Below are 101,823 nucleotides of genomic sequence, written 5' to 3' on the forward strand. Positions count from 1 at the left end.
GAGTGTTGCTCCGCCCACCATCGTCTTTTTGACGACGTCTTCCTGCTCTTCTTCCGTAAGGAAATGGCTAACGGGAATGCTGTTCCACGTGGCATGCTTTATCAAAGGAATCATGGTCGTGTCACCATGTCCACCAATAACGATGGCATTGAGATCATTTGCTGAAGCATTCAATTTTTCGGAAAGTTGAAACTTGAAGCGAGCCGAATCTAGTGCCCCGCCCATACCAATGATTCTATTTTTTGGCAGACCACTTGATTTGAGGGCTAAATAGGTCATGGTATCCATGGGGTTGGATACCACCAATATAATGATGTCGGGAGAATATTCTAACAAATTCTCGACGACAGTTTTTACGATTCCTGCATTTGTACCGATGAGCTCTTCGCGTGTCATTCCGGGTTTGCGCGGAATGCCAGAAGTTATTACGGCCACGGCCGAGCCTGCCGTTTGAAGATAGTCATTGGTGACGCCTTTTATTTTGCTATCAAATCCTAAGAGGGCTGATGTTTGCATCATATCCTGCGCTTTGCCTTCAGCAACTCCTTCTTTGATATCTAAAAGAATAATCTCCTCGGCAATGTTTCTCCTTACTAAATTGTCTGCCGTGGTTGCGCCAACGGCACCTGCTCCTATAACTGTAATTTTCATGTTTGTTGGATTTTATGGTAAGAACTGATATGTAGCTAAATATACTAAAATTTGCTGTAAAACGAACCTGCGGCTCAAGATGTTTGTGCTATTTAGAATAAGTTTCGAACATAAATCAAATCCCCGTAAAAGACTTTAAATAAAAAAAAACACCTTCCTGTTATATGCTAGGAAGGTGTTTGTTATATACAGATCTTTTCTTTTTTCTAGAAAGGATATCCAATAGCCAAATTGAAAACAAGGTTACGATTTCTCCATTCGCGATCGCCGAAGTCGATAGCATTGAATACCCAACCATTGTTTGTTTGAACGTGCGGCACACGGAATGGTATAGCTAAATCGGTACGAATGACTAGAAAATCAATGTCAACACGTAAGCCTAACCCACCACCTACGGCAAGTTGTTCGTAGAAACGACTGGTCAGTTCAGCACCTGGTCTGTTCTCATCCCGACGTTGCAACCACACGTTGCCGGCGTCCACAAATGCAGCCCATTTGAAAATACCTGATATAGGTGCACGATACTCCGCATTCAACTCTAATTTAAAATCGCCAGTTTGATCCGCGAAAAACTCGTCAATCCCTAAATCTGCTACGTTCGTTAGGCCGGGACCTACGGAGCGAGCGCGGAAAGCACGCATACCATTTGGTCCACCTGAAAAGAATTGCTTTAAGTAGGGTAGTTGTGTGGAGTTTCCGTACGAGTGACTGACGCCAATCATCGCACGCGAAACCAGCATCGTATTAGTAGAGAGTTTCCAGTAATGGCGGAAGTCTGCTTCCCCACGAACGAATTGCGCGTAACGCGTGCCAAACAAGTATTCTGGATTATCAGCAGAAGCGTCGGCTCCTTGTATTAGTCCTAAAACATTTCCTGAAGTATTTAGCGCACTACGTACAAAGAAGGTGTGTTTACGGTCTTCCATATTGTTTTGAAATGTGTACACGTAGTTTGGTCCGAAGGAGAATTGCGGTTCAATAATGTGCCCGAGCGTCGGAAAATTTCGAATTTGCTCTTGATAGGCTTCGGTTACATTTCTTGGCTGTGCATAAATAATTTCTGCTACCGTCAGATCGTGCACTTTGCGCTCATTTTCTTTCCAGGAATACCCAAAATTAAAAGTCATAGAATTGAGGGTGTAAGCTGTGCGGCGATCCAAAAATTCATAACGTAAGCTAGCGAAGGTACGTGGAATAAACTTACGAGATGGGGCCCATTTGTAAGGAGAAAGCAGCCTTGGCCAACTGATGGAAGCTTCCGCCCCGTAGCGAATAAAGTTGGAGTTTAGCGCTACCCCGCCGCCAGATTGCGTTTCAAACCCAGCAAAAGCAGTTAGTGTAAGCGTTTCAAATCCTTTAAAAGCATTTTTGAGGCTCCAGTTGACGTTTCCCTCGATCCCATCATATACTGTAGCCGTTTTGGCGATTAATTCCGTACGCAACGTCCTTGGTTTCATCGGCGTAAGGTAATAGTATACGTCCATGGTATTGGCTGAATCCTGACTGTCTACAAAGTCGTTTTTGACAAACTGAAACGTATTCATATTAACCAAATGATTAATGGTCATGTTATGATCCTCACGATTGTACATTTCTCCCTTGTGAAAGAAAAGATGGTTGGCCAATACTTTATTCCGAAACTTATTATTGGGGTCGTAGATATAATATTCCCCTTGATAGGCTTCCGTCCCTGCCGGTATTTCACGCGAGTAACCTTCGGCAGACTGCGTGTAATCCGGGAACACAATTATTTTCCCGATACGCTGTGGTTGTTTTGCCCGTTCTGGGGTTTCAGGCTTGACGGTCATGTACATATCTACCTGATGTGTACCTACCGTACTGTCTACATCCAACAGCATGTGGTCTGCGTTGAAATAATAGTAGCCCTTGTTCTTCATGACCACATCGATACGCTCCCTTTCGTTAATTACGACATCGAGGTTGTAATTATTGCCTCGGCGTAACAGTGATTGATCTTTGGTTTCTGCCATATCTCTACCCCATTGTTTAGTAGAGTCAACGTCATATTGTACATTCCGAATTTTATACCCTGGTCCAGGCATTGCATCAAATTGTACGGTCGCCTTTTTGCCATTGATAATCGTGTCAGACGTTACTTGGGCCTGAAAGAATCCGAAGTTTTCCAATCGGTTACGCAAAAGGTTTTCATTGTATTCTTGATTGACCTCGCTAAGCAGTACAGGTGCTTTTCCTTGGCGCTTAATCCATCGCTTGATAAATCCTACTGTAGTGTCGGGGCCACCCCCCATATTCCACAAAGCTACTTTAAGATTTGACGTAGGCTCTGGACGTACAAAGCTTTGTAGGCGACTTTCAAATAGCTCTTTTCGGTCTTTGTCTAACGTGTCGTTTTGAATATTTACAGTAGCTTCTTCGAAAAGGTGTTCCCCATCGGCTATATGCTTGGTCGCATTACAACTCGCTAATATCAGCAGTAGTGCGCTCGCCGATACTATGTGGTTACTTTTCATTGGACTCCCTTTCTTCTTCCTCATTTCTAATAGCAGTATTGTCTTTTCTTTTTATTGTATCTTGTTTGCTGCGTGGTCGCTGACGGAAGCTGGTTACTCCGTTGCCTTTAACGCTATCTTGTCTCGATGCTTGTCCCCGTGAAGCCGTGTCACGACCACTTCTGTTCTGACGACGTTCCAGACTATCCTGTATCAATGTTCTTACGCTATCTCTGTAAGCCGAATCAACATCTAATCTATCGACATCAAAACGCTTCCGGAAATTCGGGCTATCCCTGTTGTAGTACCTGTCAATAGCACGCGAGCTCATAAAGATTTCACGAAACTTATCGTAAGTCAAGTTGGCAACCAAACCGATGCCCGTCTCTATAAATTGCCCCTGAAGGGTAGGTTGATACTGATTGTTCCGGTACACGCGCCCAATATATCTGCCATCCTGTGATAAGCGGTATTCTAACGAGACATCGCCTGCGATATTCGAAGTTTTCTCGCCTGGTCGTGCATTACCTTCTACCTCGAAGTTTGATCCTACGGTTACCTTTAAACGATCGTCGAACAATCCTCTGGAGATACCTACGTTGAGGTCCGTACGGTTCTGTGCACTTCCAGTGAGGTAGTCTTGTTCGGACTGTAAGTTAAAGTCGATGTCTACCCCACGAATTAAGTCAGAGGTGAGGTTATTCAACTGGCCGGTCAGGAAGTTACTCAATGTGCTCCGTGCCGCACCCTCGACACCGCCTCCACCAGACAAACTCTCAAAAGGATTGGCCGACATAAATCTGCCCAAAGCGATCAGAAAGAATACTTGTTTGTTCAATTCTGCAGGATCATTACGCATATTTGCCAAGGCAATATTCACGTTGTTGGTGACATCTTGCGGTACCATAGAGGTGTTTTCATCTAACTGAATGTCGAAACTGAGATCCGGTTTAAAGAGTGCTCCGGATAGTTTCAATAATACATTGAATGGGATCCGCTGCCGATATAGATTTTGTGCCTGTGGATTAACCTGAGATTGCACGAGTTCTAGGGTAGGGAACCGATTGGTGTACACCGCGGTGATATTCATGTTGGCATCCAACGGATCGCCAGCCCAGGTAATCACACTACCTTTTTGGAAGGTGAATCTTCTTGATAGGGGACCCAAAGGAACGGTGTAATCGCCCTTTTCAATGGTGTACGTACCGGACATAGTGATCTTCTCACTGGCATCAATAGCTGCTGTTAATTCTGCTATACCTTGAATATGTAACTCATCTTGCGTGCCCGGATCTAAGACTACAGTAAAACGAGCTTCGGGATCGGTTTGCAATTTTAGGCTAATATCCATACCTGTAAGAGCCGCCGGCGCCGTAGTTAATGAGTCCAATTGGGCGAAAATATTTCTGCTTGAGGAATCACTACGATTCACAAACTTGACTACACCGTCCCGCTCTGCCACGCCTGGATTTTCATTTGGCACCACGAAGTAAAAATCTGTCTTATCATTCGTGCGAATGCTTCCATCAACGCGAGGGCTGTTCATGTCACCTGTTACACGTAGATTTGTGGTGAGATACATTTTTCCGTAAAACATATCGTTGTCCTCCGCCGTAGAATTCATCGCCTCAAAGTCATCCATAACCAAGTTGAGGTTAAACGCAAAGTCGCTGTAATTGGTCGTGCGTACTGCACCATTTATACGGGCTGTATTGTTTTTCGCATCACGTATTTCAAATTGTCTGAACTGTATACCTTGTTCATTGAAGCGAATCGATTGGTTGTCCATGGATAGGTCCGCATTAAGCATCGCGATGTTCATTTTCGCTTGCTGGAATGTAAGGGCGCCATTAATTTTTGGTGCATCAAGCGTCCCGCTGATATTGATATCGCCCACTAAGTCGCCTGAAGCGTCTTCAATGTAACCCAAGCTGAATGCCTGGATCGTGGTCATCTTCATCGGTTTCAAGGCTACCTTGGCATCTATAGTGGATGGTCCGTCCGGTGGACTTATAAAATTACCAGTCAGCTGTACATCATTACCATTTTCAGTAATCTTAACATCTGCCGCGAACGTGTTTTCCTGAACATTGTTTACATGGATAGCGACGTTACCCACGGTGTCTTTTCCGAAATAGAATTTGTCGATAGTCAGATCAGAGACGAATACGGGACTACTTTCCAATCGAGAGACCGTTGCGGTACCGTTAATACCGCCTCCCAAATCCAATGATTCTGATTCCACAATTTGTGTCAAAGTCTCAATTCGGAAGTTATTAAACGTCAAATCAATAGGGGCATTTGTCGTGCTATCCTTGGATTGGATAAGAAATTCTTGACCATTATTGGACAGTCGGAAGTTTTCAGCGCGAAGACCCTGTGTACCAAAGCTGATTTGGTTAGCGGTGTCAATTTGCCAGTCTTCATAATTCAGTTTAAGGCCGTCTTCTTTCAGGTGCAACATAAAATTATTGTTCGCTATCTGTACGCCTGCACCCAAGTGATACTGCTCTTTGCCAACCTTATCTTTTATCCAAAGCCCGAAATCGACATTGTTTTCAACAACACTTCCGCTTGCTACAGTATTTGTAAGTTCTATGCTGCCGACTTTAATTCTATTTATTAAAGCAGAGTAGTATAGGGTGCTATCGGCGGTGATCAGGTCTACACCCACATTTTCTACCAGCGTGCCCCCATACAATATCTTCGGAGCAATAAGCTTGGCCATAAAACTTTTCGATGCACTGTTGAACGTACCATCCAAAGTTACGTCGCGCATTTCTTCCAGCTCCGGCAGAAACTCCCGGATAAACCTAGAGTTATTCAATGTCGCGCTAAATTCAAAACTTTGTGGGTCGTAGGCCAATGTGGTAGGCTGTTCGTTCGTTGGATTATAGTACATGCGAACGATATCTTGTATAGAGGCACCGAGCTCTGTTAATCTGTATTTTCCCACCAAGTGCGCATTCAAAAATTCTGAGCGTAGCAGAATCGTGTTCCTATTTGTGTCGGCCATAGCCCGCAAAGCAATAGTATCTAGCGTATAGCGATCATTCTCGTAGGCGATGGATGAGTTCGATACGATAAGTGATCCGTTTAGGAAATCTGGATCAGCAGTCTCGAAATCCGCTACAATTTTACCATGATACCGGAAATCCTGATCCATTAACTTCAGATTTTGAAGGTTAATGCTGTCAACCATTAAGGTAGCTTGTACCTTCGGATACGCACCACGCATGTCGGCCGCAAAATCCATGTTTAGTTGTATATTAGGATCTGGGCTAACTAAACTTCCAGCTATATCGCCGCCGTTTGCCTGTGCATCGAGTTTAATGTTTCTATAGGTGTAGCCCATTGCATCAAGTTGATTCAGGTTACCCTCTACTTTCGCATTCATCGTTTTTGGATCAATGCCGCGGCCTTGTACCTTAGCCTCTACAGAAATAATACCCAATACGGAATCTTGATTCAGAATGTTACCAATATTGAAATTGTCTACGGAAACGTAAGCATCGTAGGTCGTATCTCTTCCCATCGCCATTTTTCCATTGACGGTGGCGTTTCCTTTTTCCGTCACTAAGCTTAGATTCGTATCAAACCCTTTCATGCCCCCTTTAAAAGTGCCAGACAAGCTAATCGCATTTGGAAGCTGTATGCTGTCTGGTAGCATAGATTTAGAAACCAACCGCTCAATATCGAACCTGCTGGTGGTGAATTTCCGCAGTTTCAAATCGATATCCAGCTTCTCCATATCAGGTAGGCCCTTTATCGTTGCACTAGCCTGAAGATGCGTGCGATCCAACGTTTTAAACTCGATGTTAGGGATGGTGAGGTTATCCATCTTGCCTCGCACGCTACCATCGATATAAAATGATCTGGCTAATAAAGGTTTCATTACTTCCATCGTATCGAGGTCTGGCACGAAATAGCGTATGTCGCGCATATCGATCGTCGTTTTACGAATTTTAGCGTCGATATCGACCAAATTTGGATTGCTGGAAATCGCATCTAATGATGGATAGCTTATTTTTACGTAATCTCGAATGGTAGTATATGGTGTCTGTGCTATCAGATTCTTTATTTCGGCTCCTTTGCTGCCATACACAAAGTCTGCCTCCAGTTTTTTGATCGTAAAACCAGAATGGTCTTTCATACTCAAGTTTTGTAGCGAACCTGAGATAGAATCGGCAGAATAGTATAGATCTTCTAGATCACCTAAGAAATTTGTAATCTTGATATTTCCGTAATCAAAGCCTTTCATTCGTGGTTGGTTATCGTCTTTAAACCATACGTTGGTTTTGTTGATGATAAGTCTATCGGCAGAGACAACCCAGTTCATACTACTGGCTGGGGCGGCGGTGGTATCTGTGGGCGTTTGCGACGCAGAAGCTACTGTATTCGTTTTTCCGAAAAGGATCTGTGAGTCTGACTCATCTAAAGCTACTTCTTCAAGACGTACAATCTCTTTATTTAGATCAAGCTCTTTAATATTCGCATTCAAGCGCTTGATATCAAATTTAGTGTCCATTTTTGACGACTCATCCGCATACTGCACCAGGATATTCGAAAGGTCAATATTTTTAATGTCTACGTCAGGTAAAAGGCTACTGGTTTGTGCAGATGTATCTGCTATACCTAAATCGGCAACACTAGGAGCCTCAGCATCAGATACAGGTTGCCATTGCTTCACTAGCGCCGTGAGGCCATCTATCTTGATATCAGGCATTGAGAAAGCCATATTATTAGTCAATTCGAATTTCTTGACGCGGGTATCGAAATGATTTAAGCGTATATCCGCACTGGTTCCAATAACCTGATCATCATACACGAAATGAATGCGTTTAAATAAAACGTCCTCTATATTGAACACAAGTGCTGATGATGTATCAGACGCCGTGGTACTTTCTTTCTCCGACGTGAACGCCTGCATAATGTAGTCAAAGTTAAAGCTACTGTCCGGAAGCGTACGTCTGATTTTTGCAGTTATGCCTTCTAGCTCAAGCTCCTCTATTTCCACCGTATTTTTCAGAAGCTTCAACATATTAATGTCCACGAGGAGCTTTTCTCCTGCGATTAGTGTGTCTTTCGTCTGATCTTCAAAATAGACATTCTCTAATACAAGCTTTTTAGGAAAGGTGATATTCACATAGCCAATGTCAACAGGTGTACCTATTTTATTTTCTAAGTAGTTCGTCACCTTGCCTACCACATAGTTTTGAACGGCAGGTATCCGGATGAGGAAAATGATTAGTAATAAAAGGGCAATTACACTGCCGATAATCCACAGGATGGTTTTAAGTGCTATTCTTCCGAATCGATTCAAAGCAAAATCTTTATAAAATGAAGGTATTCGATAAATAAAATTCTAACTAAGAAACGTAAAATCAGCGTAAATGTTTAGGTTACTACAAATTATTTACCGCTTATACACGATTAACGAAGCTGAATTTTAGAGATGTTCTAGCATGTTTTGTGCCGTAAATCTACAATTTGGATTTTTTCTCAAAAGACATTCTCCAAAATCTTTCCAGAATCTCCGTTTAATATTGTAGTTTAGTTACAAGCATGAAAATACTGATTGTTGAAGACGAGCCGGAATTACGCCATGTCATAAAATCATTTCTGGAGCGCGAGCTGTATATCGTAGAAATAGCAACAGATTACGAAAGCGGTCTAGCAAAGATATCGAGCTACAGTTATGACTGTATATTGCTTGATGTAATGCTACCGGGCGGTTCAGGGATGCAGCTTCTAAGTAAACTACGTGAGCTCGATAAAAGTGATTCTGTTATTATCGTCTCGGCGAAAGACTCGGTAGAAGATAAGGTGCAGGGGCTAGAACTTGGCGCTGACGATTATCTAGCGAAGCCATTTCATTTGTCGGAACTACTTGCCCGCGTTAAGACGGTGATACGGAGGAACAATCAGCATAACCGAAGTGATGCTGCCCTGGCGTTTAAAAATGTGCGCCTTTACCCTGAAGATCGAAAACTTATGGTCAACGGAAGTGAAGTGTTGTTAAATAGGAAGGAGTATGACTTATTGTATTATTTTATGATTCGCCCAGAAAAGCTTGTTCCTAAAACTTCATTAGCGGAAGCTGTTTGGGGCGATGATGCTGACCAAGCCGACAGCCTCGACTTCATCTATTCGCAAATTAAGAATTTGCGAAAGAAGCTCAAAGACAGTAAAGCCGAAATTGATTTTCAAGCGGTATACGGCGTTGGATATAAATTGGTCTAGCTATGCAGATCTCCTTAAAAAACTACACATTACGCTACCTAAGCATAACCTTTTTCGTTATTATCTCCGTTTGGGCGGCATGCTTTTATGCATATATCCTAGATGAAGTTTACGATAATGTTGACGATGGTCTCAAAAACCAAAAAATTGAAATCCTTCGCGAAGTATATAAGTATCCAGAACTTTTAGAAACAACTGACTTTGGCATCGCTCAATTTCGGATCCTGCCGGTGACGGACAGCTTGAGCTTCTTTGAGGACAACCGGCTGTCCAGCGTGTTTTTTTATATGCCTTATGATGATGAGCAAGAACCTTATCGTTTATTACGCACAGGCTTTTATGCAGCCGATCGGAAACCATACCATCTAGAGATAAGAACGTCAACAGTTGAGGAAGATGACTTAATTTATGATTTGACAAGTGCTTTGCTTGTTCTATATCTTGTCCTCGTATTAGGAATGTACTTAATCCATGAGTCGGTACTGCGCAAAGCTTGGAAACCGTTTCATACCATATTAGATAATCTAAAACATTATCGGTTTGGTAAAAAGGAAAATCTCCAACCTGTGCATACCAATATATCTGAGTTCAATAACCTGGAGGATGAAATCCAACGCATGTGGAAGCGAAATGAAGACGTTTTTATGGAGCAAAAGAGGTTTATTGAGAATGCTGCCCATGAACTGCAAACCCCACTTGCGATTACGATAAATAAACTCGAATTATTGATGGAGGATGAGACGCTTTCTGGAGGCCAACTTACGCAATTAGAAGATTCTAAGTTATCCTTAAGGCGTTTAGTCAACTTAAATAAGGCGCTATTGATGCTGTCGCGTATAGAAAATAGGCAATACGCAGAGGTAGAAATTATAAACTTCAATACATTAACGCAGGGTCTCCTAGAAGATCTTTCAGACCTGATCGCCTTTAAAAATATCCGTGTGGAATGTGTGGAACAGGGCGTATTCGAAGCTAGGGTTAACAATGGGCTCGCTGTCGTCTTGATTTCTAATCTGCTGCGCAATGCTATCCGTCATAATTACGAAGGGGGGACTATTTCTATTGTGTTTCAATCGCAACGGCTTTCCGTAGCAAATACCGGCTCATTACAACCCTTAGATAGCAATAAAGTGTTTCGACGATTTTATAAGGGCACGCAGGATACGCGGTCCAATGGTTTGGGGCTAGCCATTGTGAAGTCTATCGCGGATGGTTATGCGTCGCTAGACGTCGACTACCAATTCTCTGCCGAGAAACATATATTTACTATCAGTAATTCATACGTGCAGAATGCTGAATAATTTTTTTGTTTTAGCAATGCATTCCTAAATGTTTCCTATATGGCATACTAATTTTGTCTTTAGATAAACATACATAGGATGAACCTTAAGAAAATTTGGATAGCTATGCTAATAATGTTGCCGTATCTGGCGACGGTTCGGGCGGCAGATAAACCGATCCCGTTTAGCAAGTTGCCACAAAAGGCACAACAGTTTTTTGAAGCTTACTTTTCACATGATGATATTGTCAAGATAAGCGTGGACAATCCCTATTTTTTCGGCACAGAATATGAAGTCGTACTCAAAGATGGATCAAAGATTGAATTTGCATCGCAAGGTGACTGGCTGGAAGTAAAGATGAAGAATAAAGCTGTCCCGCTACCGGTCGTACCTAAAAATATTATGCAGTATTTGAAGAAAAGTTTTCCTGATACATTTGTCACCAGCATGAAGAAAAAAGGCTTGCTGTATAAAGTCAAGATATCAAATGCACTTGAACTGGAATTTAGCCGACAAGGCAAATTTCTAAGATTCGACGATTAATCTATATAACACTATATTACATACAAAATGAAAACTCAAATTTTAAAACTGGCATTTCTTGCAGCTGTTTCTTTTTCAGCGATGTCATGCGATGATGACAAAGTAATCGGAGAAACAGAATTGCCGCAGGCGTCGCGTGACTTCTTGGCAACGCATTTTGCGGGTGTAAACGTTACCCGCATCGAAAAGGAGACAAATAACTATTCCGTACATTTATCCAATAGGACAGAGGTTGATTTCAACAACAGCGGAGAGTGGACAGAGGTAGATGGCGAGGACGGAGTTTCCATACCTACAAGTTTCATCCTGCCGCAGATCGTTGCTTATGTCGAAGACAATTACAGTGGCAATCCTATCAATGGTATAGAAAAAGTTCCTGCAGGCTTCGACGTTGACTTGGTAAGGCAAGATATAGACCTTGTTTTCGGTCAAGATGGTAACTTCGTAAGAGTAGATCCGTAATTTTTTAAATAACGCGTTATCTATTCGTCGCAGTAATGCATTGGCGGGTGCGGCAGCGCCCTCAAATGCGCTACTGCGTTTTTTTATGGATAGCATATTTTAGCTGATATTTTTCTGAAAGTGTGTCCATTTTTATTTTTGCATAACTCCAAGTAAGCGTTTTAAGGATAGAAGATATTTTAGTACCTTGAGGTACGCTAATGTTGTTTACAAATAATTGATACCTATATGGAAAGGCGAAACTTTTTAAAATCTGTTGCTGTTGCCGGAACATCAGCGACGGTACTAACATCATGTACATCTGCAAGCGGTGCCGCGGGCCACGAGCTTACGGCGGGCCACATTGTTCATACGGTATATTTTTGGCTTAAGGATGGCCTATCCGACGCAGAGGAAAAGGATTTCCTGAACTTTTTCGAGGCATTAAAAAACGTACCGGGCATCCATAGCTTTAACGTTGGTAAACCAGCCCCTACCACCCCTCGGGATGTGGTTGACAACTCGTTCCAGTATAGCCTTATTGTGATTTTTGCAAGTTTAGATGATATCGATACTTACGAAAAACATCCTGATCATCTGTCAGCGATCGATAAATACAGTAAGTACTGGACCAAGGTGGCCGTGCGCGATACGGAGCTTCTATAAATGGCTAAACTGTAGGGCAGTCGCCCTACAGTTCTTTGAAATTTTTGCCGTTTCAGAAATCTATATGAAGTTTGTTTGTTCCCTGAATAAGCTATTTATTTTTTTGAATCACGGTTATTTTTGTATTTGCGTTTCCAGCAAAACAAGTTATTGTAAATGTCCTCTCCTTTTCAACATTATTTTCCTTGAGTAAAACGTGAATATGCTTGTCGTCCATTTTTTCTATAACAAACCAATTATTTTCAATTTTATATATTTCACCTAAATTACTGTCAGAGTTTGGATTGGCTTCTTTTCTATAATATTTTAGATGATTATTTTTTTCTAAAATATAATCATCTATTCCATCAACTGTAATCCTATCAAGTGACCATTTTATATTATTTTTAGAAATTAATATTGTATCCTTAATTTCATGTGTAAAGAGATGTGGCCCTGAATCAAAGCCAGGAGCGATACCTATGCCATCTAATTTTTTACAGGAACTAAAAAACAGGCTAGCGAAAAAAATTAATAAGATTGTATACGTTAATCCTTTCATGTCAATTTTTTTTAAAGTTTTAAAAACGTTTTCTTATACAGAAGAATTCCCATTTGTGTGGGAATTTGGCTGGTGCGTCATCCGTAAAATAAGGAGCCCAAATTCTAGTTGAATAATATCCGTTATATCTACCACGATCCCATCCATAATTAACATGCATAAGATCAGTTCCATCGGTAAAAAGCTGGTAGCCATCAACAATATACGCATGTCCTGTTCCCCTCGGAACGCCTATCCAAGAGGATTTTTCGTCTCGTGACGAAATGATAATGATATTATTAGGGCTTTCATCTAAGATAAGCTTAATAGCGCCTTTGTTATTCAAGGAATAAAACTGCTTTCCAATTTCTAGTATTTCTACTCCAAGCTTGGTTCTTGCTCCACTACCTTGAGCACCATAGTCCATGTTCACAGCACGCCCAATTTCTCGCATTAGCAGACCTATTGTATTTGCTTCCTCAGGGTATTGATTTCTGTAATTGGAATTTTTCATCTTTATTAATTTGTCCCAATTCAAAGGAATACGATTAAACTCGCCAATATGCCTGGTAACAGACATGGCCTGTGCTATTACTGTTGCAACACACCCTGCGTGCCAATTATTCGGTGTATATCGTGTATAAGGATCTTCTGACTGCCCCCACTGCACCTGTACCCGTGGATGTATTTCCGAGGCTATGACTTTTCCATTTCGACCCAGACCTCCAACAGCGGCTTTTTTATTAAACGAATATGAGGTTTTTTCAGCTTGTTGATGATCATCAAAATAGGTTGGGTCTTCATTATATTTTATGGCACTTAAAAGAAAAGGTGTTAACGGGTTATCTAAATCTTTTATATTTAATGTACTCTCAAAAGACTCATTGGTTTCATCAAGAATCGCAAGAATAGGCTCGCAATTAATATTTGCAGAAATCAGCATATTCTTTTTACTGTTTTTATCTTTAACAGAAAACAAAAGTGTGTCAATATGATCCATTTTATAATCTAGTAATTCTGTCGTAAGCGCAATTATTTCTAAAGAATTTGAACCGGATTTAGTTGATGAAGCCTTATTGTTTAATGAATTATTCCCTTTAAGAATACTTTGAACAGCAGAAATAATTTCTTTATTTGTTCTTACATTGATTTTTTCTGTTGACTTATTTTCAGCAGTATCTTCAACACTTTCAATATCGTTTTTCCTATTGCAACTAAGAAAAATAAAGAACAGTGCTGTAAAATAGATTATTGTATTTTTTCATAAAATTCATAATTTTTGCATTTTAATATTCGCAAATATAGCATATTATTTTCTTTTGAAAATATGTTTTTATGTTTTTTGTATTATATGTTTATATAACGTAAAATGTGTTTGTTCTATCCCCTTATTATATTCTCAGTCAATTGCGTTGTTTATTTTCTATACAAACTCTAAGAAAAGCCATTTTTCACCTTAATTGGGAGAAGTTGTTTGTATTCTCTTTCATTAAATTATTTTGCATCAAAATCATCCGCTTAGTAGCAGATGTAGTTTTGTTTACGATATTCGGGAGGTGCCTTATTGGATTATTTGTCCGAGGAAGCGTGATGGTGGTTTACGAGAAGCAGAAGATCACAACAGCTGTTTTCGCTTCGAAGGTTTATGATACAATAAAATAAAAGCCCGAATCATCTTCGGGCTTTATTATATTTCGGATTGGAAATTTCTTAAGAAAGGAATAAAGCACGAAGAGGCGTCTCAGCAAATTTATTTGCTGCTGACTGTGGCCGGGTTAATGTAATTACAAACATCTTCTTCGTCTTTTAGAGGGGTTAAACCATTTTTATCGCGTCAAAAATAAGCAAGCGCGCCATATGTTGCAAATTTTTTTTATAATAAGTTGGAAAAATTGTTCCAATATAGCGATTACACTAATGGTACATGCTACGTTCTAGTCGACGTATGCGCGCTTTATTTTTGCCGTCAACACGGTCAGCTACAGCCCAGATCGCTGCTGGAAGCCAGCCGATAAGTGTTATTTGTAGGATCAAACAAAGGAATCCAATGAAGATTTTCCCACGTAAGAAAAAGGAAAGCCAAGGAAAAAGTATTGCAATTAATGTCATTTTATTATGTTGTTTAGTTGATTAATGGAATTGATTATTTTACCTGGATTACATCACCCGGAACCTTGCTTGCTGCGTCCTTACTGTTTCTCTGGAAAGCAAAGTTGACTCCGAACGCCAAACCGATTATCACAGCAACCACCGCAGCAAAAGGAACAATGATAGCGATAATAACGGCTATCAGTAGGGGAAGGGTCATGTACTCTTTTCCTGTTTTTGCACGGATGCTTAGTTTGGTTTGTTGAATCGAATCAAATGCTGTTTGGAATGCGTTGCTGATGTTTTCGCTGTTCAAGTTAAAAGTGTTGTTCGTTTTCATGATTGTTTGTTTTTAAATTGTTTATCTCTGTTTGTATACTCCAAAGGTAGGGCGAATGGACTTGCTGTACTATAGGAAGTAGGCGAGTTTGATGGAGTTCTCGGTAAATCCCCGATGTTGGTCGGCGAATATGCTTTATGTCTTGCATAGTTAAGCCAACTGCAGATGGAGAAGTTTTGGCTTTCTATTTAGCATAAGATATTATAGTCCGCATTTAAATCGGGGGAGATTTTTGTGCTGTTGTTTGGATCGACGTGAGGTGGGTAAATAAAAAGACGCTTAATCAATTTGTTAATGAACAAACTGATTAAGCGTCTCGCTAAAAGATCGCCGTCGCGACTACAACTGATATTAGACCAAGCTTGCTAAGCTCTCTTTTAAGATGTCGATTTTAGCTTGGGCATCTGCCCGTTTGTTTTGCTCATTTTGCACAATTTCAGGCTTGGCATTTTGAACAAACCGTTCGTTGGAAAGCTTTTTGTCTACTGAAACTAAAAACCCTTCAAGATAGGCTATTTCTTTGCTGATCCGCTCTTTTTCCGCATCTACATCAAGATTATCTTCCAAAGCTACGTAGCATTCATTTTTACCAGCTAAAAAGCTTACAGCACCCTGCACTTTTTCCTTCACTAAGCTGAACTCCGCTATATTCGCTAGCTTGATAATACTTTCTTGGTATTTACCAAAATCAATAACGGATGCGTTAATAGCCAATGGCAGGGCTACTTTAGGCGATATACCTTTGCTATTTCGTATACTGCGCACTTCTGAAATCACTTGCTGAACAATTTCAAATTCCGCAATTAGTTTTTCATCAAAAGGCTGTACCGTAGGATAAGCAGCAACAATAACACAGTCATTAGCTTCGCGCGCGCCGAAAAGGTCATCATGCCACAATTCCTCGGTCAAAAATGGCATGAACGGATGAGTAAGCGTGAGAATTTTTTCGAAAAAGGATTTGGCAGTTTCCAAGGTCTCCCGTTCGATAGGTGCTTGGTAAGCAGGTTTTACCAATTCCAAATACCAGGCACAGAAGTCATCCCACACTAATTTATACGTGGCCATCAGCGCGTCAGATAGACGGTAGTTTGCGAAGTGATCTTCTATTTCCGCTACCGCTTGATTGAAACGGCTCTCAAACCATTTGGCTGCATTCTTCTGTGCATCGGTAGCTGGGCTCTCCGTCGTTTCCCAGCCTTTTACCAAACGGAATGCGTTCCATATTTTATTGGCGAAGTTTCGGCCCTGCTCGCAGTAAGAAACATCAAACATCAAGTCATTTCCGGCAGGGGAAGATAGCAACATCCCTACGCGTACGCCATCGGTTCCGTATTGTTCCATCAGCCCGATAGGATCTGGGGAATTACCGAGCGACTTGGACATCTTACGCCCCTGTTTGTCGCGCACAATACCTGTTAGATAAACATTACGAAATGGTGGCTTCTGCGTGTAATCGTGTCCCATAATGATCATCCGCGCGACCCAAAAGAATAAGATCTCCGGAGCTGTTACTAAATCGTTGGTCGGGAAATAATACTGGAATTCTGGATTGTTAGGATTTCGTACACCATCAAAAACAGACATTGGCCACAAGCCTGAGGAAAACCAAGTATCCAATACATCATCTTCCTGCCGAAGTCCCGATATCGATTTGCCTTGCGACTCGAATGCACGTATTGCCTCTGCTTCCGTCTTCGCAACAACCCATTCGTTGCGCTCGTTGTACCAAGCTGGAATGCGCTGTCCCCACCAAAGCTGTCTGGAAATACACCAATCTTTAACATTTTCCATCCAATGCTTGTAGGATGCAAAAAACTTCTCCGGAATGAGTTTTATAGTTCCATTTTCCACGTATTCCAGTGCCGGTTTCGCCAGAGTATCCATCTTGCAAAACCATTGCATCGATAATTTAGGTTCTATGGCAGCGTCTGTCCGTTCGGAGAAACCTACTTGCGATTTGTAATCATCAATCTTTTCGATCTGACCTACTTCTTCCAGCAGCTTGGCCACTTTCTTCCGAGCGCTGAAACGATCTTCACCAATGAGTATTTCCGCTTTTTCGTTCAATGTACCATCGTCATTCAGGATATCAATAACTTCCAGATTGTGCTTTTGCCCAAGCTCATAGTCATTCAAATCATGCGCAGGCGTAACCTTCAAACATCCAGTTCCGAATTCCATCTCTACATACTCATCTTCTATAATTGGAATCTCTCTGTTGATAAGCGGCACGAGCACCGTTTTTCCCTTAAGATGGGTATAACGTTCGTCATTTGGATTTATACATATTGCTGTATCCGCCATAATCGTTTCTGGACGAGTCGTGGCGATGATAACATAGTCATTACTTTCCTTAACCTTATAGCGTATGTAGTACAGCTTTTGGTTTACTTCTTTCCGGATGACTTCCTCGTCCGACAACGCTGTCCGTCCTTGCGGATCCCAATTCACCATGCGAACGCCACGATAAATATAGCCTTCGTTGTAAAATTTAATGAATGTATCGATTACCGATTCGGAAAGGTCGGGATCCATCGTAAATTTCGTGCGTTCCCAATCGCAGGAAGCCCCTAACTTTTCGAGCTGTTTTAAAATAATTCCACCATACTTTTCTTTCCATTCCCAGGCATGGCTTAAGAAATCTTCTCTCGACAATGATTTTTTGTCTATCCCTTGCTCTTTCAACATAGCAACCACTTTTGTTTCGGTGGCAATGGAAGCATGATCTGTACCGGGCACCCAGCAGGCATTTTTACCCTGCATCCGTGCTCGGCGAATCAGCACATCCTGAATGGTATTGTTTAACATGTGTCCCATGTGCAGCACACCTGTTACATTAGGTGGCGGCATTACTATCGTGTATGGTTCACGTTCATCAGGTGTGGATCGGAAGAAACCGTTTTCCATCCAATACGAATACCATTTGTCTTCAGCTTCTTTAGGATTGTATGTTTTTGCTATGCTCATTATATTTTCAGATTCGAAAAGCAAAAATAGACAATTACCAACATTTAACAGTTAAATGCGCCGAATAAAATGTTTCTCCAATGACAAGTGGCTCAATTTAGTATTCCCGAATAACTGTATTTTTGCCGTTAATTTTATTTTAACATCGTGTTAATTGTGTGATTTATGAGAAGGTGGCCCGCTTGGCGATCTAATTTGATATTCTTTGTGTCATTAATTGGCTATTGGCTTGTATTAAGCTTTATTGACAGGGCTGTATTTACGGTCGCTGTTTGGGAACGATTTGATGAGAAAGCTGATGCGTTTTACGCTTTTTTACATGGCCTGTTTTTAGACATGTCTTTGAGTTCTTACCTCATGGTTATCCCATGTTTGTTTTTTCCAATTCAGCAGTTTTTCATTAGACGGCCGGTTTCACGGTGGTGGTTGCGCGTCTATGTCATGGTTCCTACATTTCTATTTGCGGCTATCACCGTAAGTAACCTACCGCTGTATGAAGCTTGGGGTGAAAAAATAAGCAAGCGAGCCATTATGTTAGGTATTGATACGATAGGTGGGGTGGCCAGCTCCATCGATCTTTCTATGATTTGGCAAAGCTTGTTGGTGCTAGTAATGTTTTTCGCCTGTGCGCATTATTTTTACCACCTTGTCGTGGTGCACTATGCACGTTATAGTCCGCTGCCGAAACGAGCCGCAACACTGTCTTTTTTACTTTTGGCCATTATCTTGTTCACCTTTATTCGGGGAGGCTATGGACGAGCAACACTAAACCAAAGTTCTGTTTATTTTTCAGATGATAATACCGCTAACCATGCTGCAGTGAATACCTATTGGTCTTTCTTGAAAGATCTGACAAAAAGTACGAAAAAGTCGCCTTATGCATTCATGAAGAAAAAGGATGCGGAAGCACTGCTTTCTTCTGTCGTCAGAACGTCGGAAGAGAAAACGAAAAGTGTATTGACGACTGACAGGCCCAACGTCATTTTGGTGATATTGGAAGGCATGGTGGCGCAAGTATTTGAAGATCTAGGTGGCGAGAAGGATGTAACACCAGGTATGAAAATGTTGATGGATGAAGGCGTCTCCTTTAGGCGTGCATACGCTGCTGCAGATCGATCTGACAAAGGAATGGTAGCAATTATGAGTGGTTTTCCTGCGCAAGGGCCTGAAAGTATTATCAAATACATTCCCAAACACGAGAAACTGCCCGCGATAGGACAGATTTACGACTCGCTGGGGTATGCAACATCATTCTATCATGGCGGACAAAGCGAATTCTACAACTTCAAATCCTATATGTTTACGCATGGAATTGAGCAAGTAGTGGATAATGACGATTTTCCATTGCAGGAGATGCGAAACTCCTGGGGCGTGTATGATCACGTTGTCGCCAAACAGATGTTACAGGATCTCCACAGCGAGAAGAAGCCATTTTTCAGTGTCTTTTACACCTTGGTGAATCATGAGCCCTTCCACTTGGAACCTTCTTATAAGTTTGGGAATAAAACAAAAGCGGACGCATACCGAAGTACGAGTTTCTACACCGATTCCATGCTATTCAATTTTGTGGAGGAAGCGAAAAAGCAGTCTTGGTACGAAAACACCATCATTATTGTTACCTCGGATCACGGTCACATCTATCCATCGGAGAAATTTGGATTGGAAAGGCCTGAACGCTATCATATCCCGCTCTTTGTATTTGGAGGCGCATTAAAAGGCGAATATAAAGGCTTGAAAATCGACGAAGTGGTTAGCCAGCTGGATGTTGCGCCAACGTTAGCACATTTCGTGAAAGCTGATGCTGAGCGCTTTACATATGGAAGTGATTTGTTTGCGGTACAGCGGAAGCATACGGCCTTCTACAATTCCAATAGCACCTTTGGGATCATAACCGATAAGGATGCGGTGAGCTACGATATGTTAAAAAGAAACGTGGGCTATAGCACGGTGCCGGCCACAAATGCCGCCCAACGCGACAGCCTATTGCACATTGCAAAAGGATATTATCAGCATGTTTTTGAAGATTTTCTAACCTATTAATAAGGCTTGTCTGCACTTAACATCAAAAAAATAGGTGTATTTTTTCGGTAAGAAAGACAGTCCCGAGATTATTAGTTATTTTTTTTCCCAAATATCTGCGCCAAAGCGGTAGCGTAGCGTAAAAGCTTGTTGATTGCTGGAGCCATCCGGTGCAAAATGAAACGATGCTGTAAATTTGCCATCCAAATTCCCTTTGCGGAAGGGCACCCATCCGAGGTCTAATCGGTTATAGCGTTTGCGATGATAAAAAGAATCACCATTAGGTAGGTTTTGCGCGTCGCCAACGTAAATTGTGTTTTCCACAAAAAAGCGTTTGTAGCCTAGAAATGCGGTCGCGATAAGCCCTTTTGCCGATCTCAGGTCATACACTGTCCGAACGCGATCAAAGCCAACAACACCGCCCACCTCAACAGTCAGCGAATCTAGAAAGGTTTTTCGGCTGAAATCGACACCTGCACGCAGCATCACTAAGCCATTGTCCTGAATATGCTCGTCAATACTATCGTTGCTGGTTAAAGCGTTATGATAGAGTAGGGCGTCATCCTTGATATAAAAATCTCCTATGGCGTATTTACCCGTGAGACCTACTACGAATTGTTCCCTATAGCGGAAACTTTGCTTGCTCAACCAGTCGATGTATAATGCCTGTTTTAATCCGCGCTTTTGAAAAGATAAGTACATCCCTTCAAGATTGGGTCGATCATACAGGAATGTGTCGGCCAATACAATACGTGGCACATCTTTCAGGCGCTCATAACGCGGCATATGGCCCAGCGCGAAATCAAAGTTTTTATTCTTGTATTGGTAATAGGCTATTGGCGATACACGATTTTTATTTTCCGGGTGCCGACCGAAGTCCTGATTGTAATGCAATCCGCCAATAATACGGTTGTTGCTGTCTATAGCGAAATAAACGTTGGGAGACATTAAGGTTCCAAAGATCGTTTTCGGTTCCGTGTATATCGATTTATATTCCCGGTTATCTGCATAACCAAAAAAATCAATATCAAAACCTACACGTTGCTGCGCATACGTTGAAATTGTGGAGAAGCAGCACAAAACTAATAGATAGCCGGATAGCCTGCAGAAAATATGTCTCATGTATATGTATAGTGAATGCTAATTAAAAAGGTCGCCCTGTGCTATGAAGACGACCTTTTTATTGAAAAAATTATGTGGATTTACACTTCTAATAATAGACGTGCTGGATCCTCTAGTAATTGCTTGACGCGTACTAAGAAGCTTACCGATTCCCGACCATCTATTACGCGGTGATCGTAAGAAAGGGCGATATACATCATCGGGCGGATAACAACCTGACCATTTTCCGCGATAGGGCGTTGCACAATATTGTGCATACCCAGTATCGCCGACTGCGGCGCATTGATGATCGGAGTAGACATCATCGAACCAAACACACCACCATTGGTGATCGTGAAGGTTCCGCCAGTCATCTCGTCTATCGTTAACTTGTTATCACGTGCTTTTGTGGCAAGCGTGATGATTTCCTTCTCGATTTGGTAAAGGCTCATTGATTCTGCATTCCGAATGACAGGAACTACCAATCCTTTAGGAGCAGATACCGCGATGGAAACATCTGCAAAGTCAGAGAATACAATTTCATTTTCTTCAATACGCGCGTTAACCGCAGGCCATTCCTTCAGGGCTGTAGTTACTGCTTTGGTGAAGAATGACATAAAACCTAGACCAACACCGTGTTTCTCTTTGAATGTATCTTTATATTTTGAACGAAGATCCATAATAGGTTGCATGTTAACCTCATTGAATGTAGTCAACATCGCTGTTTCGTTCTTCACGCTTACCAAACGTTTTGCTATCGTCTTACGTAAAGAAGTCATTTTTTCACGACGTTCATTACGCGCACCCGCTACCGCAGGTGCTGACGAGGTTGCGGCAGGTTTACTCTCCGCTTTAGGTGCCGCGGGTTTTGCCTGAGCTTTTTCCGCATCTTCCTTGGTGATGCGTCCTTCTTTGCCAGTACCTTTAATAGTAGAAGCGTCGATACCTTTTTCTCTTAAAATTTTGGCAGCAGCAGGAGAGGCTGTTCCAGCAGCATACGAATCTGGATTCTCCGGATCTTCTTTTGCTGGCGCCGATGCCGGAGTTTGCTCTTTTTCGGCAGGAGCTTCTTCTTTCTTTTCCGCACCGCCAGCAGCAGGAGCATCACCATCTTCGATAGAACATACTACTGCACCAATTTCTAAAGTGTCACCTTCTTGAGCGATAATGCGTAAGATACCAGCTTTCTCAGCAGGTAACTCAAAAGTCGCTTTGTCGGATTCCAATTCGGCAATGTTTTCGTCCATTTCGACGTAGTCGCCATCTTGTTTTAGCCATTGCGCCAAGGTAACCTCTGTAATGGATTCACCTACGGCAGGTACTTTAATTTCTAAGCTCATATTTTTGTTTTATGTTATACCAACAACATGTCAAGCTGCCGATATGTTTTAAATTTCAAATGCGTTATTAATGATCTGTGCTTGTTGTGCTAAGTGATGCTTCATATACCCTGTAGCAGGCGAGCCGCTTTCCGGACGAGCGATCACTTTCAGGTCAAGGCTATTGCCGCGGAACTTGCGGCTGTAATATGGCCATGCACCCATATTCTCGTTTTCTTCTTGCACCCATACAAATTCCGCTTTCGCGTATTTCTTTTGAAGCGCCTCAATTTGATCGTACATGATAGGATACAATTGCTCTACGCGAACAATAGCTACGTCTTTTCGCTTGTCTGCTTCTTGTTTTTCTAGAAGATCGTAATAGATCTTTCCAGAACACAATAAAACACGCTTCACAGATTTTGCCGATACGTTTTTGTCATCAATGATTTCTTGAAATGCAGCATCCGTAAAATCTTCAAGAGATGACACCGCTTTTGGATGACGTAACAAGCTTTTCGGTGTTGCTACGATAAGTGGTTTTCTGAATTCGCGATGCAATTGGCGACGCAGCATGTGGAAGTAGTTTGCAGGTGTTGTACAGTTTGCAACGATCATATTATTGTTTCCACACAGCTCTAAATAGCGCTCAATACGGCATGAGGAGTGCTCTGGACCTTGACCTTCCATGCCATGCGGCAGCAACATCACTAATCCGTTTGAACGCCTCCATTTCGTTTCACCTGCTGATATGTACTGGTCAAATACAATTTGAGCACCGTTGGCGAAGTCTCCAAACTGTGCTTCCCAAATAGTCAGGGAATTTGGGTTTACCGATGAATATCCATATTCAAAAGCCAATACCGCATACTCTGATAAAAGAGAATTGTAAATATTAAACTTTTCTCCACCCTTTAGTTTAGATAGCGGCGTAAATGTTTCATCCGAATCTTCTTGCGTTACAACGGCATGGCGGTGAGAAAATGTACCACGCTGTACATCCTGTCCAGATATGCGTACGCGGAAATCTTCACTTAATAGCGTTGCGTAAGCCATTAGCTCGCCCATTGCCCAGTCGTATTTGTTGGTATCGATCATTTTCAATCGATCTTCGAATACCTTCGTAATTTTCCGGAAGAACTTCTTGTCTTTCGGTAAGCTATTCATCTCTTTGGCTAAGGCTAAGAATTGTTCCTTGCTTACTTTCGTTTCTGTCGTTATTGAAATATCTGCTCCTCTAGCTGGTCTTAACCCTTTCCAAGCACCGGCAAACATCGGGCGTTCTTCGCTTATTTCCTCCACTTTTTTCGCTTCGTCCAAGCGCTCCTGAAGTATTGCGCGGAAATCCTTCTCCAATAATTTCGCAAAGTCGATGTCGATACTTCCTTGATCAACCAGTTTCTTTACATACAGTGCCAACGTATTTGGATGCTTTTCGATCAATTTGTAAAGCGACGGTTGTGTGAATTTTGGCTCATCGGCCTCATTATGTCCGTAACGTCTGTATCCGAGCAAATCGATGAAAACATCTGTTTTATATTTTTGACGGTATTCTACCGCTAGATTGATTGCATAAACCAAGGCTTCTACGTCGTCACCGTTCACATGGAAAACGGGAGACAATGTCACTTTCGCAATATCTGTACAATAGGTGGACGAACGCGCATCTTTGTAGTTCGTGGTAAAGCCGACTTGGTTGTTGATAACGATATGTATTGTTCCACCTGTTTTGTAACCATCCAATTTAGACATTTGAATGGTTTCGTACACGATACCTTGCGCAGCGACTGCTGCATCACCATGTATCAGGATCGGCGCTATTTTCGAAGAGTCCCCGTCATATTTTAGGTCAATTTTCGAACGCACCATACCTTCCGCAACGCCATCCACAGTTTCTAAATGCGATGGATTGGGTGCAAGGCTTAAGTGTATGTTCTTACCATCTTGGCTAGTAATGTCTGATGAAAAGCCTAAATGGTATTTCACATCACCACCGAATTGGATCTCTGGATCGGCCTCATACATCTTCCCTTCAAATTCAGAAAAGATTGTCTTGTATGATTTGCCCATCACGTTCGTTAATACGTTCAGGCGGCCGCGGTGTGCCATACCAATCACGAACTCTTCAATTCCTAACGAAGAACCCTTTTGTATAACGGAATCAAGGGCTGGAATCAAAGATTCTGCACCTTCCAGGGAAAAGCGTTTTTGGCCTAAAAACTTAGTGCCTAAAAAGCTTTCAAAAATTACAGCTTCGTTTAATTTTTTAAGGATACGTTTTTTGCCCTCTAAAGAGAAGTTTGGCGTATTACGCTCGGACTCCATTTTGTCTTGAAGGAATTTGATTTTCTCAGGATGACGGATGTAGCGGAATTCTGCTCCAATAGAGCCACAGTATGTCTCTTCGATAAGCTGGCGGATATCTTTTAGTTTAGCCTGTCCCAAACCGACCTCAACACCGGCATTAAAGACGCTATCTAAATCAGCTTCCGAAAGGCCAAAAGTTTCGAGCTCCTTGCCCGGGAAATATTTACGACGTTCACGAACGGGGTTTGTTTCGGTGAAAAGATGCCCGCGATCGCGGTATCCGTTGATCATGTTTAAAACATTGATCTCTTTAATTGCTTGCTCGGGAGTTTCGGCAGCAGCAGCGCCGGTTCCACTGGTTTGGCCAAATTCGAATCCTTCGAAAAATTTCTGCCAACTTACATCTACTGCGTTAGGGTCTTCCTTGTATGCTTGATATAACGAGTCAATATAGCCTGAATCTGCGTTACTCAAATATGATAATTTGTCCATGAGGAAATCTTACGTATAAAAATTTTGCTCAAAGTTAGCAAATAATAAATACTTGACACGCTTAAAATGAACAAAAAAACGCTTGAAAACTGATAATTTTGAAGATTTCTATCTTTTGTGACAAATTTTGGAAAAGGCTATTATTCATCCCTGCTGATTATGGTCAGGACCGCTATTTTACCGTCGAGCGTAAGCGGTAAGACTTTTTCATTAATTCGCGCCAGTCACTCTTAAGATTGTCCTTCGCGCTGGTTCCAAATCCTGCCAAGTGAAGCCAATGTCCATAGGTCGTAGCAGGAGCATAATCAATACTATATTCTTCGAAAAATTGCGCGCCAGCTAGGTGATTGACGTTTAATTCCTGCAGAAGATAAGCTGCTAATATTTCTCGGTGTTCGTAAGGTAAATTCCCCTCGGTTATCAACTGCTCCAAAAGCACCTGAATGACCGGTTCATCAGATCCATTTTGGGCTAAACGCCGAATGCTTTCTATGGATGCGGGGATGTCAATTCCCGGGCTATGATTTTTAAAGAAAACATTTGGGTATTTTTTTAGCATGAACCGAAAATAGTCGCGCCATAAAAGTCTGGAGATAAGTCTATCATATCGCTTTTTGTTCAGTTGTGTGCCTGCCGCTTTTAGTTTGTGGTAATAAAAAGCAGGAGAGACGGCACCATTGGCGATGTAAGGGGATACTAAGTTATAGTCGTCCGGCTCATCATAGTTTGAGGATAAGGTCAATTCTATGACTTCCAACGCCCGCTTTTCGCCACCCCGCAATGTGGTGTCATCGATAATAAGACTAGTTGTGTCGTCAGTGGAAAAACCGAGTTCTGCTAATGTTGGTACCACGGTTTCCTCCAGATGAGGGTGCGTGGTAATCGTTGCAATGGCTGGAAGAACCGGCCGCACAAAGCTTTCCTTTTCTACTTTTTTCTTAAATGCACTGAAAGAGTCCGGAATGTCTTTGATCGGAATGGGTAAGTCTTCTTTATGGTAAAGCGTATGTCCAATGAAATGTTTAAGATTAATTTTCTCTTTCCATAATGCAACCTCTACCAACTCGGATATTCTAGTTTCTCGCTGAGCTACTTCGCGATGATGATATACCTCTGTCACATCGTATTTAGCACAAAGTGTACCCAACGTGTCTTCAGGTTTCCCATGAAATACCAGTAAATCAGCACCAAGGTTTTGCAGGCTTTGCTTAAATTCAATGACGGTCTCGCGTAAAAAATTCGCTCTTGCTACCCCCGTATTTTTTAAACCATTACTGTTGTTCCTAAAATATCGCGGGTCGAAAAAATAAACAGGGATGACAATATCGCCTCTTTCTACAGCCTCAAACAAAATTTCATTGTCGTGAATGCGCAGATCATTTCGAAACCATATTAAAATCACCTTTTTTGTCATACAAGAAATCCGTTTGCTTAGATGGTATAGATAATGCAAATATAACCAAAGAATCTGTTTCGTTTAGATTGGTTTTAAATATGCGTCTCTTTTTACAAAGTATAGACAATAATCATTACTTCGTGGCCACGCTAAATCGGCTATTGTAACAATTGTATTTTTCCCGAACATAAACCGAACTCTACTGTTTTGTTATTGAAATTAATAACTGATTTTTCTGTGAAGGGAGCTTATGGATATATTGATTAGTGGGTTAAATAACTACGTCGGACAAAGAAGTGTCAGCCTGATGGCTGACGAAGAAACCAATGTTTATGCCATTACAAGAAACATCAAGCTGTTTGAAAAACGTCTCTTCGAACCCGTCCGGGCCAAGTTGTATGAGGCGGATTTGCTAAAAACCGAAGTAGAAGCGGATTTGCCTATTCCAAAGATAGATGCTGCCTTTTACTTTACGCAAGTTCCGACACTGCATGATATCGTCAACCTCAAGATGGAATTGCTCTTTCTTCGGAATTTCATCCATATCCTGAAAACGAAAAATTGTAGTCGCTTAGTTTATGTCGCGCGTTTGATAGATAAAATTTGCATTCAGGTAATATTAGATCTATTCGAAGAGTTTAATATGGATTACACGATTGTGTTAAAAAACAGCGTCGTAGGCCAAGGCTCGCTAATCGATAGGGTGTTTAAAAATATTGCAAAAAGAAAATTTATATTTTATTCGCAACGGTATGCGAATCGGGTATTTCAACCATTGGGGGCACATGATTTAATACGTTGGTTAAAGCGCATGCTGCACATTTCTGCTTTTCACTATAAGGTACTTGAAGTCGGTGGGGAGGAAGAATATTCATTTTTGAAAATATTTGATTGTTACAAACAACTTGAGCTTATTCCATCCGGGCAGCGTATAGTCAATGTACCTGGGTGGCTAGTGAAGTTTATGTATCAATACAAGCTTGATATCAGCAGTACGGATTATGCGGAGCTCAGCCGTATTATTCAATCCGATAACAGGACTGGTAACACTTGGAAAGCAGAAATGCCTTTTGAATTTTCGAGGGTAAATGATATTTTGCGAGTGGATAAATAGCGCGAATCGTCTACAGTAAAATCACTTGTCTAACCATCACGTTTCATTAAACTCAACTATTCTGCTATTTTTGTGTACATAAAAAACGAGATATGGGATACAAGAGTTTAGCGGATTGTGTGGCTGATTTAGAAAATCACGGGCATCTGATACGGATCAAAGAAGAAGTGGATCCCTATTTGGAGATGGCCGCTATACATATGCGCGTTTTTGATGCGCAGGGACCTGCTCTCTTATTTGAAAATATCAAGGGATCCAAATTTCCCGCCGTTTCCAATCTCTTCGGTACACTTGACCGGTCAAAATTTATGTTTCGAGATAGTCTCGATCATGTCAAAAAGCTTGTGGATGTTAAGATGAATCCGATGTCCGTGCTAAAAAAGCCGCTGGAGTATGTTGGGTCATCCATGGTAGCGCTTGGGGCATTGCCTTGGCGTAAAAAAACAGGATCACCTATTTTGTATGGGCAAACGACAATTTCCGAGCTACCACAGATCGTGAACTGGCCAATGGATGGCGGCGCCTTCATTACCATGCCGCAAGTATATTCCGAAGATGTCGAACGTCCGGGTATTATGCAGGCCAATCTAGGGATGTATCGCATACAGCTTTCCGGAAACGATTATGTTCCCAATGCCGAAATCGGGCTCCATTATCAATTGCATCGGGGAATAGGTGTGCACCAAACGAAAGCTAACGCACTTGGTAGGCCGTTAAAGGTTAGTGTGTTTGTTGGCGGACCGCCGTCGCATCCGCTTTCGGCCGTTATGCCGCTACCCGAAGGCCTGTCCGAGATGATATTTGCCGGTGCATTGGGCAACCGAAGATTCCGCTATTTTTATGATGAAGAAGGGTTTTGCATTTCGTCGGATGCTGACTTTGTCATTACCGGTACGGTGTATCCCCAGGAAAACAAACCCGAGGGGCCTTTCGGCGACCACATCGGTTACTACAGCTTAACGCATCCATTTCCATTGATGAAAGTGCATCGCGTGTATCACCGCGAAAACCCGATTTGGTCATTCACGGTGGTGGGACGTCCGCCGCAGGAGGATACCAGCTTTGGTGCGCTAATCCACGAGATCACGGGCAAGGCTATACCACAACAAATCGCGGGTTTGCATGCTGTACATGCGGTAGATGCTGCGGGTGTACATCCGTTATTATTTGCTATAGGAAGCGAACGGTATACACCTTATCAGGAAGTAGATCGTCCGCAAGAACTACTTACTATAGCTAATCAAATCTTGGGAACTAACCAATTGAGTTTGGCAAAATATCTTTTCATATCCGCATACGCGGATAACGCCTCGTTGGATATTCATAACGTAGAACAGTTTATGACCCATATGCTCGAACGTATTGACTTTTCAAGGGATGTTCATTTCCAAACAAATACCACGATTGATACGCTTGACTATACAGGTGATGGACTGAATGCAGGTTCAAAAGTGACCTTTGCTGCTGTAGGAAAAAAGAAGCGTGATCTGCTCAAGGAAGTTCCTGCGCATGTCGCATTTCCACGACCATTCAACAGGATGAAATTAGCGTTACCAGGCGTCTTGGTACTTGATGGAAAAGAGTTTACAAACTACGAAGAGGAGGCAATGGTGATCGAGCGTTGGTGCAACGTCTTAAAAGATATATCTATGGAGGGGGTGCAGCTACTTGTTTTAGTGGACGATGCTTCTTTCGCTGCAGCGACCGTAAACAATTTTGTTTGGGTAACTTTTACGCGAAGCAATCCCGCGTTTGATATTTATGGGGTGGATAGCTTCACTAGCTTCAAGCACTGGGGTTGCCATGGCCCTTTGATTATTGACGCGAGAAGCAAGCCTCATCACGCACCAGCATTGATAAAAGATGAAGCGGTAGAAAGACGCGTCGACGCGTTGGGTGTTCGCGGACATTCGCTACATGGTATAATCTAATAGACAAAGCTCCCGGTCAATCAGAGCAAATTTTAATCTCATACATTGCGCTAGCCGAAAGGTATGTTGAATAGGCGCGGGCCCATCGCTCGCGCCTACCTGCCGATTATTGTCTACTTATTTTTTTAGATCAATGGATTACAGGCTTATCGAAATTTTAGAAAGGTGTTGCTTATTTCTGTTCAACGACTGAACGATTATTAGTATTTCCAAAATTGTAAACGTTTCCAAAAAGTAATTACAGATATCAGCCTTACTATGTGGATTATGTGATGTATTAACAGATGTATAATTTGCGTATTGAATTTATAACTATACATGTTTTTTATTATTTTTTTTTCAATAAAAATGATAAAATATTGTGATTTTAATTTTTAATACTTTTCTTTGTGTAGAAATTGAGATTAAACGTAGAGAACAGTATTAAATATTTATTTTATGTGTGGAATTGTTGGAGCTTTTGATTTGAAGTCTTCCTTATCGGAAGAGCTGAGACCGCAGGTTTTGGAGATGTCTAAGCGTATTAGGCATCGCGGACCAGATTGGTCAGGTATTTTTAGCGGTGAAAAAGCGATTTTGGCGCATGAGCGTCTTGCTATTGTAGACCCGAAATCGGGAAGTCAGCCTTTATTTAGCCCAGACGGGAACGTCGTTTTGGCGGTTAATGGCGAGATATATAATCACCAAGAGTTGCGCAATACATTGCCGAATTACGATTTTTCCACGCATTCGGATTCAGAGGTGATTTTAGCGCTTTACCTAGAAAAGGGAGCTTCGTTTATAGAGGATTTAAATGGTATTTTCGGTTTCGCATTGTACGATGGCCGTGACGACTCTTTTTTAGTGGCTCGTGACCACATGGGGATCATACCTCTATATTACGGTAAAGATGAGGCCGGACAAGTTTTTGTAGCTTCCGAACTAAAATCTTTGGAGGGTTTTTGTGCGACAATGGAGCAATTTCCTCCAGGCCATTACCTGTACAGTAAAGAGGGTGTTGAGCCTAAAAAGTGGTACTTGCGCGAATGGGAAGCTTTTGAAACCGTTAAGGATAACGAAACTGATATCGCAAAGTTGCGCACGGCTCTTGAAGAAGCTGTGCAGCGGCAGTTGATGTCTGATGTGCCTTATGGTGTGTTATTATCTGGCGGTTTGGACTCATCAGTCATTGCGGCCGTGACCAAGAAATTTGCATCGAAAAGAATTGAAACGGGCGGAACGGAAGAAGCGTGGTATCCGCAACTGCATTCCTTCGCGGTAGGGTTACAAGGTGCGCCAGATTTGATTGCAGCACAGAAAGCAGCAGACCATATTGGTACCATTCACCATGAAATTAACTTTACTATTCAGGAAGGCTTAGATGCTATTCGTGATGTTATCTATCATTTGGAAACATACGACGTGACAACGATTAGAGCGTCTACACCGATGTATCTACTTGCGCGCGTTATCAAGTCTATGGGCATAAAAATGGTGCTCTCCGGGGAAGGTTCTGACGAATTATTCGGCGGATATTTATATTTCCACAAGGCGCCAAATGCGCAGGAATTTCATGAGGAAACGGTGCGCAAACTGAAAAAGCTTTATCTGTACGATTGTTTACGTGCAAATAAATCATTAGCCGCTTGGGGTGTAGAAGGTCGAGTTCCATTCCTTGATAAAGAATTTATGGATGTGGCGATGACCTTAAATCCGGCTGACAAGATGATCAAAGATGGTCGTATGGAGAAGTGGGTGGTTCGAAAAGCTTTCGAAGACTATTTGCCGGAGAGCATCGCTTGGCGACAAAAAGAACAGTTCTCTGATGGCGTAGGTTACAGTTGGATTGACACGTTGAAGGAACAAGCTGAAGCGAAAGTTAGCGACGTGGAATTCGAAACGGCAGCGTCACGTTTTCCGGTAAATACGCCTAAAAATAAAGAGGAGTTTTTATATCGTACGATCTTCGAATCTCATTTTCCATCAGAGGCGGCTGCGAAAACGGTTCCTTCGGTAAAATCGGTAGCTTGTAGTACACCTGAAGCATTGGCTTGGGATGCATCCTTCCAAAACTTAAACGATCCTTCAGGCCGCGCTGTTGCGAGTGTGCACAACGAAAGTTACGGAAAGTCCGCACAAATTGCATAAAGCGCTTGTAGGCATTTAAAAGGGCGTTCCAATCCTTTAGAAACTTAGATATCACGCTCGGGAGGAGGTGAATTGATGATGACGGAGCAATCCATATGTTACTAACATAAGATTGCTCCGTTAAATTTTAGTCGGTGAGCCTTTTTAATAGCTTTCCCTTATTTTTTTAAGTGGATGTCGAAATACTTGGCTATTTTATCATACATATGAATACGATCTTTCCCCAAGACGTTATGTTCATGTGTAGGATATAGGAAATAGTCAACCTGCTTTCCCGCTTTAATACAAGCTTCTATAAATTCCATACTGTGCTGTTGTACAACCACCGGATCTTGAGCACCATGAATAATCATTAGGTTTCCTTTAAGCTGCTTTGCTTTATGGAGCAGTGATGTGCTTTTATAGCCTTCTGGATTTTCTTGTGGGCTGTCCATATACCGCTCGCCATACATCACTTCGTAAAATTTCCAGTCGATAACTGGTCCGCCGGCTACTGCCGTATGGAAAATATCGGGTTGATTTACCATAAACGAAGTCGTCATAAAACCGCCGAAGCTCCAACCGAAAATGCCCATTCGCTTGCTGTCTACAAAGGGTTTGTTCTTGAGGTAAGCAACTCCTTGTAGCTGATCTGCCATTTCTGCTTTCCCAAGCTCTCGGTGGGTCACGCGGGTAAAATCACGGCCTCTCGCATCGGATCCACGGTTGTCCATCGTGAAAACCACATAGCCTTGCTGCGCCATATACAAATCAAAGTAGCCCGCTCCATATAACCATTTATTTTGAACCAGCTGCGCATGTGAACCGCCATACAAATAATAAAGCACCGGATATTTTTTCGTTGCATCGAAGTTTGGCGGATAAATAATTCGTCCGTTCAATGGCGTTTTTCCATCGGCTGATGTCAATGCGACTGGCTCTATGGTTGGCAGATCAATTTTTCCCTGGAAAGGGTTGGACGCCTCAAGGAGTGTCGTGCTTTTTTTGTTGCCAATACTGCGAACCACGATCTTGTTCGCAGTCGTGAGATTGCTATACTGATCATACAAGTAATTTCCGTTATGGCTCAGACTGGCTTGGTGAACACCGGATTCGTTCGTTAACTGCTGTGTTTTTCCCGTGTTAATATCTACCTGAAATAAGTGACGGTCGAGACCATTGTTCGTAACCCCGGTATAACTTATTTTCTTGCCATCAGCCGAAAAATCACCAAGTGACTCGACAATAACGTTGTCGTAGCCTAAGGAACGGATAAGCTTACCTTCGGTATTGTACAGGTAGAGTTGGTTGAATCCATCCCTGTCGGTTTGATATAAAAATTGGTCGTTTTTGTTGGGGACGAACCTTAGCGCGTGTAGCGGCTCTACCCACGATGATGATTCTTCTTCGAAGAGTGTTTTTATTAGCGCGCCGGATGTTGCATCATACTTATTCAACTTAAGGTGATTTTGTCCTCTATTAAGCACACCGACGTAAACAAATTTACCAGATGGATCCCAGGTGCAGAGCGTGAGGTACTGCTCTTTGGGGCCATCCGTTTTTAAGGTTGTTTTTTGCTGGTTGCGGCTGTCGTAAACCACAAGGCTAACTTCCTCGCTTTTCATTCCTGCCATCGGATAACGGATGTTTTTAACGGTAGCTACCCGATCCGACCATTGGATCAAGGGGTAATCGCTAACCATCGTTTCATCCTTACGGTAGTACAGTAATTTTTCATTGTCTGGGCTCCACCACATCCCTTTGGTAATGCCAAATTCCTGCCGATGCGTATAATCACTGCCATTGACAAGGCCATCTACCTTATCCGTAGTTACCCGTGTCGTCTTACCGGACGCATCCGTAAGTTCAATGTTGTTTCCGATAAGGTATGCCGCTTTCCTATAGTCGTCGCTTCGCTCCACATTGCGCCCGCTAACAGGTGTTTTTGAAAGGATGGTTGTTTTCTTATCGCGGATGTCGTAAACGAGATAATATTGCTGTTGTGCACTTTGGTAGGAGAAATTCAGTGTATTGGCATTGATCCATTTATAGTCTGTAGGGAAATTGGACAATTTAATAGTTTCACCTGTCGCTATCTTTAATGCTTCGGCGAGGTCGCCCACGGATAAGATGCGCATAGGCTGCCAATTGTTTGCTGCTTCCCGAATTTCTAAGTTTTGGTATTGGGCGTCCAGGTGCGTGAATGCCTCAGCGCCTGGGATCCATTGCGGTAGTACCAAATTCTGCGGCGCAAATTGCCTCGGCCCGAACACGGTCTCCTCGATCGTGAAATTCCGTTGTCCATAGGCCAAGGAAGATCCGAGAAGGAACAGTATCAAAAGTTTCTTCATGTTATGGAAAAATTTTAAGGTTGCTAAAATAGGAAATTGAACCGCAATCTAAAATTTCTTCCATTAGCGCGGAGATAATGTTACAAAGGTCTTATCCAGATATTGCGGAAATGTACCAGGTCTCCATGGTCTTGTAGCACGATAGGACCTGACCCATGTGCCTGCAACTTCGGAAGGCCGATGTACTCTGTCGTTCCTTCGATTTGTGTATTGTTTTGTACCAACACGCCATTGTGTAATATGGTCACCGTAGCTTTGCTAATCAGCATCCCATCTTTATTAAAACGCGGGGCTTTATAAATGATGTCATACCGATGCCATTTATCCTGATCAGCACGAACTTCCACTAATGGGGGACGCTGTTTATAGATGCTACCCGCTTGCCCATTTACATATGTTGGGTTGTCATCATTGTCTAACACCTGCACTTCATATAAACCTTGAAGAAAAATCCCACTATTTCCACGTCCTTGACCTTCACCCTTTATCTTTTCTGGGCTCTTCCATTCAATATGCAATTGGAAATCTTCAAATTTTTCCTTTGTTTGTATGTCGCCGGTCGATGGGTTTACGGTCAGTACAGCATCTTGGACCGTCCATGGTGCTGCCTGCGACGGGTTGTTTTTGCTTTCCCACTTATCTAAAGTTTTACCATCGAAGAGTATTATGGCGTCATTTGGTACCTGCGCATCATTCATCACAACGCGTGGTTTGGGTTCATAAAATTCAGTGTCTTCCGGTTTAAACTTTGTTTGCGCAATACAAGCTAAAGATAATGCCGTGAAAAGTGCGGTATTCAATAAGTATAAAGCTTTCATGTTATCTTATTTAGTTAAAACAAGTATACATATTTCTCGGCAGTAACGTGCTTCTTGTCCGAAATTTTACGTTTTGTTGTGCTGTTGGTTGTGGGTAAAATTTGTATGCCACTATTTTATTATTTTTGTGACATGGGTTTCATAACACAAGAAGTAGCACTGACAGATGTTCGTTTTTTTTCTCCAATTGGCTATTACGAGGAAGAACGATTGCTAGGAAATGAATTTTTTGTTGATTTTTGCGTAGCCTTTCCCTACGAGGACGGCGATGCGGAGGTATTAACACATACGCTGAATTATGAAGAGCTATACAACATCCTTCGTGATGTGATGAAAAAAGACCGTAAATTACTGGAGTCAGCAGCGAAAGAAATATTGGATATTTCCCGTAGTCGCTATGGATTTGCCAACAAGATTACGATTTCTATTCGCAAAACAACACCACCTTTTGGAAGAGACCATATCCATAGCAGAGTTTCTATAACTTACACAGCTGAAGCTATCGGCTTTTAGTAAACACTGTCATTTTAAGCACTATAGCTTTTGACGCAAGACATATTGGCATTGAAAAATAAAATTAGCCGACAAAATGTCGTTAGTTTTATCCGAAAATGCGTTCGGTATATAGTTTGTTAAACACTTAACATCATTAAAACAAAAAAATTAAGGAGGACATAAAAATGGCATTAATCAAATTTCCGACAAAAACTGTTAATTCTGATGTTGTAAACCCTTATGTGAACAGCATCTTCGATAATTTTTTCAATGATTCGTTTATAACGGATCGTTTAGTGACCCGGGTTCCTGCGGTGAATATATCTGAGACGCAAGACTCCTTTAATATAGAGCTGGCTGCACCGGGTTTACAAAAGTCTGATTTCAAGATAAACGTTGATAAAAATTTAATAACCATTTCGGTGGAGCGCAAAGAAGAAAACGGGACAGATGAAAAGTTGTATAGCAAGAAAGAATTCAGCTACAGCTCTTTCACCCGTTCGTTCTCGCTACCTGAATCGGTCAATTACAATAGCATTGATGCAGCTTATACCGACGGCGTATTGAATGTCTCTGTAGGGAAGAAAGAAGAGGCGATTGTAGCAAAGAGACTTATTGAAGTAAAGTAAGTGTTTAAGTTTTAAGGTTGGAGAGCCTCTGCGTAAGTAGGGGCTCTTTTTTTTAATAATAGTTGCATAGGTTAACACTGTTCTTTAAATTTGCGATGTAATGGGAATTCAAGAAAGAAAGACAAGGCACAAAGAAGATTTACGGAAACGCATTCTAGAGGCGGCAAAGAAGCTATTTGTCACGGCGGGCTACGAAGCAACATCGATTCGTAAGATTGCACAAGAAATCGAATTCAGTCCTACAACCATCTATCTTTATTACAAAGACAAAAGCGACATTATCTACGCCCTGCATCAGGAGGGATTTTCAATGCTTCGGCAGGATTTTCAGCCACTTATGGAAGTTGAATCTCCCTTCGAGCGCCTCAAAGCAATCGGAAAATGCTACCTGCGGTTTGGCCTAAAACATCCTGATTTTTATGAGGTGATGTTTATGATGAAAGACCCTATGCATTATCTGCAAATTCACTGCGTCGATGGCGCATGGGAAGAGGGGGAACGGGTGTTTGACTTTCTACTGCAGACGGTGCGCGATTGTCAAGAAGTTGGCTATTTTAAAGGTCTTGATACCGTTCAAGTAGCTGTGCAGGCCTGGTCTTCTGTACATGGTTTATGTTCCCTATATGTGTCAGGCCATCTACGAAATATGATGGAAGTGATCTTAAATAATGACGAACAGGAAGCAATGGTGGAAAAAGCATTTCGTGTATTTGTACATTATCTAGAATCTACAAAATAAAAAAATTTAGACATATACTTAACGCTGTTAATAATGAGAACACTATTTATTTACGTCGTCGCGGTGGCGATCAGCGTCTTCGGTGCTCGTGCACAATCCGGTGCATTGGACGGCTATCTCAACGAGGGTTTGGATAATAACTTAGTACTGCAGGAAAAAAACCTTTCCCTGCAGCGCGCCTTAAATGCCATGCAGGTGGCAAAATCTTTATACTTACCAGCCATAGACGTGGATGTAGCCTATTCCCATGCGAAAGGTGGACGCTCCATTGAACTGCCTGTGGGCGATCTTCTCAATCCCGTTTACAATACGTTAAATGCATTGACGCAATCCCAAGCATTTCCACAAATAGGTAATGAAACCATAAATTTCCTTCCCCAGAATTATTATGATGCCAAAATCCGGACCACGATGCCATTACTAAATACCGATATAGGTTACAACGAACGTATCAAGGCGGCTACCGTGCACCTTCAGGAAAATGAGGTTGAAATTTATAAACGAGAGCTGATCAAAGAAATCAAAAACGCCTATTATAAATATTTGACGGCCGTGCAGATTAAGGCTGTGTACACATCATCATTAAATCTTGCATTAGAAGGGCGTCGGGTAAATCAAAAATTGTTGGACGCTGGAAAAGGTCTTCCAGCCTACGTCATACGAGCTAATTCTGAAGTCGCTGCTGTCGAAGCACAGCTTGCCGATGCAGATAAAAATATCAAAAATGCCGCTCTATACTTCAATATGTTACTAAACAGAGATGCAGGGTCAGCAATTCTTGAGGATGATCTTTTGGCTCGGGAGAGCCTGTGGTCTTTGGCAGAATGGGACGACGTGGATGTTTCCAATAGAGAAGAGTTAAAATCGTTGGAGACTGGAATCGCTATTCAAGAGTCTATAGTCAAAATGAATAAACAGTACCTCGTGCCAAAAATAAGCGGATTTTTTGACTTGGGTTCTCAAGCTGAGGGTCTGAAGTTTAACGACAACTCGCGTTATTTTATGGTTGGATTAACAATGAAAATGCCCATCTTTCAAGGCAATAGAAACCGCTTAAAGATACAAGAAGCGAAGGTTGACCTCGCGGTATCAAAAAATAAAAAAGCGCAAGCCGAACAACAATTGTCTATGGCTATCCAGATGGCACGGAACGAAGTGCTCTCGTCATTTAAAAACTTTGAAAAGGCAAAGGTACAATTAGAAACGGCTTCCACCTACCAGCGTTTAATTCAGAAGGGTTTTTCAGCCGGTGTGAATACCTACATGGAAACCATCGATGCACGCAGCCAGTATACCACCGCTAAGCTTTCAGAAACTGTTAGTAAACTGCAAATCTTGATGGCCTTAGCCTCTTTAGAACGTGAATCTGCAACCTTCCAAATAGTTCAATAATGAAAACATCAATTCGCCCTTATCTTTTCGTCGCTACACTTGCTGTTGCAGCGACCATACAATCCTGTCATCAAGCAGATCGCTCAACGGATATCCCTCGTACAGATACTGTTCCTGTAGCTTTGCTTTCCCTACACAATAGTGCGTCGGCTGTAGCTTTTGAGGCCACGGGAACATTCACCACGGACGATGAAACGATGTTAAGTTTCAAAAGCGGTGGTGTCATTGAAAAAATGTTTGTACGGGAAGGGGATGCGGTACGTCCTGGGCAACTATTGGCCCGTGTCCATCAAGATGAAATAGATGCACACGCATCGCAAGCCCGTTTGGCCGTGGAGAAAGCTAAACGCGATTATGATCGAGCAAGTAAGCTCTATCGCGATAGCGTGACGACGTTAGAACAGATGCAAAACGCACAAACGGCGCTGAGCGTGGCACAACAAGACTTAAAATCGATTCAATTTAACAAGCAGTATGCAGAGATTCGGTCTACAAGTAATGGTTATGTATTAGCACGATTGGCTCAGGAAGGTCAGGTTGTTGGTCCTGGTACTCCTGTATTTCAGGTTAATAGTGCCAATGAGGGCCATTGGGAATTGAAGGTAGGTGTATCAGATCGGCAGTGGTCTATGATACAAATTGGGGATACCGCAAGTATACGCGCAGATGTATTTGGCGAACAAGCTTTTCCGGCTTCTGTAACGCGTAAATCCGAAGGTTTGGACCCAAACACTGGCACATTTAGCATTTTTCTGCGCTTAGCACGAGCACCTAAGAATAAATTGGCTTCTGGCGTCTTTGCTCGCGCTGAATTCCGCAAAAGCTCCAAGCAGAATGCGGTTTGGAATATACCTTACGAGTCGCTACTGGATGGAAATGGGAAAGAAGGCTACGTGTTCGTGACCCATGATAATAAAACAGCGAAGCGCGTCAAAGTTAGCCTGGGAGGAATATCTGCTGACCAAGTGACGGTATTGAGCGGGTTGGACAGCGCTACCGCCCTCATCGTTTCAGGCAGTCCATACTTGGTTGATGGCGCACCAATAAAAGTGATAACCCAAAAATAATCGTTTGTTATGAGCCTTATCAAATACCCGATTAAAAATTATCAGTTTACCTTAATCATGGTGCTGATGGTTATTGTGGTTGCGCTTAGCACGGTGTTGACCATGTCACGATCTGAAGATCCCGAAATGAAACCGGTAAACTTTCCAGTAACCGTGATTTACCCGGGCACAAGTCCGAAGGATATGGAACAGCTTGTGGTAAAACCGTTAGAAAGCAGGTTTTATGCGCTGGACGGCATTAAGCGCATCAAAACCACCATTGGCAATGGTATTGCTTTTCTATTCGTCGAATATGTGTATGGCGAAGATTACGATGCGAAATACCAAGAACTGGTGCGCGAGCTTAGCGCCGCGCGTCCGGAACTGCCGGAGAATATCTATAGCGCGGAGGTGCGGAAGATAGATCCTACAGGCGTTAGCGTTATTCAATCAGCTTTGGTATCGGAAAATGCGTCACTCGCGACCATGAAGCGATTGGCTGATGATTTAAAAAGCCGATTGGAGAAAGTACGTGCGCTGAAGGATGTGGAAATCAATGGGCTTCCCGATCAGCTAATTCGTGTGGACCTTGATCTTCCGCGCATGGCCAATCTGAAGATTCCGATGGATCGCGTGGTACAGTCTATCCAAAGTGAGAATCAGAACGTACCTGGCGGTAGCGTCGTAGCAGGCGGAAGAACGTTTAGTGTGAAAACCAGTGGCGCCTATCAAAGTATCGAAGAAATCAAACAAACCATTGTCGCCAGTGCGCAAGGGCGTAATATACAGTTGGGTGATATCGCTGACGTGTATCCGACTTTCGCGGAAAAAAATCACATCACTCGGCTAAACGGGTACCAGGCCGTATTGGTCAATGCAGCACAAAAAAGTGGAATGAACATTACGGAGACACAAAAAGAATACAAGCAGGTATTGGAGGAATTTCGAAAGACCTTACCGAGCAATGTGCAATTCGTGGTGAGCTTCGATCAGGCAGATCAAGTGAATGTACGACTTAGCGGGTTGGGAATAGATTTTTTAATCGCCATCACCTTGGTGTTGTTTACGCTACTACCGTTAGGCACCCGTGCGTCCTTAATCGTAATGATTGCCATTCCATTATCCTTGGGCTTAGGTTTGGTAACGTTAAACATCATTGGATATTCGCTCAATCAATTGAGTATTGTGGGGTTCGTTGTCGCCTTAGGACTGGTGGTGGATGATAGTATTGTGGTGGTAGAGAATATAGAGCGCTGGATGCGCGACGGATATTCCCGTGTAGACGCGGCGATCAAGGGTACCAGTCAAATTGCATTGGCCGTAGTCGGATGTACCGTAACGCTTGTTATTGCCTTTCTACCGTTGATGTTTATGCCAGAAATGGCCGGTGACTTTATCCGCAGTATGCCTACAGCGGTGATTGCATCTGTCGTTGGCTCTATGTTTGTCGCGTTGTTGGTTGTTCCGTTTTTAGCAAGCAAGTTGCTTAAACCACATGCGTCTGAAGAAGGGAACTTTATTTTGCGCGGTTTGCAAAAGATTATCCATAGTACATATGCGGTCTGGTTAGACAAAGCGTTACAGCATCCCAAACGCACAGGCGTAATCGCATTGTTGATCTTCGCCGGGGCGGCGGGCTTGATACCGCTGGTTGGTTTCTCTCTTTTTCCACCCTCCGAGAAGCCGCAGTTTATGATTCACATTGCCAGCCCCTTGCAGGGAAATATCCAAACTACAGACAGTATTACCCGCGAGATTGAAAGTGAGCTTCATGATACCGAGGCGGTGAAGTACTTTACGAGCAATGTGGGTAAAGGAAATCCGCGCATCTACTATAACATGACGCAGGGCAGTGAGAATGTCGCCTATGCAGATATCTTCGTTCAGCTACATGCAGATGTTAAGGCGAAAGAGAAAGAAAAATTGATAGAAGAGCTGCGCGAGCGATGGTCTTCTTATTTGGGCGCTAAAGTTGAAGTGAAGAACTTTGAACAGGGCGTTCCGGTTTTGTCGCCGGTGGAGGTGCGCTTGTTTGGTGATAACCTAGATACCTTGCAGCGACTCGCAGCAGATGTTGAGGGTATCCTCAAGACCACCGCCGGAAATGTCTATGTGAATAACCCATTAAAAAACAAGAAGACCGATTTGCGGGTGCAGATCAATCGGGAAAAAGCAATGGCCTTGGGCGTTCCGAGTGCGCGCATTGATCAGACGATTCGGGTGGCGCTTGCCGGCTATGTAGCCGGCATTTATACCGATCCGAACGTGGATGATAATGATTACCGGATAACGGTTACCGTGCCTCGAGGAAATAGTCCGGACATTCATGTTTTTGACGCTATTTTCGTAAATAATGTGGAAGGGACGGCGATCCCGTTAAGCCAATTGGCAACGCTAACTTTTGAAACATCGCCATCAAACGTTTACCACCAAAATAAACAACGCACGGTCTCCGTAAATTCTTCGGTGGAGAAAGGATATACAAATGATGAGGTGATCAATGCGGTCATTGAAAAGATGGACAAGTTTGCTTTTCCTGCTGGTTATTCCTACGAAATGGGTGGTGAGGTGGAGAGCCGGCAAACGGCCTTTGGTGGTTTCGGAACAATTATTATGGTAACTGTATTCTTGTTTATCGCAGTTTTAGTGCTTGAATTTAAGACCTTTAAAAGTACCTTGATTGTGCTTTCTGTTATTCCTTTAGGTATTGTAGGGGCTGTGCTAGCCCTGCTTGTTACAGGAAACACGCTATCGTTCGTCGCTACTATTGGTCTTGTCGCATTGGCGGGTATTGAAGTAAAGAACACGATCTTGCTCGTAGATTTTACCAACCAGTTGCGTCGAGAGGGCATGGCGCTAAACGAGGCTATCGAGCAAGCAGGGGAAATAAGATTCTTGCCGATTATTTTGACATCGCTGACGGCCATTGGCGGCTTGTTGCCGATAGCTTGGTCAAGCAATCCTTTGATATCGCCGCTCGCGATCGTCATGATTGGTGGACTGATCAGCTCTACGTTACTATCGCGCATTGTGACGCCGGTAGTATATAAATTGATCCCGCCAAAGATTGAAAAGGATGGTGAGGAAATAAGCGCTGTTTCTTAGATAAGGGATTACAAATGAAAATCAAGCTTGTTGTTACGCCTGAAGCTGCAGGGCAGTTTTCGCTGTAGCAACAAGCTTTTTTGCTGGATATCCTAAGTTGCTCTTTTAGTGCTAATGATTGCTTACGGTTTTACAATACATTTTTTCTAAAGTAATTATTAGGTATATTTAACACGAGGTTTTTAGATGTGAAGTTAATAAATAAAACTTCATTCATTCTTATTCAAAAGGCCATTAAAGAGCATATTAGTTTGGAAAGAAAGGATTTAGATGATTTGTTGTGGAATAAGCTCCCTGATTGGATGGATGATAAACAGAAGAAGAATAAGGTGGGTAATCTGATTTCAGAGCTTAGAATAAATGGGATAATAATAAATAATGGAACTCCAAAAACTCCCCATTGGTCTTTAAAAGCAAGAGAAGGTTTAAGAGAAGAATAAGAGAAGGTTTAAGAGAAGAATAAGAGAAGGTTTAAGAGAAGAATAAAAAATTATATTTTTAAATATTTGAATATAAGCTATTTAATAAATTTTTTCATCAAAAAATCTTTACTTAAAATGTGTTCGAAAGGCTGTCTTTGATGTTTGTATTTAGTAGCAGCATACAATCCTATTACCGTAAAATCACTTCCCTTTTGCATTCCTCGTATTTTCTTATACCTTTGTGTATCATGAAGTTCACATCTTTATACAGGATTTTAACTATTCGCATCAGAATAGCGTAAGTGCTAGGTTCCAGACCTAGCGTTCCGGTGGCGGATAAACGGTTTCTCGTTTATTCATAATGTATATTTTTATTTCACAAAGCTTATTACAAAAGAGCTTCAACAATTTATTTTATGAAAGAGAATTGGAAGAAGAAATTCTTATTTATATGGGTAGGGCAGTTCGTATCCCTCATCAGCAGCTCTGCAGTGAATTTTGCTATTATCATTTGGCTAAGTATAGTGCATGGATCTGCTGAGGTACTGGCCTTTAGTGCGATAGCTGCTATGCTCCCCGGCGCAATTATAGGGCCTTTTGCCGGTGTATATATCGATCGCTGGGATCGTAAAAAGACGATGATGCTGGCTGATACATTCGTGGCGGCCTGTACGCTGGTCATGTCCATCAGTTTTTACATGGGGCATGAAAGTTTGCTTCTTATTTACGTCATGTTAGGATTGCGCTCGGTGGGATCGGCGTTTCATATGCCGGCCATGCAAGCTGCCATTCCTATGATTGCGCCCGAATCGGAGTTGTTGCGTATTGCAGGTATCAATCAGACCATACAATCGATATCATCTATTGCTGGACCGGCGTTGGGCGCTTTGGCGATCTCGCTCATGTCTATAGGCAATGTGCTTCTTTTGGACATCGGCGGCGCTATTATCGCGGTAAGTTCGTTGCTTCTTATACATATCCCAAATCCAAAGATCGCAGAGAAAGCACGGGCTAGCTTTGCGCAGGTATGGGGCGATTTGCATGCGGGTTTTCAGGAAATCATCCACAATAAAGGGCTGATGTGGCTTTTTCTGTTCTCGACGATTGTGACCTTTTGCATTATGCCTATCGCTGTGCTTTTCCCCTTGCTTACCCTAAATCATTTCCACGGTGGCAAGTGGGAAATGAGCATTATCGAGATGATGTGGGGCGTAGGCATGCTCGTTGGTGGCGGGTTGATCGGGATATTTAAACCCTCGTTTTCTAAAGTACTGTTGATCAACTGCACCTACATTTTATTGGGGTTTTCTTTAGGTCTGTCTGGATCTTTATCATCCAATGCATTTTATATTTTTGTCGGACTAACCATCATCGGTGGAGTTGCCGCGGCCGTCTACAACGCATGTTTCATGACGGTGCTGCAAGAAGAGGTACGGCCAGAACTTATGGGACGAGTGTTTTCCTTATATTTCAGTATTGCTATCATTCCTACGGTATTGGGACTATTGGGGACAGGCTGGGCAGCGGATGCATTTGGTGTAAATTACCTTTTTATAGCATTAGGATGTGTAATTATATTGATTGGCGTATTTTCATTCTTTAACCCATCTTTATTGCGGTTAGGCAAAATTAAGAAGGAGAGGGACGCCAATCCATCTGAGGAGCTGTTGTAAAGAAATACGCAGAGGACGCATCTGGTTTTTGCCTAAGCTGCATTTCTACAAACAATAGATCGCTTCGTGGTCGCTTCGCTTGTGACGACGAAGCGATCTTGTTTGTTAGAAAGCCTTCTTCTTCTCCTTATCCCTTACTTAAGCAACGTCCCGTAAATCAACGGCGACAACGCGAGAAACACCCTGTTCTACCATGGTGACGCCGTAAATAATATCGGTACTTGCGATCGTGCGTTTATTATGCGATACAATGATGAACTGTGAGTTCGCCGAGAAATCCCGTATGATGTTATTGAATTTATCGATGTTGGTGTCGTCAAGTGGAGCGTCAACTTCATCAAAAATACAAAACGGCGCGGGTTTCAATAGGTAAAGCGAAAAAAGCAAAGCCGTGGCAGTGAGCGTCTTTTCGCCTCCTGACAATTGGTTGATTGATAGCGGGCGTTTTCCTTTCGGACGAGCAATAATATCGATGTCCGATTCGAGCGGATTATTGGGGTCAGTCAAAACCATATCGCAAGAGTCTTCTTGATTGAAGAGTGAGCGAAAGACATGAATGAAGTTTTCACGCACGGTATTAAACGCATGCATAAACTTATCATTAGCCGTTTGGTCGATTTCGTTGATGGTAGCCATTAATGAGGCTTTTGCTTCCAATAGATCATCCTTCTCTTTGGTTATAAACGTGTGACGAGCACTCATCTCATCATACGCTTCTTTGGCCATTGGATTTATTGAACCATAACCGTCCAATTGTTTTTTTAACCTATCGCATAATGCCACAAGTTCTTGCTGGGATAATTGTATTTCAGGAGCCTCCGCTTCTAAAAGCGTTTGCAAATCAATATTAAATTCAACCGATAATCTTTCTTTCAAACTGTTCAGCTCGATCTGCAGGGCTGTTTTTTTGTCTTTTAATTCCGTCAACAGGAAATCATTCTGGTCTTTGCGACGGCGAGATTGAACAATATCTTCTTCTAGATCAATTACCACTTTCCGTGCTCCGTAGAAATCTTCTTCAATTTCTTGCAGACCTTTCTCTAATGATTCTTTCTGTGCATACATAGCAACTAAATCTTCATCATCGTTATCTGTGAAGGTAGCAGCCGCTTTGATATCAATCTTTACCTGCTCATATTCTTCGCTGTTCTTTTGGATACGCACGTCAAACGTTTCTTGTTGGCTCTCCCGGTATTCCACATCTTTTTGCAGGCTGGAAACTTTGTTTTGCTGCTGATGGTACCTGATGTTTTCCTGATTGAAAACAGTGGACTTTTCGTTCAGCACATCCGATATTTCACTATGTGCTTCCTGCAATTCGAGCAGCTGCTGTTGATGGCTTTGCTGTTGAGCTTTAAGCGTTTGCAGTTGCGGTTCTGCGTGCTGAAGATCCGTATTTATTGTTGCAATCCGGTTTTCGATATCCTCTTTACGGTTTTGGCTATTCGTAATAAAAGCCTGATATTGTTCCTGCTTCGTCTTTACAGATATTAGCTCATTGTGCAGACGATTCAGCATATTGCGTAGTTCATCTATCGTGTCTCTCCGAGACGAGATGCGCATTGTAGCTAATTGATCAATGCCATCTGCTTCGCGCTGCTGCAAAGTCTCGATTTGTTGGTTAAGCTCTTTAATCTCCTTGCTTAGGTTTTCTAAATTTTTGGCGCGACCGATACGCTTCCCTTCAAACAGACCGACGGATCCGCCGCTTAGACCCAATAAGTTTTTAGAAAATTTACCTTCCGGATGCAAAACCACAATATCTTCCCTAGGTAGTTCCTGCTGAAGCGAATCGGCGGCATCTGGCTTCAATAAAAATACATGCTGAAGTAAATGCTTACATAGCTCAGCATACTTGTTATCTACCTTGATTACGTCAAGTGCAGGCGTTAACTGATCAGATGCGCCTACTATCTGTTTCGTGTCAAGGCGTTGAATAGCATCTAGCACAAAGAAGTTTGCACGGCCGCGAGAAGCGTCACTTAGCAACTGAATAGCCTGTACGGCTTCTTGTTGGTTTTCTACCACATAATGGTTCATGATAGGCTCCAAGTAGTTCTCTATTGCTACGCGGTAATCCTCTTGGCAAAACAGGATATCAGAAAACAGGGGATACGACTTTTTCCAGCCGGCGTTTTTCCTCAGGAATTTGATGGATTCCGGAAAGCCTTCCAAATTGTCAACCAGCGATTTGGTCAGGTTATATTCGTTTTGTTTCGCATCAACCAAACGCGATTCGCGGTTGATCTGGTTTCGTGTTTCATTCAGCTCTTGTTCAATAGCCTGCATATTTCTTTGCAACTCCTCTTCCGTTTGAAGAGCCTCGTCGTATTGCTGCTGCTGCTGTTCTACACGTTCCTCCAAGTCAGTGACTGCACTGTTAAATTCCGATAGCTCTTCTTCCTTGCTACTGGCATCCGACACGGTGCGCAAAGACTCCTGCTGTAGGGCGTCTTTTTGGATGTTTAACACAGCCACATCTTTTTCCAGTTTATAGATGTCGTTTTGCAACGTAGCAGTCTGTGCATTGAAGGCATCTAATTTGCTTCTAGAAGATACCTGCTGCGCGCGTAACTCTTCCACTTCGGTTTTATCTTTTTCAATAGCTGCTTGGAAAGTGTCCAAAGTCGATTGTTCCTGAAAAAGTTCTTCGTGAAGGCGCTTTAAGGTTTGCGAGACATGTTCAAATTGCCCTTTGTCGTTATTGAGCTCAGCCGTTAGTCGCGCCTCTTTGTCTTGTAAATGGCGTAATTGCTCATTTTTTATCTTTTTGTCTGACTCGTAGGAACGAATCTTATTGACATATTCATTTGTGCTTTTTTGCTGCGTGGCGAGATTTTTTTCCTTTGCTAAAATCTCCTCACGCAAAGCCTTCAGTTGCTTTTCGCTACCTTCTATGGTATCAGTCGTCTCTTGAATCAGCCTTTGCTGTGTTTTTTCCTGTTCGGTTATATGTTCAAGGTCGCTGCTGAAGCTATCGAGGCGGTAATAGGCAAGTCCAACGCTAGCCTCGCGGTATTCATCCTTTAGCTGAAAGTATTTATCAGCCTTTTTGGCTTGTGCTTCAAGCTGCTTGAGGTTTTTATTGATCTCGTATAGGAGATCATCTACGCGAGAAAGATCACCTTCCGTATCTTTCAGCTTTGCTAATGTTTGCTTTTTACGAACCTTATATTTCGATATACCCGAAGCTTCTTCAAATAGGTTGCGTCGTGAGTTCTCTTTGTTGTTGATGATCTCGTCGATCATCTTCAGTTCGATAATAGCATAGGAATCTGCCCCCAAGCCCGTATCTAAAAATAGATCCGTAATATCTTTCAATCGACATTTCACGTCATTTAACCGATACTCACTATCTCCATTACGGTATAGTTTACGGGTAATTGTTACGGTAGAGAATTCGGTCGGCAGTAGGTTATTGTTGTTTTCGAAAGTCAGCGAAACTTCAGCGAGGTTTGCCGGTTTGCGGTTTGCCGTTCCATTGAAAATGATGTTTTCCATCTTTTCCGATCGTAGCATGCGTGTGCTTTGCTCGCCCATAACCCAGCGAATAGCGTCTACGACATTAGATTTTCCACAACCATTTGGCCCCACAATGGCGGTTACCCCTTCATTAAAATTGATGGTGATCTTATCGCCAAAGCTTTTAAAGCCTTTGATCTCTAATTTTGTTAATTGCATATACGGCCTAATTATTCGAGAAAATTGAGGACGAAAATACAGATTTTTAAACAGAACTAAAACTATGCGCCCTAATCTTCAGGAATTTTGCTCACGCTCTTCTTTGATAGCAAGCAGCACGTAGCTTTCATAGGGCCGAACAGATGTAGCGAAAAAAGCCGTGGGATGCAAAAAAGCTCCGATCTTGTTGTATCGGAGCTCTTAGGAGTTCAATGGAATGCTGATTAATGATAGACTACGCCTAGATAAAGTGGGGAGTTACCACCGCTAGCGTTACCTGTTAAAAAAATACTATAGTAATATCCTTTTCTAAGTGTGTAATTATCCCTTCTAGCTATCTCGTTGCCGCTTGCATCCATTACCCTGAGATTAATCGATCCACTTGCTGTTGGTTGAAACAGTTGATGCTGCACCGCTGATGCGCCTGTCTCCATCGGCCGATTTGCAAAGGCAGCCGTATCGGCATTGCCTACAACTAAGTTAACATTGCCCTCAATATTGGCCAAATTAAAGAAGCGGATTCCTGTGTTTTCACCTAAATTTTGAATGGTTCGATCCTGCGTCATTGCAAATCGTGGATTTGTAGCGGTACCATATATAAAGGTAGAGTAGGCCGAACTGTCGCGTATATTAAGTACGGTATCAATAAGTGGGCTATTGCCGGAGGGAGCGGTAATAGTCAATTTCCTTTCACCAGTGAAGACACCCCATGCTGGACGGAGATACGATTTGTATTGCAATGGGAATGGGCTATTCTGTGCGTGTAGATCGAAGGATAAGAAGTCATTCTCCGGATAAGCATTGATGAAGGTCATGTAAGCTGCCGGAGTTGCCGGGCCGTCATAATACCCATCATTATCTTTTAAACAACTGCTAAAGATAAATAGGCTGAAGAATAGGCAAATCAGTGATTGTAAAGATATTGTTTTCATGCGTCGTGTGTTTTAGAAGTAATACGCTGCATGGTAAGAATTTGCTACACAGGATTCAAAAAAATCTGAAAAGGAAGATAAGACCTCCCCATCTTATTCGTTTCGATTGCCTTTCTTCTCGTGCTTATCATTGAAATTTGCAATTTCGATGATACGTGGTATACTACTTTTCGGAGCCATCTCGCGTAGCTTTTTTATGCGTTTGGCTCGTTTGTAGGCCTTGAATTTCTTGTTGTCGCGATAGAGGTTCCAATTCATGAGCAAGACACTGCAGAGCACAACGACGAGCCCCATAATTTGTAAGCTTGTTACATGATGGCTGGTGAAGTAATGCGCTAGGACAAGGGCTACGATAGGGTTGATGTAAGCATACGTGCTTACCTCAGTTGCTGGGCGATGCTGCAATAACCAAATATAGCTGCCAAATGCTAAGATAGATCCCATTGTTGCTAGATAGGCCATGGCGCCCCAATCGACAGGGGTTACTGCAGAAACATCAAAACGGGCATATTCGCCGCTTAAAAGCGCTACAATTGTAAATGCAATACCGGCAGAAACCATTTGCCAGGCTGTTTTCACCATCACATGTAGGTCTTCCGCTTCACCCTTCCGCTCCCGATCCTGTTTTTCTTTGCTATACTTGGAAATTAATGACCCTACGGTCCAGCCTATTGTGCCTAACATAAGAACGATCATCGCGATCAATTTCATATCCTTATTTTGCCCGACAGCGTCATCGTTAAAAAGTTGCTCGGCAAAGAGCATAACTACGCCAATGAATCCAAATACTAAACCAATGACAATAGGTGGACTGGAAAAATTTTGCTTCCATTTAGGTTTGTCGAAGATAATAAACCAAATAGCGGCAGCAGAGGATAAAATAGTAACAATGGCGCTTGATATATATTGCTCTGACCAGATAATGGCCGCCATATCAACGAACAGCAGAAGAAAACCAATAAAGAGGGCATCTTTAACGACGGACTTGATATACAATTTGTATCCCCGCAGCCAGCAAAAACTCATTAACATAGAGCCGGCAATAAAAAAGCGTATAGAGCCCAGTACGAATGGGCTAAAGCTTCGCAACGCCTTTTCGATAAAGAAAAAGGTAGATCCCCAAACAATATAAACCACCAGGTAGGCAAATACTATGCTCGCTGCTGCTGGTGTTCCTTGGCCCTCTTTTGTCATGCTATTTCTTGGTTGGAATAACCAGTTTTTGTTCTTCTTTTACTGTTTCTAATACAATGGTTGTGCGGGTCGATATAATGCCTTCTATTTTTCCTAAAGAATTCCGCATAAGATCAACCAAGCCTGCGGCGTCATTTGTACGCACCTTAACAAGGTACCCATCGTCTCCGGCAATATCATGCACCTCTTGTACTTCTGGAATCTCCGCAAGCAAAAAGCCTACTTTCTGTACACCTATAATGTCCTGCGCCTTGATAAATATAAATGACAACATTTTCTGATCCAGCGCATCAGGATTGATCTTAGCGTTGTACTGTAAAATAATATCCTTCTGCTCTAGCTTTTTGACACGCTCTAAAATAGCAGAGGGAGCCATACCCAACTCCCGGGCAATATCGGCGTTATTGGTGCGCGCATTGTCTTGCATAATACGCAGAATCTGATAGTCGATCTGGTCTAAGTTATATTCAAGTTTTGCCATAATGCTGCAAAGGTAAACACAAAAGAATTATATTCAAAACAAACTGCTATTTTTTGAATATAATTCATGATTATGACAAAATTATAGAATATTTAGGTTTATTAGTGCTGGGGATAACGCGGAAATTTGTTTGCTTGTTTGTGCGTTTTTTAATCTTATTCTTGAGTAAAGACTTAAATGGTTCGTGAATGAACCAACAATTAGCTAAATTTGCTTTCCATAAAATTACTGAAAACGTGCAAACAATCGATAAGCTCCGTGAACTTTCTTTCAAATTGGAAGGTGAACTATTTTATGATCCCAATCTTCCGAAGCATCAAACTATGCGGTTGGCCTATGCGACCGACGCATCGGTATACCAAGAGGTGCCGGTAGCCGTGGCCATTCCAAAAAGCAAAGAAGATCTAAAGAAGCTTATACAATTTGCGCGTGATACAAAAATTACGCTTATCCCACGCACTGCGGGCACATCGTTAGCGGGGCAGGTTGTCGGCGCTGGCATTGTGGTCGATGTTTCGCGATCTTTCAATCGTATTTTGGAATTAAATGTGGAAGAAAATTGGGTAAGGGTAGAGCCGGGTGTTATTCGAGACGATCTCAATAGCTATCTTAAGCCTTATGGATTGATGTTTGGGCCGGAAACAAGTACGGCAAGTCGGGCCATGATTGGCGGAATGATTGGTAATAATTCATCAGGGCTACATTCTATCGTATGGGGGGACACCCGTCAGAATCTCATAGCAGCAACCGTACTACTGGACGATGCTTCTGAAGCGATATTTGAGGAGCTGGACGAGTTGCAGTTATTTCAAAAGCTATCTGCTCAATCACGCGAGGGAGATGTATATCGGACAGTAAACGACCTGGTCAGTAAACCTGAAAATATCGCCGCGATAAACGCAGGCTACCCTAAAAAAAGCCTTACCCGTCGCAATACCGGTTATGCGTTAGATCTATTGGCAAATACAGATAAACCCTTTAATCTTTGCCAGATTCTGGCAGGTTCGGAAGGAACATTAGCACTAGTTACCGAGGCTAAATTGCAGCTCATGCCTTTACCTCCACAAGAGGTCGGGCTGCTATGTATACATTTTATGGATATGGTAGAATGTATGCAGGGCAATGTAGTTGCCTTATCACACCAGCCTGAAGCATCCGAGCTAGTCGATAAGTATATTTTGGATTTCACGGTAGGTCATCCTACTTACCAACATAATCGTTTTTTTATTACAGGTGATCCGCAAGCGCTTCTCATTGTAGAATTTAGGGCGGATGAGCTAGAAGCCCTACACATTAAAGCGGATGCGTTGATAAGTGATCTGCAACAACAGGGACTCGGATACGCTTATCCATTTGTGACCGGCAGCTCGGCCACCAACTTGGTTTGGGATGTACGAAAAGCTGGTCTGGGTTTGATCCGGAATTTGCCCGGTGACGAACAGCCGGTAAACTTGATTGAGGATTGCGCCGTCTCTCCAGAAGATTTGCCGTCCTACGTTGCCGATGTTCAATCGTTACTTCGCGAAGAGGGTGTACATGCGTCTTATTATGCACATGCCGGGGCTGGTGAATTGCATATAGAGCCTTTCATTAATTTAAAATCAGCCGATGGAAAGCGAAAATTTCGAACCATTTTGGATCGAACGACTGATTTGGTATTAAAATATAACGGATCGCTAAGTGGCGAGCACGGCGATGGGCGGCTACGCGGCGAATTCATCGGTAAGGTTCTTGGTCAGCAGGTTTACTCGTTATTGCAGCAAACGAAAAGACTTTTTGATCCAGACGGCGTCTTCAATGCCCATAAGATTGTTGATACGCCGCCTATGGATAGTGCTTTAAGGTACGACACGGTGACTGATGCGAGCGCCATTCCTACTTATTTTGATTTTACCAAAGAAGAAAGCATACTCCGTTTGGCAGAAAAATGTTCTGGATCTGGCGATTGCAGAAAAAGTGAAATCACTGGAGGAACGATGTGTCCATCCTTTATGGCGACACGTGATGAGAAAGATACCACGCGTGCAAGAGCAAATATGCTACGGCAATTTCTGACAAACTCCACAAAAAAGAACCGTTTTGATCATCAGGAAATCAAGGAGGTAATGGATTTGTGCCTGAGTTGCAAGGCTTGCAAAAGCGAATGTCCCTCTAGTGTAGACGTTGCGAAGATGAAAGCCGAGTTTTTACAGCATTACTATGATGTTCATGGCGCGTCGTTTCGCTCCTCCTTAATAGCAAATTTTACCAAGAGCCAACAGCTGGGTTCATATGTTGCACCCCTTTATAATTTCTTGGTAGAGTCGCCTGTATTTTCAAAAATCATAAAACGTGTTGCCGGCTTCGCTCCGGATAGGTCATTGCCTACGGTGCATTATACGACTTTGTCTCGTTGGATCCATAAGCAGCCGTCCAAACCTAACAAAAGAAAAGTATACTTGTTTAGCGACGAATTTACGGAGTATAATGATACCGCTGTTGGGATTACCGCGTATAAACTTTTAACGCAGCTTGGTTACGAGGTTACTGTACCTAAGCATGTGGAAAGTGGCCGCACATATTTATCTAAGGGCTTTGTTAAAAAAGCGCAAAAGATCGCTAATAGAAACGTGGATTTGCTTCGGGGCTTGATTTCTGCGGATAGCCCACTACTCGGTATCGAACCTTCAGCGATTATTACCTTTCGCGATGAATACATCGATTTAGTGGATGTGTCCAAACGAGAACAGGCGCGGGGGATTGCTGAAAACGCGTTGATGATTGATGAGTTCCTAATTCGGGAAATTGAGGCCGGACATATTCGAGAAGAGCAATTCACGACAGCGAAAAAGCAAATAAAATTACACGGCCACTGCTACCAAAAGGCATTTCATTTAGTAGGGTATACAGAACGGTTGTTATCCTTTCCGACACATTATGACGTGGAGGTTATCCCGTCGGGATGTTGTGGTATGGCTGGTTCTTTCGGTTACGAAAAAGAGCACTATGACGTGTCTATGCAAGTGGCGGAGTTGGTGCTACTACCTGCGGTTCGCGCCACAGATCAAAACACGATTATTGCAGCCGCAGGGACATCCTGCAGGCACCAAATTAAGGATGGCGCACAGCGTAAATCCTACCATCCGGTGGAAATTCTCTACGATGCTTTGCTGTAGTCATAAAAACAATTGGATAGCTGTGTTGTTATCCATTAAAATAGCTTACGTATGAAAAAAGTATACAGTTACGCGGCTGTTGTCGCGGTGATATCCAGCATCACTATTGGTTGTGGCAATCAATCCGGCAGCGAAACAAAGAAAGACAGTAAAGATTCGGCAGGTGCTGAACTGGGACAGTTTGTTAACACAGATACAGAAAATCCATCGGTATATTTTTACCTTGGGAATACCCAGGAAACGGATACTTCCGTTATGTATACGGCTAAGTCTTTGTATGAAAGCGATACCGTTGGTCTGCAGATCGAAGTGTCAAAAAATATACAAGCAGGGGTGGGCGCCGATGGCAATCCGGATGAAAAGGACGGATTTAAAAAAGGAGTAATTAAGTTTTCCTCTTTAGGAAAGCAATCTGATGCCTTTGTTCAGTCGTTGGGAAAAGTCTATGGGAAACCGGCTGATGGAAAAATGGTAACAACAGCGATAACACCTTTGGTTTTTTCTTCAAACAAGCAGGCTGTGGATCTTTCAAAAAACGGGACATATTCTTTCAAATTGTTTATGGAAAACAAAGTAGGTGCTGAAGCAGAGGTGTTTGCTATTTTGGATCTATATCGTCGACTATTTGAGTTGAAGGCGCGCGATACAACTCAGTTTGACCGTGTACTGTCTTCTTTTAAAGACGAATAGCTTTGCATAAAAACATGTGAATAACGGAGTCGGCCCAATCGTGGTGTCGACTTTTTATTTGTCCTTTTGCGCCTGTTTTTGCTCGATAGTTTTATCACGTACTTTATAGCTATGTGCCGGGTCTTCGGAAAAGTAATAGTTTGACAGCGCTAAAGCAATGCCGGTTACTAGAGAAACAATGAATTTTTGCATGACGTGGATGATGTAGCTGTTAAATTAAGTTTGAAATTATTGAATGCTAGGCTGCCTAAAAAGTCTCTTTAGGTGAATAATTCATATCCATCGGCAAAATGGCCATTTTCCTCGGTGAATGAATTGCGGATTTACGACGCAATGATTCTATGTTACGATGACTTCAATAAAATATTAACTTTTCGGACGTTTGTTTTAATTTTTTTAAACAAGCGAGGCGAGCACATGCGAACTCCGGGAGTTTTTAATTATCTTCATCGCATGATTAGTCGTTTTTTGAGTGTCGTTTTCTTTTCTACCCTTACGTTGTTTGTTCTGGCACAGGATATCGCGGTAGATAGGGAAGTTTTGGGAAAGGTAACAGACAGCAGATTGAATGAATTATCGGGTATTGTGGCCTCCCGCAAAATGCCTAACATGTTTTGGACACACAATGACAGCGGCGATAGCGCACGTATATTTTTGATTGATAGCAAAGCGAAGCTCCGATGTATATTTTCTCTGGAGGGCGTAGATGCGGTTGATGTGGAAGATATCGCATGGTATGAGAAGGATGGAAAATCTTACCTGGTGCTTGCTGATATCGGAGACAATCGCGGGATACGTAAAGATATACAACTCTATATCTTCGAAGAACCGGAATGGCAAGAGGGAAATGCTGTAGCGAAAATTTCGCAGCAAGGGATTAAGCGCATCAATATGCGATACGAAGATAAACCGCGTGATGCGGAAGCTTTGTTTGTGGATCCATTCGACAAAAAAGCTTACCTCATTTCAAAGCGTGATTTAAGGGTAGGCGTTTATCCTATTGATTTTGAAAGTGCGCGGTCGGGTAGCAGTCTGACCTTGAAACGTCGCTTAACATTACCTATGACGTTTATTACTGCAGCAGATGTAGCAGCAGATGGTAGTCGTATTTTAATTAAAAATATTGGTCAGGTATTTCTTTGGGAGCGCCGAAAAGGAATGCCTATACTGGAAGCATTTGCGCAAAATCCATTAACACTGGCGTACCAAGCAGAGCCTCAGGGTGAGGCGATATGTTTCGGCGCCGATAATCATGTTTTTTATACGGTTAGCGAACGCCCTCTTGGTTTAGAAGCGTATCTATACGGCTATAAAATGCAACCCTCATCGTCTTTATACTAACTTCCATATACTTTTACATTCCATCAATGAAGCATATTCTTTTCCTATTTGTAGCCTTCGCGATATCTTTGCAACTTGATGCTGCGCAGGTAGATACGTTATCCGTATTCAGCAAACGGATGGACAAAAACGTCAAAACGGTTGTGATACTACCTGAAGGGAATAAACCCACGGCAACGTTATATCTCTTACATGGTTACTCTGGGAATTACTCCAACTGGGTGAACAATGTTCCACATATTAAGGATCTCGTAGATCATTATGGCTATATGGTGGTTTGTCCGGATGGAGGTTTCGATAGCTGGTATTGGGACACTGCAAATAAAGACTATCAATACGAAACATTTATTACGAAGGAGCTTATTCCTTTTGTAGAAATAAAATACGCTATCGACGGCAAACGAACAAACCGAGGCATCACAGGTTTAAGTATGGGCGGACATGGTGCGCTGTACCTCGCCTTTCGCCATCAAGATCTTTTCGCTTTCGCGGGGAGCACTTCCGGCGGGGTCGATATTAGGCCATTTCCTAATAATTGGAACATGAAAGCACGAATTGGCGCATATCATGAAAACGAAAGAGCTTGGAATGAGCATACCGTTATGGAATTGACACACCTCATTCAGCCCGGCAACCTACAGTTGTTTATTGATTGTGGAACAGAAGATTTTTTCTTTGGGGTGAATAGCAAACTACACGAAAAATTGAATTACCTAAACGTTCCCCACCACTACCTCACGCTGCCGGGAAAGCACGACTGGAAATATTGGTCACGATCTATTGATTTCCAGATGGCCTTTTTCAATCAGTGTTTTCAAGCGAAATTTAATACTAAATAAGTTGGTTGGAATGTTCAAAATAATTTTAGCAGTCATTGGTTTCCTCTGCAGTATGCAGGTTTTCGCGCAACAATTTGTATTGAGCGGCGTATTGCGTGACGGAAATACCGGCGAAACATTGATAGGAGCCGTGGTTTCTGTAGAAAAGGGTGAGCCGGCAACAAGTACCAATGCTTACGGATTTTATTCGTTGGCTTTGCCCGCGGGGAAACATCGGATTTTGATGAGTTATGTGGGGTACGAAACCCGTGTGGAGGAAATTGATCTTTCGGCCAGCAAACGCCTTAATGCAGAACTCAAGCCGCTCGATAACATATTGGATGAAGTTGTGATTTCTGCGAAAAGAAAGGATGGCAACGTGCGCGACGCACAGATGGGCGCGTTTAATATGACCATGGAGGAGATCAAAAATGTACCGGTGCTTTTCGGTGAGAAAGATTTACTCAAGACAATACAGCTTTTACCAGGTGTGCAAAGTGGTGGAGAAGGTACATCTAACTTTTACGTGCGTGGAGGCGGTTCTGATCAAAACCTCATCTTGCTTGATGAAGCAACCGTATACAACGCGTCGCATCTACTCGGCTTTTTTTCCACCTTTAATTCCGATGCTATCAAGGATGTGCAATTGTACAAAGGTGGTATTCCGGCGCAATATGGCGGACGAATATCCTCTGTATTGGATATCTCCATGATGGATGGAAATCAAAAGCGATTCTCTACCGAAGGCGGGATCGGCCTGATTGCTTCGCGCTTAAAAGTAGAAGCACCAATTGTAAAAGATAAAAGTTCGTTCATGCTCAGTGGAAGAAGGACGTACGCGGACATGTTTTTAAAACTCTCCAACGACGACGATGTTAACCAAAGCAAACTTTACTTTTATGATTTAAATGCGAAGCTAAATTTTAAGTTAAATGACCGCAATACCTTGTATTTGTCTGGTTATTTCGGTAAAGATGATTTGGGTTATTCAGATCTATTCAGCTTTGATTGGGGCAATGCTACAGCTACTGTACGCTGGAACCATATATTTAATGATAAATTATTTAGCAACACGTCGTTGATTTACAGTGATTTCACGTATAATGTGCATGTTTCCAGTGACGATACAGATTTTAGTATAGCGTCTAAAATCCGAAATTGGGATCTCAAACAGGATTTTTCTTACTATGCACAATCGAACAGTACAGTTCGTTTCGGTGTTAATATACTTCACCAATCTATTCATCCCGCAGCGCTGAATGCCTCCGAAAGCTCAAACGTGAATTCCATAGCAGTTGATACACGGCAAGGTATTGATTTATCGGCCTATGTTTCTCACGAGTGGAAACCCTTCGACCGCCTTTCGCTCATCTATGGCGCTCGTTTAAACAATTTTATGGTGATGGGGCCCGGAACGTTTTATGATTTTGATGCAGATGGAGAGTCCATCGGAAACACGGAATATGGAAACGAAATAGTAAAACACTACCTAAATATCGAGCCGAGATTCTCCGCTAGTTTTCTACTCGATCAGCGTAGCAGTATTAAAGCGTCTTATAATCGTATCGCGCAGAATTTACACCAACTTACCAATACGACATCGAGCTTGCCTACTGATCAATACGTGGTAAGTAGCCTAAACATAAAACCTCAGATTGCCAACCAAGCTGCGGTAGGCTACTTTCGCAATTTCTTAGACAATGGTTACGAATTTTCAATGGAAGCGTATTATAAATATATGCAAAACCAGATTGACTTTCGGAATGGAGCAGATTTGCAGGCGAACCGTTTTTTAGAGGGCGAACTTCTTTTCGGAATCGGGCGTGCATATGGACTAGAATGGTACTTTAGAAAAAATGTAGGCAAGCTTAACGGATGGATCAGCTATACATTATCACAAAGTGAACGTCGGTTTGATGAGATTGATAACGGAAACTGGTTTAGTGCAAGGCAAGACCGCACGCACGACTTGTCCGTGGTGGGGATGTATGAGTTGTCGAAAAGCTGGACACTAGGAGCGACATTTATTTTTAACACGGGTAATGCTGTAACATTTCCAAGTGGAAAATACGAAGTTGATGGGCAATCGATGTTCTACTACACCGAACGAAACGGCTATCGTATGCCTAATTATCATCGCTTAGATCTTTCAGCTACCTATGAGCCTAACAAAGCGAATAAGCGATTTAATTCCAGTTGGACATTTGGCGTCTACAACGCCTACAACAGGCGCAATGCATACATCATCGATTTTCGAGATAGCGAAACTACGCCAAACGCAACAGAAGCTTATCAAATTGCACTTTTTGGAATTATTCCTTCCGTTACGTGGAACTTTAAATTTTAGACCAAAACACATGAGAACGTATTTTTACCTCTACATCATAGCTTTCTGCGCAGTGTTTGCTTCCTGTGAGGAAGTGATTGATATCGATCTTAATGAAGCTGATCCACGATTAGTGATTGAGGCGCAGCTTTCCGATTTGGGAACCGTGCAACGCATCCGGGTTTCACGAACAGTAGCCTTCACTGAATCTATAAACTCCAGACCTGTGGACGATGCCTCGGTAACTGTTACCGACAATCGGGGCAGAGTCTTTAATTTCGTTTATGAAGAAAATGGATATTACGTCAACAGGAATTTTAGACCGGTAGCCACTCGGAATTATGATCTTTTGGTAAATGTCGAAGGTGAACTTTACGAGTCGTCCTGTCAGATGCCCTCCTACGTTGAAGTAGACTCCGTAGGAATATTAGAAGAAAGTATTTTTGGAGACAACTACTATTTCGCTACTTTTAAATTTCAAGATCCGGCCAATGTCGCCAATTATTATAAGTATGACCTGTCTATAAACAGCGCCACTTTCCGTTTCGCTAGCGCTCTAAATGACAGGTTTAACGATGGACTGTATGTAACACACCAGATATCAGATCAGGACACCGATATAGTTCCTGGTGATAGCATCGTTGTGCGGCGGTATTGCGTCGATAGGAGGGTTTATGAGTATTGGAACGAATTTCAGTCCACCAATCCGGGGACGGCGGCGCCAGGAAATCCAACCTCCAATATTTCAAACAATGCGCTCGGTTATTTTTCAGTTGCTTCTGTCAAGGAATTTGGCCTTCGTGTTCCAGAGATAATCTTGAGAGAGGAGTAGGCATTTTTAATGCTTGGGTTTCAATTTTTCAAATGAAAAGCCTTTCTCAAGAAAGTGCGCAATTGTAAGAGGTAGTGCATATTGCACACGAGGAATGGCTTTCACATTGTCATGGAAGACGATGATCGAACCATTTTTACTGTGTCGGATAACGTTTTGATAGCATTTTTCAGGGCTCAATGTTTGATCAAAATCGCCTGAGAGTACATCCCAGAACACGACCTCAAATTGCAAATAAAGCCGCTTAAGTTGTGATTTTTTTGCCCGCGCATAGGGTGGACGAAATAGGCTTGTTCTGGTTAGCTGCTGGCATTGTTCAATATTTTTAAGGTAGCGTTCGTCCTCAGTATCCCATCCCTTCAAATGATGGTAAGTGTGGTTTCCGACGGCATGGCCCTCGCGAAGAATTCGTTGAAAAATATCGTTATGTTTAATAATGTTTTCACCCACGCAGAAAAACGTTGCCTTAATTTTATGTTTTGCAAGTGTGTTAAGAATAAATGGTGTGACTTCCGGAATTGGCCCATCGTCAAACGTCAGGTATATTTTTTTTTCCTTTCGGGATCGATTAAATGTGACGCTGGGATAAAACCATCGTAAAAAAAAGGGCGCATTCACAAAATACATATTGACAATCTCAGATTTTTGTCTCAAATTTAGGAATCATTTACACTTAAATTACGAAATGATACGAAAATTATCATCCGCTATTTTTCTTTGGCTGATTCTGTTCTGTAACGGGGGGCTAAGCGTTCGCGCGCAGGTCAGCTTGCAACAGGCTATTCAGACCATGCTTGAACGCAATATGCAGATTCGCCAAGCGCAATTCGGTTATGATATCAGCGAACAGAATTTAATACAATCGAAAAAAGAATTATATCCAAACTTATCATTCGGTGCTGATAATACCAATATATATGGATTAACTTTTGACCAAACATCCGGGCAGTTGATTCAGGGCGACGCATGGACAAGCTATGCGAATGCGCAAGTTATTTCTAGCGTTGAGATTTTTAGAGGTTTTCAGAAAGTCAATCAAATACGGGCGAATAAGATACAATTGGCTATAGACGCATCGGAAGTAGATAAGGTGAAGAACGATCTGACACTGTCTGTCATCACTAATTACTTAGAAGCCATAACGAACAATGAGCTTTATGAAGCGGCAAAACAACAGGTACGCTTGTCCAGTGAACAGCTGCGACAAGACAGCATCCAGTTTGCAGTGGGTAACAAAACGATAGCGGATATATCACAGTCTGAAAACCAAGTGGCAACAGATGAACTGAGTATTATGACATCCGAAAATGCCTATGAGCTTTCCATGCTCAATCTCAAGCAACTGATGGAGATGTCGCCAGACACAACATTTGAACTAGAAAAGCCCGATATTGCCGAAATCATGGCTGAATACGCGGTATTATCTTTTGACGATGTATTTCAAAAGGCGTTAACTACACAACCAAACATTGAACAAGCTGGCTATAACATTGCCTTGGCAAAGAAAAATATTGATATCGCTAAAGGAGGGTATTACCCAACGTTAAGTCTATCCGGCTCCTACGGGACAAATTACTCATCGCGAGCGATGACTGCTGGAGAGTTGCCCGGAACATTCGTGTTAAGGCCTTTTTTCGACCAAGTGGATGCCAATAAGTCTTTTCGCGGCGGCGTAGGTCTAACCGTACCTATATTTAACAACGGTCGAATTAAAGCAGACATCAACCGGGCCAAACTAAGTTACTTGCAGGCGCAGACCGCAGATGCAATAGAGCGTAGAAACTTGGAAAGAACGATTGGTCAAGCCATTTTAGATCTTAAGTTTGCTAACAAGCAATATTTCACGTCGCAGGTCGCGTTTAATACGTCGCGCGTGGCCTTCGAAGCCATCAAGGAGCGGTATGATGTCGGAATGGCAAATTCCATCGAGATGTTTACGGCACAGACAAATATGAACAGGGCTGAATTTGATATGATTCGCAGAAAATACGAAATGGTTTTCCGCGGTAAGGTAATCGATTATTACATAGGCAATCCAATTACATTTTAACCATAATTATCCATGACAAAGAAGAAAAGTAAACTTCCTAAAATATTGGTCATTTCAGCTGTCGCTATACTTATCATCGTTGTAGTGGGCAGTAAATTAGGTTGGTTTGGTGATGGCGCTGTGCAACAGGTAGCGGTGGATGCCGTGTCAGAAAAGACGATATCCGAACTTGTTTCGGCGAGTGGGAAGGTACAGCCTGAGTTTGAGGTGAAGTTAAGTTCGGAAGTTTCTGGAGAGATTATCGAGTTGAATGTTCGCGAAGGTGATGTCGTCAAAAAAGGGCAGATCCTGTGCCGGGTAAGACCAGATTTGCTGCAGTCTGGCTACGATCAAGTCGCTGCCATGGTGAGCCAGCAGCAAGCCAATCTAGCGGTATCACAACAAGTGTTGAAGCAGCAAGAAGCTAGCTTCGTAAATTTTGAAGCGACGTATAACCGCAGTTTGGAATTGTTTAATAAACGGGTGATATCAGCTTCGGAGATGGACAAAGCGCGGGCAGACTACGAAGGAGCGCGAGCCACGCTTGAATCCCAACGTCAGCAAGTGGTCGCCGCGCGGTTCGGGGTGAACCAGTCGCAGGCCCAGTTGCAAGAGGCAGGAAACAGCTTATCGCGGACGACAATCTATGCACCTTCTGACGGCATTATTTCATTGCTCTCTATCGAACTGGGGGAGCGCGTAGTAGGAACGGCACAAATGGCAGGAACCGAAATCATGCGGATTGCGAATATGTCGACTATGGAAGTGAACGTAGAGGTAAACGAAAACGACATCAATAGGGTACGCGTAGGCAATACTGCCACCATCGAGGTAGATGCGTTCCAAGGTCGCAAATTTAAAGGTCAAGTAACAGAAATATCCAGCTCTTCAACATCGACTGGTACGACAACAGCGGCTGCTACAACAGCGGAACAGGTTACCAACTTTAATGTGAAGGTACGTATAGAACCTTCTTCCTATGCGGATTTGCGAAACGAAAACAATGAAAGTTCGTCTCCCTTTAAACCAGGTCTTTCAGCTACTGTACAAATACACACGAAGTCCGATAAAGGTCTTATCGTACCTATACAAGCTGTCACGGTGCGTGCGAAGGAAAACGAAGTAGACTCAACCAGCAGTGCTGAGGTGAAAGAATATGTTTTTGTATTGCAGGGCGAAACAGTGAAAATGGTAGAAGTAAAAACAGGGATCCAAGATGATAGTAATATTATCGTGAAGTCGGGATTAAAGGCGGGTGAAGAGGTTGTCTCAAGACCTTTTAATGCAATCTCGAAAATTTTACAGGATGGCACAAAAGTTAAGAAAGTGACAGCAAACGAATTGAAATGACAGACTAACAGCAATTAATGGTAAGGTATGGGGAAACTGAGCGTATTCTTCCGGCTAACACAAAATGAACGCCGTGGCTTCATGGTTTTGTTGTTATTTAGTGTTTCGATATACTACATGCCATTACTTTATCGCTACATATTTCACACCGCGCCGCCTGCTGAGCCGCTGATATCGTGGGTTGACATTGTACCTGATGGCCCGTCCGAACGCCATACAAACGATCTGTTCTTCTCGGAAAAAGAGGCGGAAATAAGCTCCACAGCAGCTCATAAGCTCAGCCCTTTCAATCCTAATAATCTTCCCGCTTCGCAATGGAAAGCAATGGGTTTTTCGGATAAGCAAATTCGGGTCATCAAAAATTATGAAAGCAAAGGTGGACGCTTTTATAAGGCCGAAGATGTGCGGAAGATATATTCTATATCCGCTGCAGAATTCGAGCGTATAGCGCCCTTTTTGCGCTTTGAAGAGTCCAAGATTTCACTACCCCCAACAGCTTCTCCATTATCAACTCCGAAAGTTGTGAAGTATAGCTTGGTGGATATTAACGAAGGTGACTCTGCGGCTTTCGTCGCATTGCGGGGAATAGGTCCGGTGTTATCAAGTCGAATAATTAAATACCGCAATAGTCTAGGCGGTTTTCATAGCATTGAGCAACTTGCGGAGGTTTATGGACTGCCTGCCGAAACCTTCGAAAAGATTCAAGGGCAGCTGCTGTTAACAGCAAATTCCATTAAGCAATTATCAGTAAACACAGCTACCGAAGCAGAGCTGGCGGCTCATCCCTACATCGGCAAACGTCATGCTACCCGCATCGTTCGTTACAGAAGCCAGCATGGATCGTTTACATCCCTTCAGGATCTGACACATATTTATACCTTAGATAGTATATTTTTACGTAAAATTGAGCCATATTTGAAATTCAATTGAAAAAATATGGTAGTTGATCAACTTAAGTCTGCGATTCGGGATATCCCGGATTTTCCTAAACCCGGTATAGTATTTAAAGACATTACGCCGGTATTGCAAAATCAAGAACTTTGCACGGCAATCGTAGACGAATTTGTCAATCGTTTGAAAGGGTTAGAAATTGATGCTATCGCGGGAGTGGAGAGCAGAGGCTTTTTATTCGGAATGATGCTAGCAAACAAGTTAGACATTCCTTTTATTCCTATCCGTAAACAAGGTAAGCTTCCTTTTAAAACTATCGCTGAATCCTATAAATTGGAATACGGGCAGGCAACAATTGAAATTCATGAAGATGCTTTTACTGCGGGAAGCCGGATTTTGATTCATGATGATTTGCTGGCTACGGGAGGAACCGTTGTTGCTGCATCAAAGCTTATTGAAAAATTAGAAGGCGTTATTGTGGGCTACGCGTTTGTTATCAGTCTCGACTTTTTGCACAGCTTAGGTAGGCTAACCCGCTTCAGCGACAATATCATTGCGCTGGCGAGGTACGAATAAGTTAGTTTGATGGGCGAGTGTTATCACTCTTTTAATAGAGAAACGATAATCAGTCATTATCAAAAAGACTATCGTTTCTTTAGCTCCTTTTGTTTTAAGGGAGGAAGGTGCTTTCAATTTGATATCGCCTATCGCCCAAAAGCAGCACAGATTGATTTTTGTCTAAACTATAGGCACTATCTGCTTGATATTTTAAAACTTCCTTAGTTTGGTAAAGGGAGTTTTTGATGGTTCGCTCGATTACAAAGGACTTTGGTTTGTTATCTGCAGTAAATGTGATCTCAACTTTTGATACATCGATTTTAGGATCGGTTGCTGTATAAGTGATTTTTCCTGCTGTACTGTCTTTTTTTAAAATACCCGAATAAGCCGGCTTATTAAGATCGACAGTTGAAAAGCTAGCGAGCTCATCCGTCCAGTTACTAATTTTTATCGTTTTCGTTTCCGATAGACTATCCTTTACAACAGTTTTCTTTACGGTTGGAAGTGATTGGTTCAATCGCGAAATTTCGCTTTTGAAGTAAGCTGGGATATCAAACCTTTCTTCTTTGTTTTGCGCAGCTGAATCGGGTGCTTCATTGCACGAAAAGAACAAAGCAGCAAGGGCACTTGCCATTGCTGCTTTATATATTACTAGATTGCTTTTATACCAAGACATTTCCGGTCATTTCTGTAGGAATATTAGCGCCCAATAGGCGTAATACAGTTGGCGCTATATCGCCAAGTTTACCATCTTTAATGTGTTTGTAGGTGTTGTCTATCAACACACAAGGCACAAGGTTTGTTGTATGCGCGGTATTGGGGGTTCCATCGTCATTGACCATAAACTCAGAGTTGCCGTGGTCAGCAAGGATAATAAACGAATACCCGTTTTGCAAACCAACTTCTACAACTTTTTTGGTGCAGCTGTCAACGGTTTCTACAGCCTTCACTACCGCCTCAAATACCCCTGTATGCCCAACCATGTCTGGATTTGCGAAATTTAAGCATATAAAGTCTGGCTTATTCTCCTCTATATCTTTACAAATAGCTTCTGTGATGCCATAGGCACTCATCTCGGGTTGTAAATCGTAGGTGGCGACCTTTGGCGAGGGGATTAATAAACGTCTTTCGCCAGGGAATTCATCCTCCTGTCCGCCCGAGAAGAAAAAGGTTACATGCGGATATTTTTCTGTCTCGGCGATGCGTACCTGAGTTTTATGCTGATCGCTCAAAGTTTCGCCCAAGGTATTGGTTAAATTATCTTTTTGGAAAACGACATTGACATTTTTGAAGGTATCATCGTAAGCGGTCATCGTCACATAATGCAAAGATAACGGCGTCATGTCGTATTGCGGGAAAGCTTCCTGCGTCAACGCGATTGTAATTTCGCGACCGCGATCTGTCCGAAAATTGAAACAGAAGACAACATCACCTTCCTCCACCTTCGCTACCGGGTTTCCACCTGCATCTTGCAGCACGATAGGCTTTATAAACTCATCCGTCACACCTTCTTTGTAAGATTCTTCGATGGCTTGCTGTAAGTTGCTTGTCGGTGTTCCAATAGCTTTCGTTAATAAATCGTAAGCTTCCTTTACGCGTTCCCATCTATTATCCCTATCCATAGCATAATAGCGCCCTATTGCGCTCGCGATCTGACCAGTAGAGTGAGCCAAATGCGCTTCAAGATCTTTCACATAGCCCAATCCACCATTTGGATCGGTATCGCGACCGTCCATAAAAGCGTGAATGAATACCTGTTCACTTGTTAAATTTGCGTGTTTTGCGGCGTCACACAATGCTTTCAAATGCGTGATGTGTGCATGAACACCTCCATCAGAAAGCAGGCCTATGAAATGAACCTTCTTATTATTTGTCTTCGCGTAACTAAAGGCCTGCTGAATCACGGGATTTACGTCAAACTCCCCATCAGCGGCTGCTTTATTTATGCGTCCCAACTCTTGGTATACAACACGTCCAGCGCCGAGATTCATATGCCCAACTTCAGAATTTCCCATCTGTCCGATAGGAAGACCAACTGCTTCGCCAGATGCTTCGACTTTCGAGTGCGGATAAGCACTTAATAAGTGATCTAAAAACGGGGTGTTGGCTGCGCGAACCGCATTTGAACTATCATCTTTGCCATATCCTAAACCATCTAGGATTAATAGCGCTACTCGTTTGTTTTCTGAATTACTCACACACAAATATATCCATTTATGGAAAAGAATCTAAATTTCAATGCGTTATTTGTGTAAAAATACGCGCTAGTTGTCGATTGGATTGGCATAATTTTCGCACTATAGCTCTTGAAACGAAACGATAATAAATTAAATGAATGTAAAAGCGGATTAGTAAGGAAGATGATGAGGAGAACTTTAGCAATTCTTTTGTGTTGTATGTCGTTGTTTATCCAGGTGTCTATTGCACAGACCGGGGAGTTTGACGCGGTTGTGGAAGAGATCTCATCATCACTGAAAGTTGGTAATGCGAAAAAATTAAGCAATGTTTTTTCTAATAACCTGACGCTTTCCGTAAAAAAGGATGACGGTACATACAGCAAGTTTCAGGCAGAGCTATTGCTAGAAGACTTTTTCAGATCCAATAAAGTTGAACAGCTTAAACGGCTACAATGCGTCAATAATGCACCAAATTCCTATATCGTTTTCTCCCTCAAAACAGCCAAGTCGACCTATCGTGTGTTTATTAAACTTTCCAGTGTTAACAAGCGATTTCAGGTCGTAGAGCTGCGTATCGAATAGGTGTAGTGAAGTAAAAAATAGCTTATAATTTTATAATAAAATTTATTTTGAGCATCTTCGCTTAAATAATTACATAGGATACATGGCAGTTGAGTTGGATAAACTTAAGAAATTTGTTGAGTTGGCGTTGGAAGAAGACGTTAAAGAGGGTGATCACACGTCATTGTCAACCATATCAGAACAAGCGAAAGGGAGTGCCAAGCTGTTGGTGAAAGATTCAGGAATCTTAGCAGGAGTGAAGGTGGCTGAGGATATTTTTCGTCTGATAGATCCGACCTTGTCAATAGATGTACAACTTCATGATGGAGCTGAAATCCAGCCGGGTGATATTGCATTTTATGTCAAAGGAAGTATTCATAGTATTTTGAAAGCAGAGAGGTTAGTGTTGAACGTTATGCAGCGTATGTCTGGCATAGCGACACGCACTAAACAATATAGCGCGCAATTAAACGGTACACATGCTAAGGTGCTCGATACCAGAAAGACGACGCCGCTTTTGCGCTTTTTGGAGAAGGAAGCTGTATTGATCGGCGGAGGTGCTAACCATCGCTTTGGCCTTTACGATATGATTCTTATTAAAGATAATCATGTTGACTACGCGGGCGGTATAAGCCAAGCGGTACAGCAGGCGCAAGCTTACCGTACCGAAAAAAAACTGGATGTGGCTATTGAGATTGAGGTACGTAACTTTGCTGAGCTTGAGGAAGTCTTGGCAAACGAAGCGGTGGATAGGGTGATGTTTGATAATTTTACGCCGGAACAGGTGCATGAAGCAGTTGAATTAGTGAATGGACGATTAGTGACGGAAGCATCCGGTGGAATCACGCTGGAGACAATCGGCGATTATGGTCGCGCCGGTGTTGACTATATATCAGTCGGAGCGCTAACACATTCCGTTAAAAGCTTAGATTTAAGCTTAAAAGCTACGGTTCTATAATTGATATTCAGAAGGTATAAACATATATGATTTCAATATATTTAGTGGGGATAGTCATATTAGCTTATCTTTTTGGATCGATCCCTTCGGCGGTTTGGTTTGGCGGGGCTTTCTACGGTGTTGACGTAAGAGAATATGGCAGTGGTAATGCTGGCGCGACTAATACTTTCCGGGTTCTGGGCAAAAAAGCTGGATCCATTGTGATGTTCGTCGATATCTTAAAAGGCTGGACTGCAACAAACCTTCCACACTTACTCGATTCTACGATCGTTGGCATTCCAAATTCCGTACAATTCGTGAATTTCCAACTTGCCTTAGGTGTTATCGCTGTGCTGGGGCACCTCTTTCCGATTTTCGCCGGCTTTAGGGGCGGGAAAGGCGTGGCTACGCTTTTTGGGATGGTGATTGCCATACATCCGCCGGCGGCGCTATGCTGTGTCAGTGTCTTTATACTTACGCTGTTAATCACCCACTACGTTTCCTTAGGCTCTATACTCGCCGGTTTTACGTTTCCATTTACTGTTGCCTTTATCTTTCACACCTCGGTACCCGCCGTGGTGTTATACGGTATTGCGATCTGCGCATTGATTCTCGTCACCCATCAGAAGAACATCGAACGGTTGCTAAAAGGGCATGAGTCTAAAATTTATTTGTTCAAGAAAAGGAAGGGATAAGCGTTTAGGCATAGGATTTGCAACGAATTGCGAAAAGCAATTTAACCATGAAAAAGATTTTTAGATATACGACGTTGGCGTTGTTAGCGGCTACATTAGCGTCTTGTTCAACGGTACCAGTTTCTGGGCGTCGGCAGCTTTCATTAGTAAGTGACGATCAGATTCAACAACAGGCTTCTACCGCTTACAAAGAATTTTTAAATTCTTCATCTACTAAAGTAATCACCGGTACCTCAAATGCTGCGCAGGTAAAGAATGTGGGGAACAAAATAGCAGCAGCCGTAAACCAATATTTGTCATCTCAAGGATTGGCACAGCAATTTAATTTCAATTGGGAGTTCAATTTGGTCGAAAGTTCTGATGTAAACGCGTGGTGTATGCCGGGTGGTAAAGTCGCTGTGTACACAGGTATTTTGCCATTCACAGCTAACGAAGCTGGTCTGGCGACGGTTATGGGGCACGAGATTGCGCACGCAATTGCACGCCATTCTATGGAGCAAATGTCAAATCAGTATGCCGTGCAAGTAGGGGCACAGGTGCTTGGGGTAGCTACTTCAGGAAAAAACACGTTGATTCGAGGACTTGTCAACAATGCCTACGGAATAGGTGGACAGTTGGCCATGCTGAAATATTCACGTAGTAATGAGTCTGAAGCCGATCAATTGGGCTTGGTATTTATGGCAATGGCCGGATACAATCCGGAAAGTGCAGTAGCTTTTTGGGAACGTATGGCTTCCGCAAAAGCTGCAAGCTCGACACCAGAATTTTTGAGTACACACCCGAGCGATGCACGCCGTATTAACGATATTCAGAAATTGATTCCACAAGCTATGCAGTACTATAAAAAGTAATAAAAACTGCTCGTATAAAAAAGTCGAAAGCACATCGATGCTTCCGACTTTTTTATATCCTCATTTCAAGATCTTGGAGCATATGTTGTTATCTCACCTCGTCTTTACGTTTAGTAAAATACGCTTCTATTTCTACTTTTGAAAAAGCATTCAAACAACGTGGGGCGGAAAGACCTCCTTTTCGCGCTGCGTAAATACCGTATTGCATATCCAATAAACCTTCTGTACGGTGCGCATCGGGATTAACAGATAACAAGACTCCTTGCTCTAGAGCATACTGCTGCCAACGCCAGTCTAAATCCAGCCGAAGCGGGTTAGCATTGACTTCGATAATTACCCCATTTTGTGCGCAAGCATCAATTACTTTTTTAAAGTCTAGAGGATAACCCGCTCTGCTTAGCAACAACCGTCCAGTGGGATGGCCAAGAATAGTGGTGTAAGGGTTTTCTATCGCTTTGATAAGACGTTGGGTAGCTTTCTCTTCGTCCATGCGAAGGTTACTGTGCACGGAGGCTACAACAAAATCAAATTGTCGCAAGACATCATCCGGATAGTCCAGCGATCCGTCGCTTAGAATATCTGATTCAATACCTTTAAAAATTTTAAAAGGTGCCAACTTCTCGTTGAGCAAATCAATTTCCTTCCATTGTTCTGCTACCCGCTCGATACTAAGCCCATTCGCATAAACGGCAGTTTTTGAGTGGTCGCAGATCCCGAGATACTCCAACCCAAGTTCATCCTTACAGTAGTTGGCCATTTGCGCTAGCGTATGAACGCCGTCGCTATACGTCGAGTGGTTGTGCAATGTACCTTTGAGGTCACTAAAGGTGATAAGTTTTGGAAGTTTATTATCCTTCGCCCAGTTTATCTCTTCCAATCCTTCGCGAAGCTCGGGCTCAATATAAGCTAAGCCCAACGCTTGGTAGATTTCGGTTTCAGTATTGCCATTTGGCAACGGATCTTGTATTTCCTTTAGCTGCTGCAGATGCGCTTCGTTTCCAGTTGTTAACAAAAGTTCGGTTGCAAAATCGTTGGTCGATGTAAACAGCAACTGATATTTGATAGCATAAGCGTCCGTAAATTGTAGAGACGCATCAAATTGTTCGAATAGGGTATAGGTTTCGTCATCCGCTAGCAGAGCCGCTACCTCTGCCACTGGCGCAGTGGTCAATATATCAATACTGGAAATAATTTCGCATTTACGACGAAATTCTCCTGTAAAGGCATGTATTCCATCAGGGAAAGCTGTAGTTAAAAGTTGCATAAAAGGGGTAGCAGCTTTCTCAGCCTTTGCATAGAGAAAAAGCCCTTGCGCTGCATTTGCAAATTCAATCGCCTTTCTAATTTCTTCTTGTGTTTTTAAACCGAAACCCTTCGCTTCCACCAATCTGTTTTCATTGCAAGCGTACAGCAGTTCGCCCACAGTCTCAATGCCCAGATCATTCCAAATAATCTGTATTTTCTTCGGCCCTAATCCTTTTATAGAAAGCATCTCCATAACGCCGGTAGGGGTTTTGGAGATGAGTGCATCAAGTTCAGCGAAAGAACCGGTGTGGATCAATGATAATACTTTATCGGCCGTGCTTTTTCCAATGCCGGGCTGCTCACTAAGTTGTTCTAAGGTAGCATTCACTGCGGGGAAAGGAAGCTTATCAATTTTGAATGAAGCAGCGGCCATCGCTTTCGTTCGAAAAGGGTTTTCGTTAAACAGCTCCATCAATTGGCTGCACAACTTAAATGCTTTGGCTATTGCTTTATTTTCCATGGGTATTAATCTTGATATGCTAGCTCTTCTCCTTTTTTAGATTCTGGTCGCTCCGCTTTATTGATGATAAGGCGAATGCCGCTATTCTTGGTAAAGAACTTTATTGTCCAGTTTACAAAGGTGACCAATTTATTGCGGAAACCAAAAATAGAAAGTAAATGTACAAACATCCAAGTCATCCAGGCTAAAAACCCTTTCATGTGAAAGTTCCCCATATCAACAACAGCACGATTTCTACCTATAGTTGCCATGGATCCTTTGTCGAAATAGCTGAAGTCTGCAGAATTTTGCCCATTCATACTATTCAAAATATGCTTGCTTACGTATTTCCCCTGCTGCTGTGCTGCCGGCGCAACACCAGGCAAGCCACGAGGTGTTTGCTCCGTGATCATAGCTGCCACATCGCCAATTGCGTAAACTCCCTCCATGCCTTCAATACGACATTGGCCATCTGTCTTAATGCGATTTCCGCGCTGTATAATTTCTGGATGAATGCCCTCCGGAAATTGACCCATTACTCCTGCGCCCCAAATAACGGTTTTCGTAGGGATGCTTTCCCCATTGGAAAGTGTGATCGTATTGCCGTCATAACCGGTTACCTGTGTGTTCAGCATCACTTTAACACCCAGCTCGTTTAGGTACCGTTCAGCATCTCTCGACGACTTTTCTGAAAGTGCACCCAATATTTTACCCATACCTTCGACCAGATACACCGTCATTTCGTTTTTAGAAAGCTCCGGATAATCTTTCTTGAGCATATGCAATTGTATTTCTGCAATAGCGCCGGAGAGTTCAACCCCGGTAGGCCCACCGCCTACCACAACAAAGTTAAGAAAACGCTCACGGTCGTGGGCGTTCTTCCGCAACACCGCTTCCTCGAAATTTTGAAGTACATAGCTACGTATATTTAGCGCCTCGTGGATGCTCTTCATTGGAAGCGCGTACTTCTCGACTTGCTTATTACCGAAGAAGTTCGACGTGGCACCTGTCGCGATGATTAGGTAGTCGTAGTCGTAATCGCCAACTGAGGTTTTTACAATCTTTTGGTGGGAATCAATTTCCAACACATCGGCCATTCTGAATCTAAAATTTTGCTGCGATTTAAACATCTTACGGATGGGGAAAGAAATAGCATCCGCAGCCAGCGTACCCGTAGCAACTTGGTACATAAGCGGTTGGAACGTATGGAAGTTATTTCTATCGATCAATAAAACTTCAACTTCCTTGTCCTTGAACTGTTTGGCCGCTTCAACGCCTCCAAAACCACCACCAATGATGATAACCCTCGGAAAACTTCTTTCAGAACGATCTAATAACATAATAAACTAATTTTGTTCAAATACTGTGAGATAGGTAGCAAATATCTTAATAGTTTAGTTAGGATAACATTAACTTTTTCTCCTATTTGTGTAAACATGATGTTTACAGATCTATCTCTTCTCTTCCTGCAAAAATACAAAATCTTAGTGTGATTTGTACACTTTATGTGCGATCACTGTAGTGCCCCTTTAATCACAAGTTTAAGGCCTTGATTGTGGTTCCCTAAACGAAGCTGACACGCCAGTCTACTTTCATCATCAGCATCTGGAAGAGTGTCCAGCATATCCAGCTCTTGATCGGATGGTTCATGCAGCGCATCCAAGCCTTCGGTAATCTGCACATGGCAGGTGGCGCATAGGGCCATCCCGCCACAGGTCGCTAAAATATCATACTCCGACGCTTTCAAAATTTCCATCAGACTTAAATTGATATCAGTCGGGATTTCAATTTCCCGTACACTGCCATCCCTGTCTTCAATCGTGATACTAATTATATTTTCCATACTTAAAAAGCATTAACACCATTTACGGTCGTGTATTTAAAACTTAGTTTCTGTTCGGGATATACATATTTGAATGCGCTTTGGCACATCAAAGCTGCCTCATGGTAGCCCGACAATATCAACTTCAGCTTTCCGGGGTAGGTATTGATGTCGCCAATGGCATAAATTCGCTCAATATTCGTAGAATAGTCGAATGTATCTACCGCAATTGCGTTCTTATCAATCGCTAATCCCCAATCCGCGATAGGCCCTAATTTTGGACTTAGGCCATAAAGCGGAATGAAGTCATGGGCAGGCACGACTATTTCTTCCTTCGCTTTGTTGTTAAGCCTTATCTGCTCTAACGTGGCGCCGCCCTCTAATGCCATTAAATTATGAGACAGCAAGAGGTTTATTTTTCCCTGCTGTGCCAGCTGATACACTTTTTCTGCAGAGTCTGGGGCTCCACGGAAGGAATCGCTGCGGTGTACCAACGTAACATGCTCGGCAACATCAGCTAAAAAGACCGTCCAATCAAGTGCAGAATCACCTCCGCCAGCAATCACGATGCTTCTATCACGAAATCGCTCTGGATCCTTGACCATGTAATGCACATGTGATTTTTCAAATAGCGATAGATTAACTATTTCTGGTTTACGCGGTTCAAAGCAACCTAATCCTCCAGCTATCACCACCACTTTGCAGTGAATTGCTGTGCCGTCTGATCCAGTAATGATATAGGTGCCATCAGCTTGCTTTTCTAAATGCTCAACACGTTCCCCCAAACTAAACGTAGGCTGAAAAGGAGCAATCTGCAACATTTGGTTATCAATCAATTCCTGCGCTTTTATGGTTGGATAGCCGGGTATATCGTAGATAGGCTTGTGCGGATAAATCTCTGAAAGCTGCCCCCCAACCTGTGGTAGCACATCAATCAAATGACAGCGCATCTTCAAAAGTCCGGCTTCGAAAACTGCAAATAACCCTACCGGCCCGGCGCCTACAATGCATATATCTGTTTGTATCATGACTGCTGATTTAAATTGTTATAAATGGTGTTTAATATGCGCGTGAAATTTTCAAAATCATCTTCAGACAAATTCTCCCAGGCCTTCATACGTATTTCTTTCACCGCCGGAGATAGTTCTTCGACTTTGGCTTTTCCTTCTTTGGTAAGTTTGAGATGCAAACAGCGTCTGTCTTCCGGATGCTCTACACGCTGTGCTAATCTCTTTTTGATAAGGATGTCGACAATACGCGTAAGTGTAGGTTGGTCTTTCCCTGATTTTTCCGCGATCTCTTTTTGCGTCATGGCATCTTCCTCATAAAGAATCTTTAAAATGCTCCATTGATCAATAGTCAAGTCGAAAGCGCCTTGCAAAAATGAGTTCTGCGCATACTGTTTCACTCGTCTGGCAGTACGGTCCAGAATAAACGAATATTGGCTGTATTTTTCCTTTAGCATATCAATTATTAGTGTGACAACTAATTTCGGAAAAAGTTTATTAATAAACAAAAAAGCTTGCGTTTTTTACGCAAGCCTTATCCGTGTATCCACTTAAACTTATATTGCAATTCCGGTACCTTGATCCGGTCAGCGAGTCTTGTCAGACGATCAGGAAGTTTCATGAGATAGTCCCGTGCTTTCTCACCTTTTTCGTTCAGTCCACCTACCTTATCAATGTTCCAATCTTTATTTAGGGTGTCTAAAATCTCCACGTAATCCAGAGCTGTATAGACCTCTAAACGCTGCGCCGCATCAGAAAAGTGAGCGAAAGCTTCACCCTGTGGCTCGCCGGCCTCGCGCATAAAATGTGCAGGCATCACAATCTTCTTGCGCATCATATCTTCAAAAGCTATCATAACTTCACTTGGGTCGACCACCAATGCTTGGGAAATGAAGGACATATATGCTTTTGCATGTCTTGCTTCATCCGCAGCAATTACGCCACACATCTTGGCTAACAATTTATCCCCAGATTTTTTTGAGATACCAGCCACACGTCTATGCGAAACGTTAGTAGCTAATTCCTGAAAAGAGGTATATATAAAATTTCTATACGGATCGGCGCCGGTACCAATATCAAAACCATCTTGGATTAAATATTGGGTAGACATTTCGAACTGCCGCATATCGATACGGCCAGATAAATACAGATATTTATTTAATAGATCGCCGTGGCGATTTTCCTCAGCCGTCCAAGCACGAACCCATTTCATCCATCCGCCTTGCTCATTTTTCTCCACATCTTCTACCATGGTTAACCAAGATTCGTATGTGGGTAAAGCTTCTTCTGTAATGGTATCACCAATTAATACAGCCACTAAATCGTAAGGCAGCTCTTTCGCACTCTCCTGAAGATCTCTAACCTCTTCGAAAAAGGTGCTTCGTGACGCATCCGGCAAAAAATCAGCTGGCTGCCACATCTCCTCCACAGGCTTCAGGTACTCGCTCATTTCGTTTAACATGAACGGTTCCAAATAGGCCATGACCTCTTTTCTCGATCCCTCTGGTATATTTAATGGTAATTCTTGCATATATCTTGCAAAGTTAACCAATTGCCAATAAATTATAGAGCGATATTTGATAAAATACACTGCAGTGATTAAATCTCCCATAAACTATTTATCTGTACGGCGAAAAGAATACATAGCACTGACCTATTTTAAAACCTATTTGTAGTACCTTTGTACATCATTTAAGGAGAATACTTTTGGGAAATTTTGATATACAAAAAGTACGGGCAGACTTCCCGATTTTGAGACGGGAAGTAAACGGTAAACCCTTGATCTATTTTGATAATGGTGCGACCACACATAAACCGAAGCAAGTAATCGACGGCATTGTGGATTATTATGCACAGATGAATAGCAATATTCACCGAGGTGTGCATTACCTGAGTCAGATATCGACTGATGCATTTGAAGTGACCAGACGTAAAGTTCGTGCTTTCATTAATGCGAAGCATGAGCACGAAATAATTATTACTAAAGGTACGACCGAGTCAATTAATATTGTCGCTAGCTGCTATGGCCGCCCTTTTATCGGTGAAGATGATGAGATTATCATTTCAGCTATGGAACATCATTCCAACATTGTACCTTGGCAAATGCTTTGTGATGAAAAAGGCTGCAAACTTCGTGTGATACCCATGAACGACAAAGGTGAGCTGGATATCGATGCGTATAAGGCATTGTTTTCAGAACGCACGAAGATCGTTTCTTTTACCTATGTATCCAACGCGCTTGGTACGATCAATCCTGTCAAAGAGATGATTGAGATTGCCCACCGTCATCATGTACCGGTTTTGATCGATGCTGCGCAGGCTATACAACATATCGCTGTTGATGTTCAAGAGCTAGATGCGGATTTCTTTGCGTTTTCTGGACATAAAATGTACGGTCCCACAGGCGTGGGGGTGCTTTATGGGAAAGAAGAATTATTAAACAAAATGCCTCCTTATCAGGGTGGGGGAGATATGATTAGGGATGTTACCTTCGAGAAAACCACGTATAACGATCTTCCCTTTAAATTTGAAGCCGGTACGCCAAATATAGAGGCGGGCATCTGTCTTACCCAAGCCATTGATTACATTCAGGATATTGGATTAGATGCGATTAAAGCCTATGAGGATGATCTTTTAGGCTATGCAACGGAGAAGCTTGCTGTAATAGAAGGAATACGTTTTATCGGCACAGCAGCGCACAAATCTTCTGTAATATCATTTGTGGTGGATGGCATCCATCCCTACGACATTGGGGTAATCCTTGATAAGCAGGGAATTGCAGTACGCACAGGTCACCACTGCGCGCAACCCATAATGAGCCAATATGGCATCCCGGGCACGGTGCGGGTTTCTTTGGCTATGTACAATACAAAAGAAGAGGTAGATACCTTGATGGTAGGGTTGGAACGCGCAGTGGCGATGCTTAAATAAATAGACATGACAATAAACGACATACAGGATGAACTGATTGAAGACTTTGCTTTCTATCAAGATTGGATGGAAAAGTATGAGTATATCATTCAATTGGGGAAGGAAGTACCCCTTATACAAGAAGATTATAAAACGGATGACTACATCATAAAGGGGTGCCAGTCCAAAGTTTGGCTCTACCCGAAGCTAGAAGAGGGAAAGGTATTGTTCACGGCAGATAGTGATGCAATTATTACAAAAGGGCTGGTAAGTTTGATGGTGAAAGTACTATCCGGGCATACGCCTGAAGAAATTGCCGCGGCTGATTTATATTTTATTGATCAGATAGGCCTGAAGGAACATCTTTCACCAACGCGGGCTAACGGTCTTTTGTCGATGGTAAAGCAAATGAAACTATATGCTATCGCACTAAAAGCAAAAGGCCAGATCTAGCGTAGCGCATTAGCAGAGCAATCCAAAAAACCTTCCATGGCGAAATAACCTGGAAGGTTTTTTTATGGTTCAATCAATGCTATTAAAATCAATAGGCTACTCGAATGTGCGTAGCTTGCACATGTTCCTTAAAAAATATATTTGCTTTTTGTTCAAAGTCCGCATTGTCATCCGTTGTGTAGAATGTCATCCCGCCGTGGCGCGAGCAAAGCATTTCCACTTCTTGATGGCGCTGGAGGTAATCACCCAAGCTTTCCGCGATAAGCTTTCCCTGCGGTAAAACATGGATATGGGCTGGGACGTATTTCTTGATAACAGGTAGCAAAAGTGGATAATGTGTGCAGGCCAATATTAGTGTGTCTATGTTTGGGCTTTGTGCCAGTAGTTGATCAATATCTTTTTGCACCAAATAATCTGCTGCCGGGGTGTCAATCTCATTGTTTTCTACCAAAGGCACCCAAAGTGGACAGGCCTGTTGATATACTTTGATATCTGGATGAAATTTGTTGATTTCAATTTTATAGGATTCTGATAGTACCGTTCCTGGGGTAGCGAGCACACCAACTTCCTTCGTAGCTGTGAACCGGTGAATGGACTCTGTTGTAGGGCGGATAACCCCCAATACCTTTCTCCCCGCAGGTAGGTCGTTTTGCTGTATGCTACGCAGCGCTTTAGCGGATGCTGTATTGCAGGCAAGGATCACTAAATTGCAACCCAACTCGAATAGCTTAAATACACATTCTTTGGTAAACTCGTAAACCGTCTCAAATGATCGCGTGCCATAGGGTACACGAGCATTATCGCCCAAATAAATGTAGTCGTATTGTGGCAAATGATCTTTGATTTCTCGAAAGACTGTCAACCCTCCAAAACCGGAGTCAAATATCCCAATAGGACCTTGTTGCATAGTAAATATGGTGTAAAAGAAACAAAAACAGGCATTCCCATGATCGCTTGAGATCCATCTTAGATCCCTCGAGAACAACTGCTTTTACTTAACAAAGATGGCTTTTCTTAGCATGTTTTGCAAGTATTACATTGAAGTGGGGAAATATAGGAAGCGATTTAAATTTACCTTTAAAGCTTCACGTCCATGGAAATCTGGAATATGGTTGCGAAATCAACCTCGTGCTTAGTAAAGGGACGCTCAATAATTACGTGTAAAATCAATGCGTATGTTGTTCCTTAGATTTCAAACTATGCCTTCTCTTAAAAGCAGAGGGCGTTTCGCCTACCAGTTGCTTGAAGAGCTTGTTGAAATATGAAATACTGTCGTAACCGACACGATAGCACACTTCCGTTATGGAAGCTTCTTGCAGCAGATAGGTTTTCGCCTGATTAATGCGGTAACTATTTACAAAACTGGTAAAAGTCATATCCGTTTGCTTTTTAAAATATCGGCAAAATGCAGGGGTGCTTAGGTGTACCATATCCGCTACTTCATTAACATCGGGGCTTTTATCGAAGTGCTCATGAATATAATCATATATCGTTCCCATGCGTATCTTATCATTAAGAAAAAATCTAATTCGTGTATCGTCCTTGTTTAGCGTATCAAATTCCGTAGAGCAGGCAAGGATTTGAAAAATTTCTATAAGATTTATTAGGGATGCGAAAGGATCGTCTTGATTGTTTTCTTTCAGCTTTTTTGCCACTTTATACTTTGTCTTGCCATAAAAAGAAAGACCCAAATAACTCTTTTCCAATAATTTTTTGATCATCAGGAATTCCGGGACATCCGCAATGTTATTCTCTATGAACTTATTGTTTAGCTGTACCACAATTTGCTGATAGTCCGTTTCTATCCCGTAATCAAAATTCAGGTGCGGTACATTGGATCCTATGAGTATCAAGTCACTTTCCACGAAACCAGAAATACTTTTACCGACGTGCCTGATGCCATTAATCGCTTCAACATACACCAACTCGATCTCTGGATGGTAATGCCAATAGAAATAGTTTTTAAGTCTTGGTGAGAAAACTTTAAACGAACGGTTATTATCAATCGCTATCTCTTCTTTAACAATCTTCATAAGCCTGTACGGTACATATTGATATAAATTTATGAAAAAAAGTATCAATACAGAGCAAGTATTGGTCATTAGCGTTAAGGAGATGTTCGAGTTTTCTCGTCATTTTTGTTTTGTCCAGCGCGCGAAAGACATAACTAATTTTTAAATCAAATCACAAAAATCATGGAACTAACAAAAAATGGACATGCACAGGTAATGCCTGGCGATCCGTCGATGCGAACAAAAAACAATCCAGCTTTAGCTACAAGAGCCAATGGCGAGCCATTGCGGGTATTATCAGAAGCTGATTGGCAGTTTTGGCTCGATAACGGGTATGTTATCATCAAAAATGCTATATCGAAGGAGCAGGCTGCAAAAAGCGCCGCCTTTGTGTGGGAGTATGAGAACAAAGATCCTGATGACAGTAGTACATGGTACAAAGTTGCCGATACCCATCATAAGATGCAGGAACTAAACAATTCTGGGATGGTTGAGGTGTATAACAATCAAATACTGTGGGACAATCGCCAAAGCGAAAGGATACATCAGGCTTTCGCTGATGTCTGGGGAACCGACAAACTTTGGGTAAGTATAGATCGGGTAAATCTTAATTTCCCCGTAAAGCCGGGTTATGAATATAAAGGATTTATTCATTGGGATTATGACCCTGAAACTAAGCCACAATATGTTCAAGGTGTTTTGGCTTTAGTTGATCAAACAGATGAAAACATGGGCGGTTTCCAGTGTATTCCGGAACTTTACCGCACGTATGATACCTGGAAACTTACACAGCCGGAAGACAGAAATCGTTTTAAACCAGATACCGATGGATTTACCACCAGCAAAGTGAAAATGGAAGCAGGGGATATGTTAATCTTTAACAGCTCGCAACCTCACGGTATTCGTCCAAATCATAGCGACAAAGTACGTGTAGCGCAGTACATTACGATGATTCCCGCCGATGAGGAAAATGAAGAGCTACGGTCATGGAGGATTAATGCTTGGCACGATAGGTTGGCACCAGACGATGATGCCTATCCGGGCGACCCTTTACAAAGGGAACGAAATTATCCCATTGCCGAATTGTCGGAACTTGGCAAGAAGCTGCTCGGTTTGCAAAAATGGTAAGGGGGCATGCAGGGGGGAAGTCATGTAATAGATCAAGTGAGTTCAGTTAAAGCGACCAACTTATGCTTTGGACTATATGTAAAGGGCCATATTGCAGTAATTGGAATTGTTGTCATTCAAATAAGGCATCCCCGTCTGGATGCCTTATTTTTCCGGTGCGCATTATTTTTTAGGATAGCTCGTTACTACCTTAGTAACTTTCCACCCATCTTGCGTTTGGCATAACGTGATATAATCTATACGGGTGAAATTTTTGAATTGCATGGTAGCTTTTGCTACACAAGCCTGCCCGCTTTGGTCTAGTATTTCGTAAGTGGTTTGGCAATCAAATTTGATCCCCTTGTGGGACTTAAGAAAGTTGCTGTATGCTTTTTTTGTGAAGCGATCCCCGTTCACTGTGTTTCTGTATTCGAAGTCATCAGCAAATAAGAAGTTGTTCATGTCGGTACTTCCTAGTGTTGTGGCCTCCAGGTAGGTCGTGATCACTTTTGCAGAGGTAACGTCTTTTAGGGGATTGGCAGCAATAGCGGAAAATCCATTTAAGGAGATCATCATGATGATTAATGCTGTAGCGATGGTGATGCATGTCGTTTTCATAGTAGCGTGTGTTTATTTTTTGAGTTTCTCTTTTACTTTATTGTTGTAACAGATTCCACACGGCACGTCATCTTACTCCCGATCTGTTTGATATTTCAAAAGTCGCTTAAGTAGGGAAGCTGTACCATAGCAATTAGATAGGGTTGGGGATATTCTCGGTGAAGGCTGAAAAATAATCGGTAAATGCAGACTGTTTTTTAGGTAATGGGTCCTGACCGGCAGGGTTATTACTTATTTTCAAGATGTTGATTAGTAAACTGTCCTGTTGCTGCTATAAAAAAATCCTGAAGCGGGGAGCTTCAGGATTTTTACTAACTAACCAATTATTAACCTAAATTATGAATACTAACTAATGTACAAAAGCGATGCCACTTTCTGGGCAATGCTTCTTTGCATTATGTGTATATTAAGGATGTTACACAAACTTCGTTAAGCTGTAACACATTTTACTTCTTTCGTGTTTTTCGTTTGAAAGTATTAGCGGCGGTAAGAAATTGAACCTTTTTCGTATAGCCTAATATATAGCGTTTACATGGCTTCAAAGGTTAGAAAGAAAGGGGTTTGCATCTCTTACTAGATTTCGATGTGGGATGGCAATACTGTATAAAAAAATCCTGAAGCGGGGAGCTTCAGGATTTTTTACTAACTAACCAATTATTAACCTAAATTATGAATACTAGATTAACCTCAAATACTGTGCCATTGTCGCTGTTTTTGCAGCAAACATCATAGCGCGATTTAAAGGAATGGTTAGACAACATGTAAACCGTATGAAACAATCTTCAACAAAACTACTCCAATATGAAGCTAAAAGTACTACTGACAAAACTTCCTGCGCTGTGCTTAGTTCCATGCCGTGGATCAAAGTTTACAATTTTGCCAAACAGTTGTTATGTAATTTTCGAGGTGCTGAAGTGGTTGTAAAGACTGATAGTTAGCGTAGTAGCGTACAGCAGGTATTGATGACTATTTAATGAGGTTGCATTTTTGAATATAGTATGCATCCCAAATGCTACTGTAGTAATGCTATACGGAGAAAATGGAACTGTATTTGTTAGGAAGGTGCAACGCGGAATGCTGTCAAATGCCCCGTTGCTTTGTATGGACAAGGCGGGTTGATTATGGTAATACAAACAATGGTGAAAAACAAAGTATTTATATGTGACGACGATATCGGCATAGCCAGTACGTTGGATCTAATTTTTAAAATGGTAGACTCTGAAACGATTATTGAGACGGATAGTTCTCGAGCATATGATCAGATCGTTTCGCTGCGGCCTGAGATCGTTATTGTGGATCTGAATATGCCTGTAGTGTCTGGAAAAGATTTGATACGGATGATCCGAAAGACACCACAGTTAAAAAAAACATTTATCCTTTGCATCTCTGCTACAGATGATGGACGCGATGTAGCTTTAGAAGCAGGGGCCAATATGATTTTGCCTAAACCCTTTGATATGGACGATATTATTGCGATCGTCGAAAATGTGCTGAAAACGAAATTTCCAAAAAATACGGTTTATGAATAGAGCCGTCTATCAAGCAAGACGTGAACCTCATCACGAGCAGGAGGAACGATGGCGAAGCGATCTTTTTGGACAGCTCCTATATCAATAAACTCATCTGTATTGTAGATCACGTTTCACGCGACATCTATTCGTCCGCTCATTCCCATGCTATAGATGCTCGGTGGCGTTCCGAAATGTTTATGGAAGTCTCTGGAAAAATTCGACTGCACGCTGTATCCCACTATGGCAGCGATCTGCGCAATCGTATATCTTCGTTGCGTTAGCAACTCGGCGGCTTTCTGAAGCTTTGAAATGGTAATCATTTCATTTGGGGTTAGGGCAGAGTACTGCTTTACCCTTCGGTATAAGGTCGGCCGGCTCATATTCATACGTTTGGCCAGTTCGTCCACGGTGAGGTCCATATCAGCTGTGTTTTCCTGTATAATGGCATGCAAGCGTGCGATAAAATCACCGGTAGCTGCTTGGTCATTTAAGTCGTCTTTATTGCAGGATAGGTTATTTGACACACGCGCCTCTACTATTTTCCTGTTGACAAGGATATTGTGAATCTGCGCGCGCAAGTAAGCCGGGCTGCAGGGGTTTTCTATGCAAGCGTCCGCCCCACTCATCAGTGCCTCTATCTTCATTTCTACCGCCTGTACAGGCGTGAAAAATAGTACGGGTATATGTCCATACTTCGCGCTTGCTTTGATATGTCGGCAGAGATTAACACCATCCATTATCGGGTTTTCGTGCGCTGTAAGTACCAGCTGTACGGCATTGATCGCTAATTGCAGTAAGGCTTCGTGGCCATTCGGGGCACGCAAGATAGTGTAGGTACTCTTTAGTTCCTTATTCAGGTAGGCAAATATTTCCCGATCATTTTCTACCAGTAAAACGATAGGTTTTTCGGGAGCAGTTTTTTGATGCGTATAATTCACTCCATTTGCTTTATCCAGTCCCATTGTTGTTTCAGCGTTGCCAGCATGGAGCATAGGAATGGACACTATAATCCCTTTTTCAGAAATGCTAAGGGCGATGCCTGAACGTTCAACCGCATATTTTGCGCGTAGTGTACCTATAAAAGACTCCCGATCGACAACATTGCGTCTTTCATCTTCAAATAGCGGATTAGTTGAGGTATCGGTGGAAAATTCTACTTTAAAAACAGTATCGTTACTGGTGAATGACATCAGTTTAAAACAAACGCTGTAGTGCGCATGATGTATACTGTACTTTATCAGGTCGGTAAAAATTTGTTTTATTAACGTAGGATCTACCCAAGTAGTTAGGCTTATCGGCGGCAGTAAAAGCTCGTAGGTTATTGCACGCTCTAGTGTGAAAACTTTTAAGTCATTACAGGTTTCGGATAACAGCAGGTTTATATCTGTTTTTTCAAAAATCAAGTTCATAGCATTGGTATTTATGTATCAAGTTTAGTTTATCTATTAGCGCAAATCAGACCTAAAGTCGATTCATTTTAGGGTTAGCATTTTGTCGTCCTACACTATTTATTTGTCACAGTGTAACATGCACACGAAGTCTAGCTATTCCTGTGCCAAAGTCTTTTGAATTTTTAAATACGTGCTAAACAGCTTGTTGAAGCTCCGATAGCCTTGTTATTAAAGGGTTTGTTGGTTTTTTTTTAGGTAAGAATTTTCACGCCGATGTTTAACGAATGTGTTTATATTTTGAGACGCTGTGATATAAAATTGAGACGCTATGATTGAATAGCACACTGATATTTATTGATTTTTAGGGTAGACAATTCACCGACTATAAACGTATGCCTCCATTGGAAATATATTCTGCCATTTGCTATTTGTTTTTTCAAAAGCGAGCATTTAATCAAAAGCTTATTTATGGTAGGCGAAATGAAGTGCGGTCGGTTGATTTGGATAAAATAAGATGTACGTAAACTAAACAGCAATGCAACGGAATTTATAGACTAGCCATTCCGCTTGCAGTGCAACCTAATAATCAATTAAATCATCAATTTTAAAACGGTATGAAACAAAAATTACTTGTACAATGCGTCATGACGCTAGCGCTACTACTCGTATCCCACTTGCTTTTTGCACAGCAGAAGACCCTGACGGGAAGGGTTGTGGATCAGACGGGCAGCCCACTCGCTGGTGCTACCGTAAAGGTGAAGGGGGGCACGGTGGCCACCACTACCGATGAAATCGGTGCTTTTAGCTTAGACGTTCCTGCTACGGCACAGACGCTGGAAGTGTCCTTTATTGGATACAGCACTAAAGATGCGCCTATTGTAGGCACGGAACTCAATATCCAGCTTTCAGCCAACGCTGATCAGGATCTTGAGGAAGTTGTTGTGGTGGGCTACGGTACCGCGCGAAAGAAAGACCTCACGGGTGCCATGGTGACCATCGCTGAAAAGAACTTCAACAAGGGTATCATGACCAGCCCGGATCAATTGATCCAAGGGAAGACGCCCGGCGTCATGGTGATCAACAACACCGGGCAACCCGGTGGTTCGGTTACCGTCCGCATCCGTGGTAACTCGTCCATTCGCGCCAGCAACAATCCGCTGTTCGTACTCGATGGCGTGCCTATGTCGGGTAACTCGCCGCTGCCCGAGGGCCGTGGGGGCTTTTCATCCGATAGGGGAAATCCGCTTACTTACCTAAATCCAGGCGATATTGCCAGCATGGACATTTTAAAGGATGCGTCGGCGACTGCTATCTACGGTTCACGTGGCGCCAACGGTGTGGTCATCATCACCACGAAAAAAGGAACACCCGGCGAGCCGAAGATCTCCATAGGTGCATCTGCTGGTCTTTCCGGCATGCGCGAATATCCGGATGTGCTAGATGCAGGGAGGTTTAGAGAAGCCCTTAATTACTACACACCAGAGGAGATTGCCAATGCCGATTTCGGGGGCAATGAAGACGCTTTCCGAGCGATAACGCGGCAGGCCGTTACCCAAAATTACTATGGTGATGTGTCTGGCGGTACAGAAAACGGGAAGTACCGCCTGTCCGGCGGTTACCTCAACCAAAACGGGGTCATCACGGGATCGCAGCTAAAAAAGTACACCGGAAACTTTACGGGCAACTTCCGTTTTCTGGAAAACAAACGCCTGGGGCTAGACTTTTCACTTTTCGTCACGCAGCTGGATAATAGATATGCGCCCATCAACGCCACGGTAGGTTCCGAGGGGAATATCATTTCGCAGGCTATGCAATGGAACCCTACGCTACCCCTGCGTGATGCGGACGGCAACCTCACATTTGTAAGTACCACCACGCGAAATCCATTGACCAGCATCGAGGCATTTAAAGATCTTGCTACGACAAATACCATGGTGGTGAATGTGGCACCTTACTACAAAATCACGGATGACCTAGAATACCGCATGATCTACAGCGCCATGCGCCAAACTGGTAGCCGGCAGGGGATGTACCGCGCAGGACTTATCGACCCATCTGCGATAGAGAATGAAGAGGCCTTTATCTCCAACAACGGCGAGACTAATATTCAGATGACCCACACGCTTTCCTACAACAAGCAGATCAATGAGGACTGGAACGTGAATGCCCTTATCGGTTATGAATACCTGAATTACGATTTCCGCAACAACATCTCCTTTGGTGGCGCCTTCCGCTATATCGGTCTCGACTATTTCGACTACCTACAGTTCTCTACGGTAAACACACGTCAGATCTCCTCGTATCGCAGCCCAACAAATCAGCTGCAATCGTTCTTTGCGCGTGGCGGTGTGAACTACCTGAATCGCTACTTGCTGACAGCCACCATCCGTCGTGACGGATCCACCAAATTTGGGGAGAACAATAGGTACGCCATGTTTCCATCGGTTGCCGTGGCTTGGAACCTCGCCGAGGAGGAATTCCTGAAGTCCAGCAACCTCTTCAGCCAACTGAAGGTACGTGTGGGGTACGGCAGCACGGGTAACCAAGAGTTTACCTCTGGGGCATCGCTGAACAGAATCGTTTTCGACAACCAAAGTGCGAACCAGGTCAATTACGGTAATCCGGATTTGCGCTGGGAGACATCCACCACGATTAATGCGGGTATAGATTTCGCGGTGCTCAACAACCGCCTCTATGGATCCATTGACTTTTTTAATAAGAAGACCACGGATGCACTTTTCGAACAAACCCTTGCGCAGCCTGCGCCAGCAGGTCGTATATGGGTAAACCTGGACGGTGAGATCGAGAACAAAGGGGTGGAGGTAGCTTTGACTGGTACGATCATTAAGAACACAGACTGGACCTGGGATCTTACCGCGAATGCAACGTTCCTTAAAAATAGCGTAAGTGGCCTTGTGGGTTATTATGAAACAGGTGCACTACGTGGACAGGGCTTTTCCGGCGTGCTTGGTCAACGGATGGTGAATGGACAACCACTGAATGTATGGTATCTAGCCCAGTATGAGGGTATCGATCCGCAAACTGGCCTAAGCATGTACCGCGGTCTTGATGGAAGCGTCAGTAGCGCCAACGACCCAGCAGAAAACAAGATGTATGCAAACAGTCCTAACCCAACGACACTACTTGGTATCAGCACGAACGTTAACTATAAGAAGTTTGCACTTGCAGCTAATATGAATGGGGCAATGGGGCATTATTTGTTTAACAACTCTGCGGCCACCGTGTTGGGATTGAGCAACCTATCCTCGCGCAATATCGGCTCTGCTTTTTTTGACACTTCCGTGCGCGAAAGTACATCCAATTCCTCTGCACCGTCTACACGTTATCTTGAAAAAGGCGATTACCTGAAGCTGGCAAACTTAACGCTAAGCTATAACGTGGGTGATGTAGGAAGAACGTTCAAGAACCTGAGTGTGTCGCTTACCGGACAGAATCTCTTCATTATTACGAAGTACACCGGATTTGATCCAGAGGTAAATACCGACGGTTCGAACAATGGCATTCCGTCCTTAGGAATCGAATATTTGCCCTACCCGCCGTCGCGTAACTTTTTATTGGGTGTCAATTTTGCCCTGTAACGGTCGGTCAATAGATAATGGATAAATTTAACAAGATAAACAGATGAAATTAAGATCACTAATATATATAGCCTTGGCGGGAAGCGTTTTTGCGAGCGCGTCTTCCTGTACAAAATTGAACGAAGAGTTTCGCAGCGAACTGGAAGAGACGGAGTCTGGCAATATCGATCCGGCGTCCCTATTGATCAACGCCTACAACTCGCTGAACGTACCCTACCAACAGGAGCAGCGCTGGGTCATGCAAGAGATCTCCACGGATGCTGCGATGGCACCAACGCGTGGGGGCGACTGGGATGATAACGGGATGCACCGAGCTATTCACCTCCATACCTGGAATGCTGATAATGGCTATATGAACAATACTTTCGTGAGTTTGGGCACGGCGATGTACAACGCCATTAACGTATTACGTTTCAGTCCTAGTGCGCAGCAGGAGGCAGAAGCGAAGTTTCTTCGTGCCCTGATGATGTTTGACCTACTAGATCTGTATGGCATAGTGCCCATCCGGGAAGGCGAATCGCTGGAAGATTTTCGTATTGCACCGCAAGTCTTGCAGCCGCAGGAAGCTATTGACTATATGGTCAATGACCTTCGAGCGATCATAGACAACCTGCCCGCAACAGGGGCCGCCTATGTAGCTAACCAAAATGCTGCGCGCGCGCTGCTCATGAAGATCTACCTAAACAAGGGAACTTTCTTAAATAGGGAGTCACCGACTTTTGCGGTAGAGGATATGAACGAGGTCATCGCCCTTGCCGGGCAGATCACCAACTCCGGTCGTTACAGTGTTTCGCCGGCAGGTCGCTATTTCGATAATTTTGCACCAGACAATGATACGCGCTCCACGGAGAACATCTTCACCCTATTTAATAGAAATGGGGAACGGGGTGGTGCTATCGATCGTACATGGTTTACCGTGGCGCATTATAACATGAGGCCAAGCGGTTGGAACGGATGGTGTACTTTATCAGATTACTACGACAAGTTTTCCGAGGGTGATGAAAGACGTGGGATCTACTACGAATACGCAGCGGATACCACCGGCAACAGACGCCGCGGCTATCGTCGGCAGAACGTAGGTTTCTTCGTCGGGCAGCAGTACAATTGGACGACCAACCAGCCGCTTATGGCACGTAACCCTGCAAATGCGCCGCTATCTTTCACGCGCGAAGTCACCATTCGCACCTCGGGTGCTACGCTAGAGGTGGCCGGCATCCGTCCGGTTAAGTACGCCTTTGATTATGCGGTGACCGGTCAGCGGAATAACGACTGGGTAGTTTTCCGTTATGCAGATGTTTTATTGATGCAGGCGGAGGCCGTGCTACGCGGTGGCACAAGTGCTGCGGCAGATGCGCTGACGCTTGTAAATAGCATCCGTACCAATCGCGGTGTGCCAGCACTTACCAGCATCACACTGGATAATTTATTGGACGAACGTGCGCGTGAGCTGTATTGGGAAGGCTGGCGCCGGCAAGATTTGATCCGCTTTGGAAAGTTCTTGGAGCCTTGGCAAGAGAAAGCAGCCGATCCTAGTCCGCGAACCTTGGTTTATCCTATTCCAAGCCAGCAGATTGCGGTTAACCCGAACCTTACACAGAATCCGGGCTACTAACGCAATATTATTCTGATATAACAAAGTCTCCAGCGCCCAATGGTCTGGAGACTTTTTTGATAGCCTAGCAGCCTATCTGGCATTCCAATGTCAAGCCTTCCTCAAAACTTGGCGCTCGCTGTATTAGCTGGGCTATTTTTTGTAAGTTTGATATAGCTTAATCGCTATGCAGTTTACATCAATACATTGTTTGGCCTATGATCACATATAATACGGCAGCTCTACTTTTTCCCGCGATCAGTCTGATCATGTTGGCTTACACCAACCGCTTTCTAGCGCTCGCTGCGCTGGTGCGGAGCCTACATGCTAAATACCTCGAACATAATAAGGAAGGGGTATTGCATGGCCAAATCGGCAATTTGCGTTTTAGGCTTAAGCTGCTGCGGCATATGCAAGGTGTAGGGGTTTTAAGCTTTATCACCTGCATTGTGTGTATGTATTTTATCTACCTGGAAAATACGCTGCTCGCGGAAGTATGCTTCGCCCTAAGCTTATTATTTTTTGCGATCTCGTTGCTGATCTCCTTCGTGGAAATTCAATTAAGTAATAAGGCATTGGAACTTGAGTTGAGTGATATGGAAGGACATAATGATCCGTCATTAGTGAAATATCTCAAGAAAACGTTTGACCAACGCAAACGAGATACCAGTAAAAAGTAGTTGATGTTTCCGCATGACACAATACCAACATTGCAGTATTAATCATATTACGCAATTTGTCCAACACACAACCCTTTTCGCCGCGTGCCGCGGCAGTGTACTAGTTTTGAAGACCAAAAGTCCGTCGCTTATTTTTGTTGCACCCCCGTTGGATAGTGCAAAGGCAAATGGCTGCAGACGCAATTCTACATACTAAGTACTAAAATCTACATACTCCCTGTTCATATCTCAATTCGCACTACACACTACGCAATACTAACAAATTGCCGCGCCGTCGTACCTCCGGCTTGCATTTGAAAGTAAAAATTCAAAATTAAAAAGTAAAAAAATTGTAACCACTACGGCTTCTACATACTAAATACTACTATCTAATCTCACTACGATAGCTTAGAATGTATCCTTCCAGTGCTGGGGGGCAAGGGAAATGTTTGGGGGATTTTGGGAAGGACAAAGCCTAGAAATCATATCGAAATCGGTGTATAACGATTTTGATTTTATTTCAGCTTTGACAAACATTTGCTTTGCGCAGGATGACCTGCGGGACAAAGCACCTGAAGGAGACAAAGGATTTTGATTACTTTTGTCCCCAAAAGTAATGCCTTGCCGCGGCGAGCGGCGGAACGGTTTGAAGGGGGGAATGAGCGTAGAGAGTCGTCTTTTGTCGGACTTACTATCTCAATTCGCATTACTCACTACGCAATACTAAACAGCCAAAAACAAAAAATCCTGAAGCGGGGAGCTTCAGGATTTTTACTAACTAACCAATTATTAACCTAAATTATGAATACTAACATTGTATCAAATGCTGTGCCAAATGTAAATTCGTTTTCGATTTAGCAGGATCATAACAGCAATGTTGCAATAATTTAATTTTCACCTAGTTTGTGGGCCTCTTGTCATCGTGAGCTGTAAAATTTCGCTGCCAAATTAGGCCAGCAATGCCAAGTAGGCATCTACAACAGGTATATCCGCTTCGGCCCATTCGTAATTTCGCAGTGCGTCGGGCAATACCCAAATGGCCTGTGCATGTTCTGTAAGCTTGACTGTACCCTTATTCACTACCGCTAGAAATGGATAAAGGGTAATGCTAAAGTCTGGGTAGTGGTGCTGCACAGTTGGCAACGCCGATCCCGGCACAATATCCAACCCCAGTTCTTCTTTTATCTCCCGTATCAGGCATGCCACTTTCGTTTCGCCCGCTTCTATTTTGCCACCAGGGAACTCCCATTTTAATGGAAGATTCATCGTTGCCGATCGTTGGCAAATCAGGATCTTTCCTTGCTGTTCTATTAGAGCGCAGGTTACATCTATCATATGGTAAAGATAAGGAAACTGAACAGACTTTGTTAATATGCAAAGCACAGCATATGTTGCTTCAGTTACTGTAAAGTTAGCAATAAGTAGCTTGTTCGTCGGTGGAGGAATTATACTTAAGATGTTGCTTGCATCTATATTATTGCTTTTTGGCGACGAAATACGGATTATTATGTTGTACATTTAATTCATGAAACTGTCTTACAGGCTGGACAAATTGTGTGCTGTAAAAAGAGTCTGGGCAGTAATGTAGCTTTCTCTGCTTGACAATAGATGTATTTTGATCCTTCGGAGCGGTTTCATAAAAAAACAGAAAGGAATACGATGAGCAAAACGAACAGAAACAAAGGTTTTGTCTTTAAGCAGTACGAAGCACCTTATGAAACGCCTTTTGATAAATTGTTCGAAATTTTCAAAGAGCTTATTACACACACCTCCGGCGATTTTGACGAAGCCATCGATTGGTTGCGGCAGCTGGACAAAGAATTTAAACTCACAACACCCGAATACACGATAGACGATTTTATAGAAGATCTCAAAAATAAAGGGTATATCGTTGAACGGGTGGATGGCAGTGGCGATGGCGGCGTAGATATCAGCTCGAAGTTGGAAAAGGCATTGCGGCAAAATGCGCTAGAGCAAATTTTCGGCAACATGCGAAAGGGGACCTCTGGCAACCATAAGACCAATTACAGCGGCCGAAGTGATGAAAGTAGCGGTGATTTCCGAAATTACCAGTATGGCGATAGCTTAGAGAAGATATCCGTTACCGAGAGTTTGAAAAATGCACAGGTGAATCACGGCATCGGCGATTTCAGCTTGTCGGAAAATGATTTGGTCGTAGAAGACACACAGTTTAAATCGCAAATGAGCACGGTGCTGATGATAGACATCAGCCATAGCATGATTTTGTATGGCGAAGACCGCATTACTCCGGCCAAGAAGGTAGCTATGGCGCTATCCGAATTGATCCTGACACGTTATCCGAAAGATTCATTGGACGTTATTGTGTTTGGCAATGACGCTTGGCCGATAGAAATTAAGGATTTGCCTTACCTGCAGGTTGGACCATTCCATACCAATACGGTGGCCGGGGTGCAGTTGGCCTTGGATATCCTGCGGCGCAAGCGCCATGCCAACAAGCAGATTTTTATGATTACGGATGGAAAACCAAGCTGTCTAAATATGCCGGACGGCAGCTACTATAAAAATCCAATGGGCTTAGACCCCTTTATCACAAGTAAGTGCTACAGCATGGCAGCGCAAGCCCGCAAGCTTGGCATCCCGATCACTACGTTTATGATCACTTCCGATCCGTATCTGCAGGAGTTTGTGGATGAGTTTACAGCTTCCAATCGCGGTAAAGCTTACTATACGGGCTTGGGAAACCTGGGCGAGATGATTTTTACGGATTATGAAGATAACCGCAGAAAGCGGATTCGGTAAACCAACCTGTGGAAGGAAAAAGAAATGATTTTTGCAACCTGCCTTCTTCCCATGATTTCTGTCGTCAACGCAATCGTGGCTGCAGAACGCTACGCCATATTATATTTTAGCAGACGATATAGATCACAAAGGGTTTGGTTGCACATACAAAACAGCATAAAAAAATAACATGGATTATAAAACGATTAAAACATTTGGCGAGCTTAAAGCAGCTGGCTATACACCCAAAAGTATAAAAGAAGAGTTGCGTCAAAATCTTGTGGAAAAAATCCGCCAAGGCGAAACGGTCTTTGAAGGTGTGCACGGCTATGAAGATACCGTTATCCCGGAACTTGAACGAGCTATCCTTTCCAAGCATAATATCAATCTTTTAGGTCTTCGCGGACAGGCAAAAACGCGTTTAGCGCGGCTTATGGTCAATTTACTGGATGAATATATTCCGGTCGTAGAAGGCTCCGAAATTAACGACGATCCGTTTCAGCCAATATCGCGGTATGCGGTGGAGTTGCTTCATGAACATGGCGATGCAACGCCCATCAGTTGGCTACATCGCAGCGAGCGTTTCTCGGAAAAGTTGGCTACGCCTGATGTTACCGTGGCAGATTTGATCGGTGATGTGGACCCTATCAAAGCGGCGAACCTACGCCTCAGCTATGCGGACGATCGTGTTATCCATTTTGGGATGATCCCGCGTGCTAACCGCTCTATCTTCGTGATCAACGAACTGCCCGATTTGCAGGCGCGCATTCAAGTGGCACTGTTCAATATTTTGCAAGAGGGCGATATACAGATCCGTGGCTTTAAGCTGCGGTTGCCGCTAGATCTACAGTTTGTGTTCACCGCCAATCCGGAAGACTACACCAATAGGGGAAGTATTGTTACACCGCTGAAAGATCGTATTGGCTCGCAGATATTGACCCATTACCCAAGCTCAGTTGCCGTAGCAAAAACCATTACCAAGCAAGAAGCCGTGCTGGAGGCGGGGCAGGAGCAGATTTATGTGCCCGAGCTGGCACGCGATATTCTTGAGCAGATCAGCTTTGAAGCCCGCGAAAGCGAATTCATAGATGCCAAAAGCGGTGTCAGTGCGCGTATGGGCATCACCGCCTTTCAAAATTTGCTGAGCACGGCGGAGCTGCGGATGCTTAAGAACGGCGAGACGGCAACCTCGGTGCGCTTGAGTGACTTTATGGGGATCGTGCCGGCCATCACGGGCAAGGTGGAGCTGCTCTATGAAGGAGAGCAGGAGGGGGCTTCTAATGTTGCCATCACGCTGATCGAGAATGCTATCAAAACCTTGTTTCCTACGCTATTTCCAAAAATCGAAAAGCTAGAGCGCGAAAACGAACAATATCCTTATGATGACATCGTTCGCTGGTTCCTCAATTCAGAGGGCATTCAACTGGCAGATGAATTGTCTGATCAGGCATATCAACAAGCGCTAGACAATGTTGATGTATTGCAGAAGCTGATCCGGAAGTACCAACCCGATACCAGCGAAGCCGATCGTTACTTCCTAAGTGAATTTGTGCTGTGGGGATTAACCTTGTTTAATAAACTTAGCAAGTACCGCGTGGATAATGGCTTGCAGTTTCAAGATAACTTCCAGGGGTATCTCCGGAATAATTTGTAATAAATCGATTGTTTCCAAGCGGCCACCAGCGTGATTGGATCGCGGGCGGCCGCTTATATTACTGTATGTGCCTTAGGTTTGCAGGATCTGGTATATCTCGGCTTTTACGCTAAAAACCCTACTGTCCTTCTGAAAACGTATTGATAGCATTTAAACTGTAATATGCTATTCCATTATTGGGGTATTCCAACAAGATTTTTTCGTAAAGCTCCTTCGCTTTTTTTGGTTCGTTAGTGTGCGAATAGCAAAATGCGATATTACACAGCGCCATTTCTCTGTATGACAAATTGGAAAGGCTTAAGATCGTAAGCGCTCTATATTTGTCTACCCAGCTATATCTGCTGAAAAACGAGTCGCTTTCTCGAAAGTGTGCAATAGCTGCATTAAACTCTTTTTTATGAACAGACCTCATCCCTCTGTTATGACTTTTTGGAACTACTCGCTGTAAAACGAAGAATAAGAGCCCGAATACGATCATACCGATAAAAATACCATCCGGGGGAAAAATCCAACCAAAAAGACACATAAAAGCTATCCATACGGAAACTATAATCGGTATTGCTTTCCAAGATATCGGTCGGCTTACTGGAACATTTATACCCATTTAAATAGTTATTATATCGATCCTCTGTTTTTTATAAATGATTACGCTAACAGCATAGCGCACTTTTCTAAGAAGTCACTTATTTCGAACGGCTTTGCAATACATTCGTCTGCCCCTGCCTCTTTCGCCATCTGCTCAATATCATTGTTTGCCGACATCAGCAAAATAGGAATGCCCTTCGTTTGCTGCGTGCTTTTCAATTGCTTGCAGATATTGCGGCCATCAGCACCAGACATCCATACATCCAGTACAATAAGATTTGGTAATTCTCCTGGCCAATTTAGAATATCTTCTGGATATTCGGGCACGATCACCTCAAAACCTTCCCCTTCCAATACTATACGCAGCATATCCAAGATGCCATCGTTATCGTCAGCTAGGAAGATCTTTTTCATAGCAAGCGTTCGACTGGAAGTGTAACAGTGAAGGAAGATCCCACACCCTCCTCACTACGCACCGAGATTTCGCCGCTGTGTCGTTTAATAATCTCCGAAGCGATAAACAGTCCTAGTCCAAGGCCTGCAAAGGTATTGTCAAGTGATCCGCTGGCGCGAAAGAATTGTTCAAACACGTTTTGTTGATTCTTTTGCGATATCCCGATGCCATGGTCATCCACCGTCAAGCTCACTCGCCTGCCAGATACCTTGGTATGGATCAATACTTCGTTTGCTTTGGGCGAATATTTGATGGCGTTGGAGAGCAGGTTAGTGACCACTTGGCCGATGCGGTTCCGATCGCCCGAAACCAGAACGTTGCTGTCTAGCGTAAGTTTTATTTCATGCTTGCGAGATGTTTGCTGCATTTCATCCGTAATTTCCTGAATCAGCTCATTGAAATCGAAATCCTCAATGTTATACTGCAGCTGCCCCGCTGTCACCTTCGTCGCATCCAGCAAATCACCAATAAGGGATGTAAGCTTATTGATCTGGTTATCCATTTTGATGAGGAACGTCTCTGCCTCGGTATTTCCCGCCTTACTGAAACGGCGTTGCAGCGCCTGCGTATATCCTTTGATACTCGTTACCGGCGTTTTCAACTCGTGCGACGCCATGCTAATGAAATCGTTCTTTTGGCGTTCCAGTTTTATCTTCTCGTTAATCTGCTTTTGCAGCTCCTCGCTAAAAACTTTTTGTTCATGGATGTCAGCCTTTCGCGCGGTGATGTCGTCCAGTGCTAGCAAGATCAGTTGCTCGCCGTTGGGCTTGCTTATTGGCTGTATATTAAATTTTATGATGCGCTCGCCAATCGATGGGAAAGTAAAGGCGATCTCTTTTTCAATCATCGACTCATCGAGGGTTTGGATCTTGGTAAATTCTTTTGTCAGGCCTGGGATGTTCCACGCCCCATCCTGCAATTGGTAAAGGCTGGTACCCAAGGCCGCTGACTCCTTAATTCTGAAGGTCCGACAAAAGGCATTGTTGGCCAGCTGTATAATCATGTCTTTATCAAGCATCAACAGGGGCTCATGCAGCACGGCGATAGTCGCGTCTGATAACTTCCTGCTGGAGGTCAGCTCTTCATTGCTGTCAAATAATTCTTGATTCACCGTCAGCAGTTCTTCATTCGTGCTCTGCAGTTCCTCTTTGCTAGTTTCTAATTCTTCGTTTAAGCTTTGTAGCTCCTCGCTGCCACTCACCAGCTCCTCATTGGAGCTTTGGAGCTCTTCGTTGGTCAGTTCCTGGTCTTCCGCAATAGCGCGCATATCTTCGCGGGCTTGGGCCAGTTCCTGTTCCAACAGCAAAATCCTTTCTTCCTCTGCAGATCGTTTGAGCTTAGCACTGAGGCGCTTTCGGGGAGCTGTTAATGCCTGTTCTTTAAATACCACGAGGTAATACAGGTCGATGGTGTTTAGGAGGGGCAAGACTTCAATAGATACCAACGATTCACCCATGTTGAAAGAGATATTATCTTTGATAAAAGGCTCCCTCGAGCTTTTGACACGGTGCAGGGCATTGCGAAGTTCGAATGATAGGCCCTCTTTAGCCATTTTCATCAAGTTGAAAGTTGCTTTGCCTGAGGGTGGTTCCAAATATTTTGCAGACGATCCGCGAAACTGTACGATATCAAACTGTTCGTTTACAATAACACTTACCGGCATATATCTGGTCAGCATCAGCTCATCCGCACTTTTTTGGTAATCTTCTACTTTCATATCATTGCTGCGGAGAATGTCGTTACTTGCTTTGTACGCCGTTTCTTTCCGTTCACCCATAACGGTAATGTATTTACGCGTCACGGATTTACGCGTGTAAAATTTATTCTTTTTGTCTAAGGACAGGAAAAAATCCGATGCGGTTCCCGCCGTTTCCGATTTCCCCAGCCAAAGTATTCCCTTATCGCGCAAAGCATAATGGAAGGTCGTCAGCGCTTTCTTTTGCAAGAAGGGTTTGAAGTAAATCATTACATTCCTGCAGGAAATCAAGTCCATACGCGCAAAGGGGGGATCTTTCAGAAAACTATGAACTGCGAAAACACACAGATCACGGATTCTTTTTTTGACAATATATTGGTCGTTGGATTTTTCGAAATAGCGGGAGAGTTGAAGGGCGCTAAGTCCTGATAACTCTTTCTTAAGATAGCTGCCGCTCCTTGCTTTTTTAACAGATTTTTCGGAGATATCGGTCGCAAAGATCTGCACCCGCTGCTGCGAGAGGCGTTCGCCGAAATGCTCTTCCAGTGCCATCGCAATGGAGTAGGGCTCCTGTCCGGTAGAGCATCCAGCTACCCATATGCGGATAGGCTCATCTGTTTTCTTACTTTGGAGCAGCTCGGGTAAAATCTTGCGGGTCAAGGCTTCAAATGCTGATAGGTCTCGAAAGAAGTTCGTTACGGGTATCAATAAGTCATAGAATAGCAACTCCAGTTCGGCGGGGTTTTTCGACAGGTGTTTTTGGTAGGCGCTGATGTCGGCTAACTTGAGCATCAACATCCGCCGCACGATCCGCCGTCTGATGGTGGTTTGTTTGTATAAACTAAAATCTGCCCCCATCCGGTGTTGCACCTCCAGCAGTATCTTCCGGTAGGTATCCTCTTCATCGCCTTGGCGATCTTCCATATTTAGCGCCCAATCCTCGCGCACCAGGCCAAAGAATGTAGCGAGCTTTTCACCTATCTGTTCGGGAGGGAGCACAAAATCAATGATATTGGCATCTACCGCGTGGTTGGGCATAGCAGGGAATTCGGCGCTGTTGTCTTGCGCAATCGTCAGTCCCCCGCGTTCGCGTATTGCCATCAGTCCGCCGGTACCATCTTCACCACTGCCTGATAAAATGACGGCGGCCGAGCTAGCATCGTAGGCCTGGGCTAGGGAGTGAAAAAGTACGTCGACAGCTCTGTTGCTTTTTTCCTTTATTGGTCTAAGGTTTAGTTTTAAGAAACCATCGGCCACGGTCACTATTTTGTTGGGCGGAATCACGTATATATGGTTGCGCTCCAAAGGCAAGTGCTCGGTAATCGATACCACGGGTATATCTGTTATTTTTTGAAGCAGCTCGGGCAATAGGCTGTTTTTACCAGGTAGCAGGTGCTGCACCAGTATAAATGCCATTCCAGAGTTCTGGGGGATGCCCTTTAGCATAGCTTTGAATGCATCCAGACCACCTGCGGATGCACCGACACCTATAACTGGAAAATTGCTGCTTTTATCGAGGGGTAAGTTTTTTTTTAACGTCATATAGCGTTACAGGCCCATTCCATCAGGCCGTATTTCGTAAAGATAACAATATTTAGCGCAATCTGTTTGGCACTGTTTAATTCGCGTCGCACGATTTGATTTAGTGGAAGTTTGAGATGTGTGCCACGGTAGGTATCATGTTTGTATGTGGGAGCTTTTTCCTTCGTCCAAGCCCTTATTTCCTTCGCTCATCCCCTTCTGTCCTTTCAGCATTAGGAGGCACTTTTGTTAAATAGTGAATTGCTTTTAGAAAAAGAGATATCCTTTGCTCAAACCCCTCCGTCCTTCGCCAGGACGAGGCAGCACTTTTGAGGGGCAAAAGTGCTCAAAACCCCGTCGCTTGAAACCTTTGCAGGGAGAGGCTGTGCGCAGGCAAACTGATACATATTGCAAAGCTTTCGATGCGACATATCCTGTTAAACAAAGGAAGAAGCAATAAGATGAAATAGCTTAAATTTTTCGCGCTACGCATTACCCACTACTAATAGCTTTCGAAAGTGTTGTCCTTTGCTCAAACCCATCCGTCCTTCGCCAGGACGAGGCCGCACTTTTGAGGGGCAAAAGTGCTCAAAACCCCGTCGCTTATTTTTGTTGAATCCTTGTGAGATAGTGCTAGGGCAAACGTCTACATACTCAACAAAAATGAGGCGACATATCGTTTAATTAAGGAAAGTGCGATTGTGTTTATTTGATTCATCCTAAATATTTATGTGCTTGAAATCTATTGCAATTCCACGTCGGCGAGCGTTTCACTTATTTGTGTTTTACCTTTTTTCTTTGGTCCAGCATGATTTTCAATAATATGTTCGGTAGCAATTTTTAACGATCGATCAACTTTTATAGGATGCAGGCCTGGCTGGGTGAAAAACTCAACCTCATTATCAATCTTGGAGTACCATACATGGCCGACATCTTTTAGACCTAATGTATCAGGCTGTGTGATTTTGCGAAAAGACTCCAATTTATCTTCATCTAATCCAATTACCTGATAACGCTGTTGCTTTGTATGACAGTAGACAGCTACAAATTCCTCCCCGTTCCAACACATACAGTTTTTTTTAGGGTAGATAAGTCCTCCTAAGGAGATAACAATGACGGTGCTTAGAATGCCTATAGCGACTTTCCGCTTCTTTGTAAATCTATTTTCTTTATCCAGTAGATTAATATCTCCTGTTTCTGGGTCTTTAGGTTTCGGAATGTCTTCACCTGCTACGGATGAGCCACCTTGAACTGGGCGCTCTTTCTTTCCATTATCCGCCGTAACATTGGCTTTATCCACCGTTTTATTCCTTTCCTCAGCTTGCAAATCTTCCTCGTCTTTCTGATCACCTCCAACAGTTACAGTTCCATTGCCTTTGCCAGGCGCAGCCGTGATTTGCGTGTTTTCCAAACTTGGGTCTTTCTCAACATCTATATGCTTTTGCCCCCCATTATCGGTTATGTTCGTAATATCTCCTCCTGACGGTGTGTCGTCGTTCTGATCGTCAGACTTGACCTCCTCTACTTTTATTTTTTCGTTCTCCGCACGCTTTATCTCAATCCACTTTTCAAAAGGCCTAGGTTCAAAATCAATAAATATCGCAAGTAATTTAATGACGCTATCTGCGGGGCTGCTCGTTTTTTGTCGAATAAAATCCTGTAATGGGCGAAACTTATCTGCACCGGCTTTCTTGATTTCTTTTCTTAGATCGTCCCGATCACCAGTATATCCAAATATATTGTTTAAATCGTATAGCTCGCTATCGAGCTGCCCGTTTTCTAAACGCTGCAAAAACTCTTTCATAAGCTTGCCTCTTGTTGCGCGCTGTAATTCAACAAGCTCATTTCTATCTCGCCTTTGATAAAAAGCGGTTAGTACTGCTTTAAGGTATAGGTCAATTTCAAACATCTTCACAAAATTAAATTATCGACACTTCGGAAAACACGGGAAACCGTATCAGTTCGACAGCTTGAAACTATTACTAAATCGTCGGAAATCTTGGTGATCTCAGGAAGATCCCGGAATCTGTGGGATATATAGGGAAATGCCGGAAATCCATGATAAAAAGGGTTTTAGCTGCTATAACTTTGTTTCCGAAGTCAGATGATAGTCGATTAGTTTATGAGGCTAATATACAAAACAGATTTCACAATGAGAAGATCTCGCGGTAGTCTTTAGCCGGTTTGGGAAGCAGCTTCTGCCTCCCGCGAGTGACACTCCCACTTCCCAAAAAATTCAGAAGGCCTTCTGAAAAAAATGTAGTAATCCCGTGCACGAAGCACGTGGACCTACCATGATTTTCACTTTTAATTTTTTGACAAAATGTGGTATTTAATTTTAGCTCTTTTATTTGGGCAAGGCGGACAAACAGGTGCTATCAATCCAGGGCAATCAACGGTGCAAACCAATACTGATCCAGGTGACGGAGATGATGGAGATGGTGGGGATACAGGCTTACCTATTCCGCCTCCACGTCCACCAAAAAAATAGATTTAGCTTTTTAAAACAGTAGAAGGTGTCTAAAAAGGCACCTTCTTCTGTTTTTACAGTTTTTTTAGCTTCGA

Annotated in this window: 78 protein-coding genes; 41 read left to right on the forward strand and 37 right to left on the reverse strand. The window is 42.9% G+C overall.

Annotation, left to right across the window (positions count from 1 at the left end; translation table 11 throughout):
• The 3 genes from DI53_RS12720 to DI53_RS12730 form a co-directional block, all read right to left on the reverse strand.
• Positions 1 to 651: lactate/malate family dehydrogenase (locus DI53_RS12720; RefSeq protein ID WP_037500083.1), on the reverse strand; the 651-nt coding region annotated here is incomplete at its 3' end.
• A 206-nt stretch (positions 652 to 857) separates the two neighbouring features.
• A complete protein-coding gene (gene tamL, locus DI53_RS12725) occupies positions 858 to 3,143 on the reverse strand; it encodes a translocation and assembly module lipoprotein TamL (protein ID WP_241462423.1) in 2,286 nt (761 codons plus the stop codon).
• Positions 3,133 to 8,445: a translocation/assembly module TamB domain-containing protein gene (locus DI53_RS12730; RefSeq protein ID WP_037500090.1), complete on the reverse strand. Its 5,313-nt coding sequence runs from the start codon at positions 8,443 to 8,445 to the stop codon at positions 3,133 to 3,135. The genes tamL and DI53_RS12730 overlap by 11 nt, the downstream gene beginning before the upstream one ends.
• 242 nt (positions 8,446 to 8,687) lie before the next feature.
• Here DI53_RS12730 and DI53_RS12735 point away from each other — a divergent pair, with 242 nt between their 5' ends.
• The 5 genes from DI53_RS12735 to DI53_RS12755 all read left to right on the forward strand — a co-directional run bounded on the left by DI53_RS12735 (position 8,688) and on the right by DI53_RS12755 (position 12,295).
• Positions 8,688 to 9,365: a response regulator transcription factor gene (locus DI53_RS12735; RefSeq protein ID WP_037500093.1), complete on the forward strand. Its 678-nt coding sequence runs from the start codon at positions 8,688 to 8,690 to the stop codon at positions 9,363 to 9,365.
• A gap of 2 nt (positions 9,366 to 9,367) precedes the next feature.
• Complete coding sequence (locus DI53_RS12740; protein ID WP_037500096.1) at positions 9,368 to 10,666, forward strand: sensor histidine kinase; 1,299 nt, start codon at positions 9,368 to 9,370, stop codon at positions 10,664 to 10,666.
• Positions 10,667 to 10,744: 78 nt separating this feature from the next.
• Positions 10,745 to 11,188, forward strand: a complete 444-nt coding sequence (locus tag DI53_RS12745; RefSeq protein WP_037500097.1) for a PepSY-like domain-containing protein — start codon at positions 10,745 to 10,747, stop codon at positions 11,186 to 11,188.
• 27 nt (positions 11,189 to 11,215) lie between these two features.
• Positions 11,216 to 11,650 carry a PepSY-like domain-containing protein gene (locus tag DI53_RS12750; RefSeq protein ID WP_037500099.1) on the forward strand — a complete coding sequence of 145 codons (435 nt, stop codon included), beginning with the start codon at positions 11,216 to 11,218 and terminating at the stop codon, positions 11,648 to 11,650.
• 228 nt (positions 11,651 to 11,878) lie between these two features.
• Positions 11,879 to 12,295, forward strand: a complete 417-nt coding sequence (locus DI53_RS12755) for a Dabb family protein (RefSeq protein ID WP_037500101.1) — start codon at positions 11,879 to 11,881, stop codon at positions 12,293 to 12,295.
• Between the two features lie 91 nt (positions 12,296 to 12,386).
• On the opposite strand, the gene DI53_RS12760 is transcribed toward DI53_RS12755, so the two are convergent.
• The 5 genes from DI53_RS12760 to DI53_RS12785 form a co-directional block, all read right to left on the reverse strand.
• A complete protein-coding gene (locus tag DI53_RS12760; RefSeq protein ID WP_037500104.1) occupies positions 12,387 to 12,836 on the reverse strand; it encodes a BACON domain-containing protein in 450 nt (149 codons plus the stop codon).
• Between the two features lie 19 nt (positions 12,837 to 12,855).
• Entirely contained in the window at positions 12,856 to 13,815 is a 960-nt protein-coding gene (locus DI53_RS12765; RefSeq protein WP_037500107.1) for a C10 family peptidase, read from the reverse strand.
• A gap of 914 nt (positions 13,816 to 14,729) precedes the next feature.
• The gene (locus tag DI53_RS12775; protein ID WP_037500112.1) at positions 14,730 to 14,924 is read right to left on the reverse strand and encodes a YqaE/Pmp3 family membrane protein; all 195 of its coding nucleotides are present in this window, start codon (positions 14,922 to 14,924) and stop codon (positions 14,730 to 14,732) included.
• Between the two features lie 34 nt (positions 14,925 to 14,958).
• On the reverse strand, positions 14,959 to 15,243 hold the full coding sequence (locus DI53_RS12780; protein WP_037500115.1) for a DUF4342 domain-containing protein: 285 nt from the start codon (positions 15,241 to 15,243) through the stop codon (positions 14,959 to 14,961).
• Between the two features lie 351 nt (positions 15,244 to 15,594).
• The gene (locus DI53_RS12785; RefSeq protein ID WP_037500118.1) at positions 15,595 to 18,210 is read right to left on the reverse strand and encodes a valine--tRNA ligase; all 2,616 of its coding nucleotides are present in this window, start codon (positions 18,208 to 18,210) and stop codon (positions 15,595 to 15,597) included.
• A 165-nt stretch (positions 18,211 to 18,375) separates the two neighbouring features.
• On the opposite strand from DI53_RS12785, the gene DI53_RS12790 reads away from it, so the two are divergent.
• Positions 18,376 to 20,250: an LTA synthase family protein gene (locus tag DI53_RS12790; protein ID WP_052072391.1), complete on the forward strand. Its 1,875-nt coding sequence runs from the start codon at positions 18,376 to 18,378 to the stop codon at positions 20,248 to 20,250.
• Between the two features lie 75 nt (positions 20,251 to 20,325).
• Here DI53_RS12790 and DI53_RS12795 read toward each other — a convergent pair whose 3' ends face one another.
• From DI53_RS12795 to DI53_RS12810, 4 genes are all read right to left on the reverse strand, one after another.
• Positions 20,326 to 21,351 carry a hypothetical protein gene (locus tag DI53_RS12795; protein ID WP_037500121.1) on the reverse strand — a complete coding sequence of 342 codons (1,026 nt, stop codon included), beginning with the start codon at positions 21,349 to 21,351 and terminating at the stop codon, positions 20,326 to 20,328.
• Positions 21,352 to 21,431: 80 nt separating this feature from the next.
• Positions 21,432 to 22,670 carry a 2-oxoglutarate dehydrogenase complex dihydrolipoyllysine-residue succinyltransferase gene (gene odhB / locus DI53_RS12800; RefSeq protein ID WP_037500123.1) on the reverse strand — a complete coding sequence of 413 codons (1,239 nt, stop codon included), beginning with the start codon at positions 22,668 to 22,670 and terminating at the stop codon, positions 21,432 to 21,434.
• Between the two features lie 48 nt (positions 22,671 to 22,718).
• On the reverse strand, positions 22,719 to 25,448 hold the full coding sequence (locus tag DI53_RS12805; RefSeq protein ID WP_037500125.1) for a 2-oxoglutarate dehydrogenase E1 component: 2,730 nt from the start codon (positions 25,446 to 25,448) through the stop codon (positions 22,719 to 22,721).
• 172 nt (positions 25,449 to 25,620) lie between these two features.
• A complete protein-coding gene (locus DI53_RS12810) occupies positions 25,621 to 26,862 on the reverse strand; it encodes a deoxyribodipyrimidine photo-lyase (RefSeq protein ID WP_037500127.1) in 1,242 nt (413 codons plus the stop codon).
• A 232-nt stretch (positions 26,863 to 27,094) separates the two neighbouring features.
• Here DI53_RS12810 and DI53_RS12815 point away from each other — a divergent pair, with 232 nt between their 5' ends.
• From DI53_RS12815 to asnB, 3 genes are all read left to right on the forward strand, one after another.
• The gene (locus DI53_RS12815) at positions 27,095 to 27,958 is read left to right on the forward strand and encodes a Rossmann-fold NAD(P)-binding domain-containing protein (protein WP_037500130.1); all 864 of its coding nucleotides are present in this window, start codon (positions 27,095 to 27,097) and stop codon (positions 27,956 to 27,958) included.
• Positions 27,959 to 28,050: 92 nt separating this feature from the next.
• On the forward strand, positions 28,051 to 29,889 hold the full coding sequence (locus DI53_RS12820; RefSeq protein ID WP_037500133.1) for a UbiD family decarboxylase: 1,839 nt from the start codon (positions 28,051 to 28,053) through the stop codon (positions 29,887 to 29,889).
• A gap of 438 nt (positions 29,890 to 30,327) precedes the next feature.
• A complete protein-coding gene (gene asnB / locus DI53_RS12825) occupies positions 30,328 to 32,016 on the forward strand; it encodes an asparagine synthase B (RefSeq protein WP_037500136.1) in 1,689 nt (562 codons plus the stop codon).
• Positions 32,017 to 32,174: 158 nt separating this feature from the next.
• Here asnB and DI53_RS12830 read toward each other — a convergent pair whose 3' ends face one another.
• Positions 32,175 to 34,346, reverse strand: a complete 2,172-nt coding sequence (locus DI53_RS12830; RefSeq protein ID WP_037500139.1) for a S9 family peptidase — start codon at positions 34,344 to 34,346, stop codon at positions 32,175 to 32,177.
• 80 nt (positions 34,347 to 34,426) lie between these two features.
• The gene (locus DI53_RS12835) at positions 34,427 to 35,164 is read right to left on the reverse strand and encodes a 3-keto-disaccharide hydrolase (RefSeq protein WP_037500141.1); all 738 of its coding nucleotides are present in this window, start codon (positions 35,162 to 35,164) and stop codon (positions 34,427 to 34,429) included.
• 132 nt (positions 35,165 to 35,296) lie between these two features.
• On the opposite strand from DI53_RS12835, the gene DI53_RS12840 reads away from it, so the two are divergent.
• The 8 genes from DI53_RS12840 (at position 35,297) to DI53_RS12875 (ending at position 44,665) form a co-directional block, all read left to right on the forward strand.
• A complete protein-coding gene (locus DI53_RS12840; protein ID WP_037500143.1) occupies positions 35,297 to 35,677 on the forward strand; it encodes a dihydroneopterin aldolase in 381 nt (126 codons plus the stop codon).
• Between the two features lie 167 nt (positions 35,678 to 35,844).
• Positions 35,845 to 36,288, forward strand: coding sequence for an Hsp20/alpha crystallin family protein (locus tag DI53_RS12845; RefSeq protein ID WP_037500146.1), 444 nt, complete (start codon positions 35,845 to 35,847; stop codon positions 36,286 to 36,288).
• A gap of 100 nt (positions 36,289 to 36,388) precedes the next feature.
• Positions 36,389 to 37,027 carry a TetR/AcrR family transcriptional regulator gene (locus DI53_RS12850; RefSeq protein ID WP_037500149.1) on the forward strand — a complete coding sequence of 213 codons (639 nt, stop codon included), beginning with the start codon at positions 36,389 to 36,391 and terminating at the stop codon, positions 37,025 to 37,027.
• Positions 37,028 to 37,060: 33 nt separating this feature from the next.
• A complete protein-coding gene (locus tag DI53_RS12855; protein ID WP_037500152.1) occupies positions 37,061 to 38,419 on the forward strand; it encodes a TolC family protein in 1,359 nt (452 codons plus the stop codon).
• Positions 38,419 to 39,486: an efflux RND transporter periplasmic adaptor subunit gene (locus DI53_RS12860; RefSeq protein WP_037500155.1), complete on the forward strand. Its 1,068-nt coding sequence runs from the start codon at positions 38,419 to 38,421 to the stop codon at positions 39,484 to 39,486. Before DI53_RS12855 ends, DI53_RS12860 begins: the two co-directional genes overlap by 1 nt.
• A gap of 9 nt (positions 39,487 to 39,495) precedes the next feature.
• Positions 39,496 to 42,570, forward strand: coding sequence for an efflux RND transporter permease subunit (locus tag DI53_RS12865; protein ID WP_037500157.1), 3,075 nt, complete (start codon positions 39,496 to 39,498; stop codon positions 42,568 to 42,570).
• A 188-nt stretch (positions 42,571 to 42,758) separates the two neighbouring features.
• Positions 42,759 to 43,010, forward strand: a complete 252-nt coding sequence (locus DI53_RS12870) for a hypothetical protein (protein ID WP_037500159.1) — start codon at positions 42,759 to 42,761, stop codon at positions 43,008 to 43,010.
• A gap of 398 nt (positions 43,011 to 43,408) precedes the next feature.
• Positions 43,409 to 44,665: an MFS transporter gene (locus DI53_RS12875; RefSeq protein ID WP_037500161.1), complete on the forward strand. Its 1,257-nt coding sequence runs from the start codon at positions 43,409 to 43,411 to the stop codon at positions 44,663 to 44,665.
• Between the two features lie 138 nt (positions 44,666 to 44,803).
• On the opposite strand, the gene smc is transcribed toward DI53_RS12875, so the two are convergent.
• The 4 genes from smc to DI53_RS12895 all read right to left on the reverse strand — a co-directional run bounded on the left by smc (position 44,804) and on the right by DI53_RS12895 (position 50,953).
• Positions 44,804 to 48,346 carry a chromosome segregation protein SMC gene (gene smc, locus DI53_RS12880; protein ID WP_037500164.1) on the reverse strand — a complete coding sequence of 1,181 codons (3,543 nt, stop codon included), beginning with the start codon at positions 48,344 to 48,346 and terminating at the stop codon, positions 44,804 to 44,806.
• Positions 48,347 to 48,570: 224 nt separating this feature from the next.
• Entirely contained in the window at positions 48,571 to 49,278 is a 708-nt protein-coding gene (locus DI53_RS12885; RefSeq protein WP_037500166.1) for a DUF4397 domain-containing protein, read from the reverse strand.
• A gap of 93 nt (positions 49,279 to 49,371) precedes the next feature.
• Positions 49,372 to 50,472, reverse strand: a complete 1,101-nt coding sequence (locus tag DI53_RS12890) for a DMT family transporter (RefSeq protein WP_037500169.1) — start codon at positions 50,470 to 50,472, stop codon at positions 49,372 to 49,374.
• Between the two features lies 1 nt (position 50,473).
• Positions 50,474 to 50,953 carry an Lrp/AsnC family transcriptional regulator gene (locus DI53_RS12895; protein ID WP_037500171.1) on the reverse strand — a complete coding sequence of 160 codons (480 nt, stop codon included), beginning with the start codon at positions 50,951 to 50,953 and terminating at the stop codon, positions 50,474 to 50,476.
• A 188-nt stretch (positions 50,954 to 51,141) separates the two neighbouring features.
• Here DI53_RS12895 and DI53_RS12900 point away from each other — a divergent pair, with 188 nt between their 5' ends.
• Positions 51,142 to 54,108, forward strand: coding sequence for an FAD-binding and (Fe-S)-binding domain-containing protein (locus DI53_RS12900; protein WP_081939451.1), 2,967 nt, complete (start codon positions 51,142 to 51,144; stop codon positions 54,106 to 54,108).
• Between the two features lie 51 nt (positions 54,109 to 54,159).
• Positions 54,160 to 54,798, forward strand: a complete 639-nt coding sequence (locus tag DI53_RS12905; protein WP_052072392.1) for a hypothetical protein — start codon at positions 54,160 to 54,162, stop codon at positions 54,796 to 54,798.
• Positions 54,799 to 54,852: 54 nt separating this feature from the next.
• Here DI53_RS12905 and DI53_RS20350 read toward each other — a convergent pair whose 3' ends face one another.
• Positions 54,853 to 54,990 (reverse strand): hypothetical protein, encoded by a 138-nt coding sequence (locus tag DI53_RS20350; protein WP_157836776.1) that lies wholly within the window; start codon positions 54,988 to 54,990, stop codon positions 54,853 to 54,855.
• A gap of 261 nt (positions 54,991 to 55,251) precedes the next feature.
• On the opposite strand from DI53_RS20350, the gene DI53_RS12910 reads away from it, so the two are divergent.
• The 4 genes from DI53_RS12910 to DI53_RS12925 are packed head-to-tail and all read left to right on the forward strand — an operon-like array spanning position 55,252 to position 60,115.
• Positions 55,252 to 56,139, forward strand: coding sequence for a hypothetical protein (locus DI53_RS12910; protein WP_037500174.1), 888 nt, complete (start codon positions 55,252 to 55,254; stop codon positions 56,137 to 56,139).
• A 26-nt stretch (positions 56,140 to 56,165) separates the two neighbouring features.
• Complete coding sequence (locus tag DI53_RS12915; protein ID WP_037500177.1) at positions 56,166 to 56,978, forward strand: alpha/beta hydrolase; 813 nt, start codon at positions 56,166 to 56,168, stop codon at positions 56,976 to 56,978.
• A gap of 10 nt (positions 56,979 to 56,988) precedes the next feature.
• Positions 56,989 to 59,304 carry a TonB-dependent receptor gene (locus DI53_RS12920; RefSeq protein WP_037500179.1) on the forward strand — a complete coding sequence of 772 codons (2,316 nt, stop codon included), beginning with the start codon at positions 56,989 to 56,991 and terminating at the stop codon, positions 59,302 to 59,304.
• 10 nt (positions 59,305 to 59,314) lie between these two features.
• Positions 59,315 to 60,115, forward strand: a complete 801-nt coding sequence (locus DI53_RS12925) for a DUF4249 domain-containing protein (RefSeq protein WP_052072393.1) — start codon at positions 59,315 to 59,317, stop codon at positions 60,113 to 60,115.
• Between the two features lie 6 nt (positions 60,116 to 60,121).
• On the opposite strand, the gene DI53_RS12930 is transcribed toward DI53_RS12925, so the two are convergent.
• Positions 60,122 to 60,769 (reverse strand): polysaccharide deacetylase family protein, encoded by a 648-nt coding sequence (locus DI53_RS12930; RefSeq protein WP_338056450.1) that lies wholly within the window; start codon positions 60,767 to 60,769, stop codon positions 60,122 to 60,124.
• Positions 60,770 to 60,800: 31 nt separating this feature from the next.
• Between DI53_RS12930 and DI53_RS12935 the strand changes: the two genes are divergently transcribed.
• From DI53_RS12935 to DI53_RS12950, 4 genes are read left to right on the forward strand one after another with little or no spacing between them, the layout of a single operon-like run.
• Entirely contained in the window at positions 60,801 to 62,165 is a 1,365-nt protein-coding gene (locus tag DI53_RS12935) for a TolC family protein (protein ID WP_037500183.1), read from the forward strand.
• Between the two features lie 12 nt (positions 62,166 to 62,177).
• Positions 62,178 to 63,494 carry an efflux RND transporter periplasmic adaptor subunit gene (locus tag DI53_RS12940; protein WP_037500186.1) on the forward strand — a complete coding sequence of 439 codons (1,317 nt, stop codon included), beginning with the start codon at positions 62,178 to 62,180 and terminating at the stop codon, positions 63,492 to 63,494.
• A gap of 27 nt (positions 63,495 to 63,521) precedes the next feature.
• Complete coding sequence (locus tag DI53_RS12945; RefSeq protein ID WP_037500189.1) at positions 63,522 to 64,424, forward strand: ComEA family DNA-binding protein; 903 nt, start codon at positions 63,522 to 63,524, stop codon at positions 64,422 to 64,424.
• 6 nt (positions 64,425 to 64,430) lie between these two features.
• Positions 64,431 to 64,961, forward strand: a complete 531-nt coding sequence (locus DI53_RS12950; RefSeq protein ID WP_037500192.1) for an adenine phosphoribosyltransferase — start codon at positions 64,431 to 64,433, stop codon at positions 64,959 to 64,961.
• Between the two features lie 94 nt (positions 64,962 to 65,055).
• Here DI53_RS12950 and DI53_RS12955 read toward each other — a convergent pair whose 3' ends face one another.
• Together DI53_RS12955 and gpmI are read right to left on the reverse strand one after the other, a co-directional pair.
• Positions 65,056 to 65,577 (reverse strand): hypothetical protein, encoded by a 522-nt coding sequence (locus DI53_RS12955; protein WP_131555268.1) that lies wholly within the window; start codon positions 65,575 to 65,577, stop codon positions 65,056 to 65,058.
• Between the two features lie 28 nt (positions 65,578 to 65,605).
• Positions 65,606 to 67,141 carry a 2,3-bisphosphoglycerate-independent phosphoglycerate mutase gene (gene gpmI / locus DI53_RS12960; RefSeq protein WP_241462424.1) on the reverse strand — a complete coding sequence of 512 codons (1,536 nt, stop codon included), beginning with the start codon at positions 67,139 to 67,141 and terminating at the stop codon, positions 65,606 to 65,608.
• 198 nt (positions 67,142 to 67,339) lie between these two features.
• On the opposite strand from gpmI, the gene DI53_RS12965 reads away from it, so the two are divergent.
• The 4 genes from DI53_RS12965 to DI53_RS12980 all read left to right on the forward strand — a co-directional run bounded on the left by DI53_RS12965 (position 67,340) and on the right by DI53_RS12980 (position 70,164).
• Complete coding sequence (locus DI53_RS12965; protein ID WP_157836777.1) at positions 67,340 to 67,702, forward strand: DUF4783 domain-containing protein; 363 nt, start codon at positions 67,340 to 67,342, stop codon at positions 67,700 to 67,702.
• 82 nt (positions 67,703 to 67,784) lie between these two features.
• Positions 67,785 to 68,639, forward strand: coding sequence for a carboxylating nicotinate-nucleotide diphosphorylase (gene nadC, locus DI53_RS12970; RefSeq protein ID WP_037500202.1), 855 nt, complete (start codon positions 67,785 to 67,787; stop codon positions 68,637 to 68,639).
• 26 nt (positions 68,640 to 68,665) lie between these two features.
• On the forward strand, positions 68,666 to 69,313 hold the full coding sequence (gene plsY, locus DI53_RS12975; protein ID WP_037500206.1) for a glycerol-3-phosphate 1-O-acyltransferase PlsY: 648 nt from the start codon (positions 68,666 to 68,668) through the stop codon (positions 69,311 to 69,313).
• A 47-nt stretch (positions 69,314 to 69,360) separates the two neighbouring features.
• Positions 69,361 to 70,164 carry a M48 family metallopeptidase gene (locus DI53_RS12980; protein WP_037500208.1) on the forward strand — a complete coding sequence of 268 codons (804 nt, stop codon included), beginning with the start codon at positions 69,361 to 69,363 and terminating at the stop codon, positions 70,162 to 70,164.
• An 88-nt stretch (positions 70,165 to 70,252) separates the two neighbouring features.
• Here DI53_RS12980 and DI53_RS12985 read toward each other — a convergent pair whose 3' ends face one another.
• The 6 genes from DI53_RS12985 to DI53_RS13010 form a co-directional block, all read right to left on the reverse strand.
• Positions 70,253 to 71,929 (reverse strand): DNA polymerase/3'-5' exonuclease PolX, encoded by a 1,677-nt coding sequence (locus tag DI53_RS12985; protein ID WP_037500211.1) that lies wholly within the window; start codon positions 71,927 to 71,929, stop codon positions 70,253 to 70,255.
• A 5-nt stretch (positions 71,930 to 71,934) separates the two neighbouring features.
• Positions 71,935 to 73,248 carry an NAD(P)/FAD-dependent oxidoreductase gene (locus DI53_RS12990; RefSeq protein WP_037500213.1) on the reverse strand — a complete coding sequence of 438 codons (1,314 nt, stop codon included), beginning with the start codon at positions 73,246 to 73,248 and terminating at the stop codon, positions 71,935 to 71,937.
• Positions 73,249 to 73,421: 173 nt separating this feature from the next.
• The gene (locus DI53_RS12995; RefSeq protein ID WP_037500217.1) at positions 73,422 to 73,751 is read right to left on the reverse strand and encodes a 2Fe-2S iron-sulfur cluster-binding protein; all 330 of its coding nucleotides are present in this window, start codon (positions 73,749 to 73,751) and stop codon (positions 73,422 to 73,424) included.
• A 2-nt stretch (positions 73,752 to 73,753) separates the two neighbouring features.
• The gene (locus tag DI53_RS13000) at positions 73,754 to 74,758 is read right to left on the reverse strand and encodes an NAD(P)/FAD-dependent oxidoreductase (RefSeq protein WP_037500219.1); all 1,005 of its coding nucleotides are present in this window, start codon (positions 74,756 to 74,758) and stop codon (positions 73,754 to 73,756) included.
• Positions 74,755 to 75,195, reverse strand: coding sequence for a MarR family winged helix-turn-helix transcriptional regulator (locus tag DI53_RS13005; RefSeq protein ID WP_037500221.1), 441 nt, complete (start codon positions 75,193 to 75,195; stop codon positions 74,755 to 74,757). The genes DI53_RS13000 and DI53_RS13005 overlap by 4 nt, the downstream gene beginning before the upstream one ends.
• Before the next feature lie 77 nt (positions 75,196 to 75,272).
• Positions 75,273 to 76,268 (reverse strand): acyl-ACP desaturase, encoded by a 996-nt coding sequence (locus DI53_RS13010; protein ID WP_037500276.1) that lies wholly within the window; start codon positions 76,266 to 76,268, stop codon positions 75,273 to 75,275.
• 176 nt (positions 76,269 to 76,444) lie between these two features.
• On the opposite strand from DI53_RS13010, the gene DI53_RS13015 reads away from it, so the two are divergent.
• Positions 76,445 to 77,668 (forward strand): cysteine desulfurase, encoded by a 1,224-nt coding sequence (locus DI53_RS13015; RefSeq protein ID WP_037500224.1) that lies wholly within the window; start codon positions 76,445 to 76,447, stop codon positions 77,666 to 77,668.
• A 6-nt stretch (positions 77,669 to 77,674) separates the two neighbouring features.
• Entirely contained in the window at positions 77,675 to 78,100 is a 426-nt protein-coding gene (locus DI53_RS13020) for a SufE family protein (protein WP_037500227.1), read from the forward strand.
• An 88-nt stretch (positions 78,101 to 78,188) separates the two neighbouring features.
• On the opposite strand, the gene murI is transcribed toward DI53_RS13020, so the two are convergent.
• Together murI and DI53_RS13030 are read right to left on the reverse strand one after the other, a co-directional pair.
• Positions 78,189 to 79,007: a glutamate racemase gene (murI, locus tag DI53_RS13025; RefSeq protein WP_037500230.1), complete on the reverse strand. Its 819-nt coding sequence runs from the start codon at positions 79,005 to 79,007 to the stop codon at positions 78,189 to 78,191.
• A 259-nt stretch (positions 79,008 to 79,266) separates the two neighbouring features.
• Positions 79,267 to 80,133: an AraC family transcriptional regulator gene (locus tag DI53_RS13030; RefSeq protein WP_037500233.1), complete on the reverse strand. Its 867-nt coding sequence runs from the start codon at positions 80,131 to 80,133 to the stop codon at positions 79,267 to 79,269.
• A 162-nt stretch (positions 80,134 to 80,295) separates the two neighbouring features.
• On the opposite strand from DI53_RS13030, the gene DI53_RS13035 reads away from it, so the two are divergent.
• Positions 80,296 to 81,240, forward strand: coding sequence for a phytanoyl-CoA dioxygenase family protein (locus DI53_RS13035; RefSeq protein ID WP_037500236.1), 945 nt, complete (start codon positions 80,296 to 80,298; stop codon positions 81,238 to 81,240).
• A gap of 162 nt (positions 81,241 to 81,402) precedes the next feature.
• On the opposite strand, the gene DI53_RS13040 is transcribed toward DI53_RS13035, so the two are convergent.
• On the reverse strand, positions 81,403 to 81,837 hold the full coding sequence (locus DI53_RS13040) for a nuclear transport factor 2 family protein (RefSeq protein WP_037500238.1): 435 nt from the start codon (positions 81,835 to 81,837) through the stop codon (positions 81,403 to 81,405).
• 1,121 nt (positions 81,838 to 82,958) lie between these two features.
• Between DI53_RS13040 and DI53_RS19665 the strand changes: the two genes are divergently transcribed.
• A complete protein-coding gene (locus DI53_RS19665; RefSeq protein ID WP_081939454.1) occupies positions 82,959 to 83,366 on the forward strand; it encodes a response regulator in 408 nt (135 codons plus the stop codon).
• A gap of 113 nt (positions 83,367 to 83,479) precedes the next feature.
• Here the strand turns inward: DI53_RS19665 and DI53_RS19670 are convergent, their stop codons facing one another.
• Complete coding sequence (locus DI53_RS19670; protein WP_052072395.1) at positions 83,480 to 84,757, reverse strand: helix-turn-helix domain-containing protein; 1,278 nt, start codon at positions 84,755 to 84,757, stop codon at positions 83,480 to 83,482.
• 596 nt (positions 84,758 to 85,353) lie between these two features.
• On the opposite strand from DI53_RS19670, the gene DI53_RS13060 reads away from it, so the two are divergent.
• From DI53_RS13060 to DI53_RS13070, 3 genes are all read left to right on the forward strand, one after another.
• A complete protein-coding gene (locus tag DI53_RS13060; RefSeq protein WP_037500244.1) occupies positions 85,354 to 88,338 on the forward strand; it encodes a SusC/RagA family TonB-linked outer membrane protein in 2,985 nt (994 codons plus the stop codon).
• Positions 88,339 to 88,381: 43 nt separating this feature from the next.
• Positions 88,382 to 89,950, forward strand: coding sequence for a RagB/SusD family nutrient uptake outer membrane protein (locus DI53_RS13065; protein ID WP_037500246.1), 1,569 nt, complete (start codon positions 88,382 to 88,384; stop codon positions 89,948 to 89,950).
• 197 nt (positions 89,951 to 90,147) lie between these two features.
• Positions 90,148 to 90,609, forward strand: coding sequence for a DUF2721 domain-containing protein (locus DI53_RS13070; protein ID WP_037500248.1), 462 nt, complete (start codon positions 90,148 to 90,150; stop codon positions 90,607 to 90,609).
• A 927-nt stretch (positions 90,610 to 91,536) separates the two neighbouring features.
• Here DI53_RS13070 and DI53_RS13075 read toward each other — a convergent pair.
• Positions 91,537 to 91,923, reverse strand: a complete 387-nt coding sequence (locus tag DI53_RS13075; RefSeq protein WP_037500283.1) for a (deoxy)nucleoside triphosphate pyrophosphohydrolase — start codon at positions 91,921 to 91,923, stop codon at positions 91,537 to 91,539.
• 324 nt (positions 91,924 to 92,247) lie between these two features.
• On the opposite strand from DI53_RS13075, the gene DI53_RS13080 reads away from it, so the two are divergent.
• Complete coding sequence (locus tag DI53_RS13080; RefSeq protein WP_037500286.1) at positions 92,248 to 93,369, forward strand: vWA domain-containing protein; 1,122 nt, start codon at positions 92,248 to 92,250, stop codon at positions 93,367 to 93,369.
• 169 nt (positions 93,370 to 93,538) lie between these two features.
• A complete protein-coding gene (locus DI53_RS13085) occupies positions 93,539 to 95,002 on the forward strand; it encodes a magnesium chelatase (RefSeq protein ID WP_037500252.1) in 1,464 nt (487 codons plus the stop codon).
• 118 nt (positions 95,003 to 95,120) lie between these two features.
• Here DI53_RS13085 and DI53_RS20180 read toward each other — a convergent pair whose 3' ends face one another.
• From DI53_RS20180 to DI53_RS13105, 4 genes are all read right to left on the reverse strand, one after another.
• A complete protein-coding gene (locus tag DI53_RS20180; RefSeq protein WP_131555270.1) occupies positions 95,121 to 95,414 on the reverse strand; it encodes a tetratricopeptide repeat protein in 294 nt (97 codons plus the stop codon).
• Positions 95,415 to 95,647: 233 nt separating this feature from the next.
• Positions 95,648 to 96,001, reverse strand: coding sequence for a response regulator transcription factor (locus DI53_RS13095; protein WP_037500257.1), 354 nt, complete (start codon positions 95,999 to 96,001; stop codon positions 95,648 to 95,650).
• The gene (locus tag DI53_RS13100) at positions 95,998 to 99,279 is read right to left on the reverse strand and encodes a CheR family methyltransferase (RefSeq protein WP_052072396.1); all 3,282 of its coding nucleotides are present in this window, start codon (positions 99,277 to 99,279) and stop codon (positions 95,998 to 96,000) included. The genes DI53_RS13095 and DI53_RS13100 overlap by 4 nt, the downstream gene beginning before the upstream one ends.
• Before the next feature lie 721 nt (positions 99,280 to 100,000).
• Positions 100,001 to 101,167 (reverse strand): hypothetical protein, encoded by a 1,167-nt coding sequence (locus tag DI53_RS13105; RefSeq protein ID WP_037500260.1) that lies wholly within the window; start codon positions 101,165 to 101,167, stop codon positions 100,001 to 100,003.
• Positions 101,168 to 101,581: 414 nt separating this feature from the next.
• Between DI53_RS13105 and DI53_RS20355 the strand changes: the two genes are divergently transcribed.
• Positions 101,582 to 101,749: a hypothetical protein gene (locus tag DI53_RS20355; protein ID WP_157836778.1), complete on the forward strand. Its 168-nt coding sequence runs from the start codon at positions 101,582 to 101,584 to the stop codon at positions 101,747 to 101,749.
• The last annotated feature ends 74 nt before the right edge of the window (positions 101,750 to 101,823 follow it).

This window comes from Sphingobacterium deserti, from assembly GCF_000757725.1.
In the GTDB taxonomy this organism is placed as follows: domain Bacteria; phylum Bacteroidota; class Bacteroidia; order Sphingobacteriales; family Sphingobacteriaceae; genus Sphingobacterium; species Sphingobacterium deserti.

Excerpts from the sequence above, each read along its gene's own strand:
- DI53_RS13035 (WP_037500236.1), top strand. The coding sequence starts at position 80,296 with ATGGAACTAACAAAAAATGGACATGCACAGGTAATGCCTGGCGATCCG.
- DI53_RS12900 (WP_081939451.1), top strand. The coding sequence starts at position 51,142 with ATGAACCAACAATTAGCTAAATTTGCTTTCCATAAAATTACTGAAAAC.
- DI53_RS13095 (WP_037500257.1), bottom strand. The coding sequence starts at position 96,001 with ATGAAAAAGATCTTCCTAGCTGACGATAACGATGGCATCTTGGATATG.
- DI53_RS12815 (WP_037500130.1), top strand. The coding sequence starts at position 27,095 with ATGGATATATTGATTAGTGGGTTAAATAACTACGTCGGACAAAGAAGT.
- DI53_RS12910 (WP_037500174.1), top strand. The coding sequence starts at position 55,252 with ATGATTAGTCGTTTTTTGAGTGTCGTTTTCTTTTCTACCCTTACGTTG.
- DI53_RS13030 (WP_037500233.1), bottom strand. The coding sequence starts at position 80,133 with ATGAAGATTGTTAAAGAAGAGATAGCGATTGATAATAACCGTTCGTTT.
- DI53_RS12940 (WP_037500186.1), top strand. The coding sequence starts at position 62,178 with ATGACAAAGAAGAAAAGTAAACTTCCTAAAATATTGGTCATTTCAGCT.
- asnB (WP_037500136.1), top strand. The coding sequence starts at position 30,328 with ATGTGTGGAATTGTTGGAGCTTTTGATTTGAAGTCTTCCTTATCGGAA.
- DI53_RS12805 (WP_037500125.1), bottom strand. The coding sequence starts at position 25,448 with ATGGACAAATTATCATATTTGAGTAACGCAGATTCAGGCTATATTGAC.
- DI53_RS20355 (WP_157836778.1), top strand. The coding sequence starts at position 101,582 with ATGTGGTATTTAATTTTAGCTCTTTTATTTGGGCAAGGCGGACAAACA.
- DI53_RS20350 (WP_157836776.1), bottom strand. The coding sequence starts at position 54,990 with ATGCAAAAATTCATTGTTTCTCTAGTAACCGGCATTGCTTTAGCGCTG.
- DI53_RS13080 (WP_037500286.1), top strand. The coding sequence starts at position 92,248 with ATGAGCAAAACGAACAGAAACAAAGGTTTTGTCTTTAAGCAGTACGAA.
- DI53_RS13020 (WP_037500227.1), top strand. The coding sequence starts at position 77,675 with ATGACAATAAACGACATACAGGATGAACTGATTGAAGACTTTGCTTTC.
- DI53_RS12905 (WP_052072392.1), top strand. The coding sequence starts at position 54,160 with ATGAAAAAAGTATACAGTTACGCGGCTGTTGTCGCGGTGATATCCAGC.
- DI53_RS12790 (WP_052072391.1), top strand. The coding sequence starts at position 18,376 with ATGAGAAGGTGGCCCGCTTGGCGATCTAATTTGATATTCTTTGTGTCA.
- murI (WP_037500230.1), bottom strand. The coding sequence starts at position 79,007 with ATGCAACAAGGTCCTATTGGGATATTTGACTCCGGTTTTGGAGGGTTG.
- DI53_RS13100 (WP_052072396.1), bottom strand. The coding sequence starts at position 99,279 with ATGACGTTAAAAAAAAACTTACCCCTCGATAAAAGCAGCAATTTTCCA.
- DI53_RS12835 (WP_037500141.1), bottom strand. The coding sequence starts at position 35,164 with ATGAAAGCTTTATACTTATTGAATACCGCACTTTTCACGGCATTATCT.
- DI53_RS12780 (WP_037500115.1), bottom strand. The coding sequence starts at position 15,243 with ATGAAAACGAACAACACTTTTAACTTGAACAGCGAAAACATCAGCAAC.
- DI53_RS12985 (WP_037500211.1), bottom strand. The coding sequence starts at position 71,929 with ATGGAAAATAAAGCAATAGCCAAAGCATTTAAGTTGTGCAGCCAATTG.
- DI53_RS13065 (WP_037500246.1), top strand. The coding sequence starts at position 88,382 with ATGAAATTAAGATCACTAATATATATAGCCTTGGCGGGAAGCGTTTTT.
- DI53_RS12875 (WP_037500161.1), top strand. The coding sequence starts at position 43,409 with ATGAAAGAGAATTGGAAGAAGAAATTCTTATTTATATGGGTAGGGCAG.
- odhB (WP_037500123.1), bottom strand. The coding sequence starts at position 22,670 with ATGAGCTTAGAAATTAAAGTACCTGCCGTAGGTGAATCCATTACAGAG.
- DI53_RS12950 (WP_037500192.1), top strand. The coding sequence starts at position 64,431 with ATGGTAGTTGATCAACTTAAGTCTGCGATTCGGGATATCCCGGATTTT.
- DI53_RS12765 (WP_037500107.1), bottom strand. The coding sequence starts at position 13,815 with ATGGATCATATTGACACACTTTTGTTTTCTGTTAAAGATAAAAACAGT.
- DI53_RS12925 (WP_052072393.1), top strand. The coding sequence starts at position 59,315 with ATGAGAACGTATTTTTACCTCTACATCATAGCTTTCTGCGCAGTGTTT.
- DI53_RS12795 (WP_037500121.1), bottom strand. The coding sequence starts at position 21,351 with ATGAGACATATTTTCTGCAGGCTATCCGGCTATCTATTAGTTTTGTGC.
- DI53_RS20180 (WP_131555270.1), bottom strand. The coding sequence starts at position 95,414 with ATGAGGTCTGTTCATAAAAAAGAGTTTAATGCAGCTATTGCACACTTT.
- DI53_RS19670 (WP_052072395.1), bottom strand. The coding sequence starts at position 84,757 with ATGAACTTGATTTTTGAAAAAACAGATATAAACCTGCTGTTATCCGAA.
- DI53_RS13010 (WP_037500276.1), bottom strand. The coding sequence starts at position 76,268 with ATGCAAGAATTACCATTAAATATACCAGAGGGATCGAGAAAAGAGGTC.
- DI53_RS12920 (WP_037500179.1), top strand. The coding sequence starts at position 56,989 with ATGTTCAAAATAATTTTAGCAGTCATTGGTTTCCTCTGCAGTATGCAG.
- DI53_RS12995 (WP_037500217.1), bottom strand. The coding sequence starts at position 73,751 with ATGGAAAATATAATTAGTATCACGATTGAAGACAGGGATGGCAGTGTA.
- smc (WP_037500164.1), bottom strand. The coding sequence starts at position 48,346 with ATGCAATTAACAAAATTAGAGATCAAAGGCTTTAAAAGCTTTGGCGAT.
- DI53_RS12785 (WP_037500118.1), bottom strand. The coding sequence starts at position 18,210 with ATGAGCATAGCAAAAACATACAATCCTAAAGAAGCTGAAGACAAATGG.
- DI53_RS12855 (WP_037500152.1), top strand. The coding sequence starts at position 37,061 with ATGAGAACACTATTTATTTACGTCGTCGCGGTGGCGATCAGCGTCTTC.
- DI53_RS12740 (WP_037500096.1), top strand. The coding sequence starts at position 9,368 with ATGCAGATCTCCTTAAAAAACTACACATTACGCTACCTAAGCATAACC.
- DI53_RS12760 (WP_037500104.1), bottom strand. The coding sequence starts at position 12,836 with ATGAAAGGATTAACGTATACAATCTTATTAATTTTTTTCGCTAGCCTG.
- DI53_RS13000 (WP_037500219.1), bottom strand. The coding sequence starts at position 74,758 with ATGATACAAACAGATATATGCATTGTAGGCGCCGGGCCGGTAGGGTTA.
- DI53_RS12830 (WP_037500139.1), bottom strand. The coding sequence starts at position 34,346 with ATGAAGAAACTTTTGATACTGTTCCTTCTCGGATCTTCCTTGGCCTAT.
- DI53_RS12955 (WP_131555268.1), bottom strand. The coding sequence starts at position 65,577 with ATGGCAAGTGCCCTTGCTGCTTTGTTCTTTTCGTGCAATGAAGCACCC.
- DI53_RS12735 (WP_037500093.1), top strand. The coding sequence starts at position 8,688 with ATGAAAATACTGATTGTTGAAGACGAGCCGGAATTACGCCATGTCATA.
- DI53_RS12890 (WP_037500169.1), bottom strand. The coding sequence starts at position 50,472 with ATGACAAAAGAGGGCCAAGGAACACCAGCAGCAGCGAGCATAGTATTT.
- DI53_RS12895 (WP_037500171.1), bottom strand. The coding sequence starts at position 50,953 with ATGGCAAAACTTGAATATAACTTAGACCAGATCGACTATCAGATTCTG.
- DI53_RS13085 (WP_037500252.1), top strand. The coding sequence starts at position 93,539 with ATGGATTATAAAACGATTAAAACATTTGGCGAGCTTAAAGCAGCTGGC.
- DI53_RS12820 (WP_037500133.1), top strand. The coding sequence starts at position 28,051 with ATGGGATACAAGAGTTTAGCGGATTGTGTGGCTGATTTAGAAAATCAC.
- DI53_RS12865 (WP_037500157.1), top strand. The coding sequence starts at position 39,496 with ATGAGCCTTATCAAATACCCGATTAAAAATTATCAGTTTACCTTAATC.
- DI53_RS12885 (WP_037500166.1), bottom strand. The coding sequence starts at position 49,278 with ATGAAAACAATATCTTTACAATCACTGATTTGCCTATTCTTCAGCCTA.
- DI53_RS12915 (WP_037500177.1), top strand. The coding sequence starts at position 56,166 with ATGAAGCATATTCTTTTCCTATTTGTAGCCTTCGCGATATCTTTGCAA.
- DI53_RS12935 (WP_037500183.1), top strand. The coding sequence starts at position 60,801 with ATGATACGAAAATTATCATCCGCTATTTTTCTTTGGCTGATTCTGTTC.
- DI53_RS13075 (WP_037500283.1), bottom strand. The coding sequence starts at position 91,923 with ATGATAGATGTAACCTGCGCTCTAATAGAACAGCAAGGAAAGATCCTG.
- DI53_RS12945 (WP_037500189.1), top strand. The coding sequence starts at position 63,522 with ATGGGGAAACTGAGCGTATTCTTCCGGCTAACACAAAATGAACGCCGT.
- DI53_RS12750 (WP_037500099.1), top strand. The coding sequence starts at position 11,216 with ATGAAAACTCAAATTTTAAAACTGGCATTTCTTGCAGCTGTTTCTTTT.
- DI53_RS12850 (WP_037500149.1), top strand. The coding sequence starts at position 36,389 with ATGGGAATTCAAGAAAGAAAGACAAGGCACAAAGAAGATTTACGGAAA.
- DI53_RS13105 (WP_037500260.1), bottom strand. The coding sequence starts at position 101,167 with ATGTTTGAAATTGACCTATACCTTAAAGCAGTACTAACCGCTTTTTAT.
- DI53_RS19665 (WP_081939454.1), top strand. The coding sequence starts at position 82,959 with ATGGTAATACAAACAATGGTGAAAAACAAAGTATTTATATGTGACGAC.
- DI53_RS12980 (WP_037500208.1), top strand. The coding sequence starts at position 69,361 with ATGAAAAAGATTTTTAGATATACGACGTTGGCGTTGTTAGCGGCTACA.
- DI53_RS13060 (WP_037500244.1), top strand. The coding sequence starts at position 85,354 with ATGAAACAAAAATTACTTGTACAATGCGTCATGACGCTAGCGCTACTA.
- DI53_RS12810 (WP_037500127.1), bottom strand. The coding sequence starts at position 26,862 with ATGACAAAAAAGGTGATTTTAATATGGTTTCGAAATGATCTGCGCATT.
- DI53_RS12840 (WP_037500143.1), top strand. The coding sequence starts at position 35,297 with ATGGGTTTCATAACACAAGAAGTAGCACTGACAGATGTTCGTTTTTTT.
- DI53_RS12845 (WP_037500146.1), top strand. The coding sequence starts at position 35,845 with ATGGCATTAATCAAATTTCCGACAAAAACTGTTAATTCTGATGTTGTA.
- DI53_RS12990 (WP_037500213.1), bottom strand. The coding sequence starts at position 73,248 with ATGTTATTAGATCGTTCTGAAAGAAGTTTTCCGAGGGTTATCATCATT.
- plsY (WP_037500206.1), top strand. The coding sequence starts at position 68,666 with ATGATTTCAATATATTTAGTGGGGATAGTCATATTAGCTTATCTTTTT.
- nadC (WP_037500202.1), top strand. The coding sequence starts at position 67,785 with ATGGCAGTTGAGTTGGATAAACTTAAGAAATTTGTTGAGTTGGCGTTG.
- DI53_RS12775 (WP_037500112.1), bottom strand. The coding sequence starts at position 14,924 with ATGACATTAATTGCAATACTTTTTCCTTGGCTTTCCTTTTTCTTACGT.
- tamL (WP_241462423.1), bottom strand. The coding sequence starts at position 3,143 with ATGAAAAGTAACCACATAGTATCGGCGAGCGCACTACTGCTGATATTA.
- DI53_RS13005 (WP_037500221.1), bottom strand. The coding sequence starts at position 75,195 with ATGCTAAAGGAAAAATACAGCCAATATTCGTTTATTCTGGACCGTACT.
- DI53_RS12965 (WP_157836777.1), top strand. The coding sequence starts at position 67,340 with ATGTCGTTGTTTATCCAGGTGTCTATTGCACAGACCGGGGAGTTTGAC.
- DI53_RS12755 (WP_037500101.1), top strand. The coding sequence starts at position 11,879 with ATGGAAAGGCGAAACTTTTTAAAATCTGTTGCTGTTGCCGGAACATCA.
- DI53_RS12745 (WP_037500097.1), top strand. The coding sequence starts at position 10,745 with ATGAACCTTAAGAAAATTTGGATAGCTATGCTAATAATGTTGCCGTAT.
- DI53_RS12860 (WP_037500155.1), top strand. The coding sequence starts at position 38,419 with ATGAAAACATCAATTCGCCCTTATCTTTTCGTCGCTACACTTGCTGTT.
- DI53_RS13040 (WP_037500238.1), bottom strand. The coding sequence starts at position 81,837 with ATGAAAACGACATGCATCACCATCGCTACAGCATTAATCATCATGATG.
- DI53_RS13070 (WP_037500248.1), top strand. The coding sequence starts at position 90,148 with ATGATCACATATAATACGGCAGCTCTACTTTTTCCCGCGATCAGTCTG.